Source organism: Lacibacter sp. H375, assembly GCF_037892425.1.
GTDB lineage: Bacteria > Bacteroidota > Bacteroidia > Chitinophagales > Chitinophagaceae > Lacibacter.
Map to the genome: position 1 here is coordinate 4036462 of NZ_JBBKTT010000001.1, position 115343 is coordinate 4151804.

Sequence of the window (115343 nt, forward strand, 5' to 3'; positions counted from 1 at the left end):
CAGAGAAATCGAAATTGCGGGTAAGATCAGCTTCGAAATTCTTTTTATCATCTAACCTGTTTTTAAAGATGAGATGAACAGTTACATTTAAACGGTTTGATGCAGCCTGCTGATTAGAGATACCCGAAGTTGTTACATAATAATCGGTGATTTGGCCGCTGATATCATAATGTGCATCATCACTGTTTGTTTGCGACAAACGTGTTTGATTCACGATTTTTTGACGAAGCTTATCTGTCAATCGCTGGCTTAAATTCGGATTTACAATTCTTGCCCTGTTCTCGATGTAATTCACTTTTACCGTTTTTACTTCGGCAGGAATAGAAACATCTTTGAAGGAATAGCAGGAGGAAAGAAGATACGATGTAAGAAGTACGATGTACGAAATTGCTGCCAACTTATAAAGCTTTGCAAGTTGCAGGGTGCTGTTCTTTATACTTTGTACTTTGTACTTTGGGTTTTTATCAGAGTTCTTCAATGTCATACTCCTTCAGTTTTCTATATAATGTTCGTTCGCTGATGCCGAGATCAAGTGCTGCATCACGACGTTTACTTTTATGTTTCTTCAGTGCTTTTATGATCAGTTCTTTTTCTTTGTCCATGATGTTAAGACTTTCTTCCACTTCCACATGATCATGAATATCGCCATTGCCACCAATGATCACAGGTTGAGAAGGAGCGTTGTTGTTCATCACCGGTTGTGATACATCAAGCGACTTGTGCTCATTCATCATTGCATCATTGAAAAAATTGCCCGGCATTTGTACGGATCCGCCACCATGCTGCAACACTTCAAGAAACATTTTCTTTAACTCCGTTACATCACGCTTCATATCAAAAAAGAGCTTGTACAGAATTTCACGTTCATTGGCAAACTCAGTGCCACTGCCTGCCGCCGAAGGTTGATGAGCCAATACCGGTAAACGGTTAAAACTTCTTTCAGGCAGAAAAGGGGTAAGATCTTTTGCCGTTACAATTTTATTGGTAGAAAGAACGGATATCTGTTCTGCAATATTCTTTAATTCCCGCACATTACCGGGGAATGGATAACTGATTAACAGATTTTTCGCATCATCTTCCAACTGCACAGGTGTTGTTTTATAACGCTCAGCAAAATCAACCGAAAATTTGCGGAAGAGGAGAGGAATGTCTTCTTTCCTGTCACGCAACGAAGGCACACGAATGGGAACTGTATTTAAACGGTAATACAGATCTTCCCTAAACTTATTGTTTTGTGTAAACTCAAATAATTCTTTGTTGGTTGCAGCAATCACACGCACATCTGTCTTTTGTACTTTGGAAGAACCCACACGGATAAATTCACCGGCTTCCAATACACGCAGCAAACGTGCTTGTGTACCCAATGGCATTTCACCAATTTCATCTAAGAAAATAGTGCCGCCATTTACTGTTTCAAAATATCCTTTTCTTGCATCAACAGCTCCGGTGAACGATCCTTTTTCATGACCAAATAATTCTGAATCGATCGTTCCTTCGGGAATAGCACCGCAGTTTACCGCAATAAACGGATTGTGTTTACGGGTTGATAAAGAATGAATGATCTGCGAAAAAACTTCTTTACCAACACCACTTTCACCATTGATCAAAACTGTTAAGTCCGTACCTGACACCTGCACCGCCACATTCAATGCATGATTGAGCGATGGTGAGTTACCTATAATTCCAAACCTGTTTTTTATACTTTGTAGATCCATTGTTTTATTGATTTGTAATTGTGCCAAGCAATGTGCCTTTGGTACAATCATGCACTTTTACCATTACGTAATCACCTTTCTTTAATTCATAGTTTTCTTTGGGGAATACGATCACTTTATTTTGTGAGCTACGTCCCATCCAGCTATTCTCATCTTTCTTACTATCGCCTTCAATCAACACTTTAAATGTTTGACCAATATCTCTTTTGTTACTGTCGAGTGATAAATAATATTGCTTATCTACTATCTCCTGCAAACGTCTCTTCTTTACATCTTCCGGAACATCATCTTTATAACGTCGTGCAGCCAATGTACCCGGACGCTCACTGTAGAAGAACATATAACCATAATCGTACTTGCTGTATTCCATGATGCTTAATGTATCCTGGTGTTCTTCTTCCGTTTCAGAACAGAAACCGGTTATAATATCGGAACTTATGCCGCAGTCAGGAATAATTTCCCTGATGCGATCCACTTTCTTCATATACCATGCACGAGTGTATGTTCTGTTCATCAATTGTAAGATGCGTGTGTTCCCACTTTGCACAGGCAAGTGAATATAGTTGCAGATATTTTCATACTTCGCTATGGTATGCAGCACCTCATCGGTAATATCTTTTGGATGTGATGTGGAGAAACGAACACGCAATAGTGGCGACACCAACGCTACTCTTTCCATTAGCATGGCGAACGAAACAGTCTCATTACTTTTTTCATCAACAAAATAATAGCTGTCCACATTCTGGCCGAGCAAAGTCACTTCACGGAAACCACGTTCGAAAAGATCCTGCGCTTCTGCTACAATTGATTTAGCATCACGGCTACGTTCACGACCACGGGTGAAAGGAACCACGCAGAAACTACACATGTTGTTACAACCACGCATGATGGAGATGAATGCACTCACACCATTACTTTCCAAACGTACCGGGGCGATATCAGCGTAAGTTTCATCACGGCTCAACAACACATTCACTGCTTTTTGCCCGCCTTCTGCTTCTTCAATTAAACCGGGGAGTGTGCGGTAAGCATCAGGGCCAACCACCATATCCACCAGCTTTTCTTCTTCAAGTAAATTCGATTTCAAACGTTCTGCCATACAACCCAATACACCAACCAATAAACCCGGTCGGCGCATTTTGGCTTTACGGAATTCGGTTAAACGTTTGCGGATGGTTTGCTCAGCTTTTTCCCTGATAGAACAAGTGTTGAGCAACACCAGGTCGGCCTCTTCAGTATCACGAGTGGCGCCATAACCTGCACTGTTAAGGATGCTGGCCACAATTTCGCTGTCACTGAAATTCATCTGGCAACCGTAGCTTTCGATATAAAATTTCTTTTTGTATTGATTGGGATCGTTCGAAAACGGGGCATAGGCTTCACCCTGCCTGTTTTCGTCGTGAACTTTGGTATCGGTCATCAAATCCATCATAGTCATTCGCAAATTGAGCAGGCAAAGTTAATGAAACAATTCTATTTCGTGACAGATTGACAGCGATTGAGACCGCTGGTGGAAATAGAGCATTGCCGTCTAACCATGGAGCCTAACTTTAACCCTTAAATTGACCTATTTGCATTCCAAATCAATACTTTTTTTCCTGATAATCAGTGTTTTTAGCTTCTTCAATCTTTCAGCACAGCAAGCTAAAAAAGACGGGGTGATCATTGGAACGGTGATCGACACAAGCAATCAAAAGGCGGTAATGGGTGCAACTGTGGCGGCTATCCCATATACCGACAGCAGTAAACAATCGGTTTTTCTTACAGATAAGAATGGCGGATTTAACTTAACCAGCCTGCAGCTGGGTTATTACCGTGTGCGGATCAGTGCAGTTGGTTACAGAACACTTACCATTGACAGCATTCATCTGCGTACCGACCGGGCCGATTTCAATTTGAATGATATACCGCTCAGCAATCAATCAGTTGAGCTGGCTGAAGTGATCATATTTGTAGAGAAGCCGTTGATCGAATCGAAGGATGGCAATATCACCTTCAACGTTGGCGAAAGTGCATTGATCAACGGCAGCACTGCAACTGAGCTGTTGAAACAAACACCATTGGTTACAACCGATGCCGATGGAAAAATTGCTGTGCGTGGAAAAGAACCGAAAATTTTGATCGATGATAAACCGGTTGAACTAAATGCACAACAGTTGCAGGACTTACTTGAAAGTATGCCCGGAAGCATGATCGAAAAAATTGAAGTACTCACCAATCCGCCGCCACAATATGCAAACGAGCAGGGTGGTGTGATCAATATTGTTACAAAGAAGGGTAGAGTTGGTTTTGGTGCAAGAGTAAATCTTTATGCAGGTTCAAGAGGACAAACTGGTATTACTACCAATTTCAATTACCGCAAGCAAGGCTTTGCTGTTAATTTAAATGCAGGAGTTGGGTACAACGAGTTTCAATCGGAAGGTTACAGCAACCGCACCAATATTTATAAAGACTCAAGTAACCAGTTAAAAATCATCAACAACTCATTCAACAAAAGTATTCGCCCAAGTTTTCGACTAAATGTTGATTATGAATTGAACAAGCGCAACAGCTTCAATTTTGTGGCGCAGTATAACCAGGGAAACACTAACAACAGCGGCTTTAACCGTTACACGAACATCAATCGTTTCGAAGAAATTTCAAGGTTGAGTGAACGGACTGTTGCATCAGTAGGCCGAAATTATAATCCATCGATCAATCTTAGTTATCAGCATAAAACAAAACGACCAGGTGAATCAATAAGAATGGTTTATGCATTGAATTTTGGACAATCGGAAAGTGTACGCAACTTTTTCCAGGAGTTTTTGAATGCAGATGATACACCAACTGGCATTGATAGTACGCAACGTCAAACCAACAATACAAGATCAAACGGCTACAGCATCAATATTATTTACGACCGACCATTAGGCAATAAGAAAACAAGTTTATCAACCGGTGCTGCTTACTATCGCAATAACAGTCATGTTGTGCTTACAACTGATTTTATGAAAAAGCCGGAGAATATTTTTCAGAAAGCAGAACTGTTGAGCAACAACTTTAAATTCCACCAGGATGTGATCAGCACTCGTGTTTCCATGAAACATATTTTCATGCCGGGATTTTCTATCACCGCAGGTTCTGCATTTGAACAAACGAATTTTTTGTTTGAATTATTCAGGGATAATAAAACAGAATACAACCGCTATTTCAATGTGCTTCCATTTGCAAATCTTAACCGCAGTTGGAAGAACGGGATGAATCTAACGTTTGCTTACCGTCGTACCATGCGCAGACCGGGCATTGGTGAATTAAACCCAGCCATTGATTATGGTGATCCCTACAATCTTCGTTATGGCAATCCAGATCTGTTGCCTTCGCAATCACATACATTCGATATGGTGGCTGGTAAAACAAAAAGTAAATACTTCGCCAATGTAAGCATTGGTTATAATCTTGTAGAAGATGTGTTCAGCCAGATACGCACATTGGCACCCGATGGCAAAACAACAGTAACATGGGACAACGTTAGTAACCGCCAGGAATATGAAGCAAGCACATGGGCCGGACTTACCATCAGCCGTAAATTACGAAGTAATATCAGTGCAAGTTATACATACAACAAGTATGGCACATTCGATAAACAGGTGCGCAAGTTTCGTGATGGAGGCTCGTTTACGTCGAACTTCAGCACCAATTATAACCCGACGGATCTGTGGACATTCACGGGAGCATTTTCCTTCAACCGATTTGCAAATCCACAAGGAACTGTACGCAGCAATATCTCTATGAACATTGGTGCGCAATACAAACTGTTTAAAAAGAAAGTGATCATCAGTATTAATACAACCGATCCGTTCATTCAACAACAGAACAGAGTGTTTACTTACGGGCCCAACTTTAATTTAGAAAGTTACAACCGCACACAAACACGAAACTATCGTGTTACACTCAGCTATAACTTTAATAAAACATCCACTGTTAAACGCAAAACAGTGGATGTGCTGAAGAGTATAAAAAAATAATTACTTTAATTTTTCTGCGAGATAGATGTATTGCGGATGCAAATGATGTGGAAACATATTATCTGCGGATTGGCTTTCTGGATATAGTTTAAAATAATCATCATCAGGCAACAATACGATCATGTTTCCGGTGCGTACATAATGATTACTTGAATAATAGGCAGGAGGAACAAAGCCCGGCAATGTTTTCTGCACCGATTTAGAAGTCATTGAGCCAAGATATTTCTGATATCGTTTTTGTGCTTTACTGGGCGGCTTACTCAACTGGTTATACATGTACTTCAACGCAAGGCTAGTTGGAAACTTTTGTTTTTTAATAATACCCTTTGCATGTATGAAAGGATTTGATAGATTAAAATCGGATAATGTTTGAATAGAGATAGGTACTTCAGGAACCCAATCAACAGCATTCACCACATTGTAAGACCAACCATTGTGCGTCATAGCTTCATACTCATGAGCGAAATAAAGATTGCCTGGTTTGGGTCCCGCACTGCAATAAGTTTTAAAACGGATATCAGCAGGCAGTTTTCCGGTCTTTTGCAGGTTATACAAATAAGCAGTAACGAGATAAGCAATACCACCGCCCTGACTATGCCCAACAATGATCATATTCTTTGTTCCGCTTTTATACGTTGAATCAATTTTCGGCATCATATCTCTTGTAATAAAAGCTGTGCTCACCAACCAACCTACATGTACAGCCGCTTTTGGATTTGATGCCAATTCGTAATCAAAAAAATCATCTTTAGATAGTTGCAGTTGCCCTTTTGCAGGAACCATTGCTGCATAAAAATTAGCCAGCCAACTCGTTGCATTTGTAGTGGTACCACGAATGCTGAGAACAGCTGTTCCTTTGCCATCGTTCCACAGATCCCATAAATTATCCAAACCAATTACAGACGATTGGTACAACATTTTAAACCGCTGCGGCTCGGCAATTTTTTTATAATAGTTTTCTTCGGCTGAAGTGCGTGCCGATACTTTCATCAGTTCAATATATTCTGCTTTGTCAAAACCGGGAGTTAATTGAGCAGACAAAACAGCTGGAATGCTCAACCAAAAGACGACTAAAAGTTTCTTCATAAAAAGCATGTTATGGTTTGGTGATTGATTATTTACGAACGAAACGCATCACTGCAACATCATCAATTAGAAAGTTTAACGTATTATCATCGCTTAATGCATACTTGTTTACTTTCTGCAGCATATCCGTAAATGTTTTTTCACCATTACCGGGGCAAGCCATCATCGTAGAAAGGGGTGGATCAAATTTGATCGCATTTTCATTGATCTTGTATTTACTGCTGAAACCATTACAACTTGTATTTCCGCTGATCATTGATTGACCTAATTCAAAACGAATAAATGGTTTCTTCTCAGGATACAAACCTTCAAAAGCAATACGACTACCGGAGATATAATTAAGTTCCCAGTTACCTTCGAGTTTACTGGTGGTTGCTTCAACAGCAGTAAAAGTTGCTACTTCGGTTTGGCCATTGAAAAATTTCAATACGTTGTTTTCGATCTGCCACCTGTTGGTTTGTGAAATTGCCGGCAGAAAAAGACTTTCTGTTTTATCATCATTCAGGCAAGCCATCTTAGTTACTGCCAATGGTGAAAATTTGATCTCGTAATTTGCATTGATCGTAAACGTGCCTGATAAACGGTTGCACCCTGTAAAACCTGCAACAGTATTTACTTGTCCGGGCGAAAAGAGCAGGTGTGCAGATCGTCCTGATTCCGGACGAACAGGTTTGCCGTTCACTTCAGAAAGATACCAGCGATACATGTATAGCTGCTCGCTGCCACCTGTTACTGTTTGTTTACTATTCTCAACAGGAATTGTTTCCGTTGGTGAAGATGGTGAAGGAGTAGATGTTGGTTTGCTGCTTTTACAAGAGAAAGCTTGAAGCAGCAACATAGAAATAGAGAGAACAAAAAAAGTCTGTTTCATACCATAAGTTTTTGTGCAGATGATGAAAGAGATTACATTACATAAAGTGAAAGGAAGACAAGATTAGTTTTTGCAATTCGTTAGCATTAGTTTCATGCCTTTGTACTGGGGAATTACGCCAGCCTTGAATTGCATTTTACCATCGGCCTCTTCCATAGCTGCATAACCTTCGGTAAGAGAACTGTCTTTTTTCAAAAAGGTAATTTCACGAACAGATTGTTTTCCTTCAGACATGAATGTATATTCAGCAAGAATGGTATCCTCTTGTATCACACCTTTCAATGTTCCTTTGTTACGGTCTTTACCTGCAAGCTGGTAAAGCAGATCGCCACTGATCATATCATCAGGACCAACTACCAGTTCTAACTGAATTGTGTCTTGATTCGTAACAAACTCATAACAAAAATGTGCTGGATCGTCAGAAGAAGGGGGAGCAACTTTAATAGTATCTGTGTCGACTGTTGTTTTTTCAGTTTCGTTATTACAGGAAACAACAAAAAGGATAAGAAGTATTGTGAGAGCGTTTAATAGCTTTTTTGCATGTCTCATGTAAAAGTGTTTTTTGTTAACGCCGTAAATATTACAATTATTCCTGATAATAGTTTACCCTGCGGAGAAAACATGAAATAAAAATGCCAAAAACAACAATCCCGCCTCGTGAAAGCGGGATTGTATCACTCAGGAAAACCAACAGGAATGTTTACATTCTTTTTTCTTTTCAGTTTTTTGTTCTGTTTGTTTTTCTGATTTCATTCCAGTTCTACGGTTGATGTTGGCAATGGCAACCAATGCTACAAATGCCAGCAGCAACGTAATGATGAATAGTCTTTTCATAACCGGAGATTTAGTTACCATAAGTTACAAAACATAAATAAAGTTTGAAACTATTTTTTGCTGAACGGAAGTGAAGGATGTGGAACGGGATCTGTAATTTAGGCGCATCATTTAAAACACATGGCTGAAACAAATATGAACTTTCACACCCGAAAATGGGTGAAGCCCGAAGACCTGAATCCTAACAGCACATTATTTGGCGGACGTTTACTGCAATGGATTGACGAGGAAGCCGCACTTTATGCAGTTATTCAGCTGGAGAACCCGCATGTGGTGACCAAGTTTATTTCTGAGATCAATTTTATTTCAGCACCACGACAAGGTGATATTATTGAGATCGGTATTTTGGCCACTCATTTTGGTAATACGTCACTAACCATGCGTTGTGAAGTAAGAAATAAACTTACCCGTGAACCAATCCTGCGAATTGAAAAGATCGTGTTTGTAAATGTTAATGCAGAAGGGAAACCAACAGCACATGGAAAAACAGAGATCACGTTTGTAAAAGAAAGGCTTTAAAAAAACTGGCAATAAGCAAAACGATCTCGATGTCAATTAACTTCTTAAAGTTTTGCCTATTGCCAATTGCTTGTTGCTTATTGATGATTTATTCTTCATCATCTTCTTCGTAATAAGCGTCCTGGCTATAATATAATTTTTCCCAGGCGGTAACGGCTTTATCATCGAGACATTCAACAATGTCGTGAATGGGAGCATCTTTTTTCTTCCACACAATTTCTTCACCTTCAGTGTAGGTGGAAATACAAAGTGCATGATCACTCTTGAAATGCACCTTGATCAACTGCAGGGCATTTTCTTCTTTTTCCTGGATGAGGTAATTGCAACCGGCTTCCAACAAGTCATACGTGTACATACTTCACAAATTTTAAATCTTCAATAATACTGTTCTGGCGAATTTTAATGGGCAGTTGGAGTTGGGAATCGGGGGTTGTAGTACCAGGTTAGTGTTGAAACAAATGTAACATCATTTCGCTGAATTGGCGTAGCCCAACATCACCCGAAAAGGCTCTTTTTACAAAAAATTAATACGATGATTGAAAATCAATGGGTTGAATTAATCAAGCTCCGCAACCGAGACTTTCTTACCCTCAAAATTCACCTGGAGGATCTTGATGGAGCGGACAGGCTGACCATTTTGGATGGCGGGCTCCCAGTCGTATTGGTTCATCCAGGCTTTCAGTTGTTGAAAGTCGGGGCGAACATTGCTGTTGGGTCGGGCCTCGTAAGTACAGGGTTTGCCGGTTTTATCGATGAGTATGCTGATGGTGATCTTACCTCCCGCTTTCTTCTGGGTGTATTGCTCGAAGAATTTTTCGATATGCGATTCGAGGCTGGGCTTTTTTGCTTTCCATTTGGCTGTTTGTTGTACACGAACATAAATATCATCAAATGGATTTGTGCCGAATTGTAAACAACTGTCGAGTTTATAAACTTCCTGTTGTTGCTGGGCATTGGCACTAAAGGCCACGAAGAATAGGATAAAGGATAAGTATGTTTTCATGCGGTAAATATAGAAAATAGCTTCGAGCTGTAGGCGATGAGAAACAGGTAAAAACACTTAGCATGGAGAAATTGCATTGAAGAAAATCTTGAATTACATTTTAAAACCTTGCGGCCCCGGTTTCTTATTTGCTTCGCTCATAAGCACCGTTTGTGCAATACGTTTCGCTCTTGTTTCAGGAGTTTTGGCACTATCGATCCAAAACATAAATTGTTTACGGACAGAAGGAGAGAAGGCTTTGTAATTGGTTAGGGCTGCTTTCTTGCCTTTAAATGCCTGCGTCAAGTCTTTGGGAAGTTCATTTGTATGAGCAGCATGATTAGAAGCATTCAATGTGTCCCAGCTTCCATCGAGTTTGGCCGCTTCAATTTTCACAAGACCGGCATCGGTCATAAGTCCGTTTTTTATCAACTGCTCAACCCGTTCTTTATTTACATCGCTCCAAACACTTTTGGGTTTACGGGGAGTGATGAGCAACATGGAACGTTCATCATCAAGCTTGCGGGGCAAACTGTCGATCCAGCCAAAACAAAGTGCTTCTTCCACTATTTCACTGTAGGGAAGACGTGGCTTGCTTTTGCCCACTTTGTAAAAAATGAGCCAGATACCTTTTGACTTGTCGTGATTTTTTTGCAGCCAGCTACGCCAGGCCTTGCGGTCTTTGGGATAAAATGATTGCAGGCTGTCGATAGCCCTTGCCATTGGACAAAATTATTCTTCGTGCTTGCGGTTAAGCATCCAGATGAGGTAAGCACCGAAGAAAATGAAAATGCCGAGACCGCCAAAGATGAGAGCAGTAAGCACTTTCTGTGCGCCCGATGATAATACCATTGACAATGCAATTACCAGGTAAACGATATAGATGGTAAGGAGGGTATAAATCTTTTTGTCCATGGTTGTGATTTTAGTGATGCGAAATTGAGAAATAATCAGTTACAGGCCAAAAATTATTCACAGGGTTGTGAACAAATAAGGGAATGGCAGGGGAGGTGTGTTTTGTTATATTTGCCCGTTCCGGGAACGGAAGTACGAATAACAAAGTATGAAGTACGACTGAGAACAGCTGTACAATAATGAGATGAAGTACAAGAGTGCGACGCCAATGCAGCTGACAGTAAGACGAGAGCTGGAAACATACGTAACAACCTAGAACTACGAATATTAAAATGGCTGAAGAAAAAAAGAACCTGTTCGATTACGACGAGAGCTCAATTAAAACCCTCGACTGGCAGGAGCATATCCGTCTCCGTCCTGGTATGTACATTGGTAAGCTTGGTGATGGCAGTAGTGCCGATGACGGTATTTATGTATTGCTGAAAGAGGTGTTGGATAACTGTATTGATGAACACACGATGGGTTACGGTAAAGCGGTGGATGTAACCATTGAAAAAGGTGTAGTGACTATTCGTGACTACGGCCGTGGTATTCCTTTGGGTAAAGTGGTGGATGTGGTGAGCAAGATCAACACCGGTGCCAAATACGACAGCAAAGTGTTCCAAAAGTCCGTTGGTTTGAACGGTGTGGGTACGAAAGCCGTAAACGCATTGAGCCAGTATTTTAAAGTAACTGCCTTTCGTGATGGCAAACAGAAGACTGCTGAATTTGAAAAAGGAATTTTAACCAAAGAACATAAAGAAGAGAAAACAACGGAAGGTAACGGTACCGAAGTAACGTTTATTCCCGACAACAGTGTTTTTAAAAACTATCACTACATACACGAGTATCTTGACAACCAGTTTTGGAACTATTGTTATTTGAATGCAGGACTGGTGATCAACTTCAACGGTAAGAAGTATGTATCAAAGAATGGTTTGCTCGATCTGTTGCAACGTAAGACGAATGAAGATGAATTGCGTTACCCCATCATTCATTTAAAAGGTGAGGATATTGAAGTTGCCATTACACACGAGAATCAATACGGTGAAGAATATTACTCATTTGTAAACGGACAGTTTACAACACAAGGCGGTACACACCTTGCGGCTTTCCGTGAAGGTTATGTAAAAACAATCCGTGATTTTTATAAGAAGGATTATGATGCGGCCGATATACGTGGAAGTATTTGTGCTGCTGTGAGTGTGCGTGTGCAGGAGCCTGTGTTTGAAAGTCAGACAAAAACAAAACTTGGTTCAAGTGTGGTATATGAAGGCGGACCAACGATGAAAAACTTCGTTGGCGATTTTCTTGCCCGTGATCTTGATCTGTACCTGCATAAAAATCCATCGGTTGCTGAAGCGTTGAAAAAACGTATTGAGCAAAATGAGAAAGAACGGAAAGAACTGGCCGGTATTAAAAAGCTGGCGAATGAACGTGCCAAGAAAGCCAATCTACACAATAAGAAATTAAGAGACTGCCGCTTCCATTATAACGATGAAGCAACAGGTAAAGACAAGGATAAAATTATTGAGAAGCAAAAGGAAACAACCATTTTCATAACCGAAGGTGATAGTGCGAGTGGAAGTATCACCAAAAGCCGCAACGTGGAAACGCAGGCAGTGTTCAGTTTGCGTGGTAAGCCGCTTAACTGTTATGGCTTAACGAAGAAAGTGGTGTATGAGAACGAAGAGTTCAATCTCCTGCAACACGCACTGAATATCGAAGATAATTATGAAGACCTGCGTTACAACAATATTGTAATTGCTACCGATGCCGATGTGGATGGTATGCACATTCGCTTATTGTTGATGACCTTCTTCCTGCAATTCTTCCCTGATCTTGTTAAGAACGGACATGTGTTTATTTTAGAAACACCGTTGTTCCGTGTGCGCAACAAACAGGAAACGATTTACTGTTATGACGAAAGCGAGAAACAGGCTGCTGTAAAAAAACTCGGCAACAAACCGGAGATCACACGCTTTAAGGGTTTGGGTGAGATCAGTCCGGAAGAGTTTGGCCGTTTCATTGGTGCAGAAATGCGCAAACAGCCGGTGATGCTGTTGCCTGAAACACATATACAACAGGTGTTAGAATATTATATGGGTAAGAATACACCGGACAGACAGGAGTTCATTATCGATAACCTGAAAGTAGAATTAGATAAAGTAGAAGAAACTGTATAACGCACTTTGACTAATGTTTGAATTTCACGCCGACAGGAAACGTTATTTCGACATACAGATACAAAACACTGAACGATATGTGTTGCCCTTTATTGAGAAAGCTTTCTCTGTAAAGCCGGGTATGCGTGTGTTAGAAATTGGTTGTGGCGAAGGCGGCGTATTGAAAGCGTTTATCGACAAAGGTTGTACAGGCGTTGGTATTGAACTTGATGAAAGCAGATTAGTGAATGCAAGAGAATGGATGAAAGAAGAACTTGATCAAGGCAAGGTAACTTTTCATTCGAAAGATATTTACAAAGCAACCGAAACCGACTTTGGTGGAGCGTTTGATATTATTGTGTTGAAGGATGTAATTGAACATATTCATGATCAACCAAAGTTGATTGAATGGATGAAAAGTTTTTTGACAACGAATGGCGTTATCTTCTTTGGCTTTCCACCATGGTATATGCCGTTCGGCGGGCATCAGCAAATCAATAAAGGCAAATGGTTGAGCAAGTTGCCTTATTATCATTTGTTGCCAACTACAATTTACAAATGGCTATTGAAATCGAATGGGGAGAACTGGGAAGAAATGCTGGAGATAAAAGAAACAGGAATTTCTATTGAGCGGTTTGAGCGTATCTGTAATGAGAAAGGATACAATGTTATCAACCATACTCATTTTTTAATTAACCCGATCTATGAATACAAGTTTGGTTGGAAACCGAAAGAACAGTTTGGATTGATCAAAGCCATTCCGTTTGTTCGCAATTTTTTCACCACTTGTGTTTATTATTTGATACAGGCAAAACAGAATTAGATCTTATGATACATATTGTTTTTAACGAAGCTGATATTGATGTATTGCAGAAAGCAATAGAACTTGATGAAACATTGCAGGGCGAAGTGCTGCAAGTGGAAGATGATTATGCAGTTGGGCCGCTGAAGGATATTTATACTGAAGAAGGTATTGCCGCACGCCGTGCATGGTGGAAAGAAGTATTGACCGGCACCGACCTTGAAAAGAAATTGGATGAAGGTGAAGTAGATGATAACAAACTGGTTGCTTTTATCATTGAGCGCCTGCAGAATAACGAAGAAGAAAAAGTATGGATCTGGGCAGCACAAAACAAACATGATGTGAGCGGTTACTATTGGCTCATCAGTCAGTTAAAAGATTTCCAGGGCCGCATTTATATTTTGTACCTGAATAACCTTCCGTTCATTAACGAGAAGGGACAATTGTTTTATCCTGAATGGATCAGTACTATTCAGCCAAAAGAAATGACGAAAGCGAAGAAACTTGCACGTTTGGTTACACCAAGTGAGTTTGAAGTTGACCCTGATGAATGGACAAAACTTTGCAACGAAGAAAAGGGTGTGCGTTTATTAGAAGGTGGAAAGAAATTGGGACAGAAAGATTATGATTTTTATGATGCTGATCTCAAGAATTTTATTTCAGGTGATTGGCAAAAGGCAAGCAAGATCATTCACCAGTTTTTGAGCAAGAATAAACAAACAACCGGCGATATGTATTTGCTGTGGCGTTTGAAGCAATTAGTTGCAACTGATCTGTATGATGTGCAGGGAGAATTGAAGAACATGAAAGATTTTGAGCTTAAGAAAAAATCGGGGCAGTTGTTCGAGGCAAAAGAAGAAACTGCCTGATCTGGAATTGAACAATTCAATTGATGAAAACAATACTAAAACTGGAAGAGTTGGCGATGTTTCTTGCATCGGCTTACGTGCTGTACTACTTTGACTCAGCCTGGTGGTTCTACCTCTTGCTGTTGTTGGGGCCAGATATTAGTATGATAGGTTATTTGGCGGGAAATAAAATTGGAGCATGGAGTTACAATCTCTTTCATCATAAAGGAATTGCAATTGCTCTGATCGCTGCAGGGTTTATGATTGATAGTGATGCATTGATAATAACCGGTGTGATCTTATTCGGTCATGCATCAATGGACCGAGTTGCAGGTTATGGCCTGAAATATGAAAATGGTTTTAAGTTTACTCATTTAGGAGAAATAGGAAAGAAATAAATTATGAGTGCTGCTAAAAAGAAAGAAAGTGTTTTTGACAATGAAAGCGGTGTACAGGGACAGTATAAAAACTGGTTCCTCGATTATGCATCGTATGTAATTCTTGAACGTGCCGTACCGGCAATGGAAGATGGTTTGAAACCTGTGCAACGCCGCATCCTACATGCAATGAAGGAAATGGATGATGGACGTTTCAACAAGGTAGCGAACATCATTGGTCAGGCAATGCAATATCATCCGCATGGTGATGCAAGTATTGGCGATGCATTGGTGAATCTTGGACAGAAAGATCTGTTGATCGATACACAAGGTAACTGGGGAGATGTGCGCACAGGTGATGATGCAGCTGCTGCACGTTACATTGAAGCACGTTTGTCGAAGTTTGCGTTAGATGTTGCATTCAACAACAAAACAACTGAATGGCAACTGAGTTACGACGGTCGTAAGAACGAGCCTGTGGTGTTGCCGATGAAGTTCCCGTTGTTGCTGGCACAAGGTGCAGATGGTATTGCGGTTGGTCTATCAACAAAAATTCTTCCTCATAACTTTTGTGAATTAATTGAAGCATCCATCAAAGCATTGCGTGGTAAACGTTTTGAACTGTTACCCGATTTCCAAACGGGTGGCATGATCGATGCAGCAAATTACAACGATGGTAAACGTGGCGGCAAAGTGCGGGTTCGTGCACTTATTGAAGAACTCGATAAGAAAACATTGCTCATCAAAGATGTGCCTTATGGTGTAACCACAACAAGTTTGATGGAAAGCATTGTGAAAGCAAACGACCAGGGTAAAATAAAAATCAAGAAAGTAACGGATAACACCGCTGCTGAAGTAGAGATACAGGTTGATCTTGCACCGGGCATTTCACCCGACATTACCATTGATGCCTTGTATGCATTTACTGATTGCGAAGTTTCCATTTCACCGAATGCATGTGTAATTGTTGATAATAAACCACAGTTCCTTACGGTAACAGATCTGTTGAAATACTCTGCAGAGCAAACAAAGGAATTGCTGAAGAAAGAACTGGAGATCAAACTCGGAGAGTTACAGGAGAAATGGCATTATACTTCGCTGGAAAAAATATTCTTCGAGGAGCAGATCTATAAAGAACTGGAGAAGAAACATGAAACATGGGATAAAGTAATTGTTGCGATCGACAAAGCATTTGTTCCATTCAAAAAACAACTCCGCCGGGATATTACAAGAGAAGATATTCTCAAGCTTACAGAAAAGCCTGTGCGTCGTATCTATCGTTTGGATATTGATGAACTGAACCAGCAGATCAAAGGTCTGGAAGCAGATATCAAACAGGTGAAACACGATTTGGAAAACCTTGTTGACTATGCAGTTGCTTATTACGAAAACCTGTTGAAGAAATATGGTAAGGGTCGTGAACGCAAAACAGAGATCAAGCCATTCGAAGTCATTCAAATAAAACAAGTAGCGATTGCCAATACCAAACTTTACATGAACCGTGAAGATGGTTTTGTTGGTACATCGTTGAAGAAAGATGAGTTTATTTGTGACTGCTCCGACTTTGATGACATCATTGTATTTACCAAACGTGGTTTAATGAAGGTGGTGAAGGTGAGTGATAAAGCCTACATCGGTAAAGACATTATTCATGCAGCGGTATTCCAGAAGAATGATGAACGCACAACCTACAACATGATCTATGCTGATGGTAAGGGCGGAGTTAGTTATGCGAAGCGTTTCAATGTAACCGGTATTACAAGAGATAAGGAATACGATCTTACACGTGGCGATGATAAAAGTAAAGTGCATTACTTTACCGTGAATCCGAATGGTGAAGCAGAAGTAGTGAAAGTATTGCTGAGCCCGAATTGTACTGCACGTATCAAAGAATTTGATTTTTATTTTGAAGAACTCGATATCAAAGGTCGCAGCAGCATGGGCAACCAGGTAACGAAGTACCCGATCAAGAGTGTGAAGTTTAAAGAGAAAGGAAGAGCTACATTGAGCGGAAAGAAAATGTGGTTCGATGATAAATTCGGACGCTTGAATACAGAAGAGAAAGGAGAGTACCTTGGCAAGTTTGAACCCGAAGATCGAGTGTTGGTGATCTATAAAGATGGTAACTATGAGATCACCGACCAGGAGATGACGCAGAAGTTTGATCCTGAGAATATATTGTTGATCGAATTGTTCCGTCCTGAGCGCATCATTACTGCTGTTTATTTGGATAACGATAAACTTCAGTACAATGTGAAGCGTTTCAAAATTGAAACGACTACGTTGAAGAACAAATTCTTCTTTATTAAAGAAGGTGCGAAGAATTATGTGGAAGCAGTAACAACTGATGAAGAGCCGGTGCTTTCTGTAAAGAGTGGTAAGGGAGCACAGGTTCGTAGCGCTAAAATAAAACTGGCGAAGGTTGCTGAAGTAATGGGATGGAAAGCAGTGGGAGCAAAGCTCACCGATTACACAAAAAGCATTGAAATGGAATGGGTGAAGGAAGATCCGAAAGCGCAACCGGAGTTGTTTGGATGACGAGTGATGAGTACTCAGTAATGAGTTAAACGGCGATTGCTTTGCAATCGCCGTTTTCATTTTGAAAAGATTTGTTAAGAGCTTATGCCGTTAACAAAAGATTAGAAACTGTCATACATCTATACAAAACATTCCTTCATCTGAATGAACAGCAGTTACTAAAATCCTGCAACATTTTTATGAGGACTATCTACCTAAGCTTACTCGTAGTATTTACTACAGCAGCCATTACAACCAACGCACAAATTAAACCTGTTATCAAAGCAGGTATTATTCAATCAACCTGGAAAGGCGAAGCAAGAGAATCATTTAATCAACTCATCGACAAAGCTGACGGTTACATTACCACAAGAAACCGGACCGCTTTTTATGCAGGTGCCGGCGTTGAACTTCCCCTTGGCGATTTTGCTTCAGTTGAACCTTCTTTGATCTATACGCAACGTGGCTATGGCATCAAAGGAAATCTTACGATCAATGATATGAAGATCGACGCACTTGATGCAAGAGCAACTTCACAGATGCATTATATCGATTTGCCAGTATTGCTGAAAGTAAAGCCCGTTGCAGGTTTGCAGTTGTTTGTCGGGCCACAAGTATCGTACCTGGTGAAAAATAATTTAAGGGCTGACGTTTCAGTTCTTGGCTTCTCCCTCATCAACAATGATTGGGATATAACAGATCAGTTCAATCGCTGGGATGTGGGTGTAGCAGGTGGTGTTGGTTACGAATTTGAAAATGGAATTGGTATTAGCGCTTCGTATGAAAGAGGATTTCAACGCCTAGATAAAAACCAGAATTTCAAAGCATTTAACGAAGGATATAAAGCAGGATTAACATTCAGATTTTAATTGTCCATCAAGAGTAAAACTATGAAAACCTTGACCGATGATGCAGTACCCGGCATCATCGGTTTTATTCATTACTATCAACGATCTCACCATAGTTGATCAATAATTCTTCGCCTGCTTTTATTTCACGGAGTGTTTCAAAATCTTCGCCATCATTAATTGAAATAATGTTTGGTATTTCATCATGATTCAGGAAGTTGACAATATCCATCACTTTAAATCCGTAGTCGGGAACGTAGTAGTGATCTTCATCAAACAAACAATAGGTTTCAACCAACTCTTTGCTGTGAGCAGGCAACGCATCAATTTCACTTCGTTCGATCTTGATCCACTCACCAATATTTTTCGAGAACAATCCTCGCTGACCTTTTGGTATGTCACGCAAAGCAAACACCCCATTGCCATGAATGGGAGAGGGTTTCATCATTACCCAAGTATCATGTTTCAGTTCTTGGAGAAGTTGTTCTTTGGTCATAATGGAGAAACCTTGGGAATTAAAATTATTTGAGATATTGCTTCATGTCACGTTCTGCATCACGGTTCTTAATTGTTTCCCGTTTGTCGTGCAGTTTCTTTCCTTTACCTAAACCAACCTCAAGTTTTGCCAGATTATTTTCTGTGAAGAATATGCGTAGCGGAATAACGGTGTAGCCTTTTTCTTTTATTTTATTTTCCCACTTCTTTATTTCCTTTTTGTTGAGCAGGAGTTTACGATCATGCACGGCCAGGTGATTGTTGGTAGTGCCGAATTTATATTCTGCAATGTGCAGACCTTTGATCCAGAGTTCGTGCTTGTCAAAAAAACAATAAGAATCGGAGAAACTTACTTTGCCTTCACGGATCGATTTTACTTCCGTTCCAACCAATACCATCCCCGCTACTAATTTGTCTTCAAAATAGTATTCATGAAAAGCAGAGCGGTTTTTTAATTCAATCATTTCGCAAATAAAAAAGCAATCAATAAAAGTTGAATCAACTCATATTGATTGCAAATATAAAATTGATCTCTTTAGTTCTTAAATAACGTAAACAGTACGCCAAATTTCTGTTTCATATCCTTCCGGTCGATGATCAGATCAAGGAAACCATGCTCCAGTAAGAATTCGCTGCGTTGGAAACCTTCGGGCAAATCTTTCTTAATAGTTTCTTTGATCACACGTGGACCGGCAAAACCGATCAACGCACCAGGCTCACCTATGTTAAGATCGCCCAACATACCAAAAGAAGCAGTTACACCCCCAAAGGTTGGATCGGTCAATAAAGTAATGTAGGGGAGTTTGGCATCGCTGAGTTGCGAAAGCTTACCTGAAATTTTTGCCAGCTGCATCAATGAAAACGCACTTTCCATCATCCTTGCACCACCACTCTTACAAATGAGGATCATCGGGAGTTTATGTTCAATGCAATAATCGGCTGCACGTGCAATTTTTTCACCCATTACACTTCCCAACGAACCGCCAATGAAATCAAAATCCATACAACAGATAACCGTTCCATGTCCTTCGATCTTACCCACCGCTACACGAATAGAATCGTGCAGATCAGTCTTTTTCCAGATATCTTCCAAACGTTTCTGATAGGGCTTCAGATCGGTAAAACCGAGATAATCTTTTGAACGGATATTATCAAACAGCTCTGTGTATTCGTCGCCATCAAACAGGATATCATAATATTCAGCACTGCCAATGCGGTGATGATAATTACAATTAGGACATACATATTTATTTTCAGCTAACTCTGTCGAAGTACCGGTATACTTACACTCAGGACATTTTGTCCAGAGACCTTCCTGAATTTCTTTCTTTTCTGAAGTTGATGTAAGAATCCCTTTCTGTACCCTTTTAAACCACGACGAACGTAATGCATCTTCCTTTGGAAGATCATCGCCCGTCAGATTTTTCTCAATATCCTCTTCTTTTTTTGCCATCGTTCTTTGATTTGAAAAGTGGGTAAAAGTAAGCAATTAAGCGTTTCTATTCACACAGTTCAAATCTTCGAAGGCAACTTCAAGACGTTTGATAAAGCTTTCTTCGCCTTTGCGTAACCAAACACGGGGATCGTAATGTTTTTTATTAGGGCTATCAGGACCTTCGGGGTTACCGAGCTGACCTTGCAAGTAGCCTTCGTTCTTTTTGTAATTGTTGAGAATACCTTCCCAGAATGCCCATTGAAGATCGGTGTCAATATTCATTTTAATAGCACCGTAGCTGATGGCTTCACGGATCTGGTGTTGGGGAGAACCGCTACCGCCATGAAATACGAAGTAAACTGGTTTTGGTCCGGTACCTAATTTTTTCTCAATATGCACCTGGCTGTTATGTAAAATGATTGGAGTTAACTGTACGTTGCCGGATTTATAAACACCGTGTACATTACCAAAAGCTGCTGCAACGGTAAAGAGTTTGCCAACTTTGCTTAACTCAGTATAAGCATATTCAACATGCGCCGGTTGTGTGTAAAGTTTTTCATTATCAACATCGCTATTATCTACACCATCTTCTTCACCTCCGGTAACACCCAGTTCAATTTCAATACCCATTCCCAATGGAGCCATGCGTTTGAAATATTCTACTGAAGTGTGAATGTTTTCTTCCAATGGCTCTTCGCTGAGATCAAGCATGTGCGAAGAGAAGAGTGGTTGGCCTTTTTCTTTTTTGAATTCAACGCCTGCATCAATTAATCCGCTGATCCATGGTAACCATTTTTTTGCAGCATGATCAGTGTGTAATACTACAGGCACACCATAATATTTTGCTACGTTATGAATATGTAATGCACCGGAAATTGCACCACTGATATTTCCCTGTAATTTATCGTTTGGCATTCCTTTACCGGCAATGAATTGTGCACCGCCGTTTGAGAATTGAATGATCACGGGAGAGTTTACCTTCGCTGCTGTTTCAAGCGTGGCATTGATTGTATTTGTACCAATTGTATTTACTGCGGGAAGTGCAAACTGATTATCTTTTGCATCTTTTAATAATGCTTCCAGTTCTTCACCAAAAAGGACGCCGGCTCTGTACTTGCTCATAATTAAAATATTAATAGTAGTTGAAAAAGACGGATCAAGATCCGTATTAAAGCGCCGCTAAGATAGTTAAATACTGGTTAGCAGCTTTTAGGAATGGCAACTTTTTACAGCTTTACAAACGTGTATTAGTAAAAGCTCAAAACAAGTAAGCCCGTTTGTAATTCAACTTGTTTTACTGCTGCTTTCGCAATTTCTCCACTGAGGAATGCTTCCTTTTCCTGTTGAGAAGTATAATAGAAAAAGTAATACCTGACACTATGTTGCCTGATCTCCGTCAGTAATTCTTTTGTATAATAAGAAGGTTTGGTGATGGTGTAAAATTGGTTCTTTGACAGATAAGCAAACACCATGCACTCATCCACTTTAGCGTTTGATGTAAACGATCCTTTTATTTGTTGCTGCTTCATTTGCTCAGCAGTATCAAAAATGCTTTTGTGACCATACACCTGATCTTTTAGTTGATTAATTGGTTCAAGTAAAAAGCTTCCAAAGAAAAATGACCAAACAAATAAACGTTGCCACTTATTCATCTGCACCTGCAGAAACGATTGTTGCATCAAAAAAGCGCCTGCAATAAAAAAGATAAAAGATGTTGCCCAGATAAATCTCGTTTCCAGATGCAGCAATAAATAACCTGATGGCAATGCCAGCATCCCAATAAGCAAATACAACCACTCTCTTGTTTTGTGTTTGAAGTACATAAAACCACTCACAAAGAATATTGCAGGTGCCAGAAACGAAAGATCATGTATACATTTTAACCATGCCTGAAAATTGAACAGCACAACTCTTATTTGGTGCAACGCAACGGTTAAAAAAGGAACCGATTGCAGGTTATCAACTTTTACATGCCAGGGATCTTCCCACACTGATGATGAACCTTCATGCGGTGGCGTTTGCATCACAGGGCCAGGCAGAGGTTCACCGGTAAAATTCCAATGTGCATTGAATTTTCCAAAAGCAATCATCCATTCACCATATTTCCAATGCAAGGCTATTAACCAAGGAAACGTAAAAAGAAAAAATGTAAAGAAGCCTGCAGCAAGTTGTTTCACTGCATTGCTTCGGTTTGGATTCAGAAAAATATGAATGACCAGGAAATGAAAAATAAAGAACGGAAAGCCATACGATTTGGCGAGATAGAATAAAGCGCCAAGAAAACCCGCCAGTAAATTTTTAGTAATGCTTTCAAAGAAATCTTCCTGCTTAATAAGATTGAAATAAATAAGTAAAAGGAAGACAAGCAATGCATCGGCTGCCAATTCAAAATAACAATAGTGAAGCAGTATGATGACACTTGTAAACTGGATGGCTGATTTCAACCAATCGTCTAATAAAAATTTATTGACTAAGGAATAAACAGCATACAACGAGCCAAGAGAGAAAATAAGGTTACTGATCTTAAATGCAGACCAATCGTTTAACCCTGATTTAAGCAAAGGCACTACCAACCATGAATGCAAGGGATTCCAGAAACCATTCACTGCAAGTTTCCATTCGCCTTTTAGATAGTGATGTGCCACTTCCATATAACCAACCGCATCAAGATCGGATACGTATTGATAAAGCGGCCACGTAACAGCAAACAGGATACAGAACAGGGCAAGTGAAAACGGAAGTCGTTGTTTATGCAGTAAGTTCATCGCTTAAAAATAAGCTTTCTCTTAGTTTCATGAAATATTCGGGTGCATATAAAGTTCTGCTGCCATACCAACTAAACAATTCACCATCAACAATTTTACAAACAGGCAATTGCTGAAGTCTATTTTGCTGCATCCACTCCTGTATGAATGCATCAATATGTTTTTGTTTGAAAGGAAATGGTTCTGAAGAAAATAACACAGCTTCAACATCTCGTTTCATCAACTCTTCAACAGTAACGGCAGGATACCGTTGTTCGGAAGCAAATACATTTTCAAAACCGGCCAATTGCATCATATGATTAATAAATGTATCGCCACCTACAGTCATGTACGGCTCTTGCCAGATTAGATATGTAGCTTTGATGGGCTTTGTAATAAAAGGTAACTCCAAAAAACTATTCTGAATTTTGTTGATGAGTTCTTGTGCTTTAGCTGGTCGATCCGTAAGGAAGCCCAGATGTTCAATTACTTCATAACTGTCTTGTAGATTACTGACATCACTGCAATAAACCGGGCAAAATTGTTGAACAGCCTCTACCTGCTCTTTTACATTTTCTTCTTTGCTGGCAATGACCAGATCAGGCTTTAACGATTCGATTAATGGAAGGTTCAATTGTTTAGTTCCGCCAATTCTTGTTTTGTTTCTGAACCATTCTTCAGGATGCACGCAAAACTTGGTGATGCCGATGACCTCATCGTGTAAAACAAGATCAAATAATAATTCAGTGAGTGATGGAACGAGGGAAATGATCCGTTGGGGTGGGAAAGGGATAGATATAAAATTGCCTGTTTGGTCCTGAACTTGTTTCATTTCATTTTCAAACAGGCAATTTAATTAATTCAGCGGTTCCTTTGGTGTTTGATGGTTTTCCTTGGTACGAAATTTAATTTTACTAATTCAAAGGATTTTGGAACCCTGCATGTCTTTCTTTCAGAATATCTCCTTTTTACGGGCAGATAAAAAGAAAAAAAGATCTGGATTTCAAAGGATGTTAGTTTGGATTTTACTTGGTTTTCTTAGGATCCAGATCTTTTTAATAAAGCCTTTTTTGGTCTCTTGGTTTCCGCAACAGAATGTTCTGTTTTGGTGGCTTTTGGTTCTTCTTCGGACGTTAGGATAGGTCGGTTCTTCGGTTAGGATGTTTGGATTTTTCTTTGGTTTTTCTTCGGACGTTTGGACTTTTTTGGTTCTTCTTTAGGATTATTGGTGGTTTCTTCAGTTAGGACATCATTGGATTTTTCAACGGTTTTTTGGTTTTCTTACAGGTTGTTGGATTAAAACTATTTCTTAAAAACGGAAGTCGACTGATATTGGATTTTTAATTCTGGTTTTTTAATGGATTTGGATATCAAGTCTAAGTGTTTTTCTTAAATCAGCAGTTTGATTGTGTTTCAATCAACTTCCGATACAAAAGTAAAGGGACTGTTAAGACTTTACAAGAGCACTATTTCTCTTTTTCCCAGCGTCGGTATTTACCCCGTCATGCGTAGAACTACGCATCTCAATTCCGTGTACTTACGTCTCCAATCCAATTATTCTACTAATACCTGCGCATTTCAGCCGTAAAAGACTCCTTAAAACAATAAAGCCGCTGTTTGCAGCGGCCTTATTTATTGCTTAACATTATTGTAAATCTTACTTCGCCAGGGATTGAATGATGTCGTACTTGGTAACAATATGAAAATTGCCGGCCTCATCCTTACTTAATACGGCCCCATTCTCTTTGCTGATGAGTGTACTAAGTCGCTCAATAGGTGTATCAAATGCAACAATGGGCAATGGAGCTTCCATTACGGCCTCAACACTTGCGTGTTTTATTTCGGGATTGGAAAATACTTTATTGAATAACCCATTTTCAGAAATGGAACCAACCTGACCTTCGCCATTAATAACAGGTATTTGTTCAATATCGTATTTCTTCATCAGTTCTACTGCTTCTGCAACTGTGTGCGTGGGTTCAATACTGATCAGTCGGTTATGTGCACGTGAAGAAACAATGTCTTTAAATGTTTTTACATCGAGAAAACCACGTTCCATCATCCACTGATCATTATACACCTTACCAACATAGCGACTGCCATGATCATGAAACACACAAACAACAAGATCATCTTTCTTTAAACGGTCTTTCAATTGCATCAATCCCTGCAAACAACTTCCTGCGCTGTAGCCGCAGAACAAACCTTCTTCTTTTGCAAGGCGGCGAGCCATAATAGCACCGTCTTTATCTGTTACCTGTTCAAAATGGTCGATCACGCTCATATCATAATTCTTCGGTACAAAGTCTTCACCAAACCCTTCGCTTATATATGGATGAACTTCGCCCATATCAATTTCACCGGTGCGGAAATATTTTGTAAGTAAAGAGCCATACACATCTATGGCCCATACCTGTATGTTTGGATTTTTTTCCTTCAGGTATTTTGCAGCACCTGTAATAGTACCACCTGTTCCTGCAGTGCAAACAAAGTGTGTGATCTTACCATCGGTTTGCTCCCAAATTTCCGGGCCTGTTGTTTCGTAATGTGCTAACCTGTTTGCAAGATTATCATATTGATTCATGTGTAAGGAATTAGGAACTTCCTTTGCCAGCCTTGCTGCCACACTGTAATAACTACGTGGATCTTCGGGTAAAACATTTGTTGGGCAAACAATTACTTCTGCACCAACAGCCTTTAAAATGTCAGCTTTTTCTTTCGATTGTTTATCGGTAGTGACGAAAATACATTTGTAACCTTTTACTACTGCAGCCAATGCAAGCCCCATACCTGTGTTGCCACTAGTGCCTTCAATGATAGTGCCGCCGGGTTTTAATCTACCTTCCTGTTCAGCAACTTCAACCATCTTTAACGCCATGCGGTCTTTAATGGAATTGCCAGGATTGAAATAATCAACCTTGGCGGCAACAGTGCAGGGAAGTTGGCGGGTAATTTTATTTAACCTGATGATAGGTGTGTTCCCGATTGTTTCGAGAATATTGTTCTTGATATTCATATCGCAACCATGCTTTTTAGGTGGCGAAGTTACGATGAATACCCGAGTGTAGTTACACGGCCTTCTTATTGCGACGCACGTAACGATCCAGATAGAGTAACCCCATCACAACATTTAACATTAATAATACGTTGAGCCAAGTACTGTTAAGGAGTAGTTTATAATCGAAAGACAAAGATGGTAATTGATAACCTTCACTAGTTCCTGTTGATGAAGACCAATCGATCAATGTAAAACCATAGATCAGAAATCCAACTATCGTAACAATAAAAAATAACCCAATAGAGCGAATGATGTTTTTATTGATGTATTGTTTTGTTGCGGGTGCCGGTTGTAAACCTTTTAATTGATCCATTACATTCATAGTGAAACGCATGGAAGGTTGCTCCAGTTCCATATCTGCCTTCAACAGTTGATTGATCTCTTTTAACTCACTGTACTTTGCTCGCCATATTGCATCAGCAGCAATCATTTGCTCTACAAAAGCAACTTCTTCATTTGAAGAGCTGCCATCAATATAACCCCAGATCTTTTCTTCCATTTGTTGAGTTTGCATACAAACGATTTTAAGAATGAATATAATCTTCTACTTCAACAGAAAAATGCTGTTCCATTTTTTCTCTCAGCTTTTGCCTGGCCCTGTGCAATTTTACTTTTGCATTATTAGGTTGTATTCCCAATATCAAACCAATTTCCTCCAGGCTTTGTTCGCCTTTGTAAAATAACAGCAACAGTTTTGCATCATCAGGTGGGAGGAGGGCAATGGCATCATTCACCATTTTTATTTTCGATTTTTCTTCCACGATATTAGCCTTCATGCCAGCATCCTGTTGATCAGCCAATTCAAATACATGATCCTGGTCGATAGAATGCACCTGTAATTTCTTCTTACGCAAAAAGGTTAAGCACAGCGATGTTACAATTGTATACAACCATGTGCTGAACTTTGCGTCACCCCGGTAATCATTTAAACAACGATATGCTTTAATAAAAGCATTTTGCGCCAGCTCCTCCGCATCTTCCCGGTTCTTTGCATACCGAAAAGCAATTGTGAAAACGAAAGACTGGTAACGGTTAACGATAACCTCGTATGCCCGTTGGTCGCCCTTTAGCACCCGGGTGATGATCTCCTTATCCGTTGAGCCATTATCCATATCTCTGGTTTAGACGCCGCCTGGAACAAGCAGGTTACAGTTGTATTATAAAGTTGAAAAGATTTTTTCGAATCAGCGATTTTTAAAAAATTCTTCCAAAATCTGTAACCGGGTAAACTAAGCCGTAGTCATAGATGCTGTACACATTTTAAAAACAAAAAATCAATTACTATGGGTCCTGCTGAAGTTTTAATTCCGATACTGGTTCCGCTGGGAGCAATGGCGTTGGCATTTGGTCTATTCTATTTAAGGAATAAAGAAAACATGTCGATGATCGAAAAAGGGATGAATCCAAAAGAATTCGCCAACCGCCCTGCACCATATCGCAATCTGAAGTGGGGATTGTTGCTGGTGGGTGCAGGCATTGGACTATTCCTTGCTTATGTTCTGCACACGTATGTATTAAAAATCGATGAAGAAAACCCGGTGATGTACTTTTCTATGATCGGTATTTTTGGTGGACTAGGCCTCATTTATTCTTACCGCATCGAGAAAAAGGAAATACTGGATAAAGAATAACATACCTCAACAACCTTATCAGACGAATAAAGCCCCGCAATTGCGAGGCTTTATTCGTTTATTTCTTTAACTCCTGCAATGCTCTGTTCACAAGCGGATCATAGAAGTTCCGCATTTTCACATAACCTTCCGTATGCCAGAGAAAGCGACTGAGAGAACTGATGAAATTCTTTTTTACTGTTGCCTGTTGTCGTTCTGTAAGTGATGCTAGACTTACGCTGTCGTTTGATATTGAACTGCTGATATAATTATTAATTGATGCATCAGCAGTAATATATTGTTGTAAGGCTGCCGGATCTTTTAATCCTTTCAAAGCCGTTTTATACTTAAGGAAATAGAGATACGCAGCATCGCTTACCTGCTCCCTGATGATCATCCGGCTTGCCTTCGGTAATTGATCAGCAGAATCAACCGGCACATACACATCAGGTGAAATTCCACCGCCACCATAAACAATTCGCCCCCCTTTAGTTTTGTATTTCTTACCGTTATGCGCTGCTGAATCACCATGAAAAAGTTCGCCATTTGTTAAACGCTCGGTGACTTCTGATCTGTAAGTTGCTTTATCTCCCCTGTTATAAGGTTTTTGAATACTGCGGCCAATAGGAGTGTAGTAACGTGATACTGTTAAACGAACAGCACTGCCGTCGCTTAGGGTGAATTGTTCCTGCACCAAACCTTTTCCAAAAGAACGGCGACCGAGAATAGTAGCCCTGTCCCAATCCTGTAATGCACCTGCCAACACTTCACTCGCCGATGCAGAACCTTCATCGATCAAAAGCATCAGTTTTCCATCTTCAAACAAACCTGGTCTGCGGGCTGCATAGCTTTGTTTGGGGTACGACTTACCTTCGGTATAAACAATTTCTTTATCATCAGATAAAAATTCATCAGCCATTTGCACAGCATCATCGAGCATGCCACCGCCATTTCCACGCAGGTCAAGAATGAGTTGCTTCATTCCTTCTTTTTGCAAACGCTCAAGGTTTTGCATGAACTCTTCATAAGTAGTTGCTGAAAATTTAACCACCCTGATATAAGCAATACCTGGTTCAATCATATAGGCAGCGTCCACACTTTTAATGGGGATGATTCCACGTTGAATGGTTAATTCTAAAGGTTTGTTACTGCGAATCAGTTTTATTTTTACTTCTGTTCCTTTCGGGCCACGAAAGATCTTGCGTATATCTTCAGATTTTCTCTTCTTACCGGAAATAATTGAATCATTGGCTGAAATTATGCGATCACCAACCTGTAACCCGGCTTTTTCTGATGGGCCTTTGGGCATTACAAATAATACGTTCAAGGTATCATTCAACATACCGAATTCTAATCCAACGCCTTGGTAGTTGCCCTGCATATCTTCGTTTACAGTTTGCACTTCAACAGGGGGAATATAGGTAGAATGGGGGTCGAGCTGGCTCAAAACATCCTGGATCGCAAATTGCCCGAGCGAATCTGTACTCACTGTATCAACATACTTCTGTTTCACTAATTCAAGGATTTCCTGCACGGGATTTGGCTTTGAATTGCCAAAAAAAGAAGGTGCATAGGTGCCCATATTGTCACGAAGTTTATATCCAAAAAACATTCCGATGATTAGTGATACGGATAAGAGAACAGGCAACCAAACTTGTACTTTCTTTTTATTCATGAACTTGCTTTCTTGTAAAAAGTGCTGCGAATTTCATGAAAATAAAGCATATTGCCCTCTCGCTTTTGTTTCATTTTACATATTTTACAGAAAAGGCCTGAAAAACGTAATAGCGGTATGAGTGCGATTAAACTAATAGCAGATAGCGGAGCGACCAAAGCTGAATGGTGTTTACTGAAGGGTAAGAAGAAAAAAATACTCCTTACTCAAGGCATCAGCCCGTTTTTAATGACCAGCGAACAAATCGCCACTTTACTCAAAAAAGAGCTGAAACCAAAGCTCGCAAAGGAATCGATCAAAGAAATTTATTTTTATGGAACTGGATGCAGCAGTGAGCACAATATCAAAAGTGTAAAGCAGGCTTTGAAGGAAGCTTTTCCTTCAGCAGAAAAAATTAAAGTTGATCATGATATGATGGGTGCTGCAAAAGCGCTTTGTGGTCATGAGAAAGGTGTGGCCTGTATTCTGGGCACCGGTTCAAATTCCTGTTATTTTAATGGCACACGTATTGTAAAAAACAGCCCGGGGCTTGGTTATGTGTTGGGGGATGAAGGCAGCGGCGCTTACCTTGGCCGCAAAGTGATCCAGCATTTTTTATACAACACATTTGATGAAGAGCTGCAGGCAAGGTTTATCTCTAAATACCAAACCGACCGGGTAGAGATTCTTGACAATGTTTACCGTAAACCATTACCCAACAGGTATATGGCTTCGTTTGCATTATTTCTTGCTGAGAACAGGGGACATTATATGGTGGAGAATATTATTGAAGATTCGTTCAACGAATTTTTCTTTAATCACTTATACAAATTCCGTGAAAGCTGGTTGTATCCCATCCACTTCACCGGAGGTGTTGCATATGCTTTTCGTGATGTATTGAAATCGATGTGCCACGCTTATGAACTGCAATGTGGCCGCATCCTTAAAAACCCGATGCAGGGATTAATCGAATATCATAGCTAATTTTGCACCATGGCGGAACAATTTGTACGAATTACAGAACAGGAGTCGCATTATCATCATTTAGAGAATATGACTGTAGCGGAACTGCTGCAAAACATCAATAAAGAAGACAGTACCGTGCCTGCCGCTGTTGAAAAAGCAATTCCCCAAATTGAACCATTAGTTACCGCTATTACTGACAAAATGCTCATGGGTGGCAGGCTCTTTTATATTGGTGCCGGCACCAGTGGCCGCTTAGGTATCGTTGATGCCAGTGAATGTCCCCCAACTTATGGTGTGCCTTACGGTTTGGTCATAGGCATTATTGCAGGTGGTGAAAAAGCAATTACCAACGCCGTTGAATTTGCAGAAGACAATAAGGAGCAAGGTTGGGCCGATCTGGAAGCCCATAATGTTTCAGATAAAGATGTGGTAATTGGTATTGCTGCAAGTGGTACCACACCCTATGTGATCGGTGCCCTGGAAGAATGTCGTAAACGAAACATTATTACGGGCAGCATCAGTTGTAACCCCGGTTCACCAGTTTCAGCCGCCGCAGATTATCCAATTGAAGTAGTTGTAGGTCCTGAATTTGTAACCGGCAGCACCCGCATGAAAAGCGGAACAGCACAAAAACTGGTGCTGAATATGATCTCTACTTCTATCATGATCCAATTGGGCAGGGTAGAAGATAACCGCATGGTGAATATGCAACTCAGCAACGAAAAACTGGTGGATCGTGGTGTAAAAATGCTTATGCTCCGCAGCGGGCTCACCAATTATGAAGAAGCCAGAGATCTATTGCTCACACATGGCACTGTAAGAAAAGCGTTAACCTCCATAGGACAATAGCAAATCCCAACAAACAATAGTCAATAGGCAATCGGCAATACTGTTGCCAATTGGCTATTGACTATTGCCAATTTCTCTTCTCCCGTTCATAAAAATGTAGCAGTGAAAGGTTGCAATTGCTGACAAATGGTTGTAACTTTTATGTCATTTCAATAAACACCAAAAACTGCACATTATGAAAGGGAAATTTCTACTCTCAGCTTTCCTGTTTATCTGTTCAACAAATTTTGCACAAAAGTCTTCGTTTGTTTATGCCATCAGTTCACCTGAAAATCAAAGTAACTGGACGAGTATTCAAATGATAAACAGCAGACAAGGTGATATTGTGCAAACAGTATTTGATCCTGCAAAAAAGTATGTAGCCATATTTGATGCTGTTACTGAAAGAAATATAAACACCTGGCCTACGGCTTCAACTGTTGCTGCTGCAGCATTTGATGCATCAAACCAACGGATGTTCTTTATCCCAATGCGTGTTCCTGAATTACGTTGGGCCGATGTAAGAGAGCCATCATCACCTAAATTTTACACACTCACTTCGCCTTTGTTGAGTCAGTTGAATATGACTGACCCTGCCAATCATATTACACGTATGACCATTGCTGCTGACGGTTATGGATATGCTGCAACAAATGATGGTAACCATCTCTATCGTTTCAGTACCGGAAAAAAACCGCTATTGGTTGATCTTGGAAATATTGTTGATGCGGCAACAAACGGTGCGTTATCTGTACATAGCCAATGCAGCAGTTGGGGTGGCGATATGGTGGCTGGTACTGATGGCTTGTTATATCTCATCACACAAATGAGAAATGTTTACAGTGTTGATCCTGCCACACGTTTTGCTACTCATCTTGGAACGATCAAGGGATTACCTGAAAACTTTACAGTGAATGGTGCAGCTGCTGATAATGATGGACGTGTACTTATCAGTTGCAGCTATGGTAATCAACCTTACTATTATCTTGATCTTACAACATTCAAAGCGGACATAGCATTTGGAAATGAAAAACGCATTAATGCTTCTGATCTTGCTAGTGGCAATCTTGCATCACGTGCTGCTATCAATAACGGACAATATATAACCGGCCGTTCTCAATTTGAAATGGCCAATCAGAAAATTGCCATGTATCCTAATCCGGTTACAGAACGTCGGTTCCAGTTAAATTTTGAAGAAACTGGCAAAGGCATTCACACGATACAGGTATTAGACTTATCAGGAAAAATTCTGCTTAACAAGATCGTAAACATCAGTGGTCCCGGCCAATACGAAGGAGTGGAACTGCAACAACAATTAAGCAAAGGAATGTACATGGTAAAAGTGCTGAACAGTGAATCAAAAACAATTTATTCATCAAAATTTGTGATGCAATAGCTGGCGGGTTTTTAAGGTAACAAGAGCGGCTCATAGCCGCTCTTGTTGTATACAGTAAAAATTATTTTAAGACTAACGCTTGTTTCATCGGCAGCAGCATTTAACTTCACAGCCATAATGAAAAAGACAGTTGTACATATTCACTCCTCATCCATAGCTTCATCGGCTACTGGTACAACTACATTTACAACTACGATCCGCTAAGCGGATTGTATATTACCATATTACCCCAAGGGCATTTTTGCTGCAGAACAAGAAACATCTTCTGATCATTTAACGTAAACTTTTATGCTGGTTTTAAAATTTGGTGGCACTTCAATGGGAAGCGCAGAGGCAATCAAACAGGTTGTTGACATAGTAAAAGAAAAATCAAAGGAATCTTCCGTACTACTGGTGGTAAGTGCAATGAGTGGCACAACCGATTTGTTGCTCAACTGCGGCACAAAAGCTGCTAACGATGACGAATCGTACAAGGAAATTCTTAAGCAGATCGAAACAAGACATCTTGATACGGTGAAATCATTGATCCCTGTGCAGCAGCAAAGCAGTGTGTTGAGTATGGTGAAAAAACTTTGTAACGAAATTGAAGATATCTGCAATGGTATTTACCTGTTGAACGAATCTTCTTTGCGCACCAAAGACAAACTGGTGAGTTACGGCGAATTACTTTCATCTACCATTATCAATGCTGCGTTCAATTCAAATGGCACAGGTTCTGCTTGGAAAGATGCACGTGAACTCATCCGCACCAATTCAAACTACAGTAATGCAATTGTTGATTTTGCAATTACCAATCAACAGATAAAAGATTTCTTAAACAGTACATCTCAAAAGATCATTGTACTGCCTGGCTTTATTGCCAGTGATGCAGACAATATCACTACAACTTTAGGTCGTGGTGGTTCTGATTATACAGCAGCAATTCTTGCAGCGGCAGTTGATGCAAGCGCTTTGGAAATATGGACAGATGTAAGCGGTATGATGACCGCAGACCCACGTTGGGTTCCCAATGCAAAAATTATTCCTTCCATTTCTTACCAGGAAGCGATGGAGCTTTCACACTTTGGTGCGAAGGTGATCTATCCACCAACTATTCAACCGGTGTTATCGAAGAACATTCCGGTATGGGTGAAGAATACTTTTGCAGCAAATGATCATGGAACTGTTATTGAAAACAAATCCGATTCAACCAATATTATCACCGGCATCTCCAGTATCAATTCATTGGCTTTGTTAAGTCTTGAAGGTAGTGGCATGATCGGCATACCGGGTTTCAGCAGTCGCTTGTTTGCGGCATTGGCGAATGCACAGATCAACGTTATTCTCATTACACAAGGTTCAAGTGAACATTCTATTTGTGTGGGTGTGGATGTTGCTTCTGCGGCAAGAGCAAAAGAAGTGGTTGACAAAACATTTGAATACGAAATTGCAACCGATAAAGTTGAACCATTGCAGATCGAAGAAAAACTTTCGATTGTTGCATTGGTGGGCGATCAGATGCGTCACCATACCGGTATCAGCGGAAGAATGTTTTCTGCATTAGGTCGTAATGGTATCAACATCCGTGCAATTGCACAAGGCTCTACAGAACGTAATATTTCTGCAGTGGTTGCTACTGATGATGTGCGCAAAGCAGTGAACGTTTTGCACGAAGAGTTTTTTGAAACAATTCAGAAACAGGTCAACCTTTTTATTGTTGGTACGGGTAATGTGGGCAAGAGATTATTGGCGCAATTAAAACAACAACAAGGATTTCTTGAACAGCATTTGCGTTTGCATGTGAATATTGTTGGCTTGAGCAACAGTCGCAAAATGCTCATTAATGAAAATGGTATTGATCTGAATAAATGGGATGAGCTATTGCAAAATGGTGAAGCATCAAATCTTGATCAGTTTGTACAATCGATCATCAAACGTAACCTCCGCAATTCTGTTTTTGTTGATGTTACTGCCAATGCAATTATTGCAGATGTGTATTCGTCATTGCTTGAAAAGAGCATAGCTGTTGTTGCATGTAATAAAGTAGCTGCTTCATCAAAACTCAGCAACTACAAAAAACTGAAACATCTTTCAACAGAATTCAACGCACCGTTTTTATTTGAAACAAATGTGGGTGCAGGCTTACCGATCATTGGTTCGTTGAATGATCTGATGCGCAGCGGTGACAGAGTGCATCGTATGGAAGCTGTATTAAGTGGCACTCTCAACTTTGTGTTCAATAATTACGACGGCTCAAGACCTTTTGCGGAAGTAGTGAAACAGGCTCAGGATGAAGGTTACACAGAACCCGATCCACGTTTGGATCTGAGTGGTACTGATGTGATGCGCAAAATATTAATTCTTGCACGTGAAGCCGGTGTTCAAATGGAAATGGAAGAAATTACTTGCAATGGTTTCTTACCGGAGAGTTGTGTAAAAGGAAGCGTTGCTGATTTTTACGAAGCCATGAAAAAAGAAGAAGCACATTTTAAAGCCATCTACGATAAAGCTAATGCGGAGAATTGTAAACTGAAATTTGTTGCAAGTTTTAACGATGGCAAAGCAAGTGTCGGCTTACAGCATATACCACCTCAGCATGATCTTTACCATTTGTATGGAAAAGATAATGTTGTTCTTTTCTATACTGATCGTTATAAAGAACAACCAATGGTGGTGAAAGGCGCAGGTGCGGGTGCTGAAGTAACAGCAAGTGGTGTATTTGCAGATATTTTAAGAGCAGCTCAAAAATAATTACGATGAAAGAAGTAGAAGTGAAATGCCCGGCAACTGTCGCCAACCTTGTTTGTGGTTTCGATATTCTTGGTATGGCGCTAAGCGAGCCATACGATCTTATGAAACTGAGATTGATAGATGAGCCGGAAGTTTACATTACCAATAAAGATGAATACGATCTTCCAACTGAACCGGAGAAGAATGTGGCGGGTGTGGTGCTGTTAGCTATCATGGAAAAGATGGACAACAAATTTGGCTTTGAAGTGGAGATCGAAAAACATATTAAGCCGGGTAGTGGACTTGGTTCAAGTGCAGCAAGCGCTGCAGGCGCTGCTGTTGCCGCCAATCAATTATTAGGAAATATTTTTTCAAATGATGAGCTTGTGCAGTTTGCAATGTTCGGTGAAAAACTGGCGAGTGGAGTAAAGCATGCGGATAATATTACGCCCTGCATTACAGGCGGCGTTACATTAATCCGTTCAATTCATCCATTAGATATTGTGCCGCTCAATTCACCTCCGTTGTTTGTTACAGTTGTGCATCCACAGATAGAAGTAAAGACAAGCGATGCAAGACAAATACTTCGCAAAGAAGTGTTGTTGAAAGATGCGATCAAGCAATGGGGGAATATTGCCGGACTTGTTGCTGGTTTTGAAAAAGGCGATACTGATCTCATCGGAAGAAGTCTGGAAGACGTGATCATTGAACCTGTGCGCAGTATTTTAATTCCCGGCTTCGATGAAATTAAAACAAGAAGTAAAGAAGCCGGTGCGTTAGGTGGTGGTATTTCCGGCAGCGGTCCTTCCATTTTTATGTTGAGTACAGAAGAAACAACTGCAAAGAATGTGGAAGCCATTATGCAGGAAGTATTTCATCGGTTGGGAATAGAATACAAAACATATGTAACCTCTATTTCTAAACAGGGAGTAGAAGTGATCAATGGTCAATAAGTAATTGGCAACAGTCAAATCAATTTTCAAATTCTCAAATTTTCAAATTGAAGTATTATAGTCTAAATAAACAATCACCCATCGCTTCGTTCAAAGAAGCAACTATTCTTGGGCAGGCACCGGATAAAGGATTGTATTTTCCCGAAAGTATTCCGCAGGTTGATAAAGATCTCATCAGCAATATCGAAAACATCAGCAATGAAGAAATTGCGTTTCGTGTTATCAAACCATACGTTGCAAACGAAATAAAAGATGATAAACTGTACCGCATCGTATCGGAAACAGTAAACTTTCCGATGCCGCTGGTAAAGGTTAATGACAATATTTCTTCGCTTGAATTATTTCACGGACCTACATTGGCATTTAAAGATGTTGGCGCAAGGTTTATGAGTCGTTGCCTTGGACAGTTTGTAAGAGGCGCTGATAAAAAAGTAACCGTACTTGTTGCGACCAGTGGCGATACAGGTGGTGCTGTTGCAAATGGTTTTTACAATGTGGAAGGAGTGGAGGTGGTGATCCTCTATCCAAGTGGTAAAGTAAGCAGTGTGCAGGAAAAACAATTAACCACACTTGGCAACAATATTCATGCACTCGAAGTAAACGGAACCTTTGATGATTGTCAGCAATTGGTGAAACAGGCTTTTACAGATACAGAATTGAACAAAGAATTATTTCTTACATCAGCCAATTCCATTAACGTAGCAAGATGGTTGCCGCAACAGTTCTACTATTTCTTTGCGTATAAGCAATGGAAACAAAAAGATGAGCCACCTGTTATTTGTGTACCGAGTGGCAACTTCGGTAATATTTGCGCAGGTATCCTGGCGCATATGAGTGGCTTGCCGGTCAATCATTTTATTGCAGCATGTAACGCCAATGACATTGTACCCAACTTCATGCAATCGCAGCAATACCAACCAAAGCCTGCTGTTGCAACTATCAGCAATGCAATGGATGTGGGTAACCCAAGCAACTTTGTCCGAATACTTGAATTATTTCATCAACAGTTTCCGCAACTGAAAGAAAAGTTCAGCAGTGTGAGCATTACTGATGAAGAAACAAAAGAAACCATGAAGCGTGTGTATGATGAATTGCATTACACACTCGATCCGCATGGTGCTGTTGGTTATTTGGCATTAGAACGATACCTGCAAAAACATGTAACTGATAAAGGCATTTTTCTTGAAACAGCACACCCTGTTAAGTTTTATGATGTGGTGGAACCGGTGTTGAATCAAACCATACCATTGCCTGATACAGTAAAAGAAATTATTGATCTTCCAAAGAAATCAACACTTATGAATGTTTCGTTTCAAGAGTTGAAAGATTTTTTGTTGAAAGCCTGATATTTATTTCATCAACTAAGCTGTTTTCCCTAAATTGAGCAAAGAGTTGCCTGCCGTACATAGAACCGTACGTATGCAACTCTTTTTGCTTTATTAACACTCAAAATCAATATGGACAGCGAACTACTGATACAAAACTATCAGACCGGCTCTGCATTATTTGACGAAATGCAGAACAGTGGCCAAATAAGGCTGCCCTATCAAAAGCTGGTCGAGGAACTGAAACAGCACAACATTGCTGATCTCCATCTTAAACACAAGCTGGCAGGTGATCTCTTTATGAGCCAGGGCATCACATTCACGGTGTACAGCGATGATGCAGGTATTGAACGCATCTTTCCATTCGACATTCTTCCACGCATCATCACCGCTGCCGAATGGGCGCATGTAGAAAAAGGAATTCAGCAACGGTTAAAAGCTTTGAATCTTTTTTTAAAAGATATCTATCACGACCAACAGATCATTAAAGACAAAATTATTCCTGCAGAACTCATTGCATCATGTCCGCATTTCCTGCATGAAGTAGCAGGTATTAAAGTGCCGCATGATATTTATGTACACATCTCAGGTATAGATCTTATTCGTGGTGAAGATGGAACGTTTTATATTCTGGAGGATAACCTACGCACACCATCAGGTGTATCGTATATGTTAGAGAACAGGGAAGTAACAAAACGTTTGTTCCCTGATCTGCTATCAAATGCAAATGTGCGGATGGTGAATAATTATCCATTGATGTTGCACAATAACTTAATGTCATTATCACCACGCCCGGTTTCTAATCCAACTGTTGTATTGTTAACGCCGGGCATTTATAATTCCGCTTATTATGAGCATACATTCCTTGCAAGGCAAATGGGTATTCAGTTGGTGGAAGGAAGAGATCTTGTGATCGATAATCACAAAGTGTTTATGAAAACAACCAGTGGTTTGCAACAGGTTGATGTGATCTATCGTCGCATTGATGATGAGTTTATGGATCCGTTATTGTTTAAACCCGATAGTATGTTAGGTGTACCGGGCATCATGGGCGCTTATCGCAAAGGCACCGTTGCATTAGCGAATGCAGTTGGTAACGGTGTTGCCGATGATAAAGCCGTATATGCTTATGTACCTGCAATGATCAAATATTATTTGAATGAAGAAACTATTCTTCCCAATGTTCCTACTTACCAGATGAGTAATGATGATGAGCGCAACTATGTATTTGACAACATGCATAAGATGGTGGTGAAACGCACCAACCAAAGCGGTGGTTATGGCATGCTCATGGGCAACAAAGCGACTGAAGAAGAAATGCGTTTATTTAAGGATGCAATAATAAAAAGCCCGAGAGAGTTTATTGCACAACCGATCATTCAATTATCAACTGTCCCTTGTTTTATTGATGGTGAATTGAAAGCACGGCATGTTGATCTTCGTCCATATGCATTGTGCGGACCGGATGGTATCAAGATCGTTCCTGGTGGATTAACAAGAGTTGCACTGAAAGAAGGCTCGCTTGTTGTAAACTCATCACAAGGTGGGGGAAGTAAAGACACCTGGGTGATTGATTAGGTACGAAGTGAAATGAACGAGATAGAAAATCTGAAATCATAAATCTAAAATCATAACTCATACATGTTATCCCGTGTTGCCGATTCAATGTTCTGGATGAACCGTTATATGGAACGGGCCGAAGGTTTGTTGCGTGTATTACTCACCAACTATGTTTTGTCGCTCGATAAAGGACCGTATGGAGTTCATTCATGGAGACCAGTGCTGGAAACATTTGGTAATCTTTCCGATGAAGAAATGAAGCAGATCGAATATTCATCTGCCAACACATTGCAATATCTTATCCTGAGCAGGGCAAACAGCAATTCTCTCCGTAGCATCATTAATAAAGCAAGGGAAAATGCAAGAGGCATGCAGGATCATATTACTAAAGAAGTGTGGGAAGAGGTGAACCTCATGTATCATACCGTTAATCAGCCGGGCCTCGAAAAAAAATTATCAGGTGCAGAAGCGTTACCCAGTATCGATAAATTATTAAAGCTCTCCTTAACCTACGTAGGTGTTATTGATACCACCATGCCACGAGGTATGGGTTGGAACTTTATGAATATTGGCCGGTTGATTGAACGTGCAGTGCTTACAGCCGATGTTACTTACAAACAATTTGAACAGATCAATTTTGACCTGGATGATCATAAGGATATTCTTTATTGGCGAAATCTTTTGCTTTCTCTTTCAGGTTATGAGTTACACATGAAAAATTACCAGGGCAGTGAAACAAATATGAATGTGCTGCATCAGGCTATCTTCAATCATCATTTTCCACGTTCTGCCGTTTACTCGCTTTCACGTACAGAAAGGTATCTCACAGAAGTGTTGGAAGAAAATGAGCCTCCACAAAAACAAATGATCTATCGTGAATTTGGGCGTATTTACAGCCGTGTAAAATTTGCAGATGAAAGCTCCATCAAACAGATTACATTGCAACGCTTTCTGCAGGATACCAAACAGGACCTGCTGAAATTTTCGCATGTATTAGGTCAACAATTTTTCTCGTACGCTTAGTAACAATAAAGGATGCCCGTTTTTCAGATCCATCACGTAACTAAATATACTTACAACAGGCCTGTAAAGGAAAGTGTGAACCAGTTACGTATTTACCCTGTTGCATCAGATCAGCAGGAAATTTTACAACACGAAGTAAATATTACTACCGATCCTGAACTGTTTTTCTTTCTTGACTATTGGGGAAACCGGTGTGCAGATTTCAGTTTATTGGCAGCACATGCGTCATTGATCATCGACAGCCGAGTAGTGGTGCGTACCATTGGTAAGGAATCGATTCCCTTTGTTAAAAGCACTAGAGAAGAATTGCAGGAGATAGTAGCATCAGATTTTCATTTGCTTGAACTTTCAAGACCTGAAGAAATACTCGCTTCTAAAGCATTGCAACAGATCTTAACCTCACTCGATTGTGAACACAAAACGGTGATGGAGATCGTGGAAGCATGTTCAGGCTATATCTTTTCTGAATTCAAATACATAAAAGGCATCACCAATATTGAAACAACAGTTGATGAAATACTGGAGCATCGTAGTGGTGTGTGCCAGGATTTTGCGCACGTGTTGCTGCAGTTGTTGCGAAGCATGGGTATTCCAAGCCGGTACGTAAGCGGCTATATCTGTCCGAATAAAAATGGTATGCGTGGCGAAGGCGCAACACATGCCTGGGTGGAAGCCTATATACCTCAACTGGGTTGGGTGGGTATCGATCCAACCAATAATGTATGGGTTACAACGCACCATATTAAGCTGGCTGTTGGTCGTGATTTTAACGCCTGTACACCAATAAAAGGGACTTTTAAAGGGCTGGCCAAACAAACACTCTCCGTGTATGTATCTGTAGGTTATGAAGATGGTCAGGTGTTTGAAGAACTTAATGACGTGCAAATGCAGATAACTGAATCAGTGAAAGAAGCAGAGCGTATTGCAGCTGAAGAAGCAGCCCAGCAGCAGCAATAAACCGTATTTCTGTCTCTACAAAAGTCTAGTGGTTTTACTACAGGCAAAAGCAATTTTTCAACTTAACTTCACATTACAATAAACCAATATCCTAAAACCAAAACCTGTGTCCACATGAAAAAGCCATTATTCTTCGACGATCAGGCACATATTGCCGAACAATTTACCATTGTTGAAGACCACACCAGCCAATTAGCCGCTTTAGCCTTTCACAAAGTAAATGCTTACAAACTTTCCTTACAGAACCAGGCCTACTGTATGAGCCGGGCTGAGCTACGAAGTCTCCTTCAATCAACGCTGTTCAACTATGTTCACCCTTGCACAGTGTTGCAGATGGTCAGTTATTTCGACGACAGCAGCGATAATTGATTTTTATTTTTATTTGTCGGTTCATTGCTGAAATTTGCAGGAACTATCAGTTGAAAGATAGGGATGTGAAGTATGCATGATATTGAACCTTTTTACAACTGGCGTCATATTTATGTGAGCGAAGAAGATGAGCACTCACCGTTCTATGGCCGTCAATACTCCGAGTTTGAGTACTCTCAAACTGTTTACAATTATTATATCCATCCGCAATGGGATGAGTTCGGCAGCCGTACGTTGTACCTGAAAATATTGATGGCCGATTACGCCGAGCAATATGCCATCATCGAAATGCTGGGCGAATGGAACGATGCAATTGAAAATGACATCATGGAACTGAAGCGTGAGGTGATCGATAAATTGATGGCGGAAGGCATTTATAAATTTATCATTGTAGCTGAAAATGTACTCAACTTCCACAGCAGTGAAAAAGATTATTACGAAGAATGGTATGAAAACTGTGCTGATGAAAATGGCTGGACAATTATCCTGAATATGCCAGAACAGACACAGTACGATTTCAAAAAATTAAAACTCAACCGCTATCTTGAACTGATGGAACTCGATAACTGGCGTATTTATAAACCTTATCACCTGTTTAAAAAAATTGATGGCGAACTTAACCAACGGTTACTGGTTTAAGAAGCGGGGAAAATACCCTTTAGTAGGTACAGCATATGTCATTTATAAAAGTAAAATTTGCAGTGTGTAATTCGCTTTTCATTCCCAAACTAAATTGTATGTATCAAAAAAAACTTTTTACAGCATTGCTTATTTCTGCTTTAAGCATTACCTCATTAGTAGCACAGTCAACACTCGATGAGCAATCGGGAGGTAGTGCACCCGTGAACGTGAAACCACCGGCTGAAAAAACGGATAAGCACAAAATGAATATTGTAAAAGTGAACCTCATGGCCCTCGCTTTTAAAAACTATTCATTTCAGTACGAGCGTGTACTAACAAAGAAGATCTCAGTAGCTCTTGGTATTCGAAGCATGCCATCCGGGAACTTACCATTTGTGAATAATTACGCAGACGATATTGCTGATGGAGATGCAGATCTTGAAGCAAATATCCGTGCATTAAAAGTTGGCAACTTTGCAATTACTCCGGAGGTCCGTTTTTACCTGAATAAGAAAGGGTATGGCCGTGGATTTTACATTGCACCCTACTACCGTTATGCAAAATTTAATTCAGACGAATTGCCGATAACATTTGATGGTGATGCAAATACAACAAAAACCATCAAGTTAAATGGAGATATTACAACTCATAGTGGTGGAGTGATGATTGGTGCGCAATGGCATTTAGGTAAAGTTGTTACTTTGGATTGGTGGATAGCTGGGGCACATTATGGAACAAGTAATGGAACATTAAACGGTGTACCATCATCCAGTCTTTCGGCAAACGAACAAACTGAAATTAAAAATACAATTGAGTCGTTGGATCTTCCGCTAACAAAAATTTCTGCTGAAGTAAGTGCGAATAATATCAAAGCAATTATTGACGGTCCTTGGGGCGGAGTTAGAGCAGGGCTAACAATCGGTATTAAATTTTAATTATTAGAATAAACAATCATATTTAAAAATGCCCCGTAAAATGGGGCATTTTTTATTACATTAATCATGGTTATCTGTCTTTTGAACATGTTCCTACCCTAAATTTGCAACGGCTTTCCAAAACAACTTTTATGACATTCAAGCAAATGTTCACTTCTTCCATCGGGAAAAAATTGGTAATGGGTCTTACAGGCTTATTCCTTATAACATTTTTAATAGTACATGTTAGTATCAATGCCTGCGTTTTTGCAGACTTGTTTAATCCCGATGATAACGGGCAAATGTTCAATAAAGCAGCTCACTTCATGGGCTCAACGGTGCTCATCCGTATCATGGAAGTTGGCTTAATGGCGGGTATTTTACTTCACATCATTCAAGGCTACATGCTGGAATTGCAGAACAGGCAAACAAGATCTGTTGGTTACGATGTTTCCATGGGAAGCAAAGGCAGCAAATGGTACAGCCGCAGCATGGGCTTGTTAGGCACATTGCTTTTACTATTCTTTGTTTTACACTTCAGCCATTTCTGGGTACCTGCACGTTTTACACATGCAGGTCTTGATATGCCGGTTAACTACAACGGCGTTGATATGCACGATATGTTCAGCTTAATGAAAGTTACTTTCAGCGAACTGTGGGTGGTGATTGCATACCTCATTGGCTGCTTCTCTCTGTTCTGGCATTTAATGCATGGTTTCCAAAGTGCTTTCCGTACAGTAGGTGTAAGCAACAATCGTTATCTCCTGATGTTAAATACGATTGGTATTGGCTTCTCTATTATTGTATCGGTTTTGTTTGCGTTGATGCCAGTTGCTTTTCACCTGAAATGGATTGAATAAGTTTTTTGATGCTGCCTGCAACACTGTTCAAGTGTGCGACGCAACAAAAGCCGAATAGATAACACAAAAGCTGACTACATAAAAAATACCTTATAAATTGTACGATAACCGAATTTGATACGATATGCTCAATTCAAAAATTCCTGCCGGTCCGTTAGATACTAAATGGGTAAATTATAAAAACAGCTGTAAACTGGTGAACCCTGCCAACAAACGCAGTCTTGAAGTGATTGTGATTGGTACAGGTTTAGCAGGTGCATCTGCAGCCGCTGCATTAGGTGAACTTGGCTATAAAGTAAAAACATTTTGTTTCCAGGATAGTCCACGCCGTGCACACTCTATTGCTGCGCAAGGTGGTATTAACGCTGCCAAAAACTATCAGAACGATGGTGACAGTACTTATCGTTTGTTCTATGATACGATTAAAGGAGGTGACTATCGTGCACGTGAAGGAAACGTTCATCGTTTGGCAGAAGTAAGTGCCAACATTATTGATCAATGTGTGGCGCAAGGTGTTCCTTTTGCACGTGAATATGGTGGTTTGTTAAGCAACCGTTCTTTTGGTGGCACACAGGTACAACGTACATTCTATGCTGCGGGCCAAACAGGTCAGCAGTTATTAATAGGTGCTTACCAGGCTCTGGAACGCCAGATCGCATTGGGTAATGTAACACAGTATTCACGCCATGAAATGCTGGATATTGTAATGATCGATGGTAAGGCTCGTGGTATTATTGCACGTAACTTAATTACCGGTGAACTGGAGCGTCACTTCGGTCATGCAGTACTGTTATGCAGTGGTGGTTATGGTAACGTATTCTATCTTTCTACAAACGCTATGGGCAGTAACGTTACTGCTGCATGGAAAGCGCATAAGAAAGGAGCGATGTTTGCCAACCCTTGTTTCACACAAATTCACCCAACCTGCATTCCTGTAAGTGGTGATCATCAGAGTAAGTTAACCTTGATGAGTGAATCGTTACGTAATGATGGACGTATCTGGGTGCCGAAGAAACAAGGCGATACAAGAAAGTCTACTGACATTCCTGAAGAAGAAAGAGATTATTATTTAGAAAGAAGATATCCTGCATTTGGTAACCTCGTTCCCCGTGACGTGGCAAGCCGTGCAGCGAAAGAACGTTGCGATGCCGGTTACGGTGTTGGTACAAGCAAGCAAGCGGTTTATCTCGACTTTGCTGCAGCCATTCAACGCTACGGAAAAATTGAAGCAGGTAAGCGTGGTATTAATGCCGATGCCGAAACCATTACACAGATGGGTAAGGATGTAGTGAAAGAAAAGTATGGTAACCTGTTCGACATGTATGCTAAAATCACCGGCGAAAATCCATACGAAGTACCGATGCGTATTTACCCTGCAGTACACTATACAATGGGTGGCTTATGGGTTGATTATGAACTGATGACGAATATTCCCGGTTTATATTCTTTAGGTGAAGCAAACTTCAGCGACCACGGCGCAAACCGTTTGGGCGCAAGTGCATTGATGCAGGGATTGGCTGATGGATACTTCGTTATTCCTTATACAATCGGTAACTATCTCGCCGATGAGATCCGCACCAAGGCAATTCCAACAGATCATCCAGCATTTGCTGAAGCTGAAAGCAAAGTGCGTGATCGTATTCATATGCTCATGAACATCAAGGGTACAAAAACCGTTGAAAGTTTCCATAAGCGTTTGGGTAAGATCATGTGGGATAAATGTGGTATGGCCCGTAATGCGGAAGGGTTGAAACAAGCTATCAAAGAAATTCAACAGCTTAAAAATGAATTCTGGAGCGACGTACGCATACCGGGCGAGATTAATGAAATGAATCCTGAGCTTGATAAAGCAAACCGTGTGGCCGACTTTATTGAACTGGGTGAATTGATGTGTTTAGATGCCTTGAACCGTGAAGAAAGTTGTGGAGGTCACTTCCGTGAAGAACATCAAACAGAAGACGGTGAAGCATTACGTCACGATGATAAATACATGTATGTTGCTGCATGGGAAATGAAAGGTGATCATGATTGGCAACTGCACAAAGAAGAGTTGAATTATGAAGTGGTGAAACCAAGTCAACGTTCGTATAAATAATTTTAAAATCGCTTTAGATTTTATGGAACATAAAAATATCAATGTAAAACTGAAAGTTTGGCGCCAGAAGAACAGCAATGATAAAGGTGCATTTGAAACTTACGATGCAAAGAATATTTCACAGGAAATGAGTTTCCTTGAAATGTTTGATGTGTTGAACGAAGAACTGATTGGCGAAGGGAAAGACCCGATCGCTTTCGACCACGATTGCCGTGAAGGTATTTGTGGTATGTGCAGTTTGTACATCAATGGTCGTCCGCACGGTCCTTGGGAAGCAAACACAACTTGCCAGTTGCATATGCGTGCTTTTGATGAAGGCGATACCATTGTAGTTGAACCCTGGAGAGCAAATGCATTTCCGGTAATTAAAGACTTGATGGTCGATCGTAGTTCTTTCGATCGAATTATTCAGGCCGGGGGTTATATCAGTGTAAACACAGGTAATGCGGTTGATGCAAATGCATTGCCTATTGATAAAGCAAAAGCTGATGCTGCCTTTGCTGCTGCGGCCTGTATTGGTTGTGGTGCTTGCGTGGCAGCTTGTAAAAACTCTTCGGCTATGTTGTTTGTGAGTGCGAAAGTGGCTCACCTTAACCAGTTGCCACAAGGCGAACCTGAAAAGAATACACGTGTCCTTAATATGGTAGCACAAATGGATAAAGAAGGCTTTGGGGCATGTACCAACACAGGTGCTTGTGAAGCAGTTTGTCCGAAAGAAATTTCATTGACAAATATTGCCCGCTTAAATGCCGAATATGCGGTGGCAAGTTTGACCGCCAATAAATAAGTTGACTATTCAACATAAGTTTTACAAAGACCTCCACCCTGGAGGTCTTTCTGTTTTCCGTCTGACGCAATTATAATATTCACGAAGAAAACCTTGAAAGGGGGGTATTAAAAGGCATGTTGCACAATAAATTCTATTTTTACACATTCTTATCCTGAAAACCACTGACTTATCAGAAAACTTGTCTTTTTCATAACTATGCTGCTTTCCTCACTGCTGACGCTTGCTCAGCAGCCGTCTTCCTTATCCAATCTTCGAAGCAAAAAGATCAGCACAAAAACAAGTTCGGTTAAGCTTGATAGTTTCAGCATCGTTCCAAAATCAGTCATCATTCCCGGCATTGCAAAAGATAGTTATACGGTGGATGAAGTGAATGGCCGATTGTTCTGGGTGAGTGCTCCGGGTATGGATTCAGTAACGGTTACTTACCGTGTTTTCCCTTATAAACTGAATGCACAGGTGCAGCGCATGAATTTTGAAGATGTAAAAAACAACTTCCTTACTGCACCTATCACCATCGATCAAAATACGGGATTTGGTAAAAGCATGTTTGATTTTGGAAATGTAAACTACAACGGTAGTTTTGGACGTGGCATTTCCTTTGGCAATAACCAGGATGCGGTGGTGAATGGCGTATTGAATCTGCAGATCAATGGTGTGATAGGTGACAGCATGTTGTTATCAGCTGCATTGACTGATAATAATATTCCTGTACAGGCCGAAGGCAATACACAACAGTTGAATGAATTTGACCGTGTATGGATTCAATTGAAAAAGAAAGGCTGGCAATTAAACCTTGGCGATATTGATATTAGACGAAATGATGCTTACTTCCTCAGCTTCTTTAAACGTTTGCAGGGTATCTCGTTTCAAAACGAATCAAATGTGTTCAAGCAAGGGAAGAACACATCAATGGTTTCAGGAGCTATTGCAAAGGGTAAGTTTAACCGTTATGTATTTCAAGGACAGGAAGGTAACCAGGGACCTTATCGTTTGCAAGGCCCTAATGGAGAATTGTTCTTTATTGTGCTTGCAGGAACGGAGCGTGTGTTTATTGATGGCGAATTAATGCAGCGGGGCGAAGACCAGGATTATGTGATCAATTACAATACGGCTGAAATCACCTTTACTCCACGACGCATGATCAATAAAGACAGGCGTATACAAGTAGAGTTTGAATATGCAGATCGCAATTTTCTCAATTCGCAATTCTTTGTTGGGAATGAATTGAAAGTTAATCCGAAACTTACGTTCAGGGTTAACGCCTTTTCAAATGCTGATTCAAAGAACACATCTGTCAACCAGTTTTTAACTACAGAGCAAAAACAATTTTTGTTTGATATTGGCGATCGTGTAGAAACAGCTTTGTATCCATCGATTGCTAAAGACACATTTGCGGCCAACAAGATCGTGTATCGATTGGTAGATTCAACTGTTAACAGTATTACGTATGACTCGGTGTTGGTGTACACAACCATTGATCAACCTGATGTGTACACTGCATCTTTCACCGATGTTGGTTTTGGCAATGCTGATTATGTGTTGGAGGAAGCTGGGGCAAACGGACGAACATTCAAATGGATCGCCCCTGTAAATGGCATACGTCAAGGCAGGTATGCACCGGCAGTACGTCTAGTAGCACCACGTACACAACAAATGATGACCGTTGGAACGGATTATCAAATCACAAAAGAACTCTTGGTAAAATCAGAACTTGCTATCAGCAGGTTTGATGTGAATACACTTTCCCGAAAAGATAAAACGAATGATGATGGTGTGGCTGGCCGCTTAGCGTTACAGTATAACAATCAATTCAAAGGCAATCCACAAAAACCATTAACGTATAAGCTCAGCAGCAGTTATGAATTTGTACAGGAAAGTTTCCGAGCATTGGAACGTTTACGTCCTGTTGAATTTACAAGAGAGTGGGGGCTGCCTATTTTTCTGCAACAGGAAAAAGAACAGATCATCAGTGCTGGTGTGGAATTGATGCGCACAACCAATCACCGTTTCAGTTATAACATACAGAATTATCAGCGTGGCATCCTGTTCAAAGGTATTCGTCATGCTGTGCAACATAGTTTTCAACAAAAAGGATGGACGTGGACAGGCAACATTAATTACTCATCAACCGATAGCGGACGCAACAAAGGCTTCTTCCTTAGACCAACTGTTGATCTGAAACGAAGATTTGACAAGCTTGATAAAATTGAACTCGGAGGACAATATTATTTAGAACACAGTGAAGCCCGCAACCGTATTACCGATTCATTGTCATCACTTACATTCATGTGGGATACATGGACTTTATATCTCCGTTCAAAAGAAGCTGCCAATAAATGGGGAGTTAATTTCTTTACCCGTCGTGATAAACTTCCATTAGGAAAATCATTAGAACAAACAGACCGAAGCTTCAACTACAATGCTTATGTTGAATTGATGAGCAGTGAAAAACATCAGTTCCGTTTAAACGCAACGATACGTGAATTGAAAGTATATAATAGTCAGCTGACCGGACAAAAACCTGAGCGTTCTGTATTGGGAAGGGCTGAATATTTTGTGAACGAATGGAAAGGAATGCTTACGGGCAATGTTTTGTACGAAGCGGGCAGCGGACAGGAACAACGTCGTGATTATTCTTTTCTTGAAGTGCCTGCCGGGCAGGGTGAATTTACCTGGAACGATTATAACTTAGATGGTATTCCACAACTAAACGAATTTGAAGTGGCACTTTACCAGGATCAGGCACGTTACATACGTGTGTTTACGCCAACGCTTGATTTTATACGTGCCAACTACAACCAGTTTAACTACAGTGTAAATCTCAACCCAAGAGCATTGATAGATCCGAATAAGGCAAAAGGAATGAGTAAATTCTTGACACGAATTACATTACAATCAGGATTACAAATCTTCAAAAAAGAGATCTCGGATAAAAACATCAACCTCGATCCATTTTCAAAACCAAAAGCAGACACAAGTCTTATTTCATTAAGCTCTGTCTTAACCAACACGCTGTTCTTTAACCGAACAAGTAATGTATGGGGTGTTGACTTAACGCATGTACAAAATACAGGTCGTTCCATCCTCACCTATGGTTTAGAAACAAGAACATTGAGAGATTTGTCGGGGCGAATCCGTTGGAATCTGAGTAAGAATTTTTCAACTAACGTTTTGGTGAAGTCGATCAAAAACCAATTGGAAACACCCAAATTTGGCAATAGAAACTATGATCTTGCACAGTGGGTAACCGAACCATCAATCAGTTTTCAGAGTGGCACAAAATATCGTTTCTCACTAAATTATAAATACGAGGATAAACAAAACGAAGAAGGGCAGAAGGAGCGTGCTGTCATCAATTCTATTATTACGGAGATGCGTTACAACGTACTTTCGAGCAGCACCATTAACGGGAAGTTTCAATTCAGTAATATCAAGTTTAATGGCGCTACGAATTCAACAGTTGCATTTATTATGCTTGATGCATTACTCCCTGGCAAAAACTTTTTATGGAATATTGATTTTACAAGACGACTTGCCAACAATATGGAAATAAATTTCACCTACGAAGGACGAAAACCCGGTGAAGCAAAAGCAATACATACGGGTAGGGCAAGTGTAAGAGCGTTGTTTTAAAAAGCCTCATCCTAATTCCTTCTCCCGAAGAGAAAGAAGCCCGGCCTTACCTCTTTTTTCATCTTCCGTAATTAAGCATTTGAACATTTCCTCTTTGTTCATCTGAAATTGCCCCGACAGTTCGGGTTTGGAATCAGCATAACCGTTTATAGACTGACGGTTTTCAATAGTTCCGACCAACGTAAAAAAAGCGGTGGAAGAATCCACCGCTTTTTAATAAACCATCAACGTGTATGTATGTATGTATGCTTAGCTAAATAAGCCGCCTTTACGTAATGTTTTTGAACCTTCACCAATTTTGAAACCGTTGTTATAGATCTCAACCTTGTAAGCACCTTCAACAAATTTCGCACCTGGCTTCCACTCAATTGAAACGGGAGTTGTTTTACCTGCAGCGAAAGTAAGAGTCGACATTTTTGTAAACACTCTTTCACCTTCTTCTCTTGTTGTGAAACGACCACTACCTAAAGCTTCGTTGCTTACCACTTGTCCTGTAGGATCAGTGATCACTACATAAACATCTTTTGTTGTTCCTTCTTCACCAACACGGTTGAATACGTTGAAAGACAAACGGATTTTATCAACACGCTTTGCAACATCTTTTTCTTTTTCTTTTCCGTTACGACGCTCGTCGATTGTAACGATATTGATATTTGAAGCATTCAATGTTGAAGCTACATCCAGTTTTTCTTCAACTACTTTCTTTTCAGCAGAAGTTTGATCATACTGAACCTGTAACGCTTCTTTTTGAACTGTCAATTCTTGCTTGTCAGTTTTCAGCTGCAGGTTTTCACCACGCAATGTTTCTACTTCTACTACATAACCACTGATCTTTTCGTTCAATTCATTGATCAAACGTTTTGCTTCAGCAAGATCAGCTGCTGTTTTATTTTGCTTATTCAGTAAAGTCTGAATACGCTTTTTCATGTTGCCGATTTCGCTGTCTTTTGTTTTAACCAGGCTGTCCATGCTGGCATTCATGCTTGTTAATTCATCAAGACGTTGAAGTGCAGAGTTGTACTCTGTTTGAATTGCACCTTTGCTGCTGTCGCTTGTGCTAAGTTGTGCCTGTAACTGTGTTGTTACTTCTTTGGTTTTTGATTTGTCCCAGATAATGTAACCCCAGGTACCTAATAAAGCTGCAATTAATAACCCGTAGATCAACCCACGGTTGCTGTTCTTTGGAGCTGCAGGTGGATTATCCTGAGGAGCTGCGGAAGGATAGTTTGAATAAGACATACTGTTTGATTTTTAAGTTTTAAAATTTATTTTTAGTTCATGGCTAACCAACAACAAATTCAACCCGATCACATCCTGGTACTCGATATCGAGACAGTACCACAATTTGCTTCGTTTGAAGAGCTGCCGGAACAATGGAAAGTTCTCTGGGCAGACAAAATTTCCAAAACCATGCCAGAAAATTTTTCGGCTGCTGAAATGTATGAACAAAGGGCTGGAATTCAGGCAGAATTTGGAAAAATAATCTGCATCAGCACAGGTTATTTTTATACCGATAAGGGTGGAAGAATGTGTTTTCGATTGAAAACTTATGCAGGAAATAATGAACAACAGCTGTTAGCTGAATTTATTAATGCTGTTGAAAAGTTTTATAAAACAAACCCTGCTATGCATTTTGCCGGGCATAATATTAAAGAATTCGATATTCCTTACATCAGCCGGCGCACACTCATCAATGGAATAACCCTGCCATCTTTCCTTCAATTCAGTGGTAAAAAACCTTGGGAAACAAACCTGGTAGATACGATGCAGCTGTGGAAGTTCGGTGATTATAAAAATTATACATCACTAAACCTCTTGGCAAACTGCTTAGGTATTCCCACACCCAAAGATGGCATTGACGGCAGTCAGGTAAAAGAAATTTATTATATACAAAATGATCTCCCACGCATAGTTGAGTATTGCCAGAAAGATGTGATTGCCACTGCCCAGATTTTTCTACGGCTGCAACAATTACCTTTGCTGCCGGCTGAAAATATTTTTATTGCCGACCAGGTAAAATGAGTGTAACAAAAATTCTTAACGACTGGAAAAAGAAAAGCTTCAAACCTGTTTATTGGTTTGAAGGCGAAGAAGATTTTTATATTGACCAGTTGGTTGATGCTGCAGAGCATAACATTTTAAGTGAGGCAGAAGCAGGTTTCAATCTTTCGGTTTTTTATGGAAAAGATGCGGCCTGGAGCGATGTGGTAAATGCCTGCATGCGTTATCCCATGTTTTCTGACAAACAAGTAGTGATACTCAAGGAAGCTCAACAGATGAAGGATATTGATAAGCTGGAAGGCTATATCAATAATCCACTCTCATCAACCATTTTTGTTGTTGGTCATAAAGAAAAGAAAGTAGATGGTCGTAGCAAACTCGCCAAGCTGTTGAAAGAAAAAGGAGAGGTGTTGAGTACAAAAAAAATGTACGACAATGAACTACCTGCCTGGACACAAGATTTCATTGAAAGCAAAGGTTACCAGCCTACACAAAAAGCTGTTCACTTGTTGGTTGATCATATTGGTAACGATCTCAGCCGCATTGCCAACGAAGTAGATAAAGTTATTTTGAACCTCGGCAGCCGAAAAACAATTACCGATGATGATATTGAAAATTTTGTGGGTATCAGCAAAGAATACAATGTGTTTGAACTGCAGAATGCAGTTGGTAAAAAGAATTTAGCCAAGGCATTGCAGATCGTTCAGTATTTTGAAAGCAATCCGAAAGCTGCTCCCATTCAATTAGTATTACCATCGCTCTATAGTTATTTCTCCAAAGTATTTATGTTGTTTGGCGCACAGGGCGATGATAAAGCGGTTGCTGCACAAACAGGCATTAATGCATGGTTCATGAAAGATTATAAAGCCACAGCATCGGTGTATGGATTCGAAGGTGTGCAGTCAGCTCTTTTATTAATGCATCATTACAACTTAAGAAGTGTGGGTGTTGGAGATGTAGGCACAGAAGATGCATCGCTGTTAAAAGAAATGATCTATAAGATGATGATGTAAGATAATGTGTAATGAATGATGAGTGATGAATCCTGACGCATACGGTTGCACCAACACATCCCAAACAAAGAACATCCATTACCTTCGCAGCAAATCTGCAATCGCAAATCTAAAATCTAAAATCAATCATGGCTTTAATGAAATCGATCTCCGGCATACGTGGTACCATTGGTGGTGCACCCGGCGATAATCTTACTCCTGTTGATATTGTAAAATTTACAGCAGCATATGCAACCATATTAGGAAAAGGCAAAAAAGTAATTGTTGGTCGTGATGGCCGCATGAGTGGTGAAATGGTGCGCAGCCTTGTAGTGAATACTTTAACCGGTATGGGGCTGCATGTAATTGATCTTGGTATGAGCACAACACCAACCGTTGAAATGGCAGTGACGTTCGAAGGAGCAGATGGAGGTATTATTCTCACGGCATCGCATAACCCAAAACAATGGAATGCATTAAAACTGCTGAATGAAAAAGGTGAATTCATCAGTGCTGAACTTGGTTTGCAAATGTTAGAGATCGCCGACAAAGAAGCATTTGATTTTGCTGGCGTTGATGAACTCGGCACTTACTCAGCTGACGATACTTTATTGCAAACACATATTGACGCTATCCTTGTTCATCCGTTAGTTGATAAAAAAATCATTGCCGAGAAAAATTTCAGGGTGGTGATTGATGCCATCAACAGTTCAGGGGCAGTTGCAGTTCCTGCATTGCTCGAAGCATTGGGTGTAACAAACTATACTGTTCTTCATGCAGAGATGCACGGCAATTTTGCACACAACCCCGAACCTCTTGCGGAAAACCTCGTTGACCTTTGCACGGAAGTGGTAAAACAAAAAGCCGATCTTGGAATTGCAGTTGATCCTGATGTTGATCGTTTATGTTTTGTAAGTGATGATGGAACTTTGTTTGGCGAAGAATATACATTGGTTGCTGTTGCAGATTACATCTTATCAAAACAAAAAGGTAATACTGTTTCTAATCTTTCATCCACTCGTGCATTGAAAGATGTAACAGAGAAACATGGTGGTGAATATTTTGCCAGTGCAGTAGGCGAGGTGAATGTGGTGAAAATGATGAAGGAAGTAAATGCAGTGATTGGTGGTGAAGGGAATGGTGGCATCATTGATCCGCAGTTGCATTACGGACGAGATGCACTGATTGGTATTGCCTTGTTCTTAACACATCTTGCCCAAAGCGGAAAAACAACAGCAGCGTTACGTAAAACTTATCCTGATTATTTCATGAGCAAGCAAAAGATCGATCTGCCAAAAGAAACTGATGTGAAGGCATTGCTGGCGAAAGTGAAAGATCAGTATGCAGCGCAACCTGTAAATACAGTTGATGGTGTAAAGATCGAGTTTGACAAAAGCTGGGTGCATTTGCGCAGCAGCAATACTGAACCGATCATCCGTGTTTATTCTGAAGCATCAACAACGGAGAAAGCAGATGCTTTGGCAAATGATGTAATGAATACGATTAAAAGTTTGATGTAAGATACGAAGAGCTACCCTTGAATACAGCAGGTGACTCACCCGCTCAGTTTTACAAGCTTTAACTCATTATCTTTGCAGCCTCATTTCCCTAAAGCATGACCCGTATTTATTTCGACAACGCCGCCACAACTGCCATCGATCCTCAGGTATTAGATGCTATGTTGCCTTTCCTGCAAAACGGATTTGGCAACCCTTCTTCTATCTATTCTTACGGACGAGAAACAAGACTGGCCATTGAAAATTCACGCAAATCGGTTGCAAAGATCCTGAATGCACACCCTGCTGAAATTTTCTTTACAAGTGGTGGTACCGAAAGTTCGAATACGGCAATCACCGCTTCTGTTCGTGATCTTGGATGCAGGCATATCATAACATCGCCAATTGAACATCATGCAACATTACACACTGTTGAATACCTCGATAACCGTGATGAAGCAAAAGTGAGTTATGTAAACGTATTGCCCAACGGCCATATTGATCTTGAACACCTCGAGCAGTTGCTTGCATCAACCGAAGAAAAAACATTGGTTACACTCATGCATGCAAATAACGAGATCGGCAACATTACCGATCTGCACGCTGTGGGTAATTTATGTAAAATGTATAACGCCATCTTTCATTCCGATACTGTGCAAACCATCGGTCACTTCCCGTTCGATCTTCGCAGCACACCTGTGCATTTCATCAGCGGATCTGCACATAAATTTCATGGACCAAAAGGCGCTGGTTTATTATACATCAACGAAAACGTTCACATCAAACCATATATTCATGGTGGCGGACAGGAACGTAACATGCGTGCCGGAACCGAAAATGTGTATGGCATTGTAGGCTTCGCAAAAGCATTGCAGATAGCGACAGACAAACTGGAAGAGGAGAGTGCACATATTCAAAGCATCAAGTATTACATGATCGAGCAACTGAAGAAAAATCTGAAAGGTGTAAGCTTTAACGGCGACCCGATGGGAAGAAGCAACTATACTGTGTTGAATGTAAGCTTCCCAAAATCAGAGAAATCTGAAATGCTGTTGATGAATCTTGATATGGATGGTATTTGTGCATCGGGTGGTAGTGCATGCACAAGCGGTGCACAACAAGGCTCGCATGTGATCCGTGCAATCAACAGTAATCCCAATCAAATACCTGTTCGCTTCTCATTTAGCAAATTCAATACAAAAGAAGAAGTAGATGTGGTGGTGGAGAAATTAAAAACGTTGATTTAAAGTTTACCGGATCAATATCTGTTTTTCCAATCGCTCTCTTGCTGTGCGCATTTGAACTATGTAAGTTCCTTTCTGTATTTCATTTACAGGAAAAGGGATGGTGAACTCTCCGGCTTTTACCTGTTGATCAATAATATTACTGATCAAACGTCCGTTGAGATCATAAACTGTTATTGAAATTTTGCCTGCTGATTTTACACTTACATTCATCCATGAATCTGCCGTAACGGGGTTAGGATAAACAGTGAAGTTGAAAGCCCTTGTGCGATTCTCTGAAATTCCTGAAATAACATTCACAGTAATTTGTCCCTTCATGCCTGAACCAAAATGCGCACTGCATCCGTAGTAAATAGTTGTACCGGCCATCCCTGACGTGATGTTTAATGTAAAATCAGACGATGAACCGAAACCGTCTTGAACAGCATTATTCGCATTCCAGTTTGCCTGGCTAACCTGAATTAAGGGATGTTCACCGCTTGCCTGGATGATCACCACATCACCAACATTGACAGTAAGAGTTGCAGGCGAATAACTAAAGCCGCTTATGTTTATATTAAACTGTGCTGCTTTTGCAGAGGAGAACAAACCAAACATGATGAAAATAACAAGTAACTGTTTCATGACCGAAGGTTTAGTTAGAAGATAATACAACCTGTTTCCAGAAGAAACGGATATTATTAAAGAACAGTTGCCATGCGGTAAACAAAATTGTTTAAATTTCCTCTCTAAAAAAATGATTATGACCTTGCGCCAATTATTGCTTGCAGTACCTGCAATATTGCTTTTTGCAAACTCCTGCACCACAAATGAAGAAAAGAAAACCATACCGGTTGCTGCATCGGAAATACCGGAATATGTTTTACAATCTAATATTTATGAGGTAAACGTAAGGCAATACAGCCCTGAAGGAACATTTAAAGCCTTTGAAGCATCCCTGCCACGTTTAAAAGAAATGGGAGCGGAGATACTATGGTTCATGCCTATTACTCCCATCAGCAAAGTTGACCGTAAAGGGGTGTTGGGAAGTTATTATGCAGTTGCTGATTACACGGCAGTGAATCCTGAGTTTGGTACAATGGAAGATTGGAAAAGCCTCGTGAATAAAGCCCACGAACTCGGCTTTAAAGTAATTACTGACTGGGTGGCCAATCATACCGGCGCCGATAACAGGTGGATGCAAAGCAATCCTGATTTTTTTGTAAAGAAAGATGATGGCACATTTGCTTTTGCTTTCGATTGGAGCGACACACGTGATCTCAATTTCTGGAACCCGGTGTTACACGACAGTATGATCTATGCGATGAAATTTTGGTTAACGGAAACAAAGATCGATGGGTTCCGTTGCGATGTGGCAATGGAAGTGCCACGTAGCTTTTGGCAGAAATGCATTGCTGAATTAAAAACGGTGAAGCCTGATATTTTTATGCTGGCCGAAGGCGATGTGGCATGGTTACACGATGCAGGTTTTCACGCAAGCTATGGTTGGGATGGTTTTGCCAAGATGAAAAAAGTAGCGAAAGGTGAAGCAAGTGCAAAAGTGCTTGATACAGTCATTCGTCATTTGGATGAATCTTATTCTCCCAATTATATCAAAATGTATTTTACCAGCAATCATGATGAGAACAGTTGGAACAAAGCAGACTATGAAACAATGCCCGGCGAAGTGCATGCACCATTTGCTGTGTTATCACAAACATGGAAAAATACATTGCCGTTGATTTATAGCGGACAGGAAGAACCATTCCTTGATTCCATTTCGTTTTTCTATAAAGACACTATTTCGTTTGGTAAATACCAACGTGCTCCTTTTTATAAAACTTTATTGGCGTTACGCAAAAGCACACCTGCATTAGCAGTTGATGCCGCTTACACGAAACTTACTTCTTCTAATGATGATGCCGTGTTTGCTTATACAAGAGAAAAGAGTGGAAAGAAGATATTGGTGATATTGAATCTCTCCAACAAACCGCAGACAGTTACATTAACGGGAGCAATTGCAGGGGAAACGCAGAATGTATTTGCCAACAAACATGAGCATTTAACTGATGGACAAAATTTTCCAATGGCACCTTGGGGTTATTTAGTTTATAGTTATTAAGATGTCTGACAAACCAATTGCATACCTGATCCCGATGATCGTTGGAGGATTTATTTATTGGACATTCTCCGGCTTTCAAGGAAACTATAAGGATCAATTTAACCAGAAAAACAGTAACAGAAGTTTTTGGATTGGTTATTTATCGCTCGTGATAATAGTCACATTGATCCTTATTTCAATATTCAATTAAAAAAGAGATGGAGTGCTTAGAAGGACACCATCTCATTTATCTCTTTTCCCTTTTTCAAACTCCTAGCTAAGAAATCCCAACGCCTTTATCAATTCATCCGGCAGCTTTGGTAATTTTCGGCGTTCAATCAAATAAGTTGAAAGTGCAGCAAGGTCTTTAAAGATGTAATGTTGTTGCACAGCACCTTCTAAATATCCGGCGCCACTTGTATTACCCGTTCCCACACGCATACCGATCATACGGCGCACCATTACATAATGTTTATGTCGCCAGCCTGCCAGCCAATGATCAATTTCAATCAACGTATCCAGTATTTGAAATGAAGTTTGAAACACAGGAAAATCTCTGTACAACATAATGAACAATGCACTTCTCATCGCTGCATCACTGAAAGAACCATCAGCTTGTTTTTCCTGTATAAACTGTGTATCAAAATTAGCCAGCTTATGTTGCTCTCTTTCTGTTAAACTGTTTTGATAGATCGAGCGGTAATCGCTCCAGAATGGATGCAGTTGTGTTGATGGATATAAAGCAGCATAACCTTTCCAGAATTTTTCATCAAAGAAGGGCATACGCTCTAACCATTGATTCACCAATTGAAGAATGGTAGAAGATGTTTCAACAGAATTGATCTCATTAAAATCATTCTGTGCAAAACCACCTTCGTTGGTTCGTTTATAATAATCGTGCTGGTGACGTTTTTCCATCTTTAACCCAAGGGTGGCTTCAATTAAACGAAACTGTTTGCTTTGAAAACCGGAAGCAGGTGTAAGCAGGTTACGGAACTCGAGAAAATCCATCGGCGTCATGGTATCAAGTATCGTCACTTGTTGATTCAACAAACCAAGAATACGTGTCACACGTTGCAGACGATGACGACAAAGATTCAGGTCCTCACTATTATCATCTACTTTTTCTTTGCTGAATACTTTTTTTACAAAATCCAGCTCGAATAAAATCTGTTTGAACCATAATTCATAAGCCTGGTGAATAATGATGAACAACATTTCATCATGAGCAGGTTGCTGTCCTTCAGCAAAACTTAAAGGATGCTGACTGTCGAGAATTTTTTCAAGCTGTAAATAAGAGGGATAGTATTGTCCATTATCAGGTTTCATATGCTTTCGTTAAGGCGGCAAGGTTAAAGAAATTTCATGAACTTATACCAAGCTGCAGTTACTTTGCCATACGAATTCATTCTTTTATCCGTTTTATTAAATAACCTACCCCGTGTAAGACTGGCTTTATTTTTGCGAAACAAATACTTATATGCAAAAGAAACTGATCTTAACCTTTCTCACTGTTGTAACCTTTACTGCACTTACTGCGCAAGACATCCGTTTAAATCTCTTTGGAGGAATGGCCAATTATAACGGCGACCTTCAATCAAGACCAATTACTTTTCAACAGGCACGCTATAGTGTGGGACTTTGGGCCAGTTATGATATCAACCCGTATGTGATGTTGCGTGGCGGGCTTCATTTTGCAGAAGTTAGGGCGGAAGACCGTTTTCAAAAGAATCCAGCCAATGTTTTACGCAACCTCAGCTTTGCAACAAATATTATAGAATTACATGCCGGTGCTGAATATCATTTTCTTGGCATGACCGACAGAGTTTTCTCACCCTATGTATTTGGTGCACTGGCAGCTTTCCATTACAATCCTTACGCTTACGATCAGGCAGGCAATAAGGTTTTCCTGAAACCACTTTCAACGGAAGGACAGGGGTTAGCAGGTTATCCCGATCGTCAGCCTTATAGCTTAGTTCAGTTCACAGTTCCTTTAGGTGTGGGTGTTCGCATGGTGCTTACGGACAGGATCGATGTGGGTGCAGAATTTGGCTATCGCAAAACATTTACAGATTATATGGATGATGTCAGTCGCTCTTATGTTGATCAGGCCGTGTTGCTTGCTTCACGTGGACCAAAAGCGGTAGAAATGGCCTTTCGTACTCCAGAAGTTCCTGGTCATTCAATCGATCCATACCCGGTTGATCTCGAAAAAAGGGGCGGTTCCGAATTTAAAGATAATTACTACTTTCTTGGTTTGACCTTCACCTATCGAATTACTGGCGGAGACCGTTCGGGAGGCCGTTCAAGTGGTGGACGTAGTGGTGGTAAACGACGCTCAAGTTTGGGCTGTCCTACCAACGTTTTTTAAACCGATTTCTCAGCTAAAAAACCACCCCGGTTTTCTTATCCACAAACAGCAATAAATTGTTGAAAAACAGTGAAAATAAAGGCTGTTTTTCTGTCGGGTTCCGTATGCTTTTCGGTATCTTTGGCCGCTTCAATTTAAGCGACATTTTAAGCTATGGATCAAACAGAAAATACAATGGAAAACGGGCAGGATAGGAATGGTCGTATCATACCCGTAAATATCGAAGAGCAAATGAAAACTGCTTACATCGATTATTCGATGTCAGTGATCGTTGGCCGTGCGTTGCCCGATGTAAGAGATGGATTAAAACCCGTTCATCGCCGCATTTTATATGCCATGAACGAATTGGGTTTACAATACAACAAGGCCTACAAGAAAAGTGCAAGAGTGGTGGGTGAGGTGCTGGGTAAGTATCACCCTCATGGCGATGGATCTGTTTACGATGCTATGGTACGTATGGCGCAGGAATGGAGCATGCGTTATACATTGGTTGATGGACAGGGTAACTTTGGTAACCAGGATGGTGATGGTCCTGCAGCCATGCGTTATACCGAGGTAAGAATGGAACGTCTTACTGAAAGTATGCTGGGAGATATCGACAAGGAAACAGTCGATTTTCAAAATAACTTCGATGATTCAGAAAGAGAACCTTCGGTTCTTCCCACACGTATTCCCCAATTATTGGTGAATGGTTCAAGTGGTATTGCTGTTGGTATGGCTACTAACATGATGCCGCATAACCTCAGTGAAGTAATTGATGGTTGTATTGCGTTTATTGATAACCGTGATATCACCATTGATGAATTGATGACGCATGTAAAGGCTCCTGACTTTCCAACGGCAGGCACTATTTACGGAATGGAAGGCATTAAAGCCGGTGCACATTTTGGACGTGGACGTGTTGTGTTGCGTGGTAAACTAACCATTGAAACAAAAACAAGTGGAAGAGAACAGATCATTATTACAGAAGTACCTTACCAGGTAAACCGTGATGCATTAACAGATAAGATCGGTCAGTTGGTGAATAATAAAGTGATCGAAGGTATTGTTCATGTGAACAATGAAAGTAACCAGAAAGAAGGTACACGTATTGTTGTTGACTTGAAGCGTGATGCTGTTGCAAACGTGATCGTTAATCAACTGTTCAAGTTCACCGAACTCCAAACATCTTACGGTATCAACAATGTTGCTATTGTAAAAGGCCGGCCAAAAACACTTAATCTCAAAGAACTTATTTCTGAGTTTGTTGAATTCCGTCATGAGGTTGTTGTGCGTCGTACGAAATTTGAATTACGTAAGGCGCAGGAGAGAGCACATATCTTATTAGGTTATCTTATTGCACTCGATCATCTTGATGAAGTAATTGCACTCATCCGCAGTTCTGCAACACCTGATGTTGCAAAAGAGAATCTGATCAATGCAGGCTGGGGTTTGGATGAAATTCAAGCAAAAGCAATTCTTGAATTACGTCTCCAGCGTTTAACAGGCATGGAGCGTGATAAGATCAAGAATGAATATGATGAGTTAATGAAACTGATCAATCATTTGAACGAACTCTTATCAAACGAAACCATGCGTTTCGAACTCATCAAAACAGAGTTACTCGAAATAAAAGATAAGTTTGGCGACGAACGTAAAACAGAGATCACTTACTTGGATAATGAAGTGCGTATTGAAGACCTCATTAAAGAAGAAGATGTGGTGATCACTATTTCACATCATGGTTATATCAAACGTACTTCGGCTAACGAATACCGTCAGCAACGCAGAGGTGGCAGGGGAGCCATGGGTAGTAAAACAAGGGAAGAAGATTATGTAGAACATCTCTTTGTTGCATCTACTCACCACACGCTTTTATTCTTTACTGAAAAAGGAAGGGTATACTGGCTGAAGAGTTATGAAATTCCTGAAGGCGATAAAACAAGCAAGGGCCGTGCAATTCAGAACCTGATGCAATTGCCGCCTGATGATAAGGTGAGAGCAATTATTGATGTAGCCAATATCGAAGATGAAGAATTTGTGAAGAATCATTACATTGTATTGTGTACAAGAAAAGGCATTATCAAGAAGACGCTTTTGGAAGACTTTAGCAGACGCCGTGCAACCGGTGTTAATGCCATCACAATCGTAGAAGGTGATGAGTTACTTGAAGCGAAGATGACCGATGGAAGCAGCGAGATCATGATGGCAGTGAAGAGTGGTCGTGCAATTCGTTTCCCTGAAGAAAAAGTAAGACCAACAGGTCGTGGTGCGATTGGTGTAGCAGGTATTGAAGTGGATGATGAGAATGATGAAGTGGTTGGTATGATTTGTGTAAACAGGGATGATACCAGTAGAACGGTATTGGTAGTTAGTGAAAAAGGATATGGCAAGCGTACACCGGTTGATGAATACCGCATGACCAACAGAGGCGGTAAAGGTGTAAAAACAATTAATGTTACTGATAAAACAGGTCCGTTGGTTGGTATGCTTGAAGTAACTGAGAAAGAAGATCTGATGATCAGTTGTAAGAGCGGCATCACCATTCGAATGAAAGTGAACCAGATCAGTGAACAGGGACGTGCTACACAGGGTGTTAAACTGATACGGGTTGATGATGGTGATGAAATTGCAGCAATTACCCGATTGGATGAAGAGGAAGAAGTAGTAGATGCAACTGAAATACTGCCGGAAGCATCTGATAATTCTGATAACATCATATCTGACAACTTGGATACGAACACAACAACCGACGAAACACCTGAATCATCTGACAATTAGTAAAAAACAATAAACACAAAAAATAAAGAGATGAAAAAATTTCTTTTCTCAGCGGTTGCTGTACTGTTTTGCCTGGGTCTTTCTGCACAGGATGTAAAGAAGATCCGCAATGCCTACGATAAAAAGGATTGGCCAAAAGCAAAAGAGGCAGTTGATCTTGCTTTAGCGAATGAAAAAGAACAAAAGAACTGGGAAGCCTGGTATTACAAAGGATTAATTTATGGCCAGATCGCCAAAGATGCCACTCTGAAAGCATCAGTTCCTGATGCGTGGATGCAATCGTTCGATGCATATCAAAAAGCAATGGAGCTTGATCAAAAACAGGCAGAAGTATATATGATGACCCGCCAGTACCCGGTATTTGAAAATTACCTGGAACTGCAGAAGGAAGCTAATCAGCATTACAATAGTGGTAACTACCAGGGAGCTTTGGATGGCTATAAAAAGGCCGACAAAGTTGGTCGCTTCATCTTTAAAAATAAATGGGCACTCAGTGAAGTTGATACCATCTTGTATTACTATGCAGGTGCAGCTGCAATGCAGTTAGAAAATAAAGAAGAGGTAGTTTCTTTCTTTCAGAAAATAGCTGATGCCAACATTGGCGGCGAAGGTTATGATGTGGTGTACCGTTATCTCACTTATTACTACGATCAAAAGAAAGATGCTGAAGCAGCTAAAAAATATGCTGAAGCAGGGCGCAAGCTTTATCCAAAGGATATGTACTACGATCGTCTGGAGCTAGATAAAATGCGTAAAAGCGGAGCAAGTGCCCAGGATATCTTCAAAAAGTATGAAACCATTATTGCAGGCGAACCAAAAGATTATGAGGTGCGTTACGATTATGCAGCCGAGATCTTCAACTGGCTGTATATGGATTCAAAAGCAACAGCAGACCAAAAGCCCGAATACTTTGGTAAAATTCTTGCAACTCTGAAGAACTGTATTGAACTTGATCCCAAACTGCCAGATGCTCATTTGCTCCTTGGTAAAACTTATTTCAATGAAGCTGCTTTCATGCAGGATGAAATGAAAAAGATCAAAGGAACAACTCCGGCTGATACCCAAAAGAAAACTGAGATGAAAAAGCAAATGGAAGATCGTATGAAAGAAGCGCTTCCTCATCTTGATAATTCATTGAACATTTACACGGCAATGACTGCAGATCAGTTAAAAGACAAGCGTACAAAGAATGAATACAAATCAACTCTATACCTTTTAACTGAAGCTCATCGTTTCCTCGGCAACAAGGATAAAGAGAAAGAATTTGATGCAAAATACCAGGCGTTAAATCAATAAGCAAGGTGTTTTCTTAACTTAAAGGCTGTCGTTTTGCGACAGCCTTTTTTTATTACATTTAATAAACAGAAATAATATGCTATGTCATTGAAATTGAACCGCACAAGCTTTGGTGATCCGAGAAACAAAGGCAATGTTTTAGATCGGGAAGAAGCATTTGTATTGTTGTCAGACTGGGTTAAAAATGAACGCCTGCAACTTCACATGAAACAGGTTGGACATCTCATGAAATGCTGGGCGCAGGAAAAAGAAGGTTTATCAGAAGCTGACCAATGGCGCTGGGAAATGGCCGGCTTGTTACACGATGCGGATTGGGATCAATGGCCCGATGAGCATTGCAAAAAGATCATTGAAGAACTGGAAGCAAGGAGTATTGATCCGGAGATCATCCGGGCAGTTGCGAGTCACGGACCAAATCATTTTGGTGTTGAGCCCGAAACAAAAATGGACAAAATGCTGTATGCGTTTGATGAATTAAGCGGGTTGATTCATGCATACAGTTTAATGAGGCCCGAAGGTTATACCGGCATGGAATTGAAAGGAGTCAAAAAACGATTGAAAGAAAAAAGCTTTGCTGCAAATGTGAACCGGGATGAGATCATGGATGCTTTGAACAGGGCAGATGTTGATCTAGACAGTATTGTAACGTTTATTATAGAGCGACAGAGAAGCTCATATTAAATGCGTGTTCCGTGGGCTGATTAACATAAAAGTTAGTTATAAGATTGTCGCCCTTAGTGGGTGACTTTTTGTTTTTATGCAGCTTATGACTTCCCGCCGTGGGAAGCAAAACGTAAAGGCAAGGATTGAGTATAGCTACGTTTTGCTTCCCACGGCGGGTTGGAATTTGCGGTTTTGCGACACATCTGATAACTTAATATTATGTCTAATCAGGTGGCCCAGTGGAAACGGATTTGTAAGTTTATCAAAGGCAAAGACGTTTCGGATGGCAGAACACGGAAAAGAAAATCTGAAAGGGAATAGCCCGCAAGGGCTTGTGTATTTTACGGCATTAATGATTTCCATTCAATAGCCAAATACATGAGCGAGATAATAATAAGGGCGTATAAGATTGCTATGATTGTTTTAGCAACAGCATATATTGTCTTAATAATTTCGATTCCCTTCGTGTATTTATATGGTTTGTTTTTTAGTGGAAAATGGGGTTTGTCAAGGAAGGTGAAGCCTTCAAAAGACAAACGGTAACTTTTATCTTCGCCAACAACTTCCTCTTTTACGTCATATATTCCTCCTGTAAGGGAATCTTTTTTCCATCTCTTTCTAGTTTCGATGTCTAAAGCAGCATTTATATAGCCGTCCTTTTCAAGTTTAATTATTACGGCATCGCAATCTATTTCTGGATTATCTTCTTGGATGGTCTTAAACTTGGTGTATTCATGTTTATTCTTCAAGTAAAGCAGGATGGTGTCTAATTGAGCAATGTCCATTTTCATGTTGAGTTACGCTTTAGTTTCCCTTAAATATAGTGCAGAGTAGTTGTAGTTCCCGATATGGCTGACGTAAAAAGCAAAGCGTTTCTATTTATAGAAACAGCTTTGCTGAATGATAAAAAAAGAACCTCCGTTTATATATATCCTTGCAGGGCTGGGAATATCTTTTTTAATAACATTATTACGAGTTGTCCTCCTGCAACTCCTATAGCTATATAAACCCATTTAGGAGTATTTTTTGTAATCATTTCCCATTTCGATAGGTGGCTGTAGTCTTCGGATTTTGGCTGCTCTGTTTTTATTTTAGCATTATGCGAATATCTATCTCTGAAATTTTCTTCCTCAATTTCATCATGGATAATTTCACGCTTAATAACAGCGTCCATGTTTTTCAATGGTCGATATGCGATTAATACAATAGGGTACTTCGGCTTTTTAACTTCCATAAAGCGGTTTTAGTTTCCTTTAAATATAAGTAGGACAGACCGTAGTTCCCACGAGTGCGCAGGCCTTTTCTTTTGCGTGTTCCGTGGGCTGATTAACATAATATTAATTATACGAAACATTATATTCTAAAGTATTCAAGATCAACGGCTAAATCGAGATGTGAATTTTGCTCCTGCAGGCGTTTTGCCAGTTCATAGTGCTTTTGCAGGAACTGTTTGTGAAGTTGTGATGTGGGATGAAACGGTTTATGATTTCGTGCAGTAACTAACTGGCGGATATCTTTGATCAATTGCTTTGTGGGCTCGGTGAAGGCATAATCAGAAAATTTTTCCATTACAAACTGTGTGGCCGCATAATTAGGATGCGCCAGATCAATATCATAGAAACGGTAATCACGCAACACATCAATCACCAGTTCATAAGCCGGGAAATAAAACAACCGGTCGAACTTATTCACCAGGTGATGAACGGTTTCCAGCAAACGGGCTTTGCTGCGGTTATTCTCAACCACGCCGTCCCGAAGATGTCTCACGGGACTGATGGTGAAAATGATATTAAGCTTGGGGTTAAAATGAAACAATTGGTGGATCGTATTATCCAGTTCAGCCACCTGTTCATCAATTGGGATCAGATATTTATCAAACCATTGCCCCGGAGCTTTATGGCAATTGGCTACAAAACGGCCATTATCCACCAACTTGTAAACGAACGATGATCCAAGGGTTATTATAAGCCAATCAGCTTTTTTCAGAAAATGATGAGCCGTGTGTTGAGATTGATTTATTCGCTTCAAGGCTTGGTCCTGGTCTGGTTGTGAAAATTGACTATGGTGGCTCCAGCTTTGCCAAAGCTCGTTAAAATGAAACAGATCGTTGCCGGTATATTCTTTATCCTGTATATAAGAAACAAGATTGCGGCATACACTTATTGGTTCAAACAGAATGCCACTTGGATTTTGTAATACTTTGAATTTCAAGTCACTTAGATTATTTCCGATATGCTCGGTAAAACAGCTCCCAATCAATAAAACCGAGTGTTGGTGTGTAATTGGCGCCGGTAGTGGCTTAATATCAATATTCGCAATCAGGTTCATTAGTTAAATATTTCACCCGCTATCAGCAGGCTCTTTTGCAAGGCCTGTATGTTCAGTTGCAGGCTGTTTGTTTCTTCAAAATATCCGATCATCTTTTCTGTATCCATATTGCCCACCAGCTCGTCGTCGGCCATTGGGCAGCCACCAATTCCTTTTAAAGCGCCATCAAATCGCTTACAACCTGCCTCATGTGCAGCGGCTAATTTCTCTCGCCAGTTAAGACTTGTTGAATGAAGATGCACTCCAATTTCTGTTTCAGGCAATTGCTTTACAAGATAGCCGGTCATTCGTTTCACTTGTTCAGCAGTGGCCAAGCCAACCGTATCAGCAAGTGAAATTGTTTCAATACCCAACTCAACCAGCTGTTCCGCATAGGCAAAAACAATTTCTTCCGTCCATGGATCACCATAAGGATTACCAAAACCCATGGACAGATAAACAACCAATTGCTTTTTGTTTTTTATACAAAGTTCCTGGATAGCCTCTACCCTTTTGAATGATTCATTGATCGAGCTATTGGTATTCCGCTGTTGAAATGTTTCTGAAACTGAAAAAGGAAACCCAAGATAACCGATCTCGTCAAACAAAACTGCATCTTCTGCCCCACGTTCATTTGCAATGATTGCCAATAATTTCGATCTAGACTCTGCTAATTTAAGTTTAGGTATTACCTGGCTTGTATCGGCCATTTGAGGGATGGCTTTCGGCGAAACAAAACTGCCAAAGTCGATTGTATCAAAACCAACTTCAAGTAACGCATTAAGATACCTGATTTTCTGCTCAGTAGGTATGAACGTCTTCCAACCCTGCATGGCATCACGAGGACATTCAACTAGTTTAATGGATTGTTGCGCCATAGCTGGCACAAAATTAAGCGAAGAGAATGGTATTAAACCTTTAATGCATTCACCTTCTCCCGCATAGCATTAAAGAAACGGTTACGGTCTTTCTCTCCCGTTGCACTGATTTGTGAAGAGCGACTAACCAGCGTAAAGAAGTTAGCGAATGCTTTTTCATTAAAGCGGGGATCTTTTGTAATGAGATAACTCAGCACATTGTACGTTACAAAAGAAAGTTTCTCCTCATTTAGCTCCAGGAGAATGGTATTACTGCCTATGATCACTTCGTTTACATAAAACTGAAGTGGCGCCCGGTATACGATATCAGGATCGCCGGGCATAAACTTGATTCCTTTTTCAACTTCCAGCTCAATATGATCAAGACATTTCTGGAAAGAATCGATTACTATATTTAGATCTTCAGGATGTTTAAAATAGCCTCCTTCCTTGTAATACCGCAATTGACTCAGTGTACTGTTTATACTCTCAGCATTCCATAATTCCAGTGACGGAATTTTATTATACTCACGGATAATTTCCTGCCCAAGATGAAAGCAATCAAGTAACGGGAACTCTTCAAGTGAAAACAATTTGCCTTTATACTCCGGCATATCCTTAACTGTCTTACTCCAAAAAAAAGTTTTGAAAGCCGCAATTTCAGGATAGAGATAAAAATGATAAAACGTAATGTCTTTACAGAAATAATGCATTTTCCTGTTGGCAAACGTATTGAAGTACTTCATGTACTCAAGCATAGATTTAAGGTAATCCTGAAATGAATGCTTTTCTTCATTTATTTCGGGTGCTCGGAAAACAACTAATTCGTTTTGCAATTGCAAAACCTGGTCAATTGATATTTTGAAATGATGGCTGAGCGTTTTAAGTTCAGATAGCGAAACCTCTTTTTCCCCACGAATACGACGGTATGCACTATCGTTGCTGATATTGAGCAGATCAGCAACCTGGTCTACCAATGAAATATGAGATGGCAATGACGTTTTGATGTACTGGAATAACAGTACCTGTGGGTGATTCGTGTCCATATCTCTGGTTTTTGGGTTTTTCTGCAATTGAGCGATCCGTGATTTGCAGAAATTAATTATTAATAGTAAGGTAATCAGATTTTTTGCAAACCGCAAGAGGGATGATCACTACATTCTACCACTTTTCGGTAATAACCCCAACTACAGGGAATTCGGCAGCACAAATCAATTAGCATTTAGAAGTAGCAAAAAGTACGTTTGACTCTCTAAACTGAAACTTATCATCTTCATCAGTGCACTTTAATCTCAGAACCCCATTAATACTAAGCTTGAATTAAGAGCCTTTGAATGCACACTTTACACAATTGGTTTTTTTATTATTCAACACTTAAAACCACCAACCATGCAACGATCAATTTTATGTGATGCTGTAAAACATCTCTTTTTGTTGATCCTTTGTCTATCTGTTTATCAACCCGGTTTTACTCAAGAATCACCCTCTAAAGTTTCTTTTGGACTTAAGGGCGGGTTTGGATTAGCTAACATCAGCGGTTCTGTTACTGATGAATACGGCGGAACGTTTTCTTACAACAGCAGAGCTTCAGTGTTTAGTGGACTAAGATTATTTGTTCCGATTGGAGAGAACGGCCTGTTCATACCTGAAATGGTGTTGACATTAAAAGGCGCCAAAGAAAAACGCAGCCAGCCTGCCAACTCACCCGATTACTATGAGTATAGTTATTCACTGAACATGTTTTACGTAGAACTTCCACTTAATGTTACCTATAGAAAAGCTACAAAAGCAGGGCAGTTCTTTGCAGGAGGTGGTCCTTCCCCGGCAATAACTATTAATGATAATGGTCCGGCGTACAGTCCCGCTAAATCATTTGACCTCGGCATTAATCTTCTTACAGGGTATCAATTCCCAATCGGATTTACTTTAGAACTAAACTATACGCATGGACTAATCAATATCAGCGGTAATGGCAATGCCAATTTAAAGAACAGCAATCTTGGTTTTTCCCTTGGCTACGTTTTCTAACAGTATTAAGCAGCACATTTTTTTATTCCCTAAAAATCTTTTGTATGAAATCGAAACTTACACAATCATTGAGTTTGCTTACACTTTGCATACTCATTATTACGGCTTGTAATTACTACAAAGTGATAACGCTGAAGAACGAATCAGAAACTGCAACTTATTCAAGCCTGGACAGTTTGCAAAAACTGAAACGTCATTTTATTCTCAGAACAGGTACAAGGAGTTTTTATATAAAAGATCTAAAACTTAATGCTGATAATAAATCTGCAAGCTGTGTATTGGATACATTGCCAGCCGACCATCTTTTTTATCTCACACAACCAAAAAATTCTAACAGAAGGTACAAGCCATCAATCAGTACTCAAAGTGCAATCATTAATGAAATACATTTTTATAGTGCTGATAAAACGTCTGTTGCAACCGGACCATACACATTAGATCTTTCACAGATCCAAAAAATTGAAGTAATACAACACGATAAAAAAAGGACCACTAATAGTTATGTAATTGGTACAATTGCAACAGTAGCAGGTGCAGCATTGGTTACATCTATACTTATTCTTGCCTTGAAATCATCGTGCCCCTTTGTAAGTGCTTACAATGGAAATGACTTTACGCTGCAGGGTGAAATTTATGGTGGCGCCATTTACCCACAACTCAGTCGTAAAGACTACCTGATGCTAAATATGGCAAACAAAGAAGACGGCACATTACAGGTAAAAATCAGCAATGAATTGAAAGAAAAACAATACACCGATCTCGTAAAGCTTTGGATAATTGATCATCCAAAAAATACAAAAGTAGTTGTGGACGAAAAGGGTAAACTCCACAGTATTGCACAGCCTCATCAACCAATTAAAGCTACGCTTAACCATAAGGATGTATTATCCTATGTTTCAAAATCAGGCGACAACAAATTACTTTACATGGACGACAGCAGCGGTAAAGATGCTATCAATGAAATTACGCTGCGTTTTAAAAGGCCATTGCATACAAAGCAGGCGAAGCTCCTGCTTCGATTGAAAAACACCTATTTCCTTGATCTATTATATGGGGAGTTGGCCATGAACATGGGCACTTACTACAGCAGTTTTGTAGCAAAGCAAAAAAATAAAACTGCCGGCGAATTAAAGAAGTGGGTGACTGCGCAAAATATTCCACTCACAGTCAGTGTTGGTTCTGAAAGTGGCTGGATAAAACAGAATACACTCACTACAGTTGGCCCACTTGAATTCAGGGAATCTGTAATTGAACTTGATTTAACAAATTCAACTACTGAGGAAGTAGCAATAAAACTTAGCAGTGGTTTTATGTTTTGGGAAATAGATTATGCTGCCATTGACTATTCATCGAATGATATGATGACCGTTGAAGTGTTGAGTCCTGAGTCTGCAATTGATGAACTCAATAGAAATGTCAGAACCGCTATAGCAACTGAAGATAACATTTACCTGGAGCAGCCTCAAATAGGTAATGTTACTACCATTTCCTTTCGTAACTCAAATCTGCCGAAGAAAAATATGGAGCGTAGCTATGTGCTTGAAGCCAAAGGCTACTATGAACATATACGGGATTTTAAAAACAAACCCGATTTCGCATTTCTACGTCAATTCAAGAGAGACGGAACGTTCCCTGCATATGGTTTACGATTGTATAAAAAGGCAAAGCAACATTCGGCCAATTCATTTGCATCATTACATTAATCACATTTGAAACAATCGCTATGCACGGCAATATCAACTTAACAGTACGTACTTCACCTAAGGTGGGCTACGCTGCGGATAAGTACCGCAAAACTGCTTCAGTCAAAAGAATTACTGTAACGGGAATAGCACAGCAGGTAGTTCGTTTCCTGATGTGGTTAACAATACTAATTACAGCAATAAAAAAATACCAAAACCTCCGGTTAGCATTCAAAAAAATAAAGCAGCTAAAAGCATTGCGTAACAATTACCGCAACGGGTATACTCTTCAAAAATTTGTACGAAACGGGCTTAAGTTTTACGCAGGCTACAATATACCGGCATGGCCTTCTGCAACCTTTAACAGATATATTGAACGACAACTCACCCGTATGGACGACCCTATGTCGCCAACTTTACATACTATTATTTTAGGCATCACAAAAAAATGTGGCTTTAAATGTGAGCATTGCTATGAGTGGGAACATTTAAATAAGCCAGAAGTACTATCCAAACATGATCTCATTACAATCGTTAAACGTTTCTATGAACTAGGCGTTTCACAAATACAAATAACCGGCGGAGAACCACTTAATCGTTTTGCTGATTTACTGTTTATGTTACAGCAGTCGCCAAAGGGAATTAATTACTGGATATACACCACAGGCTATAGTCTCACTTATGAAAAAGCAAAACAACTTTATGCGGCAGGGCTCACTGGAATTACCATCAGTCTAGATCATCATATTCCTGAACATCATGATCGGTTCAGAGGTGTAAACAATGCATTTGCAAAAGCAATAAGTGCCGCATCACTTGCAAAGCAAGCAGGTTTAACTGTTTGTTTTTCACTTTGTGCAACAAAAGACTTCATAAGTCGTGATAACTTGTATGCTTATGCAAAACTTGCAAAGGAAAGTGGCGCTTCGTTTATACAAATACTTGAGCCAAAAGCTGTTGGTCACTATTCCGGAAAATCAGTGGAGTTGAATAATGAACACTTTAGTGTGTTGAACGAATTTTTCGAACGAATTAATTTTAATAATGAATACAACAGCTATCCAATAATTGCATACCCGGGCTATTATGGACGAAAAATTGGATGCTCGGGTGGCGGCGCCGATTACCTCTATGTTGATATGGATGGAGATGCCCACAATTGTCCTTTTTGCCAACGAAAACTTTTCTCAGTTCTTCACTCAGATCTGAAATACCAGTTGCAACAACTTAAATTAACCGGTTGCAAAACTTTTTCTCAAGTCACTTTTCAATTGAACTGATATGAATCCTTTTATTTTTTTCCGATACATGATCTTACCAGCTGCTTTGTTTGCCGGTTGGACAGCGGGAACATACTGGAATTTTAGCATTGTCGTTCTTTGCTTTGTTATTCATCCCATGATATGTCTTTTTCAAAAAAATAACAGGGACATTGAAGATGACTTTAAACAATATGACCATAAATTATTTTACAGAATAACCCCTCTCCTGTTTGTACCTGTGCTGTTGTTCTCAACGTTATTTTTTCTTTGGCATTCTGATTCGCTTAAATCAATTGAGTTTGCAGGAATTGCCATTTCACTTGGTATTATCAACGGAGTTTTAGGCTTCACCCTGGCACATGAATTTGTGCACAAGCATACGATGCCGGAAAAAGTTGCGGCCTGGCTGTTGTTACTGCAAAACAATTATCTACATTATGGCTCTGAGCATGTAAAGGGACATCATGTATATGCCTGTACAGACGCAGACCCACATACGGCGAAAGTGAACGAATCGTTTTATATGTTTTTGCCAAGATCAATTTATGCAACATTCATCAATGCATGGAAAATTGAACAAGCACGATTAAGGAAAAAGAATATACATTTTTTGCATTGGCAGAATAAAATGTTACAGCACCTTTTCATAAGAACGTTATTCTACTCATTATTGGTAAGTACAGTTAGCGTTTCGGCTGCATTATTGTTCATCCTCCAAAGTTGTGTTGCCATCGTGATTCTACATCTTGCCGACTACCTGCAGCACTACGGTTTATTACGCAAGAAAAAAGACGATCACAAGTATGAACGTATTACTGAAAAGCATGCTTGGGGTAATACACATGCAAAAGCTGGTTTCAATCTTTTTCAGCTAGATAAACATGCTGACCATCATCTTCATCCATCACACAGTTATGAAACGCTGGTACATCATGAGGAGTCTCCGGAACTACCTGCCGCTTACTCAACCATGATGCTGATGGCCTTGATTCCCAAATTATGGTTCAATGAAATGAACAAGCGTATACCTGCGGAATTGCTGAACTAAGCAGAAAGTTGTTTTAATAGATGTGGTAGCATTTACAATCCTCAATACACAAAAAAAATCCGAAATAAGATTGCAAAAAATGCAAATCACTTTATGAGTTTAAGCATATCCTGCATGAAATGTATTTTATCAAGATCATCGTCAGCATTTTTCAAAGTCAATAAGAAGATGAAGTACCCTGTTTGTGGTATACGTCCCAAATGAAAACGATCGACCGTATCAATCAATTAGGAATCGCTTTTGGCCTGGAGTAGGTTTGAATGGACAAATCATTGATAACAATCTAAAACCAAAACAATGAAAAAGATTCTATTCATTACCGCAGTATTGTCATTCAGCTTGTTCAAAGCTTCTTCACAAGTAAAATTCGGCTTCAATGCCGGCATCTCAGTTTCGAATGCTGTTTCAAAAGACAAGGAAGAAAATAAAACCGAATCATACGATCCCATGACAGGTTTGAATATTGGAGTTGTAGCAGCAGTGCCTGTTGGCAAAAACTTTTCATTTGCACCTGGATTAAATTTTGTGCAAAAAGGTGCAAAGGAAACAGATAGTTATGAATCACTAGGTGGTGAAACTATTACCATTAACTGGAGTGGCAGATTAAATTGTCTCGAGTTACAGCTACCTATTCTTTACAACACGAACGGCGAAAAGGGCAATTTCTTTTTGGGAGCTGGTCCAACATTATCATACGCAATAAGTGGAAGAAGTAAATTAAACGTAACCGGAGAGGCGCCGGAGAACAGAAAGGTAAATTTTGGCAATTCTGATGAAGATGATTTACGCCCTTTTGATGTTGGCGCAAACGTCTTAGTTGGCTATATGATGAAAAACGGATTCTTTGTTTCTGCAAATTATAACATGGGATTATTAAACTTAACTCCAGGTGAAGATGCAAAGGATTACTCCAACCGTTTTGACTACTATTCATTAAAGATTGGCTGGATGATTGGCAAATAAAATTAAAACAAAGTATTATTACATGGAACACAACTTCAATCCAAACAAAGGCGATTACAAATACATCCTTGAAGAAGAACAACGCAAAGAGGCCGGAGAAGACTCAACTCCCCCGGTTTCACCAAAGCAGAGTTTGAGCGATCGATTCTGGAACTGGATCCTTGTTCTATTCATGAAACGTTCGAAACGAACGGATCAGATCAAAATAACTGTTCCCGTACTCTTTGAATTTTTCTGTTAACCGAAGCACTACTACTATCACCAACTAAACAAGATTACTATGCGACTCTCACATTTACTCATTCTTACAGCCGTATGGATAAAACCAGAAGTAAAGGCGCAGGTTACAACTCCAACTCAAACCATACGGGGCCGTGTGGTTGATGCTGAAAGCCAATCTCCAGTTAAAGGCGCTACTGTTACAATTGAAGGCACACTCTTTACAGCCATGACAGATACCTCAGGAAATTTTGCATTACAGGCAATACCGGTTGGCCGCCAACGTGTACAAGTAAGCTTTGTAGGGTACCAGATCTTTCTATCCGATTATTTTATTCTCAACTCTGCTAAAGAAACTGATTTGCAGATCACACTTATTGAAGAAAAGAAAAGCCTGGGACAAATAACGATCACGGGCACCCGAAACCCAAAATTACCTGTCAATAAATATGCACTCGTGAGTGGCCGTTCTTTTTCTGCGGAAGAGACACAACGTTTTGCTGCGAGCGCCAATGATCCTGGTCGGATGGCGATGGGTTTTCCCGGCGTGCAACCTAGCCGGGACAGCAGAAACGATATCATCATTCGTGGAAATAATCCTGTTGGTATGAACTGGCGGTTGGAAGGTTTGGATATTCCAAACCCAAATCACTTTGCCCGTAGAGGAAGCAGTGGTGGAGGCATTACTATATTCAGCTTAAGTGTTCTGGACCATTCAGATTTTTATACAGGCGCACTAGCAGCTGAATATGGTGATGTGTTAAGCGGCGCTTTTGATGTTCACTTTCGCAAAGGCAATCAGCAAAAAGCAGAACATACATTTAAAGCAGGTATGATCGGTCTTGAGTTTTCAACTGAAGGGCCAATTCAAAAAGGAAGAAGCTCCTATCTGGTGAACTATCGCTATTCATTTCTTGATATATTAAATGCATTTGGTATTAACCTCGTTGATGAGCGTGAGCGGAATAAGTTCCAGGATGTCTCTTTCAATTTTGCATTCAATAACAAGAAAAATACTGTGCAAACAAATATCTGGGGAATGGGCGGCTATAGCAAAGAAACATTTCTTGCTGTAGAAGATACTGCTGATTGGAAACAATATGATGATTATGCAGTTTATGAAAACAGCACATTAATGGGAGCAATTGGTTTTGGACAAACCATTAAACTCAACACAAAATCATTTATTAAAACCTCCATTGCAGTAATGGGCCAACAGATCAAATGGGTTGATGATACACTTACAAAACAACAGGTTGCTACAAAAGTGAATGATGAGTTGTATAACAATAACCGTGTTTCTGCAACGGTTTCATTTAATCACAAAATAAATACAGTTGTTAATTTTAAAGCTGGTATGTATGCAAGCCTGTTGGATTACAAGTTTAATAAAGGCGAATGGAACTATTCAAACAACTCGTTTAAACCAAACGTGATCATGGGCGAAGGTAACAGCTGGCTGTTGCAACCATATCTTCAATTCGGAATAAAACCAAACAACCGGATACTGATCAATCCCGGTGTACATACCATGTACTTTGCGTTGAACAAACAGTTTGTTGTTGACCCACGGCTTTCTATACAATATCGTTTCTCTGCAAAGACCAATCTCACTGTTGCTTATGGATTGCACAGTAAACTTCTTCCATTAGGTTCATATTTCTTTCAGTCAGGATCTTCTTTTCCAAATAAGGACCTGAAGATGATGCGATCACATCATTACATCCTTGCATTTGATCAAATGCTTGGAAAGAAGTGGCGCTTTCATATAGAGGCTTATCGCCAACAGCTGTTACAAATACCAGTTGTAGACAATGTTAACAGAACCTACTGGATATTGAATGAAATGGAAGGTTACGCCAATGAAGCATTGGTAAGTAAAGGAAAAGGAACAAACACCGGTGTTGATATTTCATTGGAAAAATTCTTCTCGAAAGGTTTATTCATGATCGCATCATTCTCAGTGTTTGATTCAAAGTTTATTCCATTGGATGGGAAATCATACAACACCAGGTTTAACTCACGCACAAGTGCATCATGGGTCGGTGCAAAAGAATGGAAACTGAAAAAGAATAAGGTGTTGCAGGCAGGCTGGAAAATGTTGTACAATGGCGGCGTTCCACTCTCTCCTCTTGCTACGATACAAAACGGAAGTACAAGGCAACCTGTGCTTGATGAAACAAGACCTTATTCTGAATATACAGATGCCTATTTCCGTATCGATGGACGTATCTCACTTCGGAAAGATAAAAAGAAGATCAGCTGGCAATTAGCGCTAGATATTCAAAACCTGTTTGCACAAAAAAATATAGATCCGTTAGGCAGAAGATATGATCCCACAACCAATCAATGGACATTCAAGCAACAATCAGGCATTGTTCCCGTGTTGAGTTACCAGGTAGATTTTTGATATTACCCCCGTTGCTTCATTGCTTCGTATAATATCATGGCCGTTGCTACACCTACATTCAAACTTTCAAAATCTCCTTTCATGGGGATTTTGAAAGTTTCATCGCATATTTTCATCAAGCCGGGAAAAACACCTTTCTCTTCTCCTCCCATTACAATGGCACAAGGTTCTTTAAAATCGCAATAGTAAATACTTTTTTTTGCAGTCATTTCACTGGCTAATACACGAATGCCATTGAGATGAAGATCATCAACGGCTTTCATTAAACTGTTCACTCTGCAAACAGAAATCAATTCTAAAGCACCCGCACTTGTAAGAATTGCATCTTCATTCAATGCCCCTACTCCTTTGTCAGGTATGATGATAGCTTGAGCACCACAACATAATGCAGTGCGTGCAATACCGCCGATATTCCGGATATCAGTAACACCATCAAGAATCACAAACATCGGCACTTCGCCTTTTGCTACCACCCAATCAATTACCTGTTGCAGATCCTGATAGCGGATCTTTGAAAGTTGAGCAATGCATCCCTGGTGATCGCTCACATTAAAACTATTTAGTTTTTCAACCGGCACTTTGTTTACCGGCACCTGTTGTTTAAAAGCGAGCTTTTGAATTTCTTCTGCAACATCGCCGTGCAACGTATTCTGCATGTAAATACGATCGAGCTGTTTGCCTTCCTGCAATGCTTCAAGCACAGGAATACGACCGATCACTAATGACGATTTCTTGGGACGTTGCTGTTTTTGACGGAACTGTTTCACGCTGCAAAGAAACATAAAAAAGAAACCCACAAACCTTTCGGTTTATGGGTTGAACCACATTGATGGTTTTGTTTGGGTTATTTTAAACCGAAAGCTTTTTTCACTTTCGATACGTAATCTAATTTTTCCCAGGTAAACAGTTCCACTTTTACTTTTTTCACTTTACCATCGGGGCTCTTGAATGTTTTTTCAACCACTTCAGGAACACGACCCATGTGACCATAAGCAGCAGTTTCACTGTAAATAGGGTTACGTAATTTCAAACGTTGTTCGATAAAGTAAGGACGCATATCGAAGATACCTTCAACGATCTTTGCAATAGCACCATCACTCAAATCAACCTTGGCAGTACCGTATGTATTTACGTTAATTGAAGTTGGTTTTGCAACACCAATTGCATAAGAAACCTGTACCAACACTTCACTACACAAACCGGCAGCAACTAAGTTCTTTGCAATGTGACGTGTAGCGTAAGCAGCTGAACGATCTACTTTAGAAGGATCTTTACCACTGAAAGCACCACCACCGTGAGCACCTTTACCACCATAAGTATCAACAATGATCTTACGACCTGTCAAACCTGTGTCACCATGAGGGCCGCCAATTACGAACTTACCTGTTGGGTTGATGTGGTATTTAATATCGTTGTTAAACAACTTCGCATATTTCTTGTACTTTGATTTGATACGTGGGATCAGGATGTTGATCACATCAGCTTTGATCTTTGCCAACATTTTGGCTTCAGCATCAAAATCATCGTGCTGAGTAGAGATAACGATCGCATCGATACGAACCGGCTGGTTGTTATCATCATATTCCAACGTGACCTGGCTCTTTGCATCGGGACGCAGGTAAGGCATTTTTGAATTCTTCTCACGACGGATAGCTGCTAATTCGATCAAGAGGTTATGTGCAAGATCCAATGCCAATGGCATATAATGTTCCGTTTCGTTGGTAGCATAACCAAACATCATTCCTTGGTCACCGGCACCCTGCTCTTCTTTTTTCTTGCGGTCAACACCTTGGTTAATGTCGGCACTCTGCTCATGGATGGCGCTCAACACACCACATGAGTTTGCTTCAAACATATATTCACTCTTTGTATAGCCGATCTTCTTAATTACACCACGGGCAATTTCCTGCACATCGAGGTAAGCCTTTGAACGTACTTCACCAGCCAAAACAACCTGGCCGGTAGTAACCAATGTTTCGCAGGCTACTTTTGATTGGGCATCAAATGCAAGAAAATTATCAATGAGTGCATCACTGATTTGGTCAGCTACTTTATCAGGATGACCTTCAGAAACTGATTCAGATGTAAATAAGTAAGGCATAATAATGAGTTTAGATGTTCCGTTATTTTTAGTTCGGAAAGGCGCAAAGATAAGCCGTGAAACAATTCAAAACTTACTGCTTGGAGTAATAGATACGCACATACATTTTTTGTGTAGGATGTGAGCCCCCACCAAGTTGCACACGACCGTAAGCTAACGGGTTAAGAGACGTAGCACTTGCTTTTTTTGCAGTGAAATGAACGACGTATGGAGCCGAAAGTTTAAAGTCTCGTCTTGTTGTTTTATTATTGACCAGGTTCTGAATATAGCTGGTCATGTTCAAACGATATTCAGAGATAAGATTGTTAGATGCATCCCTTATAAAATTAGTTCCACCGCCTGCATAATCATAATCGAAAGTGTATATCGTATCCAATTGCTGATTTAGGAACGAACCAGCGCTAGTGCCGAGCGTCATATAGTATTGCTGATCGAATGGGATCGGCTCTACAGAACCAGATGCTGAGAAACTTGACATATGCAGGAAAGGCGGCATAAACATATTTTCAAGAGTCAACGGCCCTTGATAAACCTGCTGTGCAACCAACTCTGCACGGTGGATAATATAAGGACGGTTTGTTAAGGTGTCAAGACCAGGAATCGATACCCGAACTGCAGTACCGGGAGCTGTTTGAACATACACAAGGCTCGATGGCACACCCGCCGCTATTACAGGCTGTGCAGTGCTGCCGGCATAATTGCGATGTATTTTGTTGGCATTAGCACTACGGATTGTATCATTCACGAACGTAAAACGAGCAACAGTTGTATCAATTTTGCCTTCCTTATTCGTTTGTCTGTAATACAGATTTAACCTTGTTGTTTCACCCGTAAGCTGAAAGTAGTTGATGACATTTCCGCTGGTAACAGAATCAGCAACAATAGCAAAACCGTTGAGGAAGTTCTTAAAAGTTGTATCGTTCTGGAAAGCCCCGTTTACATTGTTCTGGTCCAATAACAACCGACCAAAAGCATCACTCAAACGAATACGTAATTGATTCACTACGCTATCCGCTTTATATGCTGCACGGTAAGGTCTCCTGATGTCTCTTACAGAAACAGAGGTTGATCCAAGAAAATCTCCAGTAGAAAAATTAGGTGCGTCCGTTAAGCGGTATAATTTATTTGCTTTAAACGTTGGATCGCTGATCTTGTAAACATTCACTTTTGAAACAGCTGATGTATCACCATAAGAACCAGAGAAAGATAACGAGAGTACACATGAGTCAAGAAACAAACTATCTTTTGATACCGCATAGGTAAAAGGATAAAGTGTTGGCAGCAACTGCAAATACATTGAAGCAGTAGTTGTACCAAACATCGGATCGTTGATATAACCTAACAAATGCTGATCAGCCTTGCCACTGAATGTTGAATCGATCTCAAGATAATTGGTAGTTGTAACCGGAAGTATAATTGTATTGGTTACCAAACGATCAGTACTAGGTAACAGATCACCTCCTAAAGTTGTACGCTCTAATTTCGTACAACTGCTGATAAGGATTGCAATAACTAAAGGGAAAAATAAAAAGGAACTCTTACTGCGCATTTCCGGTGTGAGAAAACTCATAGAATGATGACAATATTATTTCGACGAAAGGTCGGTATATAGTTGTAAATAGTCTGTTAAATCACCATCTGGTTTAAAAGGTAATACTTTCTTGCCTCTCACTTTGTTGAACTCTTCCAATAATTTTTTGTCAACCTTTTCGGCACCAAATGTAATCGCATCAGCATACGTTGCACCACCACGGAACATGGCTGTGTTATTCGCATCTTTATAAGGTTCAAGGTCTTTGTCTTTAATACTTGCATGAATATTCGCAAGCTTCAAAAACTTAGCACCAAGTTTTTCCTTAAATGTATTTTGACCAACAGTGTAAATGAGTTTGCTGTTCCCAAAAACCGGTTCTTTCTTGTACGCTGTTTGCAGATACATAGGAATCAAACCAGTCATCCAGCCACTGCAATGAATAATGTCTGGCGGCCAGCCGAATTTTTTTACTGTTTCAAGAGCTCCTTTGCAGAAGAAGATCGTACGCAGATCATTATCGTCAAACCACTTTTCATTTTCATCATGATAAATGAACTTGCGTTTGAAAAAATCTTCGTTCTCAAGGAAATAAACCTGCAAACGTGCATTGGGCAAAGAAGCAACTTTGATCTGGAGCGGATAATCATCATTGTCAACCGAAACATTGATACCACTGAGCCTAACCACTTCGTGTAAACGGTGACGACGTTCATTAATGACACCGAAACGGGGCATTATGCAACGTATTTCGAAACCACTATCATTTGCTTTGATCGCCAGCTGATTGACAATTGAAGAAAAATCTGTTTCCTCCAGATACGGCGACATTTCACTGGCAATAAATAAAATTCTTTTCTTTGCTGCTACCATTACTGATTGTTAAAGAATCGTTACCTGTTAAATAAGGTGTGCAAAGGTAGTGGATTTTAGGCAAAAGCCTTGTATTTCACAAGTTTTGCCCTTAAAAAACAACATTCATGCTCATTTTTCATACCGTTCAGCATTTACAGAAATACCTCCGCCGCCAAAGACAAAAAGGCTTGACAACGGGTTTTGTACCGACCATGGGAGCTTTGCATCAGGGTCATTTGTCATTGATGGAAGAAAGCAAAAAAGCTACTGACTTAACTATTTGCAGCATTTTTGTGAACCCCACACAGTTCAACGATCCGAAAGATTTTGAAAAATACCCGGTTACGATCAGTACAGATATTGAGCTTTTATTGAAGGCTGATGTTGATGTGCTCTTTCTACCTCCGGTTAAAGAGATTTACCCGAACGGAACAAATGATCAGCCCCATTACGATCTCGGCTTTTTGGAAACAGTGCTTGAGGGCAAATATCGTCCGGGCCATTTCCAGGGGGTTTGCCAGGTAATGCATCGGTTGTTGGATATTGTAAAAGCCGATGACTTATTTATGGGTCAGAAGGATTACCAGCAATGCATGGTCATCAATCATCTTATAAATACGAAGCTCATACCCACCAAACTTCATATTGCTCCTACCCTTCGTGAAACCGATGGACTGGCCATGAGCAGCCGAAATATGCGGTTAACAAAAGAGGACAGGCAAACAGCCGTGGCTATTTCGCAAGCGCTTCATCAAATGAAAAAGCAGTTGCAACCGGGTTCATTGCAAAAAATAAAAGACGAGGCAAACGCCTTTCTCACTGCGACAGGTTTCAGAGTTGATTATACCGAATTGGCGGATGCAGATACGCTTGCATTGGTTGATTACTGGAACGGCACAGATCCCGTAGTTGCATTAATTGCAGCTTATATTGGCGAAGTGAGGCTTATTGATAATATGCAATTAAATGCATGATCAATGCATTCAAAACTTTCCTTATAAATTTGCCAAATGGAAATTGAAGTATTAAAGTCGAAAATTCATCGGCTTACGATTACGGAAGCTAATCTTCATTATGTCGGCAGTCTTACTTTAGATGAAGACCTGATGGATGCAGCCAATATGATTGAATATGAAAAAATTCAGGTGGTGAATGTAAACAACGGTAACCGTTTAGAAACTTATCTCATAAAAGGTAAACGTGGAAGCGGTGTTTGTTGTCTTAACGGTCCTGCAGCACGCCAGGGTTCTGTTGGAGATGTGGTAATTATCATATCTTACGCCACCATGGATTTTGAAAAAGCTAAAAGCTTCACTCCATGGGTTGTGTTTCCAAAAGAATCAAATAAACTTTAGACAGGCCAATACACATTATGCTCAAGAAAAGAATCATCCTTGTTGTACAGTTCTTATTTTTCCTTGGGCTTGGATTGTTTCTTGTGTGGTGGATGGCCCGTGGCATTGATGATAAAGGTTGGGCGCAAATCCGAGTTTCGCTGAAGCAGGCAAACTACTGGCTTTTTGTTCCTGTATTTGCGATGCTGCTGCTTAGCCATTATGTGCGTGCCCTCCGTTGGAAAATATTAATGGAGCCACTTGGTTATAAGCCCGGCACTTTTAATGTGTTTAACGCAGTTATGATCGGTTACCTGGCAAACCTGGCTTTCCCTCGCTTGGGAGAAGTGTTGAAGTGTACATTGCTTGCACGTTACGAAAAAGTAGCTCCTGATAAACTTGTTGGTACTATTGTAGCTGAACGGGCAATTGATCTTGTTTGTTTGATCACGGCTTTCGTGATCACAATCCTGTTGCAGATCGATACTGTTGGAAGCTATGCATTAGATATGCTGCAAAGTATTTTTAAAGGAAAAGGCAGTGAATTTTCATGGCTCCGTGTAGGAATGTTTGTGGGCATAGCTGCTTCTTTTATACTTGTATGTTATTGGATACTTAGCCGTTTTGCACACATCCGCATCATTGAGAGAATCAAGAATGTGATCAAGGGCATCTGGCACGGGTTAAACAGTGTACGTTTTATTAAGAAACGTCGTGTGTTTCTTTTTCATACGGTTCTTATCTGGACTTTATATTTCCTTAGCAGCCGTGTTGGTTTTTATGCTATGGAAGAAGTGTCGCACTTAGGTACACGTGAAGCATTCTCTATTCTTTCATTTGGCAGTATTGGAATGATTGCTACACAGGGTGGCATTGGTGCTTACCAGTTTATTGTACAGGAGATATTGATGCTGTATGGTCTTTCACAGATCACCGGCTTTACGTTCGGATGGATCTTGTGGATAGCTCAAACACTCGTGATCTTACTAGGCGGATTGATCTGCTTTATTCTTTTACCAGTTCTTAATCGTAAACGCAATGAAAGCAACCAAACACATTCAGCAGAAAATACTTGATGCACATTTGCTTCAACAGGAATTGATGCGCTGGCGAAAATTCACCAAAAAGATTGCGTTTACAAATGGCTGTTTCGATATCCTTCATGCCGGTCACATCCATTCACTGATGCAAGCAGCTTCGTTTGCAGACGTATTGATCGTTGGTTTAAATAGTGATGCTTCCACCAAACGATTAAAAGGTGATAACCGGCCCGTTAATAATGAACAGAACCGTGCGTTATTACTGGCTTCGCTGGTAATGGTAGATGCAGTTGTCTTATTTGATGAAGACACGCCGTATGAGTTGATCACTTCTGTTATGCCTGACGTATTGGTGAAAGGCGGCGATTATACCGTTGATACCATTGTGGGAGCAAAAGAAGTAATTGCAAATGGCGGCAAGGTTGAAATTATCCCGCTGGTGGAAGGTTTGTCCACAACCTCTCTTATACAAAAAATCGAACGATTATAAAAGAGTTTGCAAAAACTTAATCTTACAACTGTTCCTGCATTCGTAATTTTAGGGTAAGTATCCCCGATAGTTATGGCATCAGAAAAACGCAAGACGATTGTTCGTGATATCAGCTGGTTATCTTTTAATGCAAGGGTATTGCAGGAAGCCAACGATCCCTCTGTTCCTCTTCGTGAACGTGTTCGTTTCCTCGGCATTTTTTCCAACAACTTAGATGAATTTTTTCGTGTGCGTGTAGCCACGCTCAAACGTATGGCTGAGTTTGGAGATAAAGCCAAAAGCAAAATGCACATGGAAAAAAACCCTCAGAAGATACTTGAGGAGATACAGGATGTAGTATTGCAGCAGCAGAATGAATTCAACCGCATCTGGAATCATGTGCAGCAGGAATTAAAAAAGGAAAAAATTTTTCTTGTTACTGAGAAACAGTTGAGTCGTGATCAGAAAAAATTTGTGGAGACTTTTTTCGATGAAGAAGTAAGACAGGAAGTAATTCCGCTCATGATTGAAAGTAACCCGCAGATACCGTACCTGCGTGAACGCTCCCTATACCTTGCTGTTGCGATGAGTAACAAATCAAATGCGTACAAAAAGAAATATGCGTTGATCGAGATACCGGCCAAGTTCAAACGCCGTTTTGTTAAACTCCCCTCGCCTGCCGGTCATCACCATATTATTTTAATGGAAGATGTGATCCGTCATTGTTTGCCCAAAATATTTTCATTCATGGGTTTTGATGAGTATAGTGCTCACATCATTAAAGTAACCAAGGATGCCGAGATAGATCTTGATGCGGATGTGAGTACTTCACTGATTCAAAAAATACAGAAAGGATTAAAGAACCGCCGCAAGGCAAAGCCTGTTCGGTTTATTTATGATAAAGAAATTGATGCAGGACTGCTTGAGTATCTCATCCGTCGTTTGAATCTTTCACGTAGAGATAATATTATTCCCGGCGGGCGCATTCATAACTTTCGTCACTTCATGGATTTTCCCAACGAGGTTTTCACTGTTAAACATGAACGTAAAAAACCATTTCCGCATCCGGTATTACGCAGAACAATTCGTGTAACCGATGAGATCATTCGCCAGGATCTGCTTATGCACTTCCCTTATCACTCATTTGATGTTGTGATCGAGTTGTTACGTGAAGCAGCAATGGATCCTGATGTGAAGGAGATCAAGATTACGGCCTATCGCCTCGCTGAAAATTCAAAAGTTATTAATGCCTTGGTTAATGCATCACGCAACGGGAAAATAGTAACCGTTATGCTTGAGCTGCGTGCCCGTTTTGATGAAGAAGCCAATCTTGAATGGAAAGAAAAACTGGAAGAAGAAGGCGTGCGTGTGTTGATCGGTGTTCCCAATATGAAAGTACATGCAAAACTCTGTGTTATAAAAAAACGTGTACAAAACAAAACGATACAATACGGATTTGTAAGTACAGGTAATTTGAACGAAGGCACATCTAAAGTGTATGGCGACCATTGCCTGCTCACATCCAACCGGAAGGTCATGGCCGATATCAACCGCATCTTCACCTACCTTGAACATCCGGTAATGAGCCGTTTAAAATACCTGCGTCAATGCAAAACATTGGTTGTTTGCCCAACTGGTATGCGCCGGCAGTTCATGCATCTCATCGATAATGAGATCAAGAATGCACATAAAGGATTACCAGCCTCCATCATTCTAAAAATGAACAGCTTTAGCGATGAGCAACTGATCGAAAAATTGTACGAAGCGGCAAGAGCCGGTGTAGAGATCAAATTAATTGTTCGTGGTATTTTTTGTATGCTTACGCAAAGCAATAAATTCAAAGTTCAACCATATGCCATCAGTATTGTTGACCAATACTTGGAGCATAGCCGTGTGTTGATATTTCACAATAATGGTAAAGAGAAAGTTTATCTATCTTCGGCAGACTGGATGATACGCAATCTAGATCACCGTATTGAAGCGGCTGTTGAAGTTACCAACAAAGCTATTCAGGAGGAATTGAAAGAATGCATCAACATCCAGTTAAAAGATAATGTAAAAGCGAGGATACTGGATAACAACCTGCAGAATGCATATGTGAAACGTAAAGGAAAAACAGTGCGTTCGCAGGTAGAGATCTATAATTTCCTGCATCAAAAAATTCCGAAGCAACTTGAAACTGGCCGCCATTGATATAGGAAGTAACGCAGCAAGATTACTCATTACCGAAGTAGAGGAAAATGAGAAAGGGATACCTCAATTTAATAAGCTCAATCTTGTGCGTGTTCCACTTCGATTGGGTTTTGATGTGTTTGAGACAGGTGACATTCCCAAAACGAAGATCAACAAGGTAATAGAAACCATTAAGGCATACAAGCATCTGCTCAGCATTTACGAAGTAAAATATCTTAAAGCATGTGCTACCTCTGCCATGCGTGATGCGAGAAATTCAGAAGACATCATCCGCAAAGTGAAAATGGAAACGGGAATTGAGATTCGTGTGATCAGTGGCGATGAAGAAGCATCATTCATCTACGAAAATCATATTGCTGAAAATTTGGCTAAGGATCACGCTTACCTTTATATTGATGTGGGTGGCGGTAGTACCGAACTTACTTTTTTTAACGCAGGTAAGCTGGTGTTTAAAGAATCATTCAACATTGGCACCATTCGTTTGTTAAAAAATCAGGTGGACTACAAATTGTGGGATGAAATGAAAGAGTTCATTAAGTTGGGCACAAAAGGAACTCCCGGCATTATTGCTATTGGTTCGGGCGGTAACATCAACAAAGTATTTTCCTTATCAAAAAGGAAGGAAGGCAAACCTCTTACGCTTGAACTTTTACGTGATTATCATAAAGAACTCAGCAGTTTTTCTCTGGAAGACCGCATGAAACAATATAAATTACGTGAAGACAGGGCCGATGTAATTCTTCCTGCCCTACAGATCTACATTAACGTTATGCGCTGGGCCGATATTGAAGAAATTTATGTACCAAAGATCGGCTTAGCCGATGGACTGGTGCATATGTTATACGATGAGGTGAAGAGTAAAAAACTTAATGCCTCAACATTAGTATTGTAATTTCAACTTACCAAATTTCAAATTCTCCATGTCAGTTAATAAAGAAGTAAAGCGCATCACCACCAATACACTTCAAAAAATGAAGTCAAACGGTGAAAAGATTTCCATGATCACCGCTTATGATTTTTCCTTTGCCAAATTGTTTGATGCAGCCGGTATTGATGTGATACTTGTTGGTGATAGCGCCAGCAATGTAATGGCAGGACATGAAACAACCTTGCCCATTACACTTGAACAAATGATCTATCACGCACAATCCGTATTGAGAGCAATCAGCCGTTGTTTGGTAGTGGTGGATCTGCCCTTCGGCACCTATCAATCAAACTCAGATATTGCTTTGGCTTCAGCCATCCGCATCATGAAAGAGACAGGAGCACATGCCATTAAACTGGAAGGTGGCGAAGAAGCATTAGACTCCATCAAACGAATAGTTAATGCAGGTATTCCTGTAATTGGGCACCTGGGACTAACGCCACAATCCATTTACAAATTTGGTACTTACACTGTTCGTGCAAAAGAAGAAGAAGAAGCCAACAAATTGAGAAAAGATGCTTTGCTTCTTCAGGAAGCAGGTTGCTTTGCTACTGTTCTTGAGAAGATACCTGCACAGCTGGCGAAAGAAGTTTCAAAAAGTCTGCACATCCCAACTATTGGAATTGGAGCAGGAAATGATTGTGACGGACAAGTCTTGGTGATGCATGATATGTTAGGCATTAATACTGAATTTAAACCAAGGTTTCTTCGTCAATATTTAAATCTTCATGAACAGATCACCGGTGCTGTTCAGCAATACATTACCGATGTAAAAAGTGGTGATTTCCCGAATGAAAGCGAATCATACTAAAAATGCATCGGCTAATTAAAAGATGTTGCAGCTTTTGCAAGTTTTAAAAATAAGACCGGCCGAAAATACTATAAATAAGATATGTTTTCCTTCTTCTGTTGCCAACAGTAGACTATCTTTAAGTATCCTTAACCAAAAATTAAATACCATGCTAAAATCAACAGTGAAACTCCTCCCCTTTTTATTTCTCCTTTTATTTGCAGCAAACTCCTGTAAAAAGAAAAACGATCAGAAGTCAAAAACGCAGCTGATTACCGAAAAATCATGGATTGTAAGTAATGACGAGTACAGGGTTGGAACAAACCCCAATTGGACATCCGAGTATGTAAACTACTCAGCTTGTGAAAAAGATGATTTTTTGAAGTTTGAAGCAAATAACACAGGAGTTGCAAATGCCGGTGCTTTAAAATGCGGTGCAGAACCTCAGACACTTCCATTCAACTGGTCTTTTACAGATAGCGAAACGAAACTTTCCCTTCAGGGAGAATCATATAAAATCGAACAGCTTACCGAAAGCACTCTCGTAATAAGTTACGAGGATAATTCAGTGTCTCCAATTGAATACTACCGTTTAACTTTTAGACATTAACATGCACATTGCGAAAGAAATAAAATGAAAGGTCGGCAATTGCCGACCTTTCATTTTATTTCTGTGACGATACCTTATTTCAACTTAGCCAACGCCTCTTTAATTCTTCTATAAGCTTCTTCAATTTTTTCCAAGCTGTTAGCAAACGACAAACGGATACAATCCGGTGTACCGAATGCACGACCTGTAACTGTTGATACATGCGCTACGTTTAACAAATACATACAAAGATCATCTGCATCGTTGATCACATTTGTACCATCTGATTTGCCAAAGTAATAGCTCACTTGAGGAAACACATAAAAGGCTCCATCGGGTTCAGCTAATTTCCAACCGGGAACCTCGCTTACCAGTTCCAACACACGCTTTTTACGACGTTCAAATTCTTTCGTCATTTCATGTGTAGGAGTTTGATCGCCTACCAAAGCATCAATTGTTGCACGTTGTGTTACGGCATTGGTACCACTTGTAAACTGGCCTTGTAATTTTTCGCAACCCTTAGCTACATCAACATTTGCAGCTATATAACCAAGACGGTAACCCGTCATAGCATAACCTTTGCTCAAGCCGTTTACAATGATTACCTGGTTTTTGATGGCATCGAACTGGGCAATGCTCTCGTGTTTACCAACAAAATTGATATACTCGTAGATCTCATCAGAAATAATAAATATTTCAGGATGCTTTGCAAAAACATCGGCAAGGCTCTTTAACTCATCATAACTATAAACTGAACCTGAAGGATTACAAGGAGATGAAAACAAGAACACTCTTGTTTTAGGAGTGATCGCTGCTTCAAGCTCAGCACCTGTGATCTTGTATTTGTTTTCCATTTTGGTAGGAAGAATAACAGGAATACCACCTGCAATTTTCACCAACTCTGAATAAGTTACCCAAAACGGAGCAGGAATAATTACTTCATCACCATGATCAACTGTTGCAAGTATCACATTTGCCAAACTTTGCTTGGCGCCGGTTGATAAGACAATGTTCTCAGGTTTATAATCAAGATTGTTGTCACGCTTTAATTTTACACACACAGCTTCACGTACGTCGAGGTAACCAGGTACCGGAGTATAGTGACTGTAGTTATCGTCTACTGCTTTCTTTGCAGCTTCTTTAATATGTTTTGGCGTATCGAAATCGGGTTCGCCAAGACTAAGATCAATTACATCTACACCTTGTGCTCTTAACTCACGGCCGAGCTTTGCCATCTTTAACGTCTCAGGTTCGCTGAACCTGCTCAAAAGGGAAGAAAGTTTCATTTGTTTTACTGAATTAAATTGATTGTTCGCCGCAAGTTACCGCATCCGCAGCTATTACTTGTTAGTTATGTTTGATAATTGAAAGTGAGAGTGAATCTGCATTTGTTTTACCCATGTAACCCTTCATAACAAGTGTGTAAAGAGCGCCCTTGCTAAACTGCAGTTGATATTGTTTCAAAATGTTGCCGCTTGTACTCGACCTGATCTTGATGTTTACAGTAGTATCTGCATAAAAGGCTTGAAATGCTCCGGAGCTGAGCAAGTTTTCCTGTGTGAGTTTCCCGGCATAAGACTTTGCAGCGATCACGACAGAATCTGCTGCTATATTCGATGGACGGTTGGTGAGCACTGTAAGCGAATCAGCATCTGGGCTTAAGTGTATCAAACGGATCTTCGATTGTTTTCCCAAACCTGTTGTATCAATTACATCTTCAACAAAAAAGTATTTCAGCTTATCGGCTGTTGCCGTATCAAACATAAAGAAAGAATAGTGGCCTCCTGTATTACTAAAAAACCAATTCGCCAATTGTATTGTGCCAAGCTGTAACCGGTAATTATTAAATCCGCTGTCAACAGAACTATAATTAGCCGGCACATTTAAACCAGTAAGATAATTGTAACTGCCAACTGTTTTCAGGTTCTGTAACACGTCAATACTTCCTGTGCCTGCTGATGCGTGAACAATATTTACTTGTATTTGCCTACCGGGTACAGCATCCTTTTTACAGGATTGAATGATGCATGCTGTACATAACAGGCATACTAAAACAACACAATAACTCTTCAATTCTTTATTCATAATGTTCACGGGTGGCAAATTTATTTATCGTAGCTCACTTTAAATTTTGAAAGATCGGGTTGATGTTTTCGTTTACGTTTTATTTCTTCTTCATAAATAACCTTGCCAAGATTTTCCAGGAAAGGCAACCCAACGGAATCGTAATCATATTTATCATCGTTGAGAATACCATCTTCATTGCAATAAACCGTCGCACTCAACATAAATTCGATGTTCTTTTCAAAATCAACAATGTAAGCTACATCAGTTAAGAATCCGTACGACCACCCTACTTTGTTAAAAATGCGGATGTGTTTTGGAAGGGATTCTTTCTTTTGCGTACCAAACATCAGGAACTTACAATAAGCATCAAAAAAATGAGCAGTATCGTACTCAGGAAATCTTGTTTCGGCTGGGAGCTGACTCATGTATTGGTAGAGAAACTTATAATCAGCTTCGTTGATATTGAAACGTCGCTCAGCTGGTACATCTTGCGGAAACAAAACACTGCGTAAAATATCATGAAGGTCTTTCAGATAGATCCTGTTCTTTCTGCTGAAATCCATGGCAGCATTTACCAATTGATCTTTTTCATCGAGATAGCCTTTTCCTAAAAAGTCTTTTCGGTTGATGTAATTGTAATTGCTCTTTGCCAACGGTTGCTCATACAAAACCCTGCCTGTGCTGTCACGAAAGCTTACGGGGTTTGTTGTACGGTGAAGTTCTTCCGGCATGGTAATAGCAAGCCGGCGAATGATCTGTACATCGCTATACCCTTTTGCTTTTAGTTGATCATATATGTATTGCTGACCCAAAAACTCGTAGAGCCGGTTATTGGCATCGTTATCACTCACCACAAATATTTTTTTGATGTAATGCTCAACTGTTGGCCGTCCGTCAGGCGAAGTTGGATCGTTATACACAGCCGTTAAACCTTCCTGTCCTTTTTCTGTGATCATAGTGGCATTACGATTGATGCCAAGTTGGTTCAGTTTCTCCAAAGCCAGAAAAGCCACCGGCATTTTCACAGTTGAAGCCGGGTAAAAATAATTGTCGGGTTTCAGGTTGAAATAATAGTCGGTGAAACGGGGTCTGTTCTTTTTGTCTCTTTCAATTCGGGTGTAAATGACCTTCACCCTCATGGAATCACGGTTGGCAAGCACCGTAGAAAAATGATCCGGATGCTGTTGCATCAGGTTTTCGAGAAAATTTTCGTTGGCAACCACTGTTTTAGCAGGTTTACAGGCGTTCAATATGAGCAACAGTACCAGGCTGAAACTGATAAAAACGACAGATTTGAACATGGCCAAAAATAGGACATAAACCCTAACCTCAAACAGCCTTAGAATAGTGGATAACAGCGATTTGGCGCCTGTTCGCTTTCGATATGAAACCCCTATCTTTGCCCTCCTTAAAAAATAAGAACCCAAATTATTATTCTACTATGGCACTGAAAGGTTTGGTTAGGTTTTTTGCGATCATGCTTATCCTCATTTCTGTTTGGCAATTAAGTTATACGTGGATTGTCAATAGTTTTGAACGCAAGCAAAAAGCCAGAGCTGAGAAATTTGTCAAGAACAATTTCGGAACTGCATCGAAAGAAACGAAAGACTCTGCAACGAACGCTGTCTACCGCAGGTACATCGACAGCTTAAAAGAAAAGGAACTACTTGATATTCCTGTTCTTTTTCCAAAGCTTACTTATCAAAAAGCAATTGAGCAGGAACTGAACCTTGGTTTGGATCTTCAAGGTGGTATGAACGTAACATTGGAAGTTGGTTTAGATGGTTTGATCCGTTCAATGAGTAACAATCCGAAAGATGTTACACTCAATAAAGCATTAGCAAGTGCCATAGAGTTGAAAAAGAACAGCGATGCTGATTTTGTAACACTTTTTGGACAGGCTTACAACACAGCTTCTTTAAATGGAAGACTTGCTCCTCTCTTTGCAGGCGGTAAAAACAAAACCATTAAGATCGATGCAAGTAACAGCACTGTTCTTGATGCCATTCGTGTTGAAGCAAGAGATGCCATTAAAAGAACTTACGATCGCTTAACTGCACGTATTGATCAGTTTGGCGTTGCTCAACCTAACATCAGCTTTGATGAGAATAAAGGTATCATCACTGTTGAATTAGCAGGTATTGATGATCCTGAGCGTGTTCGTAAATTCTTACAGGCTACAGCGAATCTTGAATTCTGGGATACCTATTCAAATGCTGATCCTGTTGTTGCACAAAGCATGGCACAAATAGACCAAAAGGTAAAAGCTTACCTGAGTGGTGCAACTGACACTACATCTGTAGATACAACGGGTGCTCCAAAAGTTGATACAACTGCAACTGCCGGTGCAAACAATAACCCTGTAACTTCTCTTTTTGCACCTAACCAGCCCGATGGTTCTGCTATGATCGGCATGATCCGTATTTCAGATACAGCAATGTTCTCGAAATATGTGAACCTCGATGTGGTAAAAAATTCTATCCCTTCTACTATGCGTTTCATGTATGGAGCAAAGGCAGAAGCTAAGAATAAGAGCGGCGAAAGCATGTTGCCGATCTACGTAATTAAGACTGTGCCCGGTACTGATCAACCAAAACTTACCGGTGAATATATAACTGATGCACGCCAGGACTTTGACCAACGTAACAACGAGGTTGAAGTACAAATGGAAATGAACACACGTGGTGCTGCCATTTGGGAAAAAATGACCGGTGATGCGTTTAATGGTAAATATGCCATTGCAATTGCACTTGATAACTATGTATACTCTGCTCCCGGTGTAAACAACGGCGCAATAAGCGGTGGTATTTCGCAGATCAGCGGAAGCTTTACTATCCAGGAAGCACAGGATCTTTCAAGCGTATTACGTACAGGTAAACTTCCTGCCCCTGCAAGAATCGTTCAGGAACAAGTTGTTGGACCAACACTTGGGGAAGAAGCTGTAAGAGGTGGATCATTATCATTCATCATTTCATTTGTGATCATCTTCATCCTCATGTTGCTTTATTACAACACAGGTGGATGGATCGCTAATATTGCCCTGATCCTAAACCTTCTGTTTACAGTTGGTGTGTTGAGTGCTTTTGGTGCAACATTAACAGCTGCAGGTATTGCCGGTTTGGTATTGACGATTGGTATGGCGGTTGATACAAACGTGATCATCTTTGAACGTATCAAAGAAGAGTTAACGAAAGGCAAGAGTTATCAAATGGCTGTTGAAGATGGTTACAGACGCTCATTGGCTCCGGTACTCGATGGCCACATCACTACCCTCTTAACATCATTCATCCTTTTGTACTTCGGTTTAGGCCCGGTAAAAGGTTTCGCAACTACACAGATCATCGGTATCCTGTTGAGCTTGTTCTGCGGTATCCTTGTATCAAGACTGATCACTGATATGTGGACGAACAAGAAACGCCACTTTGAATATTTCACTGCAGTTTCACGCCGCATCTTTGCACATGCTGCTTATAAGTTCATTGAGTTCCGTAAGTATACTTATATGATCTCTGCACTTGTGTTACTGTTAGGCATTGGTACGTTGTTCAATGGTTTTGATTATGGTGTTGAATTCCGTGGCGGTCGCAGCTACACTGTTAAGTTCGATCGTGAATTGAAGAATGAAGAAGTAGCAAACGAACTCAACAAAGTGTTTGGCAAGTATCCTATCATTAAAACCGTAGGAACTCCTAAGCAACTGAACATTACAACTGATTACATGATTGAACAACCTGGCCAGGATGTAGATGCGCAGGTTGAAACAAAATTATATGAAGGTTTAAAAACATTCTTACCTGCCGGCACAACGTACGAGCAGTTCAAGACTGGTTTCAAACAAAGTTCACAAACGGTACAACCTACCATTTCGGATGACTTGAAGAAAGGTGCGTTATGGGCAACCATTCTCGGTTTGCTGGTAATTACACTCTATATCTTTATCCGTTTCCGTGACTGGCGCTATTCAGTTGGTACAATTGTGGCCTTGCTGCATGACGTATTGGTAACATTGATCGTGTTCTCGTTCCTCCGTAACATTGTTCCGTTCCCGTTAGAGATCGATCAGCACTTTATTGCGGCGATCCTTACTGTAATTGGTTTCTCAATGAACGATACGGTGGTTGTATTCGACCGTGTTCGTGAATACAGTGCAAAAATGTTTGGACAGCCTAAAGGTGTAATTCTTAACAAAGCAATCAACGATACATTGGCACGTACTGTAATGACTTCATTAACAGTATTCTTAACCTTGTTAACGCTCTTCATCTTTGGTGGTGAAGTAACAAGAGGTTTTGCCTTTGCTATGTTGATTGGTGTTATTACCGGTGTTTATTCATCTGTGTTTGTTGCTGCACCAATCCTGATGGATTTTGCAAAAGATAAACCATTGGGTGAACCTGAAAAAGATAAAACACTTGCAAAAGCAAGACATTCTATCAGCTAATAATTTCAGAACAGACTACATAAAAAAAACCCGATCAAATGATCGGGTTTTTTATTTTAATGGAAGACTGAATGCGTGTTATCAACTCAGAACTTGCAACTCTCAATTTACCTAAAACCATTCCATTTTCTATTCTGCTTATCAAACACCCAATAAATACCATTTGAATATGAGAAATTAAATCGGGTTTCCAATTCAAACCGAACAGGCAATTTTATTACTATACTCAGATAGCCTGATTTAATATTGTATAATTCAATCTCTTTCTTTGTTATGTTCAGTAACCCGATTTCCGCACCCTTCATTCCTGTATAAATAATCGAACTTGTATTGTAGGTCTTTTCAAAATCAGCAAGTGATAATGTTGCCGCATCATTTGCATTTATGGCACCAAAGTGCAGTTGAATCGATTTACGTTTATCAGTTCCATCAGTTGAATAACAAACAATATTTAAACCATCAAGAAACAGCACTTCATTATCTTCCGTATTTAATACACCTGCACTGTTCTGATCGGGTTGATACAACCCTTCTTTTTTCTTATTCAGTTGTTCCGGCAAGCCATCTTTATTGAGCTCGTATGAAAACCATCCGAACTCTTGATAGGCATTTCCTTCCAGCTTTTTTGTTTTAGGGTTATACCAAAGGCCCCGTACATCAATTAATGTTTTCTGATCTTCAGCTGAAACAACTTTACCATTTGCATTAAAGATCACGAGCGGAAATTCTGCGTTACCTGCCTGTGCAGCATAGTACAATTTTTCTTTTGGGTTATAAGCAACCGATGCTCCATTAGCACCACCTTCCGGTATTGCCATGTCCATCACTTTTTCGGCTGAAATAATTTTCAGCTCTTTATTGCCGACATTTTTTTCATCTTTTGTGGCTTCGTTGCCTATTAAACCTGATACGGCAGCCGATTTTTTTTTCTGTGCTAAACTTTCACTAACTGTTAAAAGTGCAAGTGCAACTAAGGGAAGGAATATTTTTTTCATCAATACTTTTTTATGCTAGTTACAGCAATTTATTTCTTTTTTCAATACCGTGTAATGGGTACAAAAAAACTCCCCGCAGGGAGTTTGTAATTTTCTATAGAATGAATTCTGATTATACAGCAAAGCTGGTTCCGCAGCCACATGTCTTACTGGCGTTAGGATTGCTGAACGTAAAGCCACGATTGTTTAACCCATTATCCCAATCAATCTGCATACCGTGGAGATACATGCCATGGCTTTTATCCATGATGCAGGTAATACCTTCTATATCAAATAACTCATCTGCTTCTTTTTTCTCATCAAATTCAAGTACATAACTTAACCCTGAACAACCACCACCTTTTGCTCCCACACGCAGGTATTTACCTTCGGGCTGTTCCGTTGACAATCTTTTCAACTCGTTAATTGCAGTTGTGGTGAATGTAACCGGTACCATGCTTATCGTTTCCATACAAGTTTATTTATTGCAAATTTACGCAGTATTTGCCTTTCGTGTACAAACTGTCTGCAAACCTTGTTTTCAACTGCAAAAACCTATTTTTGCTTCAATTCAGTCTTTATGGATACAATTTATTATTACTTATTTGGTGGCGCTATCGTTGTATTTATTGCCTTAGGTTATTATTTGCGGGTAAAAGGCAGAAAAGAATTACTGGAAGAGCAACGCCAGGCAGCTTTACAGGAACAAGCCGTAAGACAACAACAGGCTGCTGCTCCCCAGCCACAACGAAAAGCACCGTCAACTAACCCTGAAATGCTCCGCTTGCAACTGCAGGCTTATGAACGCATGACCATATTATGCGAACGTATTGGCCTCAACAATTTGCTTGGACGTTTGCCCATCAATCAACTATCTGCTGTTGAATTGCAGAACCTGATGGTGCAATCGATCAAAACAGAATTCGAATACAATGTAAGTCAGCAATTATATGTTTCTAATGCTGCTTGGGATGGCGTTAAAAACCTGAAAGAACAGAATATTTTTATCATCAATGAGCTTGCTTCAACTTTACCACAGGGAGCAACAGGCGTTGATCTCAGTAAAAAGATTGTTGAGTTATTATCGCATGATGAACATGTATCCTTACAAAACATTGTGGCAACACTCATCAACAACGAAGCCAAACAATTGATGGGATAAACCATCTGCAACGATTGCCTGCTTATGGAAGAAAAAAAGATCTATACTGATTCGGGAATTGAAGTAAAGCCACTTTACAATGGAGCTGGTGAACAGGAATTACCCGGGCGGTTTCCCTTTACACGTGGCGTGCAGCCCGATATGTATCGTGGCAAACTCTGGACCATGCGCCAGTATGCAGGTTTCTCTACTGCAGAAGAAAGCAACAAACGCTATCATTATTTATTATCACAAGGTGTAAGTGGTTTAAGTGTGGCATTTGATCTGCCCACGCAAATTGGTTACGACAGTGATCATGCATTAGCTGAAGGCGAAGTTGGAAAAGTGGGTGTGGCCATTGATAGTATTGAAGATATTCAAACACTGTTTAATGGAATTAAACTGGAAGATGTATCCACGTCAATGACCATTAATGCCACTGGTTTTATTCTCCTCTCTTTGTACGTTGCCTTGGCAAAACAGCAAGGTGCTGATCTGAAAAAAATTACCGGCACTATCCAGAACGATATTTTAAAAGAATACGCTGCCAGAGGAACATACATCTATCCGCCCAAACCAAGCATGCGCATCATCACAGATATTTTTGAATGGTGCAGTCATGAATTACCAAAGTGGAATACGATCTCCATCAGCGGTTATCATATCCGTGAAGCAGGAAGCACAGCGGTACAGGAAATCGCATTTACATTAGCAAACGGAAAAGCATATGTAAAAGCAGCGTTAGAAAAAGGATTAGACATTAATGTATTTGGTAAACGTCTCTCCTTCTTCTTTAATGCACACAACAATTTGTTTGAAGAAGCCGCAAAGTTTCGTGCAGCACGCCGCATGTGGGCGCATATGATGAAAGAACTGGGTGCAACAGATCCTAAAGCCATGATGTTGCGTTTTCATACGCAAACAGGTGGCAGTACATTAACAGCACAGCAACCGCTCAATAATATTTCAAGAGTAACTATTCAAACATTAGCTGCGGTGTTGGGCGGTACGCAATCACTTCATACAAATGGGTATGATGAAGCATTGAGCTTGCCAACCGAAGAGGCTGCACGCATTGCGTTGCGCACACAGCAAATCGTAGCCTTTGAAAGCGGTGCACCTGATACGGTTGATCCATTGGCCGGTAGTTATTATGTGGAAGCTCTTACCAATGAAATTGAGCAAAAGGCTTGGGATCTCATTTCAAAAATCGACGTGATGGGCGGCAGTGTATCTGCTATTGAAGAAGGTTTTATACAGGATGAAATTGCAAGAAGTGCTTATGAGTACCAACGCAATATTGAGAATGGTTCCAAGATCATTGTTGGCGTTAATAGATTCCAGGTGAAGGAAGAAAACACTACACCTGTTTTCAGGATCGATGACAGCATCCGTGCTGTACAAACAGAAAAACTTCAACGCTTAAAAAATAACCGTGATCCCGGCAAAGTGGATCAATGTCTGCAGGAGATCAACGACAGAGCAGGCAGCGGCGAAAACCTGATGCCGGCAGTGATCACCGCAGTTGAAAATAAATGTACCCTTGGTGAAATTTCCGATGAGTTGAGGGCTGTATATGGTGAGTACAAATAAAAGATAGCTTATCACAATCAGTTCCCCAACTAATACAGGTTAGCCCGGCTCTTTGTATATTCATACATCTTTATTTAAAATTTCAACCATGGCAACTACCGATACATCAGCATCTCCAGTAATGAACGAGCATATTGCTGCTTTTTTGAAAGAGCAATCAGTTATCTCAATTGCCACAACCGTTAATGATGAGCCTTATTGCGCTTCTTGCTATTATGCGTTTGAACCAAGCCAGAATCTGCTTGTGTTTAAATCTGATTCAGATACAAAGCATATCGAGAATGCATTAAAAAATAATCTTGTAGCCGGAACCATTCTACCAGATAAAATTGTGAAAGCAAAAGTGAAGGGTGTACAGTTCAATGGAAAATTCATGAAGGCCGAAGGCAGTATTGGAAGCAAGGCCAAGGAAACCTATCTCAAAAAATTTCCTGTAGCAGGCCTCTTTCGTGGAGATATCTGGGTAATTGAAATAAGCCGTGTTAAGTTTACTGATAACACATTGGTATTTGGAAAAAAGTTATTGTGGGAACGATAAACGAATTGCTGATAATAGAAAGCGGATGTAATTGATACATCCGCTTTTTTTATTCAACAAAAGCCAGTTGTTGCCAATCATTCATCAGGCATTTTTCTGTATCTTCCTTCAAACAAACTGTTCGATGAAATATTTATTTGCACTTCTGTTTTTAGTTGCTACTTCAGTATATGCCCAGGAACCGCCTGCCTTCATTAAAGATAGCCTTGAACGCTACATTGAACGTGGTATGAAAGACTGGAACATACCCGGCCTTGCTATCACAATTGTAAAAGATGGGAAGATCGTTTTCATTAAAGGCTATGGCGTAAAAGAAGTGGGCAAACCTGAAAAAGTAGATGCGAATACACTATTCATTATTGCATCTAATTCAAAGTTGTTTACAGGTACCAGTCTTGCATTAGCTGAACATGAAAAAAAATTATCGCTGGATGACAAGGTAACAACACATATTCCATGGTTTAAGTTGTACGATTCAACATCAACCAAACTGGCAACCGTGAAAGATATGTTGTGCCATCGTTTAGGAACCAAAACATTCCAGGGCGATTTCACTTTCTGGAACAGCAACCTGCCAAAAGATTCCATCATCTGGAAAATGCGTTTGCTGAAACCGGAAGGAGAATTTCGCCAGAACTATGGATATTGTAATGCAGGCTTTTTGGTGGCAGGAGAAATCCTGCAAAAAGTTACCGGCAGCACATGGGAAAAATTTGTGCAGGATCGCATGCTTAATCCTATTGGCATGACGAATACTTATATGAACACTGCGGGTATGGCAAACCGGAAGAATGTGGCTGTTCCCTACTCCAACTCATTCGGCCCGTTGAGCAAATTGCCTTATGATGAAATCGACAATCTGGGTCCGGCAACAAGTATGATCAGTTGTGTGAATGATCTCAGCAAATGGCTCATGTTTCAATTAGATAGCGGAAAGATCAATGGTCAATCTGTTATTCCATGGCAGGTGTTACAAAAAACAAGAGATGGAAATATATTGACAGGCACACGAAAATCGCCTTACTACCCTACTCATTTCCGTGCGTATGGTTTAGGTGAATACATGACGGATTACAATGGCAGGCAAGTGTACTGGCATACAGGCGGTGCGTTTGGTTTTGTTACCAATGTATGTTTTATACCGGAAGAAAAACTCGGTATCAGTATTTTGACCAACAACGATAACCAGAATTTCTTTGAAGCATTGCGCTACCAGATCATGGATGCCTACTTAGGTGTTCCTTATGTTGACAGAAGCAAATTCTTACTACAGTTTCAACAACAGGATCAGGTGTTGAACGATTCAAAAATGAAAGGCTGGGAAGAACGGGCGAAGAAAAAACCAAGTTTACCGGTAAGTGCAGATGCATTTGTTGGAACCTATTACAATCATGTGTATGGTAACATGCAGATCGTTAAAGAGAATAATGAGTTAACCGTGTTGTTGAGTCATCATCCAAAACTGAAAGGCAAACTTGAATACATAGACAATAAAAATTTCTTACTTACCTGGAACCATCCGTCGTACGGAAAGTTTGCTGTACCATTTGAGATCAAGAACAACAAAGTATCAGCGATCGAAATAAAAGCATCTGACTTTGTGGAATACGATGGCTATGTATTTCTTAAAAACTAATGTTCAATTCCAACTAAACAATAAAGCATGATGAGAAAACTATTTTCGTTTATCGTTTTGTGCGCCGCTGTTTCATCAGCGTCTGCACAAAACATTCAGCAATTGATCGATCAGAAAGCAAAAGCATTGCTACCTAAAGTAATTGAATGGCGCAGGCATATTCATCAAAATCCTGAACTGGGTAACCGTGAGTTCAAAACGATGGAATACATCGCTGCACATTTACGAAGCCTTGGACTGGAAGTAAAAACAGGCGTTGCTAAAACAGGTGTGGTTGCTATACTGAAAGGAGGGAAACCTGGTCCTGTGGTTGCGTTGCGTGCAGATATTGATGGACTGCCAATCAAAGAACGTGTTGATGTTCCTTACAAATCAACTGTGATGGCTGATTACCTTGGTCAGCAAGTTCCCGTAATGCATGCCTGCGGACATGATACGCATGTTGCCATTTTAATGGGTACTGCTGAAGTGTTGGCATCGATGAAAAAAGATGTAACAGGTACAGTGAAATTTATTTTCCAACCTGCAGAAGAAGGTCCTCCAGGCGATGAAGAAGGCGGCGCTGCCTTGATGGTTAAAGAAGGTGTAATGGACAACCCGAAAGTAGATGCAATTTTTGGTTTGCACATTTCAGCTGACACAGAAATTGGAAAGATCACATATAAGAGCGGTGCATTTATGGCCAGCAGCGATTGGTTTACCATTAAAGTAAAAGGTAAAGGAGCACATGGTTCTGCTCCATGGACGGGTATTGATCCCATCATGATCTCGGCACAAATTATTAATGGTTTGCAAACTATTGTAAGCCGTAGTTCCGACTTAACAAAAGCGCCCGTTGTAATTACAGTAGGTAAATTCAACGGCGGGGTTCGTGAAAATATCATTCCTGAAGAAGTGAGCTTCAGTGGCACGATCCGCACACTCGACAGTAAAATGCAAAAAGAAGTTCATGAAAAAATAAAGCAAGTAGCACAAACGATTGCCAGTGCTTATGGTGCAACGGCAGAAGTGGTGATCGATACGAAAACATTGGTGACATACAATACACCTGCACTTGTTACAAATACATTGCCTTCTTTGCAACGGGCAGCAGGCAATGAAAATACGGTAGAAGAAACCTGGACAACAGGAGCAGAAGACTTTTCCTATTTCGGTGAAAAAGCTCCCGCATTTTTCTTTAATCTTGGTGGTATGCCAAAAGGTGCACAACCGACCGGACATCATACGCCCGATTTTATAATTGACGACAGTATGCTGGATGTAGGGGTAAAAGCTTTTTGCAATATTGTATTTGATTATGGGAAGATGAAGAAGTAAACAGCAATAGAAACAAGGATTGAACTGATTAAAGCGGATAAGCACAGATTTCTTCTGTGCTTATCCGCTTTATCCGTGTTAGCTGCGACTCTATTTATCTTTTCAAAAATTTATTCTTCAACAATTGCTCCAGCACATCTTCTTTTTCATTCCGACTGATTGGAATCCGATGCTCAGCAATACGTATCTCGTTTCCACCAATAGCTTCGATCCTCGCTGCATTTACAATAAACGATTTGTGCGTTTTGATGAATTGCGATGCGGGTAAATATTCTTCCACCGATTTCATCGTGAGATAGCTGATGTATTTCTTTTCCTTCGTATAAATGCATACATAATTCTGCAATGCTTCCACATACTGTATATCATTGAAGGCGATGCGCACAAAGCGGTTATCGGCCTTGATATAAAAATCTGTTTGTTGCTCTGCAGTTTCAGCGGCTTTGTTTTGTTGACGCAGTTCGTAATATTCTTTTGCTTTCATGGCCGCTTTCAGAAAACGATCGAATGAAATTGGTTTCACCAAATAATCCAAGGCATTCAGTTCAAACCCATCCAATGCATATTGCGGATAAGCAGTGGTAAAAATAACCGGCGGTGCCTGTTGCAGTGTTTTAAAAAAATCAATGCCAGTGATCTTTGGCATTTGTATATCAAGCAACAACAATTGCACTTCGCCTTTACTGATGAGATCGGCTGCTTTCAACGGATGATCAAACTCTCCCACCAGTTGCAGAAAATCTACATCAGCAACATACTCCTTTAATCCCTTACGGGCAAGCGGCTCATCATCGATGATCACAACTTTAATTAACATTAGACATGCAGTTTAAGATGAACAGAATAAACCTCCCCCCCATTTTGTATGTTGAGATCATACTTGCCGGGATATAATAATTCCAATCTTCGTTTTACATTCTGCAAACCAATACCACCATTCTTTTCAATTGAAATCGCATCTTCTTTTGAATTCTCTACCTGAAAATCCAATGTGCCCTTTGTTTTGGAGAGTTTCACTTTTACATAATTCGTTTCATTACTTCGATGTGAAATATGTTTGAAAGCATTTTCAACAAACGATACTAAAAGCAAAGGTTCAATCGAAAATCCTTTCACTTCGGTATCTGCTGAAAAATCTACTTTGTATTGATCATCCTTCCGCAGTTTTTGTAAGGCTACGTAATCATTTAAAAAGTCGATCTCTTTTTCAATCGGTATTTTATCACCACCGGCTTCGTATAACTGGTAACGCAACATGTCCGAAAATTTATGCAGCGCTTCTCTTGCTTCTTTGTTTTCTTTGTCGATCAAAAAATAAACAGCGTTGATGGAGTTGAACAGGAAATGCGGATTGATCTGTGACTTTAAAAAACTCAATTCGGCCTCTGCTTTTTCTTTTGCCATATCGGCCATCTTTTTTTGCATGGCGGTGTAATCAAACATCAACTTAAAGGCAGCGCCTGCTAAAACCAGGAAGAAATGTGGTATTACATTGTCATACACTCTGCCTTTCCAATTGCCGGAAATATTCAGCAAAGCAGGGTTATTGGTCATGCGGCCAATGATATTCATCTTTAACAGGCTGCTCAAAACAATTAAGCTGATCAGTATAACAGCAAACAAAACATACTTCTTCTTATAAAGCAGTTTAGGAATAAGAACATAGTTGGTGAAATATACCAATGCCGCCAAATCTATCACTTTAATAAGTGTAACTTTAAATGCAGTGGCGGGAAGACTATACCCTTCGTACCGGAACAGAAACCATGTGCCGAACACCAGCATCCAGATAAGTACATGATGCAGTTTATACTTCAAAAAAAATGGTGCGTTATGCATAGTTCAAAATAAATGTACAAAATCCGCCTGTTAAAACCGATTACAGTTCCTGTTGCTTTTTGCTGACGAAATGCAAACCTGCCGTTGGTCAAGCAACAAGTGCTGCTGGTGTAAATGAATTGGACGATCATTTTATTTGTTCAAGATTTGTACTACAAACCAAATTTGCCATGAACCATATCATCACTCTTGCAATTCTTCTGTTTACCAATCTCCCAATCATTTCCTGTGCGCAACAGCAATCAACAAACGACATTAAAGTTGATGTGGGAGGTTGCGAAGGATGTGAAGCCATTTATGAAAGCCCGATTCCATTCGACAAATTAGAACCAATGGTATGGCTCCCCGATTGGAACTTACCGGGACAAAAACTTGCCGTTAACGGAACGGTGTATAAAGCTGATGGTAAAACACCTGCTGAAGGAGTGATCATCTATATTTATCATACTGACCATACGGGTGTTTATCCGCAAAAAGGAGATGAAATAGGCTGGGCCAAGCGACATGGTTATTTACGGGGCTGGATGAAGACCGATAAGAATGGCTTTTATAAATTCTTTACGCTTCGTCCGGGATCTTATCCCAACAGTAAGAGTCCGGCACATATTCATATCACCATTAAAGAGCCGGGCAAACAAGAATACTGGATCGATGAATTTGTATTTGATAATGATCCCTTCCTTACAACAGAAGAACGAAGTCGTTTACAAAACCGTGGTGGCAGTGGTATACTTACGATAAAACCCGGAGGCAGTTTGGTAAAAGCAGAACGCAACATTTACTTGGGAAGAAATATTCCGGGTTATCCTAAATAAAAAACATTAATCATTAAACCTTATCCAATGGTCTGCATGGTTGCAAACCGTCAGACCACACTCATCACTTCACATAATTTCTTGCACCAAATAACAAACTACCTATTCGCACCATATTACTTCCTTCTTCCATTGCAATTTTATAATCGCCACTCATACCCATTGAGAGAATGGTGAATGATGAATGGTGATCTGTGAATTTTGAAGCGCTTTCAGTAAATAAAGATTTTAAATAGCGGAACTCTCGTCTTACTTTTTCTAAGTCATCACTGAAACTAGCCATCCCCATTAAACCACAAATCTGTACGTTTGGAATTTTCAAATTTTCAAATTCACCAATTATCAAATTAAGTTCGTTTTCGTCTAACCCAAACTTGGTTTCTTCCTGCGCAATATGCACCTGCAAAAGCACATCGATCACCCGGTTGTTCTTTGCTGCTTCCTTGTTGATCTCTTTCAGCAATTTGAAACTGTCAACGCCATGGATCAAATGCACAAAGGGCGCAATGTATTTTACTTTATTACTTTGCAAGTGACCAATAAAATGCCAGCGGATATCTTTTGGTAATGCAGCTTGTTTTTCAATCACCTCCTGCACATAATTTTCGCCAAAGTCACGTTGACCTGATTCGTATAATTTAAGAATGGCTTCAACGGGCTGAATTTTACTGACTGCTACCAGGGTAACCTTCTTTGCATCTAATTCCTGCCTGATCGATTGGTATGCTTCTGTATTAACTGCCATTGCACAAAGTTGCTGAAAATAAAAATGTGCTGATCATTTTCAAATCAGCACATTCACAAATTTTCAAATGATGTTTATTTCAAAATACCTCTGCTGATAACGATGCGCTGTACTTCACTTGTGCCTTCGTAGATCTGGGTGATCTTGGCATCACGCATTAAACGCTCCACATGATATTCCTTTACAAACCCATAACCACCATGTACCTGCACCGCTTCAGTAGCGGTCCACATTGCAGTTTCGCTGGCAAATACTTTCGCCATTGATGAGCTGAGTGTGTAATCGATGCCATTATCTTTTTCCCATGCAGCTTTCAAACATAGTAAACGGGAACCTTCAATGCGGGTTGCCATATCAGCAAGCTTAAACTGAATAGCCTGATGGTGCATGATCTCTTTACCAAATGCTTTACGTTGTTTGGAATAAGCCAATGCCAGCTCATACGCACCACTTGCAATACCAAGCGCCTGCGCAGCAATACCTATACGCCCGCCTGCAAGCGTCTTCATCGCAAACTTGAAACCGAAACCATCTTCACCAATGCGGTTTTCCTTGGGCACTTTTACATCTTGAAAAGAAATGCTGTGCGTATCACTTCCACGAATACCGAGTTTATTTTCTTTCGCACCAACCGTTACACCGGGCCAGCTTTTCTCAACAATAAACGCATTAATACCTTTGCTGCCTTTAGATCGATCGGTTTGTGCAATCACGAGATAAACTGAAGCAGAATTACCGTTAGTTATCCAGTTTTTTATCCCATTAATTACATAATGATCGCCTTTATCTTCGGCAGTGGTTTGTTGAGACGTGGCATCGCTTCCAGCCTCCGGTTCGCTCAACAAAAATGCGCCGATGTATAATTCGCCATCTTTCTTACCCTGGGCAAGTGGCGTCAGATATTTTTGCTTTTGTTCTTCACTCCCGTACTCCTGCAAGCCATAACAGACGAGGCTGTTGTTTACGCTCATACACACACTCACACTTGCATCGATCTTGCTGATCTCTTCCATTGCCAGCACGTAACTAACTGTATCCATGCCAGAGCCACCGTACTCCGGTTTTACCATCATGCCCATAAAACCAAGATCGGCCAGTTTGCTGATCTGTTCTTTCGGAAATTTCTGTAATTCATCCCGATCAATAACGCCGGGTAAACATTCTGTTTTGGCAAAATCTCGGGCAGCTTTTTGAATCATCAACTGCTCCTCTGTTAATTCAAAGTGCATATAGAGTTTAAAAGTTTGCGGCAAAGATAAGGGATACTAACAGTTGAAAGTTTTAGTCCTTTTTTGCAACTAAATAAATACCAACTTCAGGGTATTTGTATCTTTAGGATGCATTGTAACTTTCAACCAAAATAACCCAAAATATGAAAGCCTTTGTTTTCATTTTCTCTTTTAACCTTATCCTTTCCTTACAAATTTCCGCACAAACCTGTCTAAGCGGCAACTGCAGCTCCGGCTTTGGCAAATTCAAATACGAGAACGGCGATATTTATGAAGGTGAGTTTTATGATGACAAACGTGAAGGCTTTGGTGTGTACACCTGGAAAACCGGCGAAAAATTTATTGGTGAGAGTCTTGCCAACACGTTCAGTGGATTTGGGGTTATGGAGTTTAAAGATGGTACTAAATACATCGGCGATTTTAAAAATGGTGAGTTTGATGGTGAAGGTGAGAAAACATTAACCAGCGGTACAAAACAAACCGGCATCTTCGAAAAAGGAAAATATCTCGGCAAAATATCATACTACGGAAAAGCAGTCGGCACCACAGGTTGCCTGAATGGTGATTGTGAAGCTGGTTATGGGATGAAATACTATAGCGGTAACGACCGCTATTTTGGCTATTTTAAAAACGGTAAGCGTGATGGTTATGGCGCTTATTACTGGGATGATGGCACCCGTTGGGTTGGCCAATTTGAACAAAATCTGTTAACAGGTTATGGCACCTATTTCTTTATCACCGGCGAAAAGTATGTAGGTTATTTTATTGACAGCAAGCGGAACGGCTGGGGTATTAATTACGACCCAAATACAGGTGTAAAGAAAATTGGTTTTTGGAGTGATAACAATCTGATCACACCAAAATCATCATTGGTAAAAACAGGCGGTGCTACAGGTTGCATCAGTGGCGATTGTAAAAATGGCTATGGTAAATACGTTTACAACAACGGCTACTACGAAGGTTATTTTAAAAATGGCTACCGCAATGGTCAAGGCAAATACTACTTTGATATAGGCGATTTCTATTCAGGAAATTTTGATGACAATAAATTTAACGGCAAGGGCACTTATTACTACACAAATGGTGAACGATATACCGGCGAATGGAAAGATCAGCGTACACATGGAAAAGGTGAGCTCGTTCAGTTTGATGGTACATTGAAGATCGGTTATTGGAAAGAAGGTACTTACCAGGATAAAACCACGCCACCACCCGGCTACGATGCATGGGTGCGAAACAATTACCAAATTGGCACAGGCTCCGGAACAATTGCTTCAAACAACAATACGCCAACAAATACAAACAATAACAAACCTGTTGTTACAAACCCAACCAATACAAAACCTAATACTAGCGGAAACACAACTACCGGAACAAATAAACCGAGTGGCAACAATACAAATCCGACCAATAACAACAAGCCAAATAATAATACCCCTAACAACAATGTTGTTACCACAGGTTCAAATACCAGTGGTTTAGTTACCACGAACTTCAAAAAGAAAATGGCTCTTATTATTGGTAACCAATCTTATCAATACACTACCGCACTGAAAAACCCGAAGAACGATGCCCGTTCAATGGCACAAGTGTTACGTTCATGCGGATTTGAAGTGATTGAAGTAATTGACGGTAGTGCATCCCAAATGAAAACAGCCATCCGTGATTTTGGTGCAAAGATCATAGGGGCAGATGTGGCATTGTTTTATTACTCCGGACATGGCATGCAGGTTGATAACTTTAACTATATCATCCCAGTCGATTTCAGGTTGCAGACAAAAGCCGATATCAAAGAAGATTGTCCCAACATTAACTGGGTGTTGAACAGGATGGAAAATGCAGCAACAAAATTGAATATTGTTATTCTTGATGCCTGCCGCAACAATCCATTTGATCGTGGTTCGTTTGGTGAAGATGATGCAAATGAAGGATTAGCTTCTATTACTCCACCCGACAATACGGTGATTTCTTTTGCAACAGATCCTGGTTCCGTTGCAAGTGATGGCGTTGCCGGCACCAATGGATTGTACACAGGCTCGTTGATCAAATACATTGCATCACCCAACATGCAACTGGAGAATGTGTTTAAATTAACCGGTCGTGAAGTGAGAGAAAAATCAAGCGGTAAACAAAAACCCTGGCTCAATACAAACTTCTACGACATTTTCTATTTTAAAATGCAGTAACTTTTTCGAAAGAATGTTTTCATGAGTCAATCAACACTCGATGCAGATTACTGGAGTAACCGTTATCAGCAACAGCAAACGGGTTGGGATATTGGCTATGGCTCCACTCCTCTTGTTGAATACCTGCAATCATTAAAAGATAAAAGCATTTCCATACTCATCCCGGGCTGTGGAAATGCTTATGAAGCTGAGTGGTTGCTGCAACAAGGGTTTACCAATGTAACTGTGCTCGATATTTCACCTGTTCTTACCGCTGCATTAGAAGAAAGATTCAAAGGACAGCCCATCAAGATTATTACGGGTGACTTCTTTGAACACCAAGGACAGTATGATCTTATTCTTGAACAAACTTTCTTCTGCGCACTCGATCCTTCATTACGCAGCAAGTATGTAGAACATATGGGACAACTGCTGAAACCCGATGGTAAACTCGTTGGTGTTTTATTTAATAAGGAATTTGAAGGTGGGCCTCCTTTTGGTGGCAGCAAAGAAGAATACGAACAGCTCTTCAACAAACATTTACTCATAAAAAAAATGGAGCTGTGTTACAACTCCATTCCGCCACGTAAAGGCTCTGAATTATTTTTTAGTGCTGGTAAAGCTTAACTTCTCCTCTACCCATTTCACGCAAATAAGCCACGTGTGATGCAATAGCCATACGCATCTTGGGATATTCAATATACTCCACATTAAACTCCTGGCAGGTTTGCTTAATGATGCGGCTGATAGCGGGATAATGTACATGCGAAATTTTTGGAAACAGGTGATGCTCCACCTGGAAATTCAATCCACCAACCAGCATAGAGATCAATTTATTTCTTGTAGCAAAGTTTGCTGTTGTTTTTAACTGGTGAATAGCCCACTCATCCTGCAGGCGACCATCTTCTTCACTTGGCATCGGGAAATGTGTATGCTCAACTGTATGCGCCAACTGAAACACAATACTGATCACCACACCCGCAAACAATGTAGTTACAAGGAATCCAACTAACCAGGGAACAAATCCTGCAAAGTAAATTGGTATACCAACAAAAATGATCAGGTGAACTAATTTGAACGACCAGAAAACAACATGATCTTTCACTTCCATTTTCTTTAATGGCATGTTACCGATCTTTTGCTTAAAATATTTCTGATAGTCCATTACAAATATCCAAAGGATGTAAAGCAACGCATATAAGAACCAGAAATAGTAATGCTGGTATTTATGCAGCTTGTATTTTTTCTGTGTGCTGCTCATACGCAACCACGGCTGAATATCGATATCATCATCTACCCCATCAATATTGGTATAAGCATGATGAATTATGTTGTGTTTGAAATTCCACATAAAGCTGCTGCCACCTAACATGTTCAATGAAAACGCAGCCATCATATTTACAACCTTATTCGTGCTGAAACTTCCGTGTGCTCCATCGTGCATTACATTAAAACCAATTGCTGCGATCAATCCGCCTAACACAATTGACTCAGCTACACCAAGCCACCAAACCGGAGTAAAGAAAACCAGGTGAACATAAACAGCAATCAATGCAACACCAAAACCGATTGCTTTGAAATAGAGGCTGAAATTTCCTGTTGGCTTCTTTCGTTGTTCTTCGAAGTAAGAATTTACCCTTCTCTTTAGTTCTGTGTGGAAGGATTGTGCCTTAACGGCAAATTTAGGAGTGCTCATTGTACAAAAAAATAATTGCACGAAGGTAACGATTCTCGTCCTTTTAACCTCTAAACTGTTGAAGAATGACAGAGGATTAACAGTAACATCTACAAACAAGCATTAGGTGCTCACTTGAATTAATGCATCGAACGTGTTGATACCTATGCGTTTCTCTGTAATAAACCCTTCGCCGTACTCCACACCAATGCGTTTACCAAACATCTTATGGCGGCTGATGATTGTTTCAAAATAAGCTGGTGTGGATATATATGTCTGTGGTTCATCATTACCGGGATTGGGATTGTGAAACTGTGTGCCGTATGCTTTGATGCTTTCTACTTTACGATCGAACACCGAACTGATATCAAATATAAAATCAGGTTCTGCATAACGATCCTGGATATAATGAAACACATACTTTGGTCGCCACGCCTGTTGTGCTTCACCATTAATGCTGGTTTCTATTTTGCGAAGACCAGATAAAAAACTTGCATCAGACACCAGTTTTGATGAACGGCCATGATCCGGATGACGATCGACCAATGCATTACAAATAACAATTTCCGGTTGGTATTGACGTATCTTTTGAATGATCTGCAGTTGATGTTCTTCATTGTTCTGAAAAAAACCATCACGCATACCTAAGTTCTCTCTTACATGCACACCCATGATCTTTGCTGCAACAGCTGCTTCTTCTTTTCTTGTTTCGGCTGTACCTCTTGTACCAAGCTCACCACGTGTAAGATCGATCACACCAACTTTTTTCCCGTTGTTGATTTCTACCATTAATGTTCCGGCGCAACTCAATTCAACATCATCGGGGTGAACACCAAATGCGAGTATATCTAATTTCATCTAATAAAATTTTGGACTGTGAAAGTAGCAAATAAGCAGACACATACAAGAAGATGGAATCCAGTTAACAATCTATTATGTGGAAAACAATAAAGTTACCTGCCTGCTGAAGCCCTAACAGTAGTTGTAGTATAACCCGGCGCACCATAATACATCCGGTCAATTTCAAGCACAATATCTTCGATCTGTTTATCGAATTTATCATCGGTTGGGTTCCAGCCCTGCTTTAAACTTGTGCCTGCAAAGAACATCAGCGTTTGATAAAAACCTGCTGTAAAACCGCCTTTCATTTCATGGACAATTTCATAACAGTTATTACCTGTCTGGCGGTTGATCAGTTTCATCAACACCTTGCCCTGGTAAATAGAAAGATCAGTTACTTTATCGGTGAAGCTTGAACGCAATTCTTTTTCCCTTGACTTGATGTATTTCTTGCGTTCAGATTTACCGCTGATATTTTCAAGATGTTTGTTTACATCATTCATCACCACACCTGCTGAACGTGCATAAGGATAAGTGAGATAAACAGCATTTCTTAACCTCGTCCAGTTGGCCCAATACTTTGCTGCATCCTTTGGATTACCACCCCATACCAATACTTCACCTATTTCCCTGCCACCAATGATCTCGCCATTAATCAACATGGCTTTCACATAAATGGTATCGTTTACACCGTATTCTGTTTTAATAACCTGTTTGGGAGAAGTTGAATCGGGATGTGGAGGTAAAACCTCCTGCGCATAAAGAGAACTGTTGCTTAACAGGAAGCATAAAAGGAGTACAGATAAACATGATATACACTTGCAGCTCTTCATCGACAATGTAAATTAAGCATTCTACCTTGTTAATACAACAGACAGGAAGAATGTAACCGATGCTGCCTTGTGAAGATTTTCTTAATTTATTGTCACGGAAACACAGAATAAATCGGCAAAAATCGTTTCAATCTGCCTCATCTTCTTTATCAGCGACTCTATTAAACAGATTTCAACTCGGCCTTCCTGTTTTTCTGAATATGATTCCAGCTTGCCAGCAAAAAGCCAAAGGTCATTAGTAAAATACCAAACCACAATACATTTATCGCCGGAAACTGGTAAGCTTTTAGTGTTACATATTGCAATACTGCGTTACTTTCCTTCACCCCAAGTTTAATACCATCAGCTTCAGCTCCGCTGAATGCCAATACCAGGCTTTGCGAAATAACTGTATCAGCCACGGGCATAATATTGTTACCACGCAGGATCAACAATGGTTCGGCGCTGTAACGGCTGCTGTCTTTTGCATAAACTGTAATTGATGCAGCAAAAACTGAATCAGATGATTCGTAAGGAATATTCTTGCGCTTAATATCACGACCAACATTATCCAACACTAAAAATCCTTGTGAATAAAAGACAGTATCACCCGGCTTAATCTTATGTTCTTTAAACGAAGATGTGTCTTTATTTTTATCAGGGTTGGGCAATGAAGTGATGTAGGTAAACACATCTTTATGCAGATAATGTTTGCTATCAGGATTTGCCATGATGCCTTCGTTGCCTTTGAAGTTTACGAATGCATCAGGATACAACGTAAATCCTTCCTCAGAATTCTTATACTTGAAATGAATTTTGAAATACTGCTTGGGATCTGATGGATGCGTTGAATCGCCGAGATAAGTGACCATGTACTTACCCATATCTGTTGCTATCCCTTTTACAAGTGTTAAATTCTCAGCAGGGTTCTCTTTACTCTCTTCGCCAAAATTCACCATAATACCACTTGTGTTCCAGCTGATCACCTCTTTCTTTGAAGAAGAGATAAGTATACCCAGCAAGGTCAATCCAAAACCAACGTGTGCAATGGATGCACCGGCCTTGATCATCTTTCCTTTAATACCGGTAAAGATGTACATGGCGTTTGCAATCACTCCAAACACAGCTGCAAATATGCTGAAATGAATCACAGTGAGATAACCGATACCGTATTTGTTATAATTAATGTCGCCAAAAATGCTGATGCTTAACGAAGCGATCAAAGCAATTAATGCCGGTAGCCAGATTGATTTGATAAATGCGGGTCCGGGTGTTTGTTTATATTTTAAATACTGGCTGATAGCAGTAAGAATCGCAATGACAAAGGAGAAAAGGATAAGTACTTTGTTGTATGAATATTCAATATCCTGTGCAGGCGCATACTTGGTGCCAAATATTTTATTGAATACAGGTAATGAAGTTTTACCAATAATATAAAGTGCGGAGATGAAGAACAACAATGAACCAACAAACAACCAGAACTCTCGTGAGCTGAAGGCTTCTTCTTTATAAACTGTCGGAATTTGCTTATAGCGAATAGCAAACAAAGCCAA

104 protein-coding genes (2 of these 104 only partly in view) are annotated in these 115343 nt (G+C 40.1%); 58 read left to right on the forward strand and 46 right to left on the reverse strand.

The features are described from left to right. The 3 genes in view from WG954_RS17220 to miaB are tightly spaced (at most 4 nt apart) and all read right to left on the reverse strand, a layout consistent with a single transcriptional unit that may run on beyond the window. Window positions 1-484: the 5' portion of an LptE family protein gene (locus WG954_RS17220; RefSeq protein WP_340438007.1), read on the reverse strand. The gene continues 98 nt to the left of window position 1, outside the view; 484 of the gene's 582 nt are visible here — the first part of the coding sequence; the start codon lies at window positions 482-484; its stop codon lies beyond the left edge, outside the window. Further along, the gene (locus WG954_RS17225; protein WP_340438009.1) at window positions 465-1715 is read right to left on the reverse strand and encodes a sigma-54 interaction domain-containing protein; all 1251 of its coding nucleotides are present in this window, start codon (window positions 1713-1715) and stop codon (window positions 465-467) included. The genes WG954_RS17220 and WG954_RS17225 overlap by 20 nt, the downstream gene beginning before the upstream one ends. Before the next feature lie 4 nt (window positions 1716-1719). After that, window positions 1720-3147, reverse strand: a complete 1428-nt coding sequence (gene miaB / locus WG954_RS17230) for a tRNA (N6-isopentenyl adenosine(37)-C2)-methylthiotransferase MiaB (protein ID WP_340438010.1) — start codon at window positions 3145-3147, stop codon at window positions 1720-1722. Between the two features lie 226 nt (window positions 3148-3373). Between miaB and WG954_RS17235 the strand changes: the two genes are divergently transcribed. Next, a complete protein-coding gene (locus WG954_RS17235; protein WP_340438011.1) occupies window positions 3374-5719 on the forward strand; it encodes an outer membrane beta-barrel protein in 2346 nt (781 codons plus the stop codon). Here the strand turns inward: WG954_RS17235 and WG954_RS17240 are convergent, their stop codons facing one another. The 4 genes from WG954_RS17240 to WG954_RS17255 all read right to left on the reverse strand — a co-directional run bounded on the left by WG954_RS17240 (window position 5720) and on the right by WG954_RS17255 (window position 8510). Next, a complete protein-coding gene (locus WG954_RS17240; RefSeq protein ID WP_340438012.1) occupies window positions 5720-6805 on the reverse strand; it encodes a lipase family protein in 1086 nt (361 codons plus the stop codon). Window positions 6806-6833: 28 nt separating this feature from the next. Further along, a complete protein-coding gene (locus tag WG954_RS17245) occupies window positions 6834-7676 on the reverse strand; it encodes an META domain-containing protein (RefSeq protein ID WP_340438013.1) in 843 nt (280 codons plus the stop codon). Window positions 7677-7739: 63 nt separating this feature from the next. Then, window positions 7740-8225: a hypothetical protein gene (locus WG954_RS17250; protein WP_340438014.1), complete on the reverse strand. Its 486-nt coding sequence runs from the start codon at window positions 8223-8225 to the stop codon at window positions 7740-7742. Window positions 8226-8354: 129 nt separating this feature from the next. Further along, complete coding sequence (locus WG954_RS17255; protein ID WP_340438015.1) at window positions 8355-8510, reverse strand: hypothetical protein; 156 nt, start codon at window positions 8508-8510, stop codon at window positions 8355-8357. 120 nt (window positions 8511-8630) lie between these two features. Here WG954_RS17255 and WG954_RS17260 point away from each other — a divergent pair, with 120 nt between their 5' ends. Then, window positions 8631-9029 carry an acyl-CoA thioesterase gene (locus WG954_RS17260; RefSeq protein WP_340438016.1) on the forward strand — a complete coding sequence of 133 codons (399 nt, stop codon included), beginning with the start codon at window positions 8631-8633 and terminating at the stop codon, window positions 9027-9029. Window positions 9030-9117: 88 nt separating this feature from the next. Here WG954_RS17260 and WG954_RS17265 read toward each other — a convergent pair whose 3' ends face one another. From WG954_RS17265 to WG954_RS17280, 4 genes are all read right to left on the reverse strand, one after another. After that, entirely contained in the window at window positions 9118-9384 is a 267-nt protein-coding gene (locus WG954_RS17265; protein ID WP_340438017.1) for a hypothetical protein, read from the reverse strand. Between the two features lie 201 nt (window positions 9385-9585). After that, window positions 9586-10032, reverse strand: a complete 447-nt coding sequence (locus WG954_RS17270) for an energy transducer TonB (RefSeq protein ID WP_340438019.1) — start codon at window positions 10030-10032, stop codon at window positions 9586-9588. A 93-nt stretch (window positions 10033-10125) separates the two neighbouring features. Then, the gene (locus tag WG954_RS17275) at window positions 10126-10734 is read right to left on the reverse strand and encodes a YdeI/OmpD-associated family protein (RefSeq protein ID WP_340438020.1); all 609 of its coding nucleotides are present in this window, start codon (window positions 10732-10734) and stop codon (window positions 10126-10128) included. A gap of 9 nt (window positions 10735-10743) precedes the next feature. Continuing rightward, window positions 10744-10926 carry a hypothetical protein gene (locus WG954_RS17280; RefSeq protein ID WP_340438021.1) on the reverse strand — a complete coding sequence of 61 codons (183 nt, stop codon included), beginning with the start codon at window positions 10924-10926 and terminating at the stop codon, window positions 10744-10746. A gap of 272 nt (window positions 10927-11198) precedes the next feature. Between WG954_RS17280 and WG954_RS17285 the strand changes: the two genes are divergently transcribed. The 6 genes from WG954_RS17285 to WG954_RS17310 all read left to right on the forward strand — a co-directional run bounded on the left by WG954_RS17285 (window position 11199) and on the right by WG954_RS17310 (window position 18483). Continuing rightward, entirely contained in the window at window positions 11199-13091 is a 1893-nt protein-coding gene (locus WG954_RS17285; protein ID WP_340438022.1) for a DNA topoisomerase IV subunit B, read from the forward strand. Window positions 13092-13104: 13 nt separating this feature from the next. Next, a complete protein-coding gene (locus WG954_RS17290; protein ID WP_340438023.1) occupies window positions 13105-13893 on the forward strand; it encodes a class I SAM-dependent methyltransferase in 789 nt (262 codons plus the stop codon). Between the two features lie 5 nt (window positions 13894-13898). Beyond that, window positions 13899-14741 (forward strand): DUF1835 domain-containing protein, encoded by an 843-nt coding sequence (locus WG954_RS17295; RefSeq protein WP_340438024.1) that lies wholly within the window; start codon window positions 13899-13901, stop codon window positions 14739-14741. Between the two features lie 23 nt (window positions 14742-14764). Beyond that, on the forward strand, window positions 14765-15118 hold the full coding sequence (locus tag WG954_RS17300) for a DUF4260 domain-containing protein (protein WP_340438026.1): 354 nt from the start codon (window positions 14765-14767) through the stop codon (window positions 15116-15118). Between the two features lie 3 nt (window positions 15119-15121). Then, window positions 15122-17635 carry a DNA gyrase/topoisomerase IV subunit A gene (locus tag WG954_RS17305; protein WP_340438028.1) on the forward strand — a complete coding sequence of 838 codons (2514 nt, stop codon included), beginning with the start codon at window positions 15122-15124 and terminating at the stop codon, window positions 17633-17635. 179 nt (window positions 17636-17814) lie between these two features. Next, window positions 17815-18483, forward strand: a complete 669-nt coding sequence (locus WG954_RS17310; RefSeq protein WP_340438029.1) for a porin family protein — start codon at window positions 17815-17817, stop codon at window positions 18481-18483. A gap of 64 nt (window positions 18484-18547) precedes the next feature. Here the strand turns inward: WG954_RS17310 and WG954_RS17315 are convergent, their stop codons facing one another. From WG954_RS17315 to WG954_RS17355, 9 genes are all read right to left on the reverse strand, one after another. Next, window positions 18548-18910: an SET domain-containing protein gene (locus WG954_RS17315; RefSeq protein WP_340438030.1), complete on the reverse strand. Its 363-nt coding sequence runs from the start codon at window positions 18908-18910 to the stop codon at window positions 18548-18550. A gap of 73 nt (window positions 18911-18983) precedes the next feature. After that, entirely contained in the window at window positions 18984-19421 is a 438-nt protein-coding gene (gene smpB, locus WG954_RS17320) for an SsrA-binding protein SmpB (RefSeq protein WP_324231689.1), read from the reverse strand. 71 nt (window positions 19422-19492) lie between these two features. Next, window positions 19493-20410: an acetyl-CoA carboxylase, carboxyltransferase subunit beta gene (accD, locus tag WG954_RS17325; protein ID WP_340438034.1), complete on the reverse strand. Its 918-nt coding sequence runs from the start codon at window positions 20408-20410 to the stop codon at window positions 19493-19495. 36 nt (window positions 20411-20446) lie between these two features. Then, window positions 20447-21514: a class II fructose-bisphosphate aldolase gene (gene fbaA, locus WG954_RS17330; RefSeq protein WP_340438035.1), complete on the reverse strand. Its 1068-nt coding sequence runs from the start codon at window positions 21512-21514 to the stop codon at window positions 20447-20449. A gap of 125 nt (window positions 21515-21639) precedes the next feature. Further along, window positions 21640-23157 carry a hypothetical protein gene (locus tag WG954_RS17335; RefSeq protein WP_340438037.1) on the reverse strand — a complete coding sequence of 506 codons (1518 nt, stop codon included), beginning with the start codon at window positions 23155-23157 and terminating at the stop codon, window positions 21640-21642. After that, window positions 23141-23968, reverse strand: coding sequence for an ABC transporter substrate-binding protein (locus WG954_RS17340; protein ID WP_340438038.1), 828 nt, complete (start codon window positions 23966-23968; stop codon window positions 23141-23143). The genes WG954_RS17335 and WG954_RS17340 overlap by 17 nt, the downstream gene beginning before the upstream one ends. A gap of 825 nt (window positions 23969-24793) precedes the next feature. Then, window positions 24794-26152 (reverse strand): pyridoxal-phosphate dependent enzyme, encoded by a 1359-nt coding sequence (locus WG954_RS17345; RefSeq protein ID WP_340438039.1) that lies wholly within the window; start codon window positions 26150-26152, stop codon window positions 24794-24796. A gap of 52 nt (window positions 26153-26204) precedes the next feature. Continuing rightward, a complete protein-coding gene (locus WG954_RS17350) occupies window positions 26205-26708 on the reverse strand; it encodes an anti-sigma factor family protein (RefSeq protein ID WP_340438040.1) in 504 nt (167 codons plus the stop codon). A 10-nt stretch (window positions 26709-26718) separates the two neighbouring features. Continuing rightward, entirely contained in the window at window positions 26719-27306 is a 588-nt protein-coding gene (locus WG954_RS17355; RefSeq protein WP_340438041.1) for an RNA polymerase sigma factor, read from the reverse strand. Window positions 27307-27477: 171 nt separating this feature from the next. Here WG954_RS17355 and WG954_RS17360 point away from each other — a divergent pair, with 171 nt between their 5' ends. Further along, the gene (locus WG954_RS17360; protein ID WP_340438043.1) at window positions 27478-27825 is read left to right on the forward strand and encodes a DUF6249 domain-containing protein; all 348 of its coding nucleotides are present in this window, start codon (window positions 27478-27480) and stop codon (window positions 27823-27825) included. Window positions 27826-27883: 58 nt separating this feature from the next. Here WG954_RS17360 and WG954_RS17365 read toward each other — a convergent pair whose 3' ends face one another. Next, entirely contained in the window at window positions 27884-29479 is a 1596-nt protein-coding gene (locus tag WG954_RS17365) for a S41 family peptidase (RefSeq protein ID WP_340438044.1), read from the reverse strand. 117 nt (window positions 29480-29596) lie between these two features. Here WG954_RS17365 and WG954_RS17370 point away from each other — a divergent pair, with 117 nt between their 5' ends. From WG954_RS17370 to WG954_RS17445, 16 genes are all read left to right on the forward strand, one after another. After that, a complete protein-coding gene (locus WG954_RS17370; RefSeq protein ID WP_340438045.1) occupies window positions 29597-30442 on the forward strand; it encodes an N-acetylglucosamine kinase in 846 nt (281 codons plus the stop codon). Between the two features lie 9 nt (window positions 30443-30451). Then, window positions 30452-31273 carry an N-acetylmuramic acid 6-phosphate etherase gene (gene murQ / locus WG954_RS17375; protein ID WP_340438046.1) on the forward strand — a complete coding sequence of 274 codons (822 nt, stop codon included), beginning with the start codon at window positions 30452-30454 and terminating at the stop codon, window positions 31271-31273. A 175-nt stretch (window positions 31274-31448) separates the two neighbouring features. Beyond that, window positions 31449-32648 carry a T9SS type A sorting domain-containing protein gene (locus WG954_RS17380; RefSeq protein ID WP_340438047.1) on the forward strand — a complete coding sequence of 400 codons (1200 nt, stop codon included), beginning with the start codon at window positions 31449-31451 and terminating at the stop codon, window positions 32646-32648. A 288-nt stretch (window positions 32649-32936) separates the two neighbouring features. After that, the gene (gene thrA / locus WG954_RS17385) at window positions 32937-35378 is read left to right on the forward strand and encodes a bifunctional aspartate kinase/homoserine dehydrogenase I (protein WP_340438048.1); all 2442 of its coding nucleotides are present in this window, start codon (window positions 32937-32939) and stop codon (window positions 35376-35378) included. A 5-nt stretch (window positions 35379-35383) separates the two neighbouring features. Next, the gene (locus WG954_RS17390) at window positions 35384-36310 is read left to right on the forward strand and encodes a homoserine kinase (protein ID WP_340438049.1); all 927 of its coding nucleotides are present in this window, start codon (window positions 35384-35386) and stop codon (window positions 36308-36310) included. 47 nt (window positions 36311-36357) lie between these two features. Beyond that, complete coding sequence (gene thrC, locus WG954_RS17395; protein ID WP_340438050.1) at window positions 36358-37656, forward strand: threonine synthase; 1299 nt, start codon at window positions 36358-36360, stop codon at window positions 37654-37656. Window positions 37657-37767: 111 nt separating this feature from the next. Next, the gene (locus WG954_RS17400; protein ID WP_340438051.1) at window positions 37768-39213 is read left to right on the forward strand and encodes a circularly permuted type 2 ATP-grasp protein; all 1446 of its coding nucleotides are present in this window, start codon (window positions 37768-37770) and stop codon (window positions 39211-39213) included. 63 nt (window positions 39214-39276) lie between these two features. Further along, a complete protein-coding gene (locus tag WG954_RS17405; RefSeq protein WP_340438052.1) occupies window positions 39277-40218 on the forward strand; it encodes an alpha-E domain-containing protein in 942 nt (313 codons plus the stop codon). A gap of 12 nt (window positions 40219-40230) precedes the next feature. Then, window positions 40231-41175 (forward strand): transglutaminase family protein, encoded by a 945-nt coding sequence (locus WG954_RS17410; RefSeq protein ID WP_340438054.1) that lies wholly within the window; start codon window positions 40231-40233, stop codon window positions 41173-41175. Window positions 41176-41289: 114 nt separating this feature from the next. Continuing rightward, on the forward strand, window positions 41290-41544 hold the full coding sequence (locus tag WG954_RS17415; RefSeq protein ID WP_340438055.1) for a hypothetical protein: 255 nt from the start codon (window positions 41290-41292) through the stop codon (window positions 41542-41544). Between the two features lie 72 nt (window positions 41545-41616). After that, the gene (locus tag WG954_RS17420; protein WP_340438056.1) at window positions 41617-42183 is read left to right on the forward strand and encodes a hypothetical protein; all 567 of its coding nucleotides are present in this window, start codon (window positions 41617-41619) and stop codon (window positions 42181-42183) included. 98 nt (window positions 42184-42281) lie between these two features. After that, window positions 42282-43100 (forward strand): DUF3575 domain-containing protein, encoded by an 819-nt coding sequence (locus WG954_RS17425; protein WP_340438057.1) that lies wholly within the window; start codon window positions 42282-42284, stop codon window positions 43098-43100. Window positions 43101-43231: 131 nt separating this feature from the next. Continuing rightward, complete coding sequence (locus WG954_RS17430; protein ID WP_340438059.1) at window positions 43232-43939, forward strand: succinate dehydrogenase cytochrome b subunit; 708 nt, start codon at window positions 43232-43234, stop codon at window positions 43937-43939. 124 nt (window positions 43940-44063) lie between these two features. Next, a complete protein-coding gene (locus WG954_RS17435) occupies window positions 44064-46034 on the forward strand; it encodes a fumarate reductase/succinate dehydrogenase flavoprotein subunit (RefSeq protein ID WP_340438060.1) in 1971 nt (656 codons plus the stop codon). 22 nt (window positions 46035-46056) lie between these two features. After that, window positions 46057-46821, forward strand: a complete 765-nt coding sequence (locus tag WG954_RS17440) for a succinate dehydrogenase/fumarate reductase iron-sulfur subunit (RefSeq protein WP_340438061.1) — start codon at window positions 46057-46059, stop codon at window positions 46819-46821. A gap of 198 nt (window positions 46822-47019) precedes the next feature. Further along, window positions 47020-50457: a DUF8818 domain-containing protein gene (locus tag WG954_RS17445; RefSeq protein WP_340438062.1), complete on the forward strand. Its 3438-nt coding sequence runs from the start codon at window positions 47020-47022 to the stop codon at window positions 50455-50457. A 249-nt stretch (window positions 50458-50706) separates the two neighbouring features. On the opposite strand, the gene WG954_RS17450 is transcribed toward WG954_RS17445, so the two are convergent. Continuing rightward, window positions 50707-51696: a DUF8428 domain-containing protein gene (locus tag WG954_RS17450; protein WP_340438063.1), complete on the reverse strand. Its 990-nt coding sequence runs from the start codon at window positions 51694-51696 to the stop codon at window positions 50707-50709. A gap of 39 nt (window positions 51697-51735) precedes the next feature. Between WG954_RS17450 and WG954_RS17455 the strand changes: the two genes are divergently transcribed. From WG954_RS17455 to WG954_RS17470, 4 genes are all read left to right on the forward strand, one after another. Further along, window positions 51736-52479 (forward strand): 3'-5' exonuclease, encoded by a 744-nt coding sequence (locus WG954_RS17455; protein ID WP_340438065.1) that lies wholly within the window; start codon window positions 51736-51738, stop codon window positions 52477-52479. After that, window positions 52476-53471: a DNA polymerase III subunit delta gene (gene holA / locus WG954_RS17460; protein ID WP_340438066.1), complete on the forward strand. Its 996-nt coding sequence runs from the start codon at window positions 52476-52478 to the stop codon at window positions 53469-53471. Before WG954_RS17455 ends, holA begins: the two co-directional genes overlap by 4 nt. A 137-nt stretch (window positions 53472-53608) precedes the next feature. Next, a complete protein-coding gene (gene glmM, locus WG954_RS17465) occupies window positions 53609-54970 on the forward strand; it encodes a phosphoglucosamine mutase (RefSeq protein ID WP_340438067.1) in 1362 nt (453 codons plus the stop codon). Window positions 54971-55065: 95 nt separating this feature from the next. Beyond that, window positions 55066-56193, forward strand: a complete 1128-nt coding sequence (locus WG954_RS17470; protein WP_340438069.1) for a cysteine desulfurase family protein — start codon at window positions 55066-55068, stop codon at window positions 56191-56193. A 3-nt stretch (window positions 56194-56196) separates the two neighbouring features. Here WG954_RS17470 and WG954_RS17475 read toward each other — a convergent pair whose 3' ends face one another. After that, the gene (locus tag WG954_RS17475) at window positions 56197-56814 is read right to left on the reverse strand and encodes a T9SS type A sorting domain-containing protein (RefSeq protein WP_340438070.1); all 618 of its coding nucleotides are present in this window, start codon (window positions 56812-56814) and stop codon (window positions 56197-56199) included. Between the two features lie 118 nt (window positions 56815-56932). On the opposite strand from WG954_RS17475, the gene WG954_RS17480 reads away from it, so the two are divergent. After that, a complete protein-coding gene (locus WG954_RS17480) occupies window positions 56933-58291 on the forward strand; it encodes an alpha-amylase family glycosyl hydrolase (RefSeq protein ID WP_340438071.1) in 1359 nt (452 codons plus the stop codon). A gap of 252 nt (window positions 58292-58543) precedes the next feature. Here WG954_RS17480 and WG954_RS17485 read toward each other — a convergent pair whose 3' ends face one another. Further along, the gene (locus WG954_RS17485; protein WP_340438072.1) at window positions 58544-59599 is read right to left on the reverse strand and encodes a tryptophan 2,3-dioxygenase family protein; all 1056 of its coding nucleotides are present in this window, start codon (window positions 59597-59599) and stop codon (window positions 58544-58546) included. 151 nt (window positions 59600-59750) lie between these two features. Here WG954_RS17485 and WG954_RS17490 point away from each other — a divergent pair, with 151 nt between their 5' ends. From WG954_RS17490 to WG954_RS17505, 4 genes are all read left to right on the forward strand, one after another. Beyond that, window positions 59751-60641 (forward strand): DUF6089 family protein, encoded by an 891-nt coding sequence (locus WG954_RS17490; protein WP_340438073.1) that lies wholly within the window; start codon window positions 59751-59753, stop codon window positions 60639-60641. A 153-nt stretch (window positions 60642-60794) separates the two neighbouring features. Further along, on the forward strand, window positions 60795-63401 hold the full coding sequence (gene gyrA / locus WG954_RS17495) for a DNA gyrase subunit A (protein WP_340438075.1): 2607 nt from the start codon (window positions 60795-60797) through the stop codon (window positions 63399-63401). 30 nt (window positions 63402-63431) lie between these two features. Beyond that, window positions 63432-64697, forward strand: coding sequence for a hypothetical protein (locus WG954_RS17500; protein WP_340438076.1), 1266 nt, complete (start codon window positions 63432-63434; stop codon window positions 64695-64697). Window positions 64698-64778: 81 nt separating this feature from the next. After that, on the forward strand, window positions 64779-65378 hold the full coding sequence (locus WG954_RS17505; protein WP_340438077.1) for an HD domain-containing protein: 600 nt from the start codon (window positions 64779-64781) through the stop codon (window positions 65376-65378). 323 nt (window positions 65379-65701) lie between these two features. Here the strand turns inward: WG954_RS17505 and WG954_RS17510 are convergent, their stop codons facing one another. From WG954_RS17510 to WG954_RS17530, 5 genes are all read right to left on the reverse strand, one after another. Further along, a complete protein-coding gene (locus WG954_RS17510) occupies window positions 65702-66151 on the reverse strand; it encodes a hypothetical protein (RefSeq protein WP_340438078.1) in 450 nt (149 codons plus the stop codon). Between the two features lie 131 nt (window positions 66152-66282). Next, the gene (locus WG954_RS17515; protein WP_340438080.1) at window positions 66283-66594 is read right to left on the reverse strand and encodes a hypothetical protein; all 312 of its coding nucleotides are present in this window, start codon (window positions 66592-66594) and stop codon (window positions 66283-66285) included. Window positions 66595-66713: 119 nt separating this feature from the next. Continuing rightward, entirely contained in the window at window positions 66714-67688 is a 975-nt protein-coding gene (locus tag WG954_RS17520) for a GSCFA domain-containing protein (RefSeq protein WP_340438081.1), read from the reverse strand. After that, a complete protein-coding gene (locus tag WG954_RS17525) occupies window positions 67688-68545 on the reverse strand; it encodes a hydroxymethylglutaryl-CoA lyase (RefSeq protein WP_340438083.1) in 858 nt (285 codons plus the stop codon). The genes WG954_RS17520 and WG954_RS17525 overlap by 1 nt, the downstream gene beginning before the upstream one ends. A 32-nt stretch (window positions 68546-68577) precedes the next feature. Then, window positions 68578-69570: a hypothetical protein gene (locus WG954_RS17530; RefSeq protein WP_340438085.1), complete on the reverse strand. Its 993-nt coding sequence runs from the start codon at window positions 69568-69570 to the stop codon at window positions 68578-68580. A gap of 343 nt (window positions 69571-69913) precedes the next feature. On the opposite strand from WG954_RS17530, the gene WG954_RS17535 reads away from it, so the two are divergent. The 7 genes from WG954_RS17535 (at window position 69914) to WG954_RS17565 (ending at window position 78136) form a co-directional block, all read left to right on the forward strand. After that, entirely contained in the window at window positions 69914-70552 is a 639-nt protein-coding gene (locus WG954_RS17535) for a porin family protein (RefSeq protein WP_340438086.1), read from the forward strand. Between the two features lie 44 nt (window positions 70553-70596). Then, complete coding sequence (locus tag WG954_RS17540; RefSeq protein WP_340438089.1) at window positions 70597-72255, forward strand: hypothetical protein; 1659 nt, start codon at window positions 70597-70599, stop codon at window positions 72253-72255. Between the two features lie 20 nt (window positions 72256-72275). Then, on the forward strand, window positions 72276-73514 hold the full coding sequence (locus WG954_RS17545) for a radical SAM protein (protein ID WP_340438091.1): 1239 nt from the start codon (window positions 72276-72278) through the stop codon (window positions 73512-73514). 1 nt (window position 73515) lies between these two features. Continuing rightward, window positions 73516-74544 carry an alkane 1-monooxygenase gene (locus WG954_RS17550; protein WP_340438094.1) on the forward strand — a complete coding sequence of 343 codons (1029 nt, stop codon included), beginning with the start codon at window positions 73516-73518 and terminating at the stop codon, window positions 74542-74544. Between the two features lie 297 nt (window positions 74545-74841). After that, window positions 74842-75507: a porin family protein gene (locus WG954_RS17555; RefSeq protein WP_340438095.1), complete on the forward strand. Its 666-nt coding sequence runs from the start codon at window positions 74842-74844 to the stop codon at window positions 75505-75507. Between the two features lie 22 nt (window positions 75508-75529). Further along, window positions 75530-75748 carry a hypothetical protein gene (locus WG954_RS17560; RefSeq protein WP_340438096.1) on the forward strand — a complete coding sequence of 73 codons (219 nt, stop codon included), beginning with the start codon at window positions 75530-75532 and terminating at the stop codon, window positions 75746-75748. Window positions 75749-75787: 39 nt separating this feature from the next. Next, window positions 75788-78136, forward strand: a complete 2349-nt coding sequence (locus WG954_RS17565) for a TonB-dependent receptor (protein ID WP_340438097.1) — start codon at window positions 75788-75790, stop codon at window positions 78134-78136. A 2-nt stretch (window positions 78137-78138) separates the two neighbouring features. Here WG954_RS17565 and rlmB read toward each other — a convergent pair whose 3' ends face one another. From rlmB to WG954_RS17585, 4 genes are all read right to left on the reverse strand, one after another. After that, window positions 78139-78933 carry a 23S rRNA (guanosine(2251)-2'-O)-methyltransferase RlmB gene (gene rlmB, locus WG954_RS17570; protein WP_340438100.1) on the reverse strand — a complete coding sequence of 265 codons (795 nt, stop codon included), beginning with the start codon at window positions 78931-78933 and terminating at the stop codon, window positions 78139-78141. Window positions 78934-78980: 47 nt separating this feature from the next. Further along, on the reverse strand, window positions 78981-80237 hold the full coding sequence (gene metK / locus WG954_RS17575) for a methionine adenosyltransferase (RefSeq protein ID WP_182801100.1): 1257 nt from the start codon (window positions 80235-80237) through the stop codon (window positions 78981-78983). 73 nt (window positions 80238-80310) lie between these two features. Next, entirely contained in the window at window positions 80311-81807 is a 1497-nt protein-coding gene (locus WG954_RS17580; RefSeq protein ID WP_340438101.1) for a DUF4270 family protein, read from the reverse strand. Window positions 81808-81822: 15 nt separating this feature from the next. Beyond that, window positions 81823-82641 (reverse strand): glycogen/starch synthase, encoded by an 819-nt coding sequence (locus WG954_RS17585; protein WP_340438103.1) that lies wholly within the window; start codon window positions 82639-82641, stop codon window positions 81823-81825. 107 nt (window positions 82642-82748) lie between these two features. Between WG954_RS17585 and panC the strand changes: the two genes are divergently transcribed. The 8 genes from panC (at window position 82749) to WG954_RS17625 (ending at window position 89984) form a co-directional block, all read left to right on the forward strand. Beyond that, on the forward strand, window positions 82749-83597 hold the full coding sequence (gene panC / locus WG954_RS17590; RefSeq protein WP_340438105.1) for a pantoate--beta-alanine ligase: 849 nt from the start codon (window positions 82749-82751) through the stop codon (window positions 83595-83597). A 36-nt stretch (window positions 83598-83633) separates the two neighbouring features. Beyond that, window positions 83634-83978, forward strand: coding sequence for an aspartate 1-decarboxylase (gene panD / locus WG954_RS17595; RefSeq protein WP_340431250.1), 345 nt, complete (start codon window positions 83634-83636; stop codon window positions 83976-83978). A gap of 17 nt (window positions 83979-83995) precedes the next feature. After that, on the forward strand, window positions 83996-85033 hold the full coding sequence (locus WG954_RS17600; protein ID WP_340438106.1) for a lysylphosphatidylglycerol synthase transmembrane domain-containing protein: 1038 nt from the start codon (window positions 83996-83998) through the stop codon (window positions 85031-85033). Beyond that, a complete protein-coding gene (gene rfaE2, locus WG954_RS17605) occupies window positions 84996-85487 on the forward strand; it encodes a D-glycero-beta-D-manno-heptose 1-phosphate adenylyltransferase (protein WP_340438107.1) in 492 nt (163 codons plus the stop codon). Before WG954_RS17600 ends, rfaE2 begins: the two co-directional genes overlap by 38 nt. 72 nt (window positions 85488-85559) lie before the next feature. After that, window positions 85560-87659 carry a polyphosphate kinase 1 gene (gene ppk1 / locus WG954_RS17610; protein WP_340438108.1) on the forward strand — a complete coding sequence of 700 codons (2100 nt, stop codon included), beginning with the start codon at window positions 85560-85562 and terminating at the stop codon, window positions 87657-87659. After that, the gene (locus WG954_RS17615; RefSeq protein ID WP_340438111.1) at window positions 87640-88551 is read left to right on the forward strand and encodes a Ppx/GppA phosphatase family protein; all 912 of its coding nucleotides are present in this window, start codon (window positions 87640-87642) and stop codon (window positions 88549-88551) included. Before ppk1 ends, WG954_RS17615 begins: the two co-directional genes overlap by 20 nt. Before the next feature lie 28 nt (window positions 88552-88579). Beyond that, window positions 88580-89395: a 3-methyl-2-oxobutanoate hydroxymethyltransferase gene (gene panB, locus WG954_RS17620; RefSeq protein ID WP_340438112.1), complete on the forward strand. Its 816-nt coding sequence runs from the start codon at window positions 88580-88582 to the stop codon at window positions 89393-89395. A 148-nt stretch (window positions 89396-89543) separates the two neighbouring features. Then, on the forward strand, window positions 89544-89984 hold the full coding sequence (locus tag WG954_RS17625; RefSeq protein WP_340438113.1) for a hypothetical protein: 441 nt from the start codon (window positions 89544-89546) through the stop codon (window positions 89982-89984). A 74-nt stretch (window positions 89985-90058) separates the two neighbouring features. Here WG954_RS17625 and WG954_RS17630 read toward each other — a convergent pair whose 3' ends face one another. From WG954_RS17630 to WG954_RS17640, 3 genes are all read right to left on the reverse strand, one after another. After that, on the reverse strand, window positions 90059-91249 hold the full coding sequence (locus tag WG954_RS17630) for a pyridoxal phosphate-dependent aminotransferase (protein WP_340438114.1): 1191 nt from the start codon (window positions 91247-91249) through the stop codon (window positions 90059-90061). A gap of 61 nt (window positions 91250-91310) precedes the next feature. Further along, window positions 91311-92048 (reverse strand): DUF4397 domain-containing protein, encoded by a 738-nt coding sequence (locus tag WG954_RS17635; protein WP_340438922.1) that lies wholly within the window; start codon window positions 92046-92048, stop codon window positions 91311-91313. A 20-nt stretch (window positions 92049-92068) separates the two neighbouring features. Further along, window positions 92069-93331: a serine hydrolase gene (locus WG954_RS17640; RefSeq protein ID WP_340438115.1), complete on the reverse strand. Its 1263-nt coding sequence runs from the start codon at window positions 93329-93331 to the stop codon at window positions 92069-92071. Window positions 93332-93471: 140 nt separating this feature from the next. On the opposite strand from WG954_RS17640, the gene secDF reads away from it, so the two are divergent. After that, window positions 93472-96471: a protein translocase subunit SecDF gene (gene secDF, locus WG954_RS17645; protein ID WP_340438116.1), complete on the forward strand. Its 3000-nt coding sequence runs from the start codon at window positions 93472-93474 to the stop codon at window positions 96469-96471. Between the two features lie 107 nt (window positions 96472-96578). Here the strand turns inward: secDF and WG954_RS17650 are convergent, their stop codons facing one another. Beyond that, complete coding sequence (locus tag WG954_RS17650) at window positions 96579-97466, reverse strand: hypothetical protein (protein WP_340438118.1); 888 nt, start codon at window positions 97464-97466, stop codon at window positions 96579-96581. 112 nt (window positions 97467-97578) lie between these two features. After that, entirely contained in the window at window positions 97579-97917 is a 339-nt protein-coding gene (locus WG954_RS17655) for a HesB/IscA family protein (RefSeq protein ID WP_340438120.1), read from the reverse strand. 108 nt (window positions 97918-98025) lie between these two features. Here WG954_RS17655 and WG954_RS17660 point away from each other — a divergent pair, with 108 nt between their 5' ends. The 5 genes from WG954_RS17660 to WG954_RS17680 all read left to right on the forward strand — a co-directional run bounded on the left by WG954_RS17660 (window position 98026) and on the right by WG954_RS17680 (window position 103670). Then, window positions 98026-98607, forward strand: a complete 582-nt coding sequence (locus tag WG954_RS17660; RefSeq protein WP_340438121.1) for a DUF7935 family protein — start codon at window positions 98026-98028, stop codon at window positions 98605-98607. Between the two features lie 24 nt (window positions 98608-98631). Then, the gene (locus WG954_RS17665) at window positions 98632-100179 is read left to right on the forward strand and encodes an acyl-CoA mutase large subunit family protein (protein ID WP_340438122.1); all 1548 of its coding nucleotides are present in this window, start codon (window positions 98632-98634) and stop codon (window positions 100177-100179) included. An 88-nt stretch (window positions 100180-100267) separates the two neighbouring features. After that, the gene (locus WG954_RS17670; protein WP_340438123.1) at window positions 100268-100717 is read left to right on the forward strand and encodes a pyridoxamine 5'-phosphate oxidase family protein; all 450 of its coding nucleotides are present in this window, start codon (window positions 100268-100270) and stop codon (window positions 100715-100717) included. Between the two features lie 124 nt (window positions 100718-100841). After that, window positions 100842-102353, forward strand: coding sequence for a serine hydrolase (locus WG954_RS17675; RefSeq protein ID WP_340438124.1), 1512 nt, complete (start codon window positions 100842-100844; stop codon window positions 102351-102353). 27 nt (window positions 102354-102380) lie between these two features. Continuing rightward, window positions 102381-103670 carry an amidohydrolase gene (locus WG954_RS17680; RefSeq protein WP_340438125.1) on the forward strand — a complete coding sequence of 430 codons (1290 nt, stop codon included), beginning with the start codon at window positions 102381-102383 and terminating at the stop codon, window positions 103668-103670. A gap of 94 nt (window positions 103671-103764) precedes the next feature. Here WG954_RS17680 and WG954_RS17685 read toward each other — a convergent pair whose 3' ends face one another. Together WG954_RS17685 and WG954_RS17690 are read right to left on the reverse strand one after the other, a co-directional pair. Further along, the gene (locus WG954_RS17685; RefSeq protein ID WP_340438126.1) at window positions 103765-104487 is read right to left on the reverse strand and encodes a LytR/AlgR family response regulator transcription factor; all 723 of its coding nucleotides are present in this window, start codon (window positions 104485-104487) and stop codon (window positions 103765-103767) included. Beyond that, complete coding sequence (locus tag WG954_RS17690) at window positions 104487-105488, reverse strand: sensor histidine kinase (protein ID WP_340438127.1); 1002 nt, start codon at window positions 105486-105488, stop codon at window positions 104487-104489. Before WG954_RS17690 ends, WG954_RS17685 begins: the two co-directional genes overlap by 1 nt. Before the next feature lie 191 nt (window positions 105489-105679). Here WG954_RS17690 and WG954_RS17695 point away from each other — a divergent pair, with 191 nt between their 5' ends. After that, a complete protein-coding gene (locus WG954_RS17695) occupies window positions 105680-106324 on the forward strand; it encodes a dioxygenase family protein (protein ID WP_340438128.1) in 645 nt (214 codons plus the stop codon). A 64-nt stretch (window positions 106325-106388) separates the two neighbouring features. Here WG954_RS17695 and WG954_RS17700 read toward each other — a convergent pair whose 3' ends face one another. Both WG954_RS17700 and WG954_RS17705 read right to left on the reverse strand, forming a co-directional pair. Then, window positions 106389-107069, reverse strand: coding sequence for a YggS family pyridoxal phosphate-dependent enzyme (locus WG954_RS17700; RefSeq protein WP_340438130.1), 681 nt, complete (start codon window positions 107067-107069; stop codon window positions 106389-106391). Between the two features lie 74 nt (window positions 107070-107143). Continuing rightward, complete coding sequence (locus WG954_RS17705) at window positions 107144-108298, reverse strand: acyl-CoA dehydrogenase family protein (RefSeq protein WP_340438131.1); 1155 nt, start codon at window positions 108296-108298, stop codon at window positions 107144-107146. 143 nt (window positions 108299-108441) lie between these two features. On the opposite strand from WG954_RS17705, the gene WG954_RS17710 reads away from it, so the two are divergent. Together WG954_RS17710 and WG954_RS17715 are read left to right on the forward strand one after the other, a co-directional pair. Beyond that, the gene (locus tag WG954_RS17710; protein ID WP_340438132.1) at window positions 108442-110484 is read left to right on the forward strand and encodes a caspase family protein; all 2043 of its coding nucleotides are present in this window, start codon (window positions 108442-108444) and stop codon (window positions 110482-110484) included. Window positions 110485-110505: 21 nt separating this feature from the next. Beyond that, window positions 110506-111090 carry a methyltransferase domain-containing protein gene (locus WG954_RS17715; RefSeq protein WP_340438133.1) on the forward strand — a complete coding sequence of 195 codons (585 nt, stop codon included), beginning with the start codon at window positions 110506-110508 and terminating at the stop codon, window positions 111088-111090. Here WG954_RS17715 and WG954_RS17720 read toward each other — a convergent pair. The 4 genes from WG954_RS17720 to ccsA all read right to left on the reverse strand — a co-directional run. Then, window positions 111071-112159 (reverse strand): fatty acid desaturase family protein, encoded by a 1089-nt coding sequence (locus WG954_RS17720; RefSeq protein ID WP_340438134.1) that lies wholly within the window; start codon window positions 112157-112159, stop codon window positions 111071-111073. The two genes, WG954_RS17715 and WG954_RS17720, sit on opposite strands and share 20 nt — an antisense overlap. Window positions 112160-112261: 102 nt before the next feature. Further along, window positions 112262-112996, reverse strand: coding sequence for a bacillithiol biosynthesis deacetylase BshB1 (gene bshB1 / locus WG954_RS17725; protein WP_340438135.1), 735 nt, complete (start codon window positions 112994-112996; stop codon window positions 112262-112264). Between the two features lie 95 nt (window positions 112997-113091). After that, window positions 113092-113811, reverse strand: a complete 720-nt coding sequence (locus tag WG954_RS17730; RefSeq protein WP_340438136.1) for a DUF4294 domain-containing protein — start codon at window positions 113809-113811, stop codon at window positions 113092-113094. A 161-nt stretch (window positions 113812-113972) separates the two neighbouring features. Beyond that, window positions 113973-115343 carry the 3' portion of a cytochrome c biogenesis protein CcsA gene (gene ccsA, locus WG954_RS17735; RefSeq protein ID WP_340438138.1) on the reverse strand. The gene runs 1098 nt beyond the window's last position, so 1371 of the gene's 2469 nt are visible here — the last part of the coding sequence; the start codon falls outside the window, past its right edge — the gene reads right to left on this strand; it ends in the stop codon at window positions 113973-113975.

Bases quoted from the DNA above. Each gene is read 5' to 3' on its own strand.
- WG954_RS17225 (WP_340438009.1), bottom strand. From the start codon at position 1,715: ATGGATCTACAAAGTATAAAAAACAGGTTTGGAATTATAGGTAACTCA.
- miaB (WP_340438010.1), bottom strand. From the start codon at position 3,147: ATGATGGATTTGATGACCGATACCAAAGTTCACGACGAAAACAGGCAG.
- WG954_RS17240 (WP_340438012.1), bottom strand. From the start codon at position 6,805: ATGAAGAAACTTTTAGTCGTCTTTTGGTTGAGCATTCCAGCTGTTTTG.
- WG954_RS17245 (WP_340438013.1), bottom strand. From the start codon at position 7,676: ATGAAACAGACTTTTTTTGTTCTCTCTATTTCTATGTTGCTGCTTCAA.
- WG954_RS17250 (WP_340438014.1), bottom strand. From the start codon at position 8,225: ATGAGACATGCAAAAAAGCTATTAAACGCTCTCACAATACTTCTTATC.
- WG954_RS17255 (WP_340438015.1), bottom strand. From the start codon at position 8,510: ATGAAAAGACTATTCATCATTACGTTGCTGCTGGCATTTGTAGCATTG.
- WG954_RS17260 (WP_340438016.1), top strand. From the start codon at position 8,631: ATGGCTGAAACAAATATGAACTTTCACACCCGAAAATGGGTGAAGCCC.
- WG954_RS17265 (WP_340438017.1), bottom strand. From the start codon at position 9,384: ATGTACACGTATGACTTGTTGGAAGCCGGTTGCAATTACCTCATCCAG.
- WG954_RS17270 (WP_340438019.1), bottom strand. From the start codon at position 10,032: ATGAAAACATACTTATCCTTTATCCTATTCTTCGTGGCCTTTAGTGCC.
- WG954_RS17275 (WP_340438020.1), bottom strand. From the start codon at position 10,734: ATGGCAAGGGCTATCGACAGCCTGCAATCATTTTATCCCAAAGACCGC.
- WG954_RS17280 (WP_340438021.1), bottom strand. From the start codon at position 10,926: ATGGACAAAAAGATTTATACCCTCCTTACCATCTATATCGTTTACCTG.
- WG954_RS17285 (WP_340438022.1), top strand. From the start codon at position 11,199: ATGGCTGAAGAAAAAAAGAACCTGTTCGATTACGACGAGAGCTCAATT.
- WG954_RS17290 (WP_340438023.1), top strand. From the start codon at position 13,105: ATGTTTGAATTTCACGCCGACAGGAAACGTTATTTCGACATACAGATA.
- WG954_RS17295 (WP_340438024.1), top strand. From the start codon at position 13,899: ATGATACATATTGTTTTTAACGAAGCTGATATTGATGTATTGCAGAAA.
- WG954_RS17300 (WP_340438026.1), top strand. From the start codon at position 14,765: ATGAAAACAATACTAAAACTGGAAGAGTTGGCGATGTTTCTTGCATCG.
- WG954_RS17305 (WP_340438028.1), top strand. From the start codon at position 15,122: ATGAGTGCTGCTAAAAAGAAAGAAAGTGTTTTTGACAATGAAAGCGGT.
- WG954_RS17310 (WP_340438029.1), top strand. From the start codon at position 17,815: ATGAGGACTATCTACCTAAGCTTACTCGTAGTATTTACTACAGCAGCC.
- WG954_RS17315 (WP_340438030.1), bottom strand. From the start codon at position 18,910: ATGATGAAACCCTCTCCCATTCATGGCAATGGGGTGTTTGCTTTGCGT.
- smpB (WP_324231689.1), bottom strand. From the start codon at position 19,421: ATGATTGAATTAAAAAACCGCTCTGCTTTTCATGAATACTATTTTGAA.
- accD (WP_340438034.1), bottom strand. From the start codon at position 20,410: ATGGCAAAAAAAGAAGAGGATATTGAGAAAAATCTGACGGGCGATGAT.
- fbaA (WP_340438035.1), bottom strand. From the start codon at position 21,514: ATGAGCAAGTACAGAGCCGGCGTCCTTTTTGGTGAAGAACTGGAAGCA.
- WG954_RS17335 (WP_340438037.1), bottom strand. From the start codon at position 23,157: ATGAACTTACTGCATAAACAACGACTTCCGTTTTCACTTGCCCTGTTC.
- WG954_RS17340 (WP_340438038.1), bottom strand. From the start codon at position 23,968: ATGAAACAAGTTCAGGACCAAACAGGCAATTTTATATCTATCCCTTTC.
- WG954_RS17345 (WP_340438039.1), bottom strand. From the start codon at position 26,152: ATGAATATCAAGAACAATATTCTCGAAACAATCGGGAACACACCTATC.
- WG954_RS17350 (WP_340438040.1), bottom strand. From the start codon at position 26,708: ATGCAAACTCAACAAATGGAAGAAAAGATCTGGGGTTATATTGATGGC.
- WG954_RS17355 (WP_340438041.1), bottom strand. From the start codon at position 27,306: ATGGATAATGGCTCAACGGATAAGGAGATCATCACCCGGGTGCTAAAG.
- WG954_RS17360 (WP_340438043.1), top strand. From the start codon at position 27,478: ATGGGTCCTGCTGAAGTTTTAATTCCGATACTGGTTCCGCTGGGAGCA.
- WG954_RS17365 (WP_340438044.1), bottom strand. From the start codon at position 29,479: ATGAATAAAAAGAAAGTACAAGTTTGGTTGCCTGTTCTCTTATCCGTA.
- WG954_RS17370 (WP_340438045.1), top strand. From the start codon at position 29,597: ATGAGTGCGATTAAACTAATAGCAGATAGCGGAGCGACCAAAGCTGAA.
- murQ (WP_340438046.1), top strand. From the start codon at position 30,452: ATGGCGGAACAATTTGTACGAATTACAGAACAGGAGTCGCATTATCAT.
- WG954_RS17380 (WP_340438047.1), top strand. From the start codon at position 31,449: ATGAAAGGGAAATTTCTACTCTCAGCTTTCCTGTTTATCTGTTCAACA.
- thrA (WP_340438048.1), top strand. From the start codon at position 32,937: ATGCTGGTTTTAAAATTTGGTGGCACTTCAATGGGAAGCGCAGAGGCA.
- WG954_RS17390 (WP_340438049.1), top strand. From the start codon at position 35,384: ATGAAAGAAGTAGAAGTGAAATGCCCGGCAACTGTCGCCAACCTTGTT.
- WG954_RS17400 (WP_340438051.1), top strand. From the start codon at position 37,768: ATGGACAGCGAACTACTGATACAAAACTATCAGACCGGCTCTGCATTA.
- WG954_RS17405 (WP_340438052.1), top strand. From the start codon at position 39,277: ATGTTATCCCGTGTTGCCGATTCAATGTTCTGGATGAACCGTTATATG.
- WG954_RS17410 (WP_340438054.1), top strand. From the start codon at position 40,231: ATGCCCGTTTTTCAGATCCATCACGTAACTAAATATACTTACAACAGG.
- WG954_RS17415 (WP_340438055.1), top strand. From the start codon at position 41,290: ATGAAAAAGCCATTATTCTTCGACGATCAGGCACATATTGCCGAACAA.
- WG954_RS17420 (WP_340438056.1), top strand. From the start codon at position 41,617: ATGCATGATATTGAACCTTTTTACAACTGGCGTCATATTTATGTGAGC.
- WG954_RS17425 (WP_340438057.1), top strand. From the start codon at position 42,282: ATGTATCAAAAAAAACTTTTTACAGCATTGCTTATTTCTGCTTTAAGC.
- WG954_RS17430 (WP_340438059.1), top strand. From the start codon at position 43,232: ATGACATTCAAGCAAATGTTCACTTCTTCCATCGGGAAAAAATTGGTA.
- WG954_RS17435 (WP_340438060.1), top strand. From the start codon at position 44,064: ATGCTCAATTCAAAAATTCCTGCCGGTCCGTTAGATACTAAATGGGTA.
- WG954_RS17440 (WP_340438061.1), top strand. From the start codon at position 46,057: ATGGAACATAAAAATATCAATGTAAAACTGAAAGTTTGGCGCCAGAAG.
- WG954_RS17445 (WP_340438062.1), top strand. From the start codon at position 47,020: ATGCTGCTTTCCTCACTGCTGACGCTTGCTCAGCAGCCGTCTTCCTTA.
- WG954_RS17450 (WP_340438063.1), bottom strand. From the start codon at position 51,696: ATGTCTTATTCAAACTATCCTTCCGCAGCTCCTCAGGATAATCCACCT.
- WG954_RS17455 (WP_340438065.1), top strand. From the start codon at position 51,736: ATGGCTAACCAACAACAAATTCAACCCGATCACATCCTGGTACTCGAT.
- holA (WP_340438066.1), top strand. From the start codon at position 52,476: ATGAGTGTAACAAAAATTCTTAACGACTGGAAAAAGAAAAGCTTCAAA.
- glmM (WP_340438067.1), top strand. From the start codon at position 53,609: ATGAAATCGATCTCCGGCATACGTGGTACCATTGGTGGTGCACCCGGC.
- WG954_RS17470 (WP_340438069.1), top strand. From the start codon at position 55,066: ATGACCCGTATTTATTTCGACAACGCCGCCACAACTGCCATCGATCCT.
- WG954_RS17475 (WP_340438070.1), bottom strand. From the start codon at position 56,814: ATGAAACAGTTACTTGTTATTTTCATCATGTTTGGTTTGTTCTCCTCT.
- WG954_RS17480 (WP_340438071.1), top strand. From the start codon at position 56,933: ATGACCTTGCGCCAATTATTGCTTGCAGTACCTGCAATATTGCTTTTT.
- WG954_RS17485 (WP_340438072.1), bottom strand. From the start codon at position 59,599: ATGAAACCTGATAATGGACAATACTATCCCTCTTATTTACAGCTTGAA.
- WG954_RS17490 (WP_340438073.1), top strand. From the start codon at position 59,751: ATGCAAAAGAAACTGATCTTAACCTTTCTCACTGTTGTAACCTTTACT.
- gyrA (WP_340438075.1), top strand. From the start codon at position 60,795: ATGGATCAAACAGAAAATACAATGGAAAACGGGCAGGATAGGAATGGT.
- WG954_RS17500 (WP_340438076.1), top strand. From the start codon at position 63,432: ATGAAAAAATTTCTTTTCTCAGCGGTTGCTGTACTGTTTTGCCTGGGT.
- WG954_RS17505 (WP_340438077.1), top strand. From the start codon at position 64,779: ATGTCATTGAAATTGAACCGCACAAGCTTTGGTGATCCGAGAAACAAA.
- WG954_RS17510 (WP_340438078.1), bottom strand. From the start codon at position 66,151: ATGAAAATGGACATTGCTCAATTAGACACCATCCTGCTTTACTTGAAG.
- WG954_RS17515 (WP_340438080.1), bottom strand. From the start codon at position 66,594: ATGGAAGTTAAAAAGCCGAAGTACCCTATTGTATTAATCGCATATCGA.
- WG954_RS17520 (WP_340438081.1), bottom strand. From the start codon at position 67,688: ATGAACCTGATTGCGAATATTGATATTAAGCCACTACCGGCGCCAATT.
- WG954_RS17525 (WP_340438083.1), bottom strand. From the start codon at position 68,545: ATGGCGCAACAATCCATTAAACTAGTTGAATGTCCTCGTGATGCCATG.
- WG954_RS17530 (WP_340438085.1), bottom strand. From the start codon at position 69,570: ATGGACACGAATCACCCACAGGTACTGTTATTCCAGTACATCAAAACG.
- WG954_RS17535 (WP_340438086.1), top strand. From the start codon at position 69,914: ATGCAACGATCAATTTTATGTGATGCTGTAAAACATCTCTTTTTGTTG.
- WG954_RS17540 (WP_340438089.1), top strand. From the start codon at position 70,597: ATGAAATCGAAACTTACACAATCATTGAGTTTGCTTACACTTTGCATA.
- WG954_RS17545 (WP_340438091.1), top strand. From the start codon at position 72,276: ATGCACGGCAATATCAACTTAACAGTACGTACTTCACCTAAGGTGGGC.
- WG954_RS17550 (WP_340438094.1), top strand. From the start codon at position 73,516: ATGAATCCTTTTATTTTTTTCCGATACATGATCTTACCAGCTGCTTTG.
- WG954_RS17555 (WP_340438095.1), top strand. From the start codon at position 74,842: ATGAAAAAGATTCTATTCATTACCGCAGTATTGTCATTCAGCTTGTTC.
- WG954_RS17560 (WP_340438096.1), top strand. From the start codon at position 75,530: ATGGAACACAACTTCAATCCAAACAAAGGCGATTACAAATACATCCTT.
- WG954_RS17565 (WP_340438097.1), top strand. From the start codon at position 75,788: ATGCGACTCTCACATTTACTCATTCTTACAGCCGTATGGATAAAACCA.
- metK (WP_182801100.1), bottom strand. From the start codon at position 80,237: ATGCCTTACTTATTTACATCTGAATCAGTTTCTGAAGGTCATCCTGAT.
- WG954_RS17580 (WP_340438101.1), bottom strand. From the start codon at position 81,807: ATGAGTTTTCTCACACCGGAAATGCGCAGTAAGAGTTCCTTTTTATTT.
- WG954_RS17585 (WP_340438103.1), bottom strand. From the start codon at position 82,641: ATGGTAGCAGCAAAGAAAAGAATTTTATTTATTGCCAGTGAAATGTCG.
- panC (WP_340438105.1), top strand. From the start codon at position 82,749: ATGCTCATTTTTCATACCGTTCAGCATTTACAGAAATACCTCCGCCGC.
- panD (WP_340431250.1), top strand. From the start codon at position 83,634: ATGGAAATTGAAGTATTAAAGTCGAAAATTCATCGGCTTACGATTACG.
- WG954_RS17600 (WP_340438106.1), top strand. From the start codon at position 83,996: ATGCTCAAGAAAAGAATCATCCTTGTTGTACAGTTCTTATTTTTCCTT.
- rfaE2 (WP_340438107.1), top strand. From the start codon at position 84,996: ATGAAAGCAACCAAACACATTCAGCAGAAAATACTTGATGCACATTTG.
- ppk1 (WP_340438108.1), top strand. From the start codon at position 85,560: ATGGCATCAGAAAAACGCAAGACGATTGTTCGTGATATCAGCTGGTTA.
- panB (WP_340438112.1), top strand. From the start codon at position 88,580: ATGTCAGTTAATAAAGAAGTAAAGCGCATCACCACCAATACACTTCAA.
- WG954_RS17625 (WP_340438113.1), top strand. From the start codon at position 89,544: ATGCTAAAATCAACAGTGAAACTCCTCCCCTTTTTATTTCTCCTTTTA.
- WG954_RS17630 (WP_340438114.1), bottom strand. From the start codon at position 91,249: ATGAAACTTTCTTCCCTTTTGAGCAGGTTCAGCGAACCTGAGACGTTA.
- WG954_RS17635 (WP_340438922.1), bottom strand. From the start codon at position 92,048: ATGAATAAAGAATTGAAGAGTTATTGTGTTGTTTTAGTATGCCTGTTA.
- WG954_RS17640 (WP_340438115.1), bottom strand. From the start codon at position 93,331: ATGTTCAAATCTGTCGTTTTTATCAGTTTCAGCCTGGTACTGTTGCTC.
- secDF (WP_340438116.1), top strand. From the start codon at position 93,472: ATGGCACTGAAAGGTTTGGTTAGGTTTTTTGCGATCATGCTTATCCTC.
- WG954_RS17650 (WP_340438118.1), bottom strand. From the start codon at position 97,466: ATGAAAAAAATATTCCTTCCCTTAGTTGCACTTGCACTTTTAACAGTT.
- WG954_RS17655 (WP_340438120.1), bottom strand. From the start codon at position 97,917: ATGGAAACGATAAGCATGGTACCGGTTACATTCACCACAACTGCAATT.
- WG954_RS17660 (WP_340438121.1), top strand. From the start codon at position 98,026: ATGGATACAATTTATTATTACTTATTTGGTGGCGCTATCGTTGTATTT.
- WG954_RS17665 (WP_340438122.1), top strand. From the start codon at position 98,632: ATGGAAGAAAAAAAGATCTATACTGATTCGGGAATTGAAGTAAAGCCA.
- WG954_RS17670 (WP_340438123.1), top strand. From the start codon at position 100,268: ATGGCAACTACCGATACATCAGCATCTCCAGTAATGAACGAGCATATT.
- WG954_RS17675 (WP_340438124.1), top strand. From the start codon at position 100,842: ATGAAATATTTATTTGCACTTCTGTTTTTAGTTGCTACTTCAGTATAT.
- WG954_RS17680 (WP_340438125.1), top strand. From the start codon at position 102,381: ATGATGAGAAAACTATTTTCGTTTATCGTTTTGTGCGCCGCTGTTTCA.
- WG954_RS17685 (WP_340438126.1), bottom strand. From the start codon at position 104,487: ATGTTAATTAAAGTTGTGATCATCGATGATGAGCCGCTTGCCCGTAAG.
- WG954_RS17695 (WP_340438128.1), top strand. From the start codon at position 105,680: ATGAACCATATCATCACTCTTGCAATTCTTCTGTTTACCAATCTCCCA.
- WG954_RS17700 (WP_340438130.1), bottom strand. From the start codon at position 107,069: ATGGCAGTTAATACAGAAGCATACCAATCGATCAGGCAGGAATTAGAT.
- WG954_RS17705 (WP_340438131.1), bottom strand. From the start codon at position 108,298: ATGCACTTTGAATTAACAGAGGAGCAGTTGATGATTCAAAAAGCTGCC.
- WG954_RS17710 (WP_340438132.1), top strand. From the start codon at position 108,442: ATGAAAGCCTTTGTTTTCATTTTCTCTTTTAACCTTATCCTTTCCTTA.
- WG954_RS17715 (WP_340438133.1), top strand. From the start codon at position 110,506: ATGAGTCAATCAACACTCGATGCAGATTACTGGAGTAACCGTTATCAG.
- WG954_RS17720 (WP_340438134.1), bottom strand. From the start codon at position 112,159: ATGAGCACTCCTAAATTTGCCGTTAAGGCACAATCCTTCCACACAGAA.
- bshB1 (WP_340438135.1), bottom strand. From the start codon at position 112,996: ATGAAATTAGATATACTCGCATTTGGTGTTCACCCCGATGATGTTGAA.
- WG954_RS17730 (WP_340438136.1), bottom strand. From the start codon at position 113,811: ATGAAGAGCTGCAAGTGTATATCATGTTTATCTGTACTCCTTTTATGC.